This window comes from Pantoea sp. UBA5035, assembly GCF_002415245.1.
Taxonomy (GTDB): Bacteria; Pseudomonadota; Gammaproteobacteria; order Enterobacterales; family Enterobacteriaceae; genus Pantoea; species Pantoea septica.
In genome coordinates this window covers 1-115,343 of record NZ_DICD01000004.1, presented here as the reverse complement: position 1 = coordinate 115,343, position 115,343 = coordinate 1, and the positions used below count along the sequence as shown (strand labels likewise).

Here is a 115,343-nt window from a genome sequence, read left to right as displayed (position 1 = left end):
GCGGCGATTGATAACGCGACGCAGCAGGCCGCAGCGCTGGCGGAAGGCTTTAACGCGAAGCTTGGCCCGGTTTACAGCATTCGCTACCACGTGGCCAACTATCAGCCGATGCCGATGGCGCGCATGTATAAAGCCGCCGCGCCGGCTGCGGATACCTCCGCGCAGCAGACCTACGAGCAGCAGAGCATTCACTTCGACGATCAGGTGGATGTGGTCTTCGATATCAAGCCGAATGCGGCAGGCACGCAGCAGTAATGAAAAAGGGGCGCTAAGCGCCCCTTTTTTTGGACATTTGTCAGACAATAAATAGGTCAAACGCGGGTGGCGTGCGCCCCTTGCTTAAGTCGCGCGCTTACTCAGGCCGCTAAATCATCCTGGCGCAGCACGCGATGGCCGTGGGAGATCAGCGCGTCGGTGACGCGGCGCATCAGGCGGCTCTCTGGCGCAAAGCGGTGCCAGTAAAGCATGCGGCGCTGGCACAGGCCCGGCGTCAAATCGAGCAGTTCGCCGCCCGCCAGCTCGCGCTCAATCTGCAGATGCGGGATCATACAGCAGGTCGAACCCTGGCGAGCCAGCTGCACAAAGGCTTCCGAGGAGTTAACGATATGGCAGGGCACGCTGCCTGGCGACAGATCGAAATTCTGCTGTAAAAAGGCCTGATGCATATCGTCGAGATGGTCGAAAGCGACCGCTGGCGCCTTGAGCAGCGCCGAGCGGGTGACGCCGTTGGGAAAGTAGCGCGCGGCAAACTCCGGCGAGGCGACGAACAGATAGTCGAGCGCGCCAAGCTGATCGACCAGGCAGCTCGGCAGCGGCTGCGGCTGAATACTGACCGCGCCCACCACTTCGCCGCGGCGCAGCCGTTCCTGCGTGCGGGTTTCATCTTCGACCTGCAAATTAAGGCGCACCGGCGAGTCCGCCAGCACATCTTTCAGCGCAGGCAGCAGCCAGGTCGCCAGACTGTCGGCGTTAACCGCCAGCGACAGCAGCAGCGGCGTGGTGCCGCCGTTCTCGTCGCTCAGCCACTCTTCTTCCAGCAGCTCTACCTGATGCAGCAGCGCCAGCAGCTTCTGTCCCTGTTCGGTGGGGCGAGGCGGCACGGTGCGCACCAGCAGCGGCTGGCCGAACAGGTTCTCCAGCTGCTTGATACGCTGCGATACGGCCGACTGCGTAATGCATAACTTCTGTGCGGCGCGCTCAAAGCCGCGTTCGCGAATCACTGCATCCAGCGCCTGAAGCGTTCGATAATCGGGGCGTTTCATTGTTGTTCTCTCTCCTTCAGGGTGGACGATACTATGCCACAAAAAATTCATCTGGCGCGCGTCGAAGGCGCTTTCCCTGCGCCGCGCGTCGCCTTTTTTGCGGGCTGGCTTCCAAAGCGATCACGCCAGCGGAAACAGCCGCGCACATTCGGCGGGCGTTGCTTTATACTACGCGCACTTCGTTGTCGCACAGGTTTTAAACATATCATGACCCAGGATGAACTGAAAAAAGCCGTAGGCTGGGCCGCACTGAAATATGTGCAGCCGGGTACTGTCGTCGGCGTCGGCACCGGCTCCACTGCCGCGCACTTTATCGACGCGCTCGCCACGATGAAACATCAGATTGAAGGCGCGGTTTCCAGCTCGGAAGCATCGACGCTGAAGCTGAAAGCGCTTGGCATTCCGGTCTTCGATCTTAATGAGATCGACGATCTGGCGATCTACGTCGACGGCGCGGATGAGATCAACCCGCAGATGCAGATGATCAAAGGCGGCGGCGCGGCCCTGACGCGCGAGAAGATCGTGGCGGCCGTCGCGCGCAAGTTCATCTGTATCGCCGACGCCTCGAAAGAGGTGGACGTGCTGGGGCATTTCCCGCTGCCGGTCGAGGTGATCCCGATGGCGCGCGCCTTCGTCGCCCGCGAGCTGGTTAAGCTCGGCGGCCTGCCCGAGTATCGCCAGCATGTCGTCACCGATAACGGCAATATTATTCTCGACGTGCATAACCTCACGATTCTCGATCCCGTCGCGCTGGAGAAAAGCATTAACGCGCTGCCCGGCGTGGTGACCGTCGGCCTGTTTGCTGCGCGCGGCGCCGATATCGCCCTGATCGGCACGCCGGACGGCGTAAAAACCATCGAAAAATGATCTGTCCGGCGCGATAAACGCGCCGGTTATTTCCCTGCGCAAAACATCTTTTCTTTCGCTGCCTAAATTCGGTGACTTATGTCACATAACCGTCATCCACAGCAGGTTCGTTCTTTGTTCGTCGTTCAGCTCCCGATTTTGTGCGGCAATGTGCTGGGCTCAGGCTTCCCCGTGCTGGCCGCAAGGCAATCGGTTGTATTGCCGCAGGCGTAAATTTTGATATTTTGACAGAAGGCGCGCTTATGGCGGCCATTGTTGAAATCACAATAGGGTCGGGGAAATGGCAAAGGTATCACTGGAAAAAGACAAGATTAAGTTCCTGCTGGTGGAAGGCGTTCACCAGAGCGCGCTGGAAAATCTGCGCGCGGCGGGTTACACCAACATCGAATTCCATAAAGGCGCGCTGGATGACGAGGCGCTGAAATCCGCCATTCGGGATGCGCACTTCATCGGCATCCGCTCCCGCACCCAGCTGACGGAAGAGATTTTCGCCGCGGCGGAAAAACTGGTCGCCGTAGGCTGTTTCTGCATCGGCACCAACCAGGTCGATCTTAACGCGGCGGCGACGCGCGGCATTCCAGTGTTCAACGCGCCGTTCTCCAATACCCGCTCGGTCGCCGAACTGGTTATCGGCGAAATGCTGCTGATGCTGCGCGGCATTCCCGAAGCGAACGCCAAAGCGCACCGCGGCATCTGGAACAAAAACGCCGTCGGCTCGTTTGAGGCGCGCGGCAAAAAGCTTGGCATCGTTGGCTATGGCCATATCGGCATGCAGCTTGGCGTGCTGGCGGAAAGCCTGGGCATGCATGTTTATTTCTACGATATTGAAAACAAACTGCCGCTCGGCAACGCCACCCAGGTGCGTCATCTCGCTGATCTGCTGAATATGAGCGACGTGGTGAGCCTGCACGTGCCGGAAACCCCCTCTACGCAGGATATGATCGGCGCGCAGGAGCTGGCGCAGATGAAGAAGGGCGCGTTGCTGATCAACGCTTCGCGGGGCACCGTGGTCGATATTCCGGCGCTGTGCGACGCGCTGGGGAGCAAACACCTGGCGGGCGCCGCGATCGACGTCTTCCCGCTTGAGCCGGCGACTAACAGCGAACCCTTTAATTCGCCGCTGTGCGAGTTCGATAACGTGATCCTGACGCCGCACATCGGCGGATCCACCCAGGAGGCGCAGGAGAATATCGGTATCGAAGTGGCGGGCAAGCTGGCTAAATATTCCGATAACGGCTCAACGCTCTCGGCGGTCAACTTCCCGGAAGTGTCGCTACCGATGCACGGCGCCAGCGCCAGCCGTCTGCTGCACATTCATGAAAACCGTCCGGGCGTGCTGACGGCAATCAACCAGATCTTTGCTGAGCAGGGCATCAACATCGCTGCGCAGTTCCTGCAAACCTCGCCGATGATGGGTTACGTGGTTATCGATATCGATGCGCCGCAGGATCTGGCGGACAAAGCGCTGCAGCTGATGAAGGCGATCCCGGGCACCATTCGCGCTCGTCTGCTCTACTGATTCCGCTTTACTGAAACCGGGCCGTCTGCATTTGTTACAGACGGCCCGTCTGTTTCCGCCTCTGGCTCACGCCTGCTATTCCCACTGCCACAGGCGCGACGGCGTCAGCACGGCGGGCAGCGGCACATCCCATTCCTCTGCGGGTAACCGCTCCACCTGCTGGCAGTCATGCGCCACGCCCACCGGTAAAAAGCCGTGCCGACGCCAGTTCTGCAGGGTGCGGTCGTAAAAGCCGCCGCCCATGCCGAGTCGCTGCCCGCTGCTGTCAAAGGCCACCAGCGGCACCATCATCACATCCAGCCGATCCAGGGTAATCAGCTGGCGGATATCGAGCGGCGGTTCGGGAATTCGCAGTTTATTCGGCCTCAGCGCGGTTTCCGGCGTATAGCGCAGAAACAGCAGCTGGCCAGCGGAGAAAGGGTGCAGCACCGGCAGATAAACCTGCTTTTTCTGCTGCCACAGCTTAGCGATAAGCGGACGGGTATTGAGTTCACCGTCTACCGACAAAAAGAGCGCGATATGGCTGGCATTGGCGAGAGGGGCGAAGTTAACGGCGTGTTCCGCCATCAGAGCGGCGGCCTGTTGCTGCTGCTCAGGCGTCAGGGCGCGGCGCAGGTGGCGCACGTGCTGGCGGATATGGTGGCGATCGAGCAGAGAGGGCTGGGACACGAGAACCCCGTTGATATAGTCGCTGATTAAGCAACTATATCATTCATAACGGGGAAAGACAGATGCAGAACAGAAGGAGATCTCCGAGATGCCGCCGCAGGCTGTAACCCTTGAACCCTTGGTTCAAGGTGAATGTGCCGTCGCAACCATCAGGCTTCTCGGACGAACCGAGCATGCTCACAGGTTACAGAGCGCCACACTCTGTTGGTATGAAATATCGGCTCAGGGGACTGGCCCGCTTGCAAACATCTCAGAGAAAATGGACTTTACCGTTGCCGCTGCGCAGCAACCATAAAGTATTATTCGAACTTCGCACCCTGGCGGTCGGTTATGCGACCTTGCTCAACAAGAGCCTGTTCAATAGTCTGCTGCAGGATACGGATACGTTGTTCCATATTAGCAGCATAATCACGCGTTTTCATTTTCTCTTGCGCCAGTTCATGGCAAATGTTTAACGCGGCGATGAACACCAGTTGCTCGGTATTTGTGACTCTAGTGCGAACTTTTAAATCTTGCAACCGTTGATTGAGGTCATCGGCAGCCGCATTCAGCGCATCTTGCTGTTCAGGCGGACAATTCACTCTCAATGAACGACCAAAAATTTGTATATCTACTGGTTGTGCAGACATGCCACCTTCCTGACTGATTACTTCGCCCGCAGCTCCCTTTGGGCTCAATGCCTTGGGAGGCGGGCAACTATATAGACCCGCGAAATAACTTACAACCCCTTTTCTGGAAACCTTGAGGCAGCTAGTGGTAGCATAACACGAACTTATTCTGCCAACGACGACGAATCCTTATGTCTTTACAGAACGTAACCCCCGATTACAACGCGCTGGCTTCAGCGCTCTCTCAACAAGGCGTGGGGATGACGCCAGCTGAAATGCATGGCCTGCTCAGCGGCATTCTGTGCGGCGGCAATCAGGACGCCAGCTGGAAAACGCTGGTGCACGATCTCACTAACGAAGGTATGGCCTTCTCGCAGAGCCTGGCGTCACCGCTTCAGGCGCTGCACGACAGCACCGCCAGCACGCTGGAAGAAGAGGGCTACCTGTTTCAGCTGATGCTGCCGGACGACGAAGACATCAGCGTCTTCGACCGCGCCGACGCGCTGGCAGGCTGGGTGAACCACTTCCTGCTCGGCCTGGGCGTCACCCAGCCGAAACTGGAGAAAGTGACCGGCGAAACCGGCGAGGCGATTGACGATCTGCGCACCATCGCCCAGCTCGGCTATGATGAAGATGAAGACCAGGAAGAGCTGGAGCAGTCGCTGGAAGAGGTGATTGAATATGTGCGCGTGGCGGCGCTGTTGTGCCACGACACCTTCACCCGTCCGCAGCCTACCGCCCCCGAAGTGAAAAAACCGACGCTACACTAAGCCAGATATCTCAGGGCGCGAACGCGCCCGTTTCTACAGGGAGTGCAAACATGATTTCTCTGGATACTTTCCAGCAGCGTCGTCAGGCGCTGCTGGCGAAAATGGCTCCCGGCAGCGCCGCCTTGATCTTTGCTGCGCCGGAAGTGACCCGCAGCAACGACAGCGAATATCCGTTCCGGCAACACAGCGACTTTCTGTATTTCACCGGTTTCAACGAGCCGCAGGCGCTGCTGGTGCTGATCAAAAGCGACGAAACGCACAACCACAGCGTGTTGTTCAATCGTGTGCGGGATCTCACCGCTGAGATCTGGTTCGGCCGTCGGCTGGGCCAGGATGCCGCGCCTGAAAAGTTAGGCGTCGATCGCGCGCTGCCCTGGGATGATATCGGCCAGCAGCTGCACCTGCTGCTGAACGGGCTTGACGTGGTTTATCACGCGCAGGGCGAATACGCGGAAGCGGATGCGCTGGTGTTCGCGGCGCTGGAGAAGCTGCGCCGCGGTTTTCGCCAGAATTTCAGCGCGCCGGCGACGCTCACCGACTGGCGTCCCTGGGTGCATGAAATGCGTCTGTTCAAGGACGAGGAAGAGATCGCCATCCTGCGTCGCGCCGGGCAAATCAGCGCGCTGGCGCATACCCGCGCGATGGAAGCCTGCCGTCCCGGCCTGTTCGAATACCATCTTGAGGGCGAAATTCACTATGTCTTCAACCGCCACGGCGCGCGCTTTCCCTCCTATAACACCATCGTCGGCTCGGGCGAAAACGGCTGCATCCTGCACTACACCGAAAATGAGAGCGAGCTGCGCGACGGCGATCTGGTGCTGATTGACGCGGGCTGCGAATTTCACGGCTACGCCGGCGATATCACCCGCACCTTCCCGGTCAACGGCAAATTCACCGCGCCGCAGCGCGCCATTTACGACATCGTGCTCGCCTCGCTTTACAAAGCGCTGGCGCTCTTCGGTCCCGGCGTCAGCATTCGCGACGTCAACGAAGAAGTGGTGCGAATTATGGTCAGCGGACTGGTGGAGCTGGGCATTCTGCAGGGTGAAGTAGAGACGCTGATCGCCGAAGAGGCGCACCGGCAGTTCTTTATGCATGGGCTGAGCCACTGGCTCGGCCTCGACGTGCATGACGTCGGCCACTACGGCACTCCTTCGCGCGACCGTATTCTGGAACCGGGCATGGTGTTGACCGTTGAGCCGGGTCTCTATATCGCGCCGGATGCCGACGTGCCTGCGGAATATCGCGGCATCGGCATTCGCATCGAAGATGACATTCTGATCACCGAAACCGGCAACGAGAACCTGACCGACAGCGTGGTCAAGGACGCGGACGCGATCGAGGCGCTGATGGCAGCGGCGCGTCAGGCATGACGGTAATTATCGCCGGAGGCGGCATGACCGGCGCGACCCTGGCGCTGGCTATTTCCCACCTCACGCAAGGGCAGCTGCCGGTGACGCTGATTGAGAACAGCGCGCCCGACAGCCGCGCCCATCCAGGGTATGACGGCCGCGCCATCGCGCTGGCCGCCGGCACGCGTCAGCAGCTGATCGATATTGATCTCTGGCGCAGCATCGAGAAATACGCCACGCCCATTACCGACATACACGTCTCCGATCGCGGCCATGCCGGTTTCGTCACGCTGGATGCCGGGGCCTATCAGATCCCGGCGCTCGGCTACGTCGTCGAGCTTTTCGACGTGGGTCAGCGGCTGTTCGAGCGCCTGAAAAGCGCGCCGGGCGTGACGCTACGCTGTCCGGCGCGCGTTATCGACGCGCAGCGCCGCCAGGAGAGCGTGCAGGTGACGCTGGAGAGCGGCGAACAGCTGGAAGGGGCGCTGCTGGTGGCTGCAGACGGCTCGCGCTCGCCGCTCGCCGCCTCGTTCGGCATTCAGTGGCAGCGTGAGGATTATCAGCAGCTGGCGGTGATCGCCAACGTCTCGACTCAGTTACCGCATCAGGGACGCGCCTTTGAGCGCTTCACCGAGCACGGCCCGCTGGCGCTGCTGCCGATGTCGGACAATCGCCTGTCGCTGGTGTGGTGCCATCCGCTCTCGGCGCGTGAAAAAATAGCACGCTGGAGCGACGACGAATTTCTGGCGCAGCTGCAGCGCGCGTTTGGCTGGCGGCTGGGGCGTTTTACCCATACGGGCCAGCGCGAGAGCTATCCGTTGGCGCTGCAAAGCGCCGGGCAGCAGACGTCGCACCGGCTGGCGCTGGTCGGCAATGCGGCGCAGACGCTGCATCCGATCGCCGGACAGGGCTTCAACCTCGGGCTGCGCGACGTGATGTCGCTGGCGGAGACCCTGGCGGCCGCGCATCGTCAGCAGCAGGATGTGGGCAGCTACGCCGTCCTGCATCGCTATCAGCAGCGTCGTCAGCCCGATCGCGCGACGACGATCGGCATCACCGACGGGCTGGTGCGGCTGTTCGCCAATCGCTATGCGCCGCTGGTGGCGGGACGAAATCTGGGGCTGATGGCGATGGATCATCTGCCGTGGCTACGTAATCAACTGGCCGAGCGCACGCTTGGCTGGGTTAAGCGTTAACTAAGGGGCACCGATGCAAAGTTTTGATGTGGTTATCGCCGGCGGCGGCATGGTAGGACTGGCGGTCGCCTGCGGTTTGCAGGGCAGCGGGCTGCGCGTCGCCGTGCTGGAAAAAACGGCGGAGCCGCAGTTCGACGCCGGCGCTGCGCCGTCGATTCGCGTATCGGCAATCAACGCCGCCAGCGAGCGGCTGCTGCAGAAGCTGGACGTCTGGTCCGATATTCTGGCGCGGCGCGCCAGCGCGTATCACGGCATGGAGGTGTGGGATCGCGACAGTTTCGGCGCCATTAGCTTTGATGACGAACAGCAGGGGCTGACCCATCTGGGACACATTGTCGAAAACCCGGCGATTCACAGCGCGCTCTGGCAGCGCGCCAGCCGCTGCAGCGACGTGACCCTTATGGCGCCTTCGCAGCTGCAGCAGGTGGCGTTCGGCGAAAATGAAGCCTTTGTCACTCTGCAGGACGGCACCATGCTGACCGCGCGCCTGCTGATCGCCGCGGACGGCGCCAGCTCCTGGCTGCGCAACAAAGCCGATATTCCTTTAACCTTCTGGGATTACGATCACCATGCGCTGGTGGCGAATATCCGCACCGAGCAGCCGCATGACGCGGTGGCGCGCCAGGTTTTCCACGGCGACGGCATTCTGGCGTTCCTGCCGATGCAGGATCCGCACCTGAGCTCTATCGTCTGGTCGCTCTCGCCGCAGGAAGCGAGCCGACTTGAGAGCATGCCGCAGGCGCTGTTCAATCAGCAGCTGGCGGTGGCGTTCGATATGCGCCTCGGTCTCTGCGAACTGGCGAGCGAGCGTAAAACCTTCCCGTTAATGGCGCGCTACGCCCGCAATTTCGCGGCGCATCGTCTGGCGCTGGTGGGCGACGCCGCGCATACCATTCATCCGCTGGCGGGGCAGGGCGTGAATCTCGGCTTTATGGACGCCGCAGAGCTGATTGGCGAAATCCGCCGCCTGCACCAGCAGGGCAAGGATATCGGTCAGCATCTCTATCTGCGTCGCTATGAGCGCAGCCGCAAACACAGCGCGGCGCTGATGCTGGCGGGCATGCAGGGCTTTCGCGAGCTGTTCGCCGGCAGCCATCCGGCGAAAAAGCTGCTGCGCGATCTGGGGCTGAAGCTGGCGGATACGCTGCCCGGCGTTAAACCCACGATGCTGCGTCAGGCGATGGGGCTAAACGATATGCCAGCCTGGCTGCGTTAAGCCGCACATTGCTTTTGTTGAGCCAGCCTTGCGCTGGCTTTTTTACGCCTTTTGGTCGTCCTGCACCAAAAACGAGCAGGGCTGCACCTTCAACGAGCCTCGTTTGATTTATTCTAATTTCACCCCTCTGTTCGCATTAGTTTTATTTATTTCATACCGACGTCGGCTGAGTGCGTTGTTAACATTTTGCGCGCCATCGCTGATTATCTTGCTGCGCATAACGGCGATGCGCCTCTTTCCTGCGTGGTAAATCACAAAAACGCAGTTAATTATGCTGCTATCTTTGCGCGCTGCTCAGGAGGCATGCTTCAATTCGACCCTGTACAGCTTATGGTTAAATCGTCTTTTCAATGATAACGTCAGGGAAAAGAGAACGTTTGCGCCGGGCGATAAGCAGGCTAATGCCCGCCCGAAACTTACCCGCTTCGCGACAGGATGGTTATGACTCAGCAAACCCCTTTGTTTGAACAGCATCAGGCCTGCGGCGCCCGCATGGTCGACTTCCACGGCTGGATGATGCCGCTGCACTACGGCTCGCAAATTGACGAACATCATGCCGTGCGTCAGGACGCCGGGATGTTCGACGTGTCGCATATGACTATCGTCGATCTGCACGGCGCGCAGACGCGCGACTTTCTGCGGCATCTGCTGGCGAACGACGTCGCTCGCCTGACGCAGCCCGGCAAAGCGCTCTACACCGGCATGCTGAACGCCTCCGGTGGCGTCATTGACGATTTGATTGTTTACTTTATGACCGACGACTTTTTCCGTCTTGTGGTCAACTCGGCCACGCGCGAAAAGGATCTGGCGTGGATCGGCAAGCATGCTCAGGCCTATGGCGTGGCGCTGACCGAGCGTGACGACCTGGCGCTTATCGCCGTGCAGGGACCGCAGGCGCAGCAGAAGGCGCAGACGCTGTTCAGCGCGGAGCAGCGCGACGCGGTCGCCGGGATGAAACCCTTTTTCGGCGTGCAGTCCGGCGACTTGTTTATCGCCACCACCGGCTACACCGGCGAAGCGGGCTACGAAATCGCGCTGCCAGCCGCCGCCGCCGCGGATTTCTGGCAGCGTTTGCTGACAGCGGGCGTCAAGCCGGCTGGACTGGGCGCGCGTGACACGCTGCGTCTGGAAGCGGGCATGAACCTCTACGGCCAGGAGATGGACGAAGGCGTCTCGCCGCTGGCGGCCAATATGGGCTGGACCATCTGCTGGGAACCGGCCGATCGCGATTTTATCGGACGCGAAGCGCTGGAGATGCAGCGTGAAAGAGGCACCGACAAGCTGGTTGGCCTGATCATGACGGAAAAAGGGGTGCTGCGCGGCGGCCAGCCGGTACGCTTTACAGACGCGCAGGGCCAGCCGCAGCAGGGTGTCATCACCAGCGGCTCCTTTTCGCCGACGCTCGGCTACAGCATTGCGCTGGCGCGCGTGCCGGCAGGCATTGGCGAAAGCGCTATCGTCGAAATCCGCCAGCGCGAAATGCCGGTAAAAGTAACCAAACCTGTTTTTGTACGCGGCGGCAAGCCAGTTCAGTAATCTATTTTCAGGAGAAAGGGCGATGAGCAATGTGCCAAACGAATTGAAATACCGTGACAGCCATGAGTGGGTACGTAAGGAAGCGGACGGCACCTTTACCGTCGGCATTACCGAGCACGCTCAGGAGCTGTTAGGCGACATGGTCTTTGTCGATCTGCCGGATGTCGGCAACAGCTACTCAGCCGGCGATGAATGCGCCGTCGCGGAATCGGTCAAAGCCGCGTCCGATATCTACGCACCCGTCAGCGGCGAGATCGTCGCCGTCAATGACGCGCTGGGCGACGCGCCGGAGCTGGTCAACAGCGAGCCCTATGCAGCCGGTTGGCTGTTCAGAATCAAACCCAGCGACGAATCCGAACTCGATTCGCTGCTGGACGCGGACGCCTATAAAGCCTCCATCGACGAATAAGCAACAGGGCGGCCAGACCTCGCTGGTCGCTTTTTATCCCTTGCTTTCTCTGTACTCCAGCCCGATTCAGGATTGACTGCAAATGACCCAGACTTTGAGCCAGCTCGAACACAACGGCGCCTTTATTGAACGCCATATCGGTCCCTCGCCGGAACAACAGGCTTTGATGCTGGAGGCAATCGGCGCCAGCTCGCTGGACGCGCTGATCGGCACCATCGTGCCGGCCGACATCCAGCTGCCTGGCCCGCCCGCCGTCGGCGATGCGGCGACCGAGCAGCAGGCGCTGGCCGAGCTCAAGGCGATCGCCGGTCAGAATCAGCGTTACAAATCCTGGATCGGCATGGGTTACAGCGCGGTGATCACGCCGCCGGTGATCCTGCGCAATATGCTGGAAAACCCGGGCTGGTACACCGCCTATACCCCCTATCAGCCGGAAGTGTCGCAGGGCCGCCTGGAGGCGCTGCTTAACTTTCAGCAGGTGACGCTCGATCTGACCGGTCTGGACGTCGCCTCCGCCTCGCTGCTGGATGAAGCCACGGCGGCGGCGGAAGCGATGGCGATGGCGAAGCGCGTCAGCAAGCTTAAAAACGCCAGTAAATTCTTTATCGCGGACGATATCCATCCGCAAACGCTGGATGTGGTGCGCACCCGCGCCGAAACCTTCGGCTTCGAGCTGATTATCGACCGCGCCGAGAAAGCGCTGGATCACGACGCGCTGTTTGGCGTGCTGCTGCAGCAGGTCGGCACCACCGGCGAAGCGCACGACTACAGCGCGCTGATCGCCGAGCTGAAAAGCCGCAAAATCGTGGTCAGCGTGGCGGCGGACTTTATGGCGCTGGTGATGCTGGAAGCGCCCGGCAAGCAGGGCGCGGATATCGTGTTCGGCTCGGCGCAGCGCTTCGGCGTGCCGATGGGCTACGGCGGTCCGCACGCCGCCTTTTTCGCCAGCCGCGACGAGCATAAGCGCTCAATGCCGGGCCGCATTATCGGCGTCTCGCGCGACGCCGCGGGCAACACCGCGCTGCGTATGGCGATGCAGACGCGCGAGCAGCATATCCGCCGTGAAAAAGCGAACTCCAACATCTGCACCTCGCAGGTGCTGCTCGCCAATATTGCCGGACTCTACGCGGTTTATCACGGTCCGAAAGGGCTGAAGCGTATCGCCTCCCGCATCCATCGTCTGACTACTATTCTGGCGGCCGGGCTGCAAAACGGCGGACTCAAGCTGCGTCACAGCAGCTGGTTCGACACCCTGACGGTCGAGGTCGAAGATAAAGGCGCGGTGCTCAACCGCGCGCAGAGCTTCGGCGTCAACCTGCGCAGCGATATTCATCACGCGGTCGGCATTACGCTGGACGAAACCACGCGTCGCGAAGATGTGCAGGCGCTGTTCGCCATTCTGCTGGGCGACGAGCACGGCCAGGATATCGATAAGCTGGACGCCGCCGTCGCGGCCGACAGCCAGGCGATTCCCGCCGCGCTGCAGCGTCAGAGCGCCATCCTGACCCATCCGGTCTTTAATCGCCATCACAGCGAAACCGAGATGATGCGCTACATGCATAGCCTGGAGAAAAAGGATCTGGCGCTGAACCAGGCGATGATCCCGCTCGGCTCCTGCACCATGAAGCTGAACGCCGCCGCCGAGATGATCCCCATCACCTGGCCGGAGTTCGCCGAGCTGCATCCGTTCTGTCCGGCGGAGCAGGCTACGGGCTATCTGCAGATGATTGGCCAGCTGTCGCAGTGGCTGGTGCAGCTCACCGGTTATGACGCGCTCTGCATGCAGCCGAACTCCGGCGCGCAGGGCGAATACGCCGGGCTGCTGGCGATCCGTCGCTATCACGAAAGCCGTAACGAAGGCGCGCGCAACCTCTGCCTGATCCCCAGCTCCGCGCACGGCACTAACCCCGCTTCGGCGCAGATGGCGGGCATGGAAGTGGTGGTGGTGGCCTGCGACAAGCAGGGCAATATCGACCTCGGCGACCTGCGCGAAAAAGCGGCGCAGGCGGGCGAGCAGCTCTCCTGCATTATGGTGACCTATCCTTCGACGCACGGCGTTTATGAAGAGACCATTCGTGAAGTGTGCCAGATCGTGCATCAACACGGCGGCCAGGTCTATCTCGACGGCGCCAATATGAACGCCCAGGTGGGCATTACCACGCCGGGCTACATCGGCGCAGACGTGTCGCACCTCAACCTGCACAAAACCTTCTGCATTCCGCACGGCGGCGGCGGCCCGGGCATGGGCCCGATCGGCGTGAAAGCGCACCTGGCGCCGTTTGTGCCGGGCCACAGCGTGGTGCAGATTGAGGAGATGCTGACGCAGCAGGGCGCGGTATCGGCGGCGCCGTTCGGCAGCGCCTCTATTCTGCCGATTAGCTGGATGTATATCCGCATGATGGGCGCGGAGGGGCTGAAGCGCGCCAGTCAGGTCGCGATTCTCAACGCCAACTATATCGCCAGTCGTCTGCAGTCGGCCTATCCGATCCTCTATGCCGGCCGCGACGGCCGCGTGGCGCACGAATGTATTCTCGACATTCGCCCGCTGAAAGAGCAGACCGGCATCAGCGAACTGGATATCGCTAAACGACTCATCGACTACGGCTTCCACGCGCCGACCATGTCTTTCCCGGTCGCCGGCACCCTGATGGTGGAGCCGACCGAGTCTGAGAGCAAAATCGAGCTGGATCGTTTTATCGACGCGATGCTCTCTATCCGCATGGAGATCGATCGCGTGGCCGACGGCGAATGGCCGGCGGAGGATAACCCGCTGGTGAACGCGCCGCATACGCAGGTCGAAATCGTCGGCGAGTGGAGCCATCCTTACAGCCGCGAGCTGGCGGTCTTCCCGGCGGGCAGCGACAATAAGTACTGGCCGACGGTGAAGCGCCTCGACGACGTGTTCGGCGATCGCAACCTGTTCTGTTCCTGCGTGCCGATGAGCGATTATCAGTAAACGCCGCGCAACGCTGTTATCAAGGGCCGCTTATCCGGCCCTTTTTTATGGAGAAAATATGGCACTGGCTCTGGTGACCGGCGCAAGCCGGGGAATTGGCCGCGCGACGGCGCTAAAGCTGGCGCAGCAGGGCTACCGCGTGGCGGTTAACTATCTGAAGCGCGCAGACGAGGCGCAGCAGGTGGTGGCGCAGATCCGCGAGCAGGGTGGCGAAGCCTTTGCCGTGCAGGCGGATATCGCCGAGGAAGCGCAGATTATGGCGCTGTTTCAGCGGCTGGACGAGGAGGCGATGCCGCTCGGCGTGCTGGTCAACAACGCGGGCATCCTCTTTACGCAGTGTCGGGTAGAGGACCTCAGCGCCGAACGCCTGCAGCGCGTCTTCGCCACCAACGTCACCGGCGCCTTTCTCTGCTGCCGCGAAGCGGTGAAACGTATGGGCACGCAGCACGGCGGCCTGGGCGGTTCGATTATCAACGTCTCTTCCGCCGCGTCGCGTCTTGGCGCGCCGGGAGAGTATGTCGACTATGCAGCGTCGAAAGGGGCGATGGATTCGCTGACGAAAGGATTATCGCTGGAGGTCGCGGCGCAGGGCATTCGCGTCAACAGCGTCCGGCCCGGATTTATCTATACCGAAATGCATGCGGACGGCGGCGAGCCGGGACGCGTCGATCGCGTGGCGGCCACAGCGAGCGTCATCCCGATGGGGCGCGGCGGAGAAGCGGAAGAGATTGCTGAAGCGATTGCCTGGCTGGCGAGCGAAGCGGCCTCCTATATTACCGGCACCTTTATCGACGCCGCCGGCGGCCGCTGATCGCGAGGCCGCGCCCGTTGCGGCGCGGCCCATGAGGATCAGAGGGTTTCGCCGTTGCTGGCGATAACCTGCTGATACCAGCCGAAGCTCTTCTTGCGCGAGCGGGCGAAGTCGCCGCTGCCGTCGTCGTTTTTATTAACGTGGATAAAGCCGTAGCGCTTGTCGTACTGACCGGTGGTAAACGAGACGCAGTCGATGCAGCCCCACGGCGTATAGCCCATCAGCTCGACGCCGTCGTGCGCCACCGCTTTTTTCATCTCGGCGATATGCGCGCGCAGGTAGTCGATGCGGTAGTCATCCTCAATCACGCCGTTCTCATTCGGTTTATCGATGGCGCCAAAGCCGTTTTCGACGATGAATAGCGGCTTCTGGTAACGCTCATAAAGCGCGTTCAGCGCATAGCGCAGCCCGGTCGGGTCGATCTGCCAGCCCCAGTCCGATGCGCCGACGTGCGGGTTTTTGACCACGCCGTCAAAGCCGGTAATGGGATCGTCAACGCCGCTGGCGTCGTGTTTTACCGCGTTGCTCATGTAGTAGCTAAAGCCGACGTAATCGGCGCAGCCGTTGCGCAGCGTCTCGGCATCGTCCGCTTCCATTTCAATCTGATAGCCTTTACGCGCCCACTCTTTCAGCGTGTAGGCCGGATAAGCGCCGCGCATCTGCACGTCGCTAAAGACATAGCGCTGATGCATCGCTTCCTGCGCCAGCATCACGTCGTCAGGATGGCAGGAGTAGGGGTAAATCGGCACCATGGCGATCATGCAGCCGATCTGGAAGTCGGGATTGATGGCGTGGCCGAGGCTGACCACTTTGGCGCTGGCGACAAACTGATGATGCATCACCTGATACATCACCTCTTCCGGCTTCTCGTGTTCGGTGAACACCACGCCGGAGCAGCAGTAGCCAAACAGCGGATATTGCCAGTTGCGCTGGTTATTGATCTCGTTAAAGGTCATCCAGTACTTCACTTTATGCTGATAGCGGCGCATCACCACGTCGCTGAAGCGCACGAAGAAATCCACCACTTTGCGGCTGCGCCAGCCGCCGTACTGTTTCACCAGATGGTAAGGCATCTCAAAGTGGGAGAGGGTGATAACCGGCTCGATGCCATACTTCAGCAGTTCGTCGAACAGATCGTCGTAAAACTGCAGGCCCGCCTCGTTCGGCTCCTGCTCGTCGCCCTCAGGGAAGATGCGCGTCCAGGCGATAGAGGTACGAAAACACTTAAAGCCCATCTCGGCAAACAGCGCGACGTCCTCTTTATAACGTGAGTAGAACTCTACGCCCCGGTGGTTGGGATAGAAGTTGCCCGGCTGCACGCCGTCGGTGATGACGCGGCTGACGCCGTGAGAGCCGCCGGTCAGCACGTCGGCGATGCTGACGCCTTTGCCGCCCTGATCCCAGCCGCCTTCGACCTGATGCGCCGCCACCGCGCCGCCCCATAAAAAGTGTTGCGGAAAGCCTGATTCGTTATGCATACGTCCCTCTCAGCGAAATAGATCTTGCCGCGAGTGTAGCAAAGCAAAAAAGGAAGTCACGCTATAACACCGGCGCCCCAGAGTAATATGTTACGCCGGTAAAACAACCTGTTTTATTTATTCAGCAGGCGGCCGATAGCCTCGAGAATATACATCACCGGCACCTGCGTCGTGATATCGGAATTGTCGCTCAGGCGGATGATCGGCACATGATAGGCCAGCGTAAAATCGCTCATTTTCGCCAGCGAGCTGCTCTCTGAGTGGGTTATCGCCATGATCTGGCAGCGCCGCAGGCTGAACTGGCTGGCAAGGCGCAATATTTCCGGCGTCTCGCCGGAGACGGAAAGCAATATCGCCAGCGTATTTTCATCCACGTTGCCGCTGACAGGATAATAAGGGTCGTCGATATAGTGGCTGAATTTTCCGACGTTAGAAAAAAAGCGCGCGCCATATTTCGCAAGGCTGCCAGAGGTGCCGGCGCCAATAAAGAAAAGCTGTTCGGCGCGATTAATCATCTGCGCGGCGCGGGAAATAAGCTCGCTGAATTCATCGTTATTAATACTTTTGAAAAAGCTCAGCATTTCGCTGACGCCGACGTTCGCCTGCGCGGGCTGCGCCTGCTGCTGCGCCAGTCGGAAACGAATGCGAAATTCCGACCAGCCGTCGCACTGCATCTTGCGGCAGAAACGCAGCACGGTGGTGGTCGAGACGCCCGCCCGTTCCGCCAGCTCGCGGATGGTCATATAGCTGACGCTTTCCGGGTGTTTAATGATGTCGTGATAAACCTGCATCTCGAGGTCATTCAGGCTGGCAAGATCGTGATGAGAGAACATCTGCGGGCGCGCTCATGAAAATGGATCTGCGCGCAGTGTAGCAGATTTGCGCGCTGCGCAGACGGTAACACGCATTCACAGATTAAATTTGGCGTACACGTGTACTCTCAAAATATTCCTGGCTATGCTGGAGGTCAGAAAATCCGCACCCATCACGACGTTGAGGAACGCGCCATCATGAAAAATCGCATGGCCCTTCAGGGCTACTCGCTCGCTGAGGAGATCGCCAACAGCATCAGCCACGGTCTCGGCTGCCTGTTTGGCATTGTCGGTCTGGTGCTGCTGCTGGCGCAGGCGACCGAAGCGGGCGCTAACGCCATCGCTATCACCAGCTACAGCCTCTATGGCGGCAGCATGATACTGCTGTTTCTCGCCTCTACGCTCTATCACGCTGTTCCCCACCAGCGCGCCAAACGCTGGCTGAAAAAACTCGATCACTGCGCCATCTATCTGCTAATCGCCGGCACCTATACGCCTTTTCTGCTGGTGGGGCTGAAGTCGCCGCTGGCGCATGGGATGATGGTGGTGATCTGGGGACTGGCGCTGGCGGGCATTATCTTTAAGCTCACCATCGCGCACCGCTTCAAGGCGCTGTCGCTGGTAACCTATCTCTGTATGGGCTGGCTGTCGCTGGTGGTGATCTATCAACTGGCGCTGACGCTTTCGCCGGGCGGCGTCTGGCTGCTGGCGGCCGGCGGCATCATCTATTCGCTCGGCGTCATTTTCTACGTGTCACGGCGTATCCCCTATAACCACGCTATCTGGCACGCCTTTGTGCTGGGCGGCAGCGCCTGCCACTTCTGCGCCATCTACTTTTACGTGATGTAACCTGGCGCGCCCGGCCGCCTGACGGCGGGAACCGGGCGCGGTCGTGCATTACTCTTCCAGCGAATAGGGCAGCGGCTTGATCAGCAGTCGTCCGCCTTCGTCGCCCTCGACGCGCAGCACGCTGTCCGCTTCCAGGTCGTTGTTCATCACGACCTGCACCCACACTTCGCCATCGTCGAGCTGAACGGCGGCCAACACCGTGCCGGTGCGGCGCCAGCGCTCGCCCATCTGCAGCTCCAGCGAATCGTTCGCCGCGGGTACGCGGCTCGCCTGACCGGCAAGCCAGTAAAGGGCGCGCTTGTTAGCGCCGCGGAATTTGGCGCGCGCCACCATCTCCTGGCCGGTATAGCAGCCTTTTTTAAAGCTGATGGCGTCAAGCGCCTGCAGGTTAACGGCCTGCGGAATCAGCTGCGCGGCGGTCGCCGGCTCAATTACCGGAATGCCTGCTTCGATATCGAGCGCCAGCCACTGCGCGCTGTCATTCAGCTGCGCGTCGTCGGCCAGCTTCTGCTGCAGCGCCTGCGCCTGCTCGCGCGTGGTCACGATCAGGAAACGCTCCGCGGGCGTCGGGAACCACAGCAGCGTGCTCTCCGCCTGATGCACCACCGGATGGTCGCCATCCGGCAGGGCGTCGAACAGGCTGGTCAGCGCCGCGCGCGCCTGGAACCCCGCCACGCCGAGCAGCACCGCGTCGTCGTCCGGCGCCAGCGTCACTTTCGAAAACACCGCATATTTTTTCAGTTCCGTCAGCTGCGTGTCGCGCAGTTCGCGGCGCACCAGATAGGCGTAACCTTCGCCGCGATGGAACAGGCGCAGATTGCTCCACATCTTGCCTTTCGCGTCGCAGTGCGCCGCCGGGCGATGCTGATCCGCGCCCAGCGCGGCGACGTCCAGCGTGAGCTGGCCTTGCAGATAAGAGGTACTGTCGGCGCCCTGCACCGATACCAGCGCCCAGCCGTCCAGCGACATCAGGGTTAACGGCAGGCGAGAGGCGGCCACGGGCTGGCGCGGGGGTAAGCTGAAAATAAGCATTGGCTGTCCTGATTAAAAAGGTGGATCCTGAACTCAATGTTAAAAGAGCGCACTGGCTTTGCAACAGGTTTACGGAATCGGGCGCACAAATCGCGAGTCGGCGCGGCAACGGCAGGCCGACGCGCGCGGCGCGTCGCACAGCCCCGCAACGGGCGCCTGCAGGCGTGAGAAAACCAGGTTACACTAGCCGCCTGTCTGAAATGCGGAAATCACACACATGGATATTCATGATAAATCGCGCATTCACTGGGCCTGCCGCCGCGGCATGCTGGAGCTGGATGTCGCTATTATGCCTTTCTTCAAATATGAATATGACAGCCTCAGCGACAGCGACAAAACGGCTTTCGTCGCGCTGCTGAAGAGCGACGATCCCGATCTCTTCAACTGGATGATGAATCACGGCGAACCGGCCGATCCGGAGCTGAAGCGCATTGTCCAGCTGATCCAGCAGCGCAACCGTGAACGCGGCCCCGTGGCAATGTAAGCTGCGGCCGTCGCGCCAGGCGCGCCTGCTGCATGGCGCGCTGGCGTCTGGCGCGCTGCTAATCGTGGCGAGCGCGCCGCTGCCCGCCCTGTTCTGGCTGATTAAAATCCCGCTTTTGCTGCTGATGCTGCATGAATACCGACAGCAGCAGCGCCGGCTGACGCAGCGGCGCGGCATGCTACAGCATAAAAGCGACGACAGCTGGCGCTGGCAGGGCGCGCGCTGGCGCATCAGCGGCCCGATCCGCTGGCTGCCGGGCGCGGCGCTGCTGGTGTTGCGCAGCGAGAAAGGAGAGACGCGCAGGCTGTGGCTAATGCAGGATATGATGCCGCACGCGCGGTGGCGTCAGCTGCGCGCCCGTTTGCTCAGCCGCGTGGACAGGCAGTAGGCCGGGCGCTACAGCAGCGCGGCGGTCTCGGTCAGGATCTGCTCGCACCACTGTTCGATACGCTCGTCGGTGACGTCGAACTGATTCACGTCGTCCAGCGCCAGGCCGACAAACTGCGTGCCGTCGGCGCTAAGCGGACGCGGGCTGGTAAATTCATAACCTTCCAGCGGCCAGTAGCCGACGAACTTCACGCCCATCGGCTGTAGCAGCTCATGCAGCATGCCCAGCGCGTCGAGAAACCATTCGCCATAGCCAAGCTGGTCGCCCATGCCGTAGAGCGCGACGATTTTTCCGCGCAGGTTGAGCGTCGACAGCTGCGGCCAGATCGCTTCCCAGTCCTCCTGCAGCTCGCCGAAATCCCAGGTAGGGATGCCTAAAATCAGCAGGTCGTACTGCTCCATCAGCAGCGGATCGTCATCTTTCACGTTGTGCAGCGTGACCAGCTCAGCGCCGATAAAGTCGCGGATTTTCTCTGCGGCCATTTCGGTATAGCAGGTGCTTGAGCCGTAAAAAAGACCAATTTTCATGCAGATAATGCTCGGATTAAGACTGACTTTGGCGCAATTGTATCAGAAGCGGGGCGGATTCAGGCATAATGAGCACGATTTCACCTCAAGGCGGGGATACCGTGCAAGACAGCGACCTGACAGAACAGTTTCTGGATGCGCTCTGGATTGAACGCAATCTGGCGCAAAATACCTTGTCCTCGTATCGTCAGGACTTAAAAACCCTGACCGACTGGCTGACGCATCGCGGGCTGACGCTGCTGACGCTGCAGGCCGAGGATTTGCAGCAGTTTCTCGCCGAACGGCTGGAAGGCGGCTATAAAGCCAGCAGCTCGGCGCGGCTGCTCAGCGCCATGCGCCGCATTTTTCAGTATCTCTACCGCGAGAAGCTGCGCAGCGACGATCCCAGCACGCTGCTGGCCGCGCCGAAGCTGCCGCAGCGACTGCCGAAAGATCTCAGCGAAGCGCAGGTGGAGCGGCTGCTGCAGGCGCCCAGCACCGATATTCCGCTGGAGCTGCGCGACAAGGCGATGCTGGAGCTGCTCTACGCCACCGGGCTGCGCGTTTCTGAACTGGTCGGCCTGACCCTGAGCGACGTCAGCCTGCGCCAGGGCGTGGTGCGCGTCATCGGCAAAGGCAATAAAGAGCGCCTGGTGCCGCTGGGCGAAGAGGCCGTTTACTGGCTGGAGCACTACCTTGAACACGGTCGCCCCTGGCTGCTCAACGGGCAGACGCTGGACGTGCTGTTTCCCAGCAGCCGCGCGCAGCAGATGACGCGCCAGACCTTCTGGCATCGCATCAAGCACTACGCCGTGCTGGCGGGCATCGACAGCGAAAAACTGTCGCCGCACGTGCTGCGGCACGCCTTCGCCACCCATTTGTTGAACCACGGCGCCGACCTGCGTGTCGTACAGATGTTGCTGGGACACAGCGATCTCTCTACCACGCAAATTTATACGCACGTCGCGACCGAGCGGCTGCGTCAGTTGCATCAACAGCATCATCCGCGCGCCTGACGCGGACATTAAGGAAAGAAGATGAAGAAATTTCTCCTGCTGGCCCTGTTGGCTGGCGCCTTCAGCAGCGTAGCTCAGGCCGATGACGGCGCGATCCTGCAGTCGCTGAAAAAGCTGGGACTGAAGCAGACGGAAATCGTGCCGTCGCCGCTGCCGGGATTTAAAACCGTGCTGACGGAAAGCGGCGTAATTTACGTTACCGAAGACGGCAAACATATGATTCAGGGCCCGCTCTACGACGTTAGCGGCGCGCAGCCGGTCAACGTCACCAATCAGCTGCTCGACAAAAAGGTCGAGGCGCTGGCGCCGCAGATGATCGTCTATAAAGCGGCGAAAGAGCAGCACGTCATTACCGTTTTCACCGACATCACCTGCGGCTACTGCCGCAAGTTGCATGAGCAGATGGCCGACTACAACGCGCTGGGCATCACGGTGCGCTATCTCGCCTTCCCGCGCGAAGGGCTACATGGCCAGGTGGAAAACGCCATGAAGGCGATCTGGTGCGCCGCCGACCGCAACAAAGCGTTCGACGAAGCGATGAAGGGCAACGCGCCGCAGATGAGCGCGCCGGACAGCTGCAAGATCGATCTCGATCAGCATTACAAGCTGGGCATTCTTTACGGCATCCAGGGCACGCCGGCGATCCTGACCGACTCCGGCATGATGATCCCGGGCTATCAGGGGCCGCAGGAGCTGAAGCAGGTGTTGGATCAGCAGAAGCGCGGTGGCTAATTGGCAGTGATTAAATCAGTAGAACTGCGGCGGCGCGAGATCGGCGTCGAGGACCAGCTCCCGGCAGATCTTCCGCCGCTGCTTAAACGTCTCTATCTGCAGCGCGGCGTGCGCAGCGCGGCTGAGCTGGAGCGCGGCGCGAAGCATTTGCTGCCGTTCTCCTCGCTTAACGGGCTGGATGCGGCGGTCGAGCTGCTGCATCAGGCGCTGCTCGACGGACGCCGCATTATGGTGGTGGGCGATTTCGACGCCGACGGCGCCACCAGCACCGCGCTAACGGTGCTGGCGCTGCGCAGCATGGGCGGCCACAACGTTCAGTATCTGGTGCCTAACCGCTTCGACGACGGCTACGGCCTGAGTCCGGAAGTGGTGGAGCAGGCGCGCGCGCGCGGCGCGCAGCTGATCCTGACGGTGGATAACGGCATCTCGTCCCATAGCGGCGTCGCCTGCGCCCATCAGCACGGCATTCCGGTGCTGGTCACCGATCACCATCTGCCTGGCGACACCCTGCCTGAGGCGGAAGCGATAGTGAACCCTAACCTGCGCGACTGCGAATTCCCGTCGCGCGCGCTGGCGGGCGTCGGCGTCGCCTTCTACCTGATGATGGCGCTGCGCGCGCATCTGCGTAAGCTGGGCTGGTTCGGCGCCACGCGCGCGGAGCCGAATCTGGCGGAGCTGCTGGATCTGGTGGCGCTCGGCACCGTCGCCGACGTGGTGCCGCTCGATGTCAATAACCGCATCCTGGTGTGGCAGGGGCTGAGCCGCATTCGCGCCGGAAAATGCCGTCCCGGCATTCGCGCGCTGCTGGAGATCGCCAACCGCGACGCGCGCCAGCTGGTGGCGAGCGATCTCGGCTTCGCCCTTGGTCCGCGCCTGAATGCGGCGGGGCGGCTCGACGATATGTCGGTCGGCGTCGCGCTGCTGCTTACCGACGACATTACCCAGGCGCGGATGCTGGCCAACGAACTCGATGCGCTCAATCAGACGCGCAAAGAGATTGAGCAGGGCATGCAGAGCGAGGCGCTGGCGCTCTGCATGGAGCTGGAGCGTAAGCAGACTGATTTGCCGCTGGGGCTGGCTTTCTACCATCCCGAATGGCATCAGGGCGTGGTGGGCATTCTCGCCTCGCGGCTGAAAGAGCGCTTTTATCGTCCGGTTATCGCGTTCGCGCCAGCGGGCGACGGCACGCTAAAAGGCTCTGGACGGTCGATTCCCGGTCTGCACCTGCGCGACGCGCTGGAGCGGCTCGATACGCTCTATCCCGGCATGATGCTGAAGTTCGGCGGGCACGCCATGGCGGCGGGCCTGTCGCTGGAAGAGACGCAGTTTGAGGCGTTTCGCCAGCGCTTCGCCGACCTGCTGGGCGAGTGGCTGAGCGAAGAGTCGCTCCAGAGCGTTATCTGGTCAGACGGCGCGCTGCAGCCGGGCGAGTTCAGTTTGCAGACCGCTGAACTGCTGCGCGAAGCGGGCCCCTGGGGACAGGCGTTTCCCGAGCCCGCTTTCGACGGCAAGTTCAAGCTGCTGCAGCAGCGACTGGTGGGCGAGCGGCATCTGAAAGTGATGCTGGAGCCGCTCGGCGGCGGCCCGCTGATCGACGGCATCGCCTTTAACGTCGATACCACCCTGTGGCCCGACAACAGCGTGCGTCAGGTCGAGCTGGCCTTTAAGCTCGATATCAACGAATACCGCGGCAATCGCTCGGTGCAGCTGATTATCGATCACCTCTGGCCGCTGAGTTAACGCTCTTAGTGACGGATCTGCTGCAGATCCGCCGCCGACAGCCCGGTCACTTCCTGCACCAGCGTCAGGTCGATTCCTCTGGCCAGCATATTGCGCGCAATCGCCAGCGTCGCTTCGCGCTGGCCTTCATTGCGGCCCTTGGCAAGGCCTTCGTGACGGCCTTCGCTAAGGCCCTGCTCGCGTCCCATTTGCTTAAGCTGTTCTGCAATCGTCATCAGTTCCTCCTTTTGCTGCGGCACGCGCCGCGCCAGCTGCTCAATAAAGCTTTTCGCCTGCGGCGCTTCGCCCGCCTGAATCATATAGTTAATCAGCGCCAGCCGCTGTTTGCGGCTCACTGAATCTTGCAGCATAAGCGTCATCAGCTGCTCAAACAACCCGGTGAGATCACGCTGGCGAATATGTTTCTGCAGCAGCGTCAGCGCCGCCATACTGCGATGACGCGCAATCTCGCTGTCGGCGATAACGGTAACGTCGACCAGCGGAAAGGGGCCGCCATAGAGACGCGCGGCCAGTTCCGGCTCGCTGAAAAGCGCGGTCCAGCGCATGCTGAAAGGCCAGGGACGTTGTTTGCCGTGATAGAAGAGCAGCGGGATCACCAGCGGCAGATGACGATGGCCCGCATCCAGATGGCGCTGCATCACCGCGACGGCGTAACGCATCAGGCGGAATGCCATCAAGCGGTCCGGCGAGCTTTGATGTTCGATGATGACGTAGACATAGCCCTTTTTTCCTGTGGTTTGCAGCGAGTAGAGGATGTCGCTGTAGTAAGCGCGCAGATCTTCTTCGATAAAACTGCCAGAGGTCAGGCGCAGGGTCGAGAGATCGCAGATGCGCAGCAGCCAGTCGGGCAGGTGCAGCGCTAAAAAGTCGCGCGCGGTATGCGCATGGGTAAGAAAGGTTTTGAATACTGCGCTGTGCCTGTCCATCCCATAAAAGCACGCGCCGCGCCGCACATTTCGCCGGCCGCTGCTGCTGTCGGCGCGCGACTGAAACCCTACAATCTCACGGCTATTTCAGTTAGACTGCGGGGTTTCCATCCCGACATTCAGCGAAAAGACCCGAAGCCATGTTTGAAATCAATCCGGTTAAAAACCGCATCCAGGACCTCACCGAGCGCAGCGCCGTTCTTAGGGGGTATCTTTGACTACGATGCTAAGAAAGAACGCCTCGAAGAAGTAAACGCCGAACTGGAGCAGCCAGACGTCTGGAACGAGCCTGAACGCGCTCAGGCGCTGGGCAAAGAGCGCTCGTCGCTGGAAGCGATCGTGCAAACCCTGGATCAGATGTCGCAGGGCCTGGAAGATGTGCAGGGTCTGCTTGAACTGGCCGTAGAAGCCGAAGACGAAGAGACATTCGACGAAGCGGTCGCTGAGCTCGATACGCTGGAAAGCAAACTGGGCGAGCTGGAATTCCGCCGCATGTTCTCTGGCGAATATGACAGCGCCGACTGCTATATCGATCTGCAGGCGGGTTCCGGCGGCACCGAGGCGCAGGACTGGGCCAGTATGCTGATGCGTATGTATCTGCGCTGGGCCGAATCCAAAGGCTTTAAAACCGAAATCATTGAAGAGTCAGAAGGCGAAGTGGCGGGCATCAAGTCCGTAACTATTCGCGTCTCAGGCGACTACGCTTTTGGCTGGCTGCGTACCGAAACCGGCGTGCATCGCCTGGTGCGTAAGAGTCCGTTTGACTCCGGCGGCCGCCGCCACACCTCATTCAGCTCTGCGTTTATCTATCCGGAAGTGGATGACGATATCGATATCGACATCAACCCGGCGGATCTGCGCATTGACGTCTACCGCGCGTCGGGCGCGGGCGGTCAGCACGTTAACCGTACGGAATCGGCGGTGCGTATCACCCATATTCCCACCGGCACGGTGACGCAGTGTCAGAACGACCGCTCTCAGCATAAAAACAAAGATCAGGCGATGAAGCAGATGAAGGCGAAGCTGTACGAGCTTGAGATGCAAAAGAAAAATGCTGAAAAGCAGGCGCTGGAAGATAATAAGTCCGACATCGGCTGGGGCAGCCAGATCCGCTCCTATGTGCTGGACGACTCCCGCATCAAAGATCTGCGCACCGGCGTTGAAACCCGCAACACCCAGGCGGTGCTGGATGGCGATCTCGACCGTTTTATCGAAGCAAGTTTAAAAGCAGGGCTATAAGGAACCGACATGTCTGAACAACAACCGCAGAGCGCTGATGCCGCCCTTGAGTTAAATAACGAACTGAAAACGCGTCGCGAAAAACTCAGCGCGCTGCGTGAAAACGGCGTGGCGTTTCCTAACGATTTCCGCCGCGACACCACCTCGGACGCGCTGCACGCGCAGTATGACGAGAAGAGCAACGAAGAGCTGGAAGATTTAGGCGTTGAGGTCAGCGTCGCCGGTCGTATGATGACCCGCCGCATTATGGGCAAGGCGTCGTTCGTGACGCTGCAGGACGTGGGCGGCCGCATTCAGCTCTACGTGGCGCGTGACGATCTGGCAGAAGGCATTTATAACGAGCAGTTCAAAAAGTGGGATCTCGGCGATATCCTTGGCGCGCGCGGCAAGCTGTTCAAAACCAAAACCGGCGAGCTGTCGATCCACTGTCACGAACTGCGCCTGCTGACTAAAGCGCTGCGTCCGCTGCCGGACAAATTCCACGGCCTGGCCGATCAGGAAACCCGCTATCGTCAGCGCTATCTGGACCTTATCGCCAACGACGAGTCGCGCAACACCTTTAAAATTCGCTCGCAGATCATGGCCGGCATCCGCCAGTTCATGGTCGGCCGCGACTTTATGGAAGTGGAAACGCCGATGATGCAGGTGATCCCGGGCGGCGCCTCTGCGCGTCCCTTTATCACCCATCACAACGCGCTCGATATCGATATGTATCTGCGTATCGCGCCGGAGCTCTATCTGAAGCGTCTGGTGGTCGGCGGCTTCGATCGCGTGTTCGAAATCAACCGTAACTTCCGCAACGAAGGCATCTCGCCGCGCCATAACCCTGAGTTCACCATGATGGAACTCTATATGGCCTATGCGGACTACAAAGACCTGATTGAACTGACTGAAAGCCTGTTCCGCACGCTGGCGCAGGAGGTTCTCGGCACCATGAAGGTGCCTTACGGCGACCAGGAGTTCGATTTCGGCAAGCCGTTTGAGCAGCTGACCATGCGCGAAGCGATCAAAAAGTACCGCCCGGAAACCGATCTGGCGGATCTGGATGATTTCGAGAAAGCGGTGGCGATTGCGCAGTCTATCGGCATCAAGGTCGAGAAGAGCTGGGGTCTGGGCCGCGTAGTGACGGAGATTTTCGAAGAGACGGCGGAAGCGCATCTGATTCAGCCGACCTTTATCACCGAGTACCCGGCGGAGGTGTCGCCGCTGGCGCGCCGCAACGACGAGAACCCGGAAATCACCGATCGCTTTGAGTTCTTTATCGGCGGCCGCGAAATCGGCAACGGCTTCTCCGAGCTGAACGACGCGGAAGACCAGGCGGAGCGTTTCCAGCAGCAGGTCAACGCCAAAGACGCAGGCGACGACGAAGCGATGTTCTACGACGAAGATTACGTGACGGCGCTGGAGCACGGTCTGCCGCCGACGGCGGGTCTGGGCATCGGCATCGACCGCATGGTCATGCTGTTCACCAACAGCCATACCATCCGCGACGTGATCCTGTTCCCGGCGCTGCGTCCGACCGCGAAGTAAAAGCGCGCGAACCTTCTGATCCTTTCAGACGGCGCCTAAGCTTAAAACGCGGCTGGCAGGGCCAGAGGAGCAAAGCGTCCCGCGCCATGGATGGCGCGGGCCGAGCGCGCAAGGATGCCTTGAGCGACTTTGCGATCTGGCCCTGCCAGCCGCGTGAGCACCAGGCTCACAGCCAGCAAGGCCATAATCTCTGGCCTTTTCTTTTAGCTGACTGTCAGGACTTCACCACGCCGTTCAGCCAGGCCTCAAAACGCGCATAGGGCACATAGAGCGCGACGTCGCGATAGAGCGTCTTCCCACTCCGGTTATCATCAATGCGGCTGCTGTAGCCGACAATCACGCCCGCCAGGGTATCGTCCGACGCGTTATAGACCGCGCCGCCCGACATGCCTTTCACCACGCCCGCACTGGCCGCCACCACCACGCACTGCGCCTTATTCCAGCTGTTCGCCAGCGAAGTATTAATCAGGTTCTCGCCGCTGGAGCTGACCGGCATCGCGCTAATAAAGCTATAGCCGTAAAGATTCACCTTGTCGCCGATGCGGCTGTTGCGAAAACGCGGCGGCAAATTCGCTTCGGCATTCTTGTGGTACACCACGGCGATATCGCACTCTGGATGCCAGGCCTTAACGCGATAGAGCGAAAATTTGGCGACGTGCGCGGCGGTCAGGCTGTACTCCGCCGTCAGCGGAATCGTCGTGCCCAGCGTCCCCAGACCGAGCGCGGTGGGAATGCCGGTATAGGTCATATCGACGCGCTTTTGCGCTTCGCTGCTGTACTCGTAGTGGCCGACGGAGCAGCCGCTGAGACAGAGCGCCGTCAGGGCGATTAGCCGCTGCATATTCTCTCCCCGCATAAGAATGGCTTCACATAACCGGATAGGGCAACTGGGGTATCGGCAGCACGCGCCATTCCTTTACCTGATTGAATCCACACGCAAAGCGCGCCTTCGCGCCACGCGCCTGGCGCTTACCATCAAGCGTAGCGCGTAAAAGAGAAGGGGATTGTTAAGATTCCATCACGCGTACGGCGCGCCATTATTGCTTCTGCGGCAAAAGATCCTTGCCGCACGCAGGGTGTATGCAAGCTGACGGCTATGATTTAATACTCAGCGTGACGAAGTTCAAATTTTTATAACCGTCCGCGCCCGGCGTCCGCTGCGGCGTTCACCTGCATATCGATTGGGAGAGTGTGTTATGCCTGTTGCTTTACTGGCGCTGGCGCTGAGTGCGTTTGCGATTGGAACCACCGAGTTCGTCATTATGGGCCTGCTGCCCGACGTGGCGGGCGATCTGCAGGTCTCGATCCCGTCAGCGGGCTGGCTGATAAGCGGCTATGCGCTGGGCGTCGCCATCGGCGCGCCGATTATGGCGCTGTTAACCGCAAAGCTGCCGCGTAAAAAGACGCTTATCCTGCTGATGATTATCTTTATTATCGGCAACGTGCTCTGCGCGCTCGCCTACACCTACAACCTGCTAATGATGGCCCGCGTGATCACCGCGCTCTGTCATGGCGCCTTCTTCGGCATCGGCGCGGTCGTGGCGTCGAGCCTGGTGGCGCCGGGACGTCAGGCGTCTGCGGTGGCGCTGATGTTCACCGGCCTGACGCTGGCGAACGTGCTCGGCGTGCCGCTCGGCACCTGGTTTGGTCAGCTGTTCGGCTGGCGCGCCACCTTCTGGGGCGTCGCCATTATCGGCGTACTCGCCTTTATCGCGCTGATCGTCAGCCTGCCCACCAATAAAGAAGAGAAGCCGGTGCATCTGGCGAGCGAAATCAGCGCGCTGGCCAACGGCAAACTGTGGCTTTCGCTGCTGATGACGGTGTTCTTCGCCGCGGCGATGTTCGCGCTGTTCAGCTATATTGCGCCGCTGCTGCTGCAGGTAACCGGCATCAGCGCGCGCGGCGTCAGCTGGACGCTGTTCCTGATCGGCGCCGGTCTGACCGTCGGCAATATCCTCGGCGGCAAGCTGGCGGACTGGAAGGTCTCCTTCAGCCTGATTTTAAGCTTCTCGCTGATCGCCATCTTCTCGCTGCTGTTTAGCTGGACCAGCCATGCGCTGTGGCTGGCGGAGGTGACGCTGTTCCTGTGGGCGATGGCGACATTCGCCACCGTGCCCGGCCTGCAGATCAACGTGGTGCGCCACGGCAAAGAGGCGCCGAATCTGGTCTCAACCCTGAACATCTCCGCCTTTAACGTCGGCAACGCGCTGGGCGCATGGGTCGGCGGCGCGGTGATCGGTCGAGGCTACGGCCTGACCGCCGTGCCGGTGGCCGCCGCCGCGCTGGCCGCTATTGGCCTGATTATCTGCCTGATCACCTTTCGTAAATCGGGCGGCAACGCCGCCGCCGTGCGCGCTTAAGCCAGCCGTTCGGCGATGCGCTGAGGAAAATCGGCCACCTGCGCTTGCAGGTGGTCGATAAAGGCCGCTACCAGCGCCGACGCGGGGCGGTGCAGCGGCCGCACCAGGCTCACGGTAAAGGGCACCGCGACGCTGAAGCGCCGCATCACCACGCCGCTGTCGGCATAGTCGAGCGCCGTCAGCGGATTCACCACTGAAATCCCCACCCCCGCGCGCACCATGGCGCACACCGACGCCGCGCTGTGCGTCTCCAGCGCCAGCCTGCGCTCCACGCCCTGCTCATGAAACAGCGTATCCAGCAGCTGACGATAGCTGTCGGCACGCGACAGGCTGACATAGTTCTCTCCGGCGAAATCCTGCGGCGTCAGCACCGCGCGCGCGCAAAGCGGATGATCCTGCGGCAGCACGCAGACCTCGTCGCAGGTGAGCAGCGGCAGCCGCTCCGTGCCGGCGGGCGCATGCTGGGTTTCGGTCAGGCCGAGATCGTAGCGCTGCGCCGACAGCCACTCCTCCAGCAGCGGCGACTCCTGCGGAATAATATTCAGGCTGACGTCGGGATAGCGCTGCATAAAAGGCTGCACCAGCGGCGGCAGCAGCGACTGTGAAAAGACCGGCAGGCAGGCGATCGACAGTTCGCCCTGACGGAACTGACGCAGCCCGTCGGCCGCTTCCATAATGCGATCCAGCCCGTACCAGGAGCGCTGCACCTCTTCGAACAGCCGCAGACCCTGCACCGTGGGCTGCAGCCGACCGCGCACGCGCGCGAAGAGCCGCAGGCCGAGCTGCTTTTCCAGCCGCGCCAGTTCGCGGCTGACGGTGGGCTGCGAGGTATTCAGGAGCGCGGCGGCCTGCGTCAGATTGCCGCTGGTCATCACCGCGTGAAAAATCTCTATATGCCGCCAGTTGATTTTCGCCATATGCTGTCATATCCATTTTGCATAGAAGCTATTAAAACAGATATTTTTCAGCATGGCACGCATCTGGCCTAATAGGGGCAACTCACAGGAGAATGCTTATGCCACGCGCCTTGACCGACCACACCACCGCGCTTAACGCCGCGCAGCTGCTGCCGCTGGCGCAACAGTACAGCGGCCCGTTCTGGGCCTATGACGCCCAGATTATTCAGCAGCGTATCGAACAGCTGCGCGCCTTCGACGTGGTGCGCTTTGCGCAGAAAGCCTGCTCAAACATTCATATTTTGCGTCTGATGCGCGCGGCGGGCGTCAAAGTCGACTCCGTGTCGCTCGGCGAAATCGAACGCGCGCTGGCGGCGGGCTTTCAGCCGGGCGGCGAGGATATCGTGTTTACCGCCGACGTATTCGACCGGCCGACGCTGGCGCGCATTGCCGAACTCAAGGTGCCGGTGAACGCCGGCTCGGTGGATATGCTGCACCAGCTGGGCCAGGTTTCACCGGGCCACGCGGTATGGCTGCGCATCAACCCTGGTTTCGGCCACGGCCACAGCCAGAAAACCAATACCGGCGGCGAAAACAGCAAGCACGGCATCTGGCACAGCGAACTGCCGCAGGCGCTGGCGGCGATTAAAACCTACGGGCTGCGCCTGATCGGGCTGCATATGCATATCGGCTCCGGCGTCGATTACGGCCACCTGCAGCAGGTGTGCGACGCAATGGTGGAGCAGGTGATCGCGCTCGGCCACGATCTTGAGGCGATTTCGGCGGGCGGCGGGCTCTCTGTTCCTTATCGCTTCGGCGAAGAGGCGATTGACACCGCGCACTATTTCGGTTTGTGGGACGCGGCGCGTCAGCGTATCGCCGCTCACCTCGGCCACGCAGTCAAACTGGAGATCGAGCCGGGCCGTTTCCTGGTTGCCGAGGCGGGCGTGCTGGTGTCGCAGGTGCGCGCGGTGAAAGCGATGGGCAGCCGCCACTTCGTGCTGGTGGATGCGGGCTTCAGCGATCTGATGCGTCCGTCGATGTACGGCAGCTATCACCATATTTCGCTGCTGCCGGGCGACGGTCGCGCTATTGACCAGCAAACCCAGCGCGATACCGTGGTCGCCGGGCCGCTGTGCGAGTCGGGCGACGTCTTTACCCAGCTGGAAGGCGGCAAGGTAGAAACGCGCGCGCTGCCTGCGGCGCAGGTGGGCGACTATCTGGTGTTTCACGATACCGGCGCTTACGGCGCCTCAATGTCCTCTAACTACAACAGCCGTCCGCTGATCCCGGAAGTGCTGTTCGAGCAGGGCGAACCGCGCGAAATCCGCCGGGCGCAAACCATTCAGGAACTGCTGGCGCTTGAGCTGGGCTAAGGCGCACGCGATGAATATCCTCTCTTTGCGCGACGCGCCGCAGTTTGCCGAGCAGGTGACCGACTGGCTGTGGCGCGCCTTTGACGCGGAGAACGGGCGCGACTTTATGGCCAGCGTGGTGGAGAGCTCGCTGCATGGAGCGGAGTTTCCTGTCACTTTCGTCGCGGTCGACGACGCGGGCAGGGCAGTGGGCACGGTGGGCTTCTGGCGCTGCGATCTGATTAGCCGCCAGGATCTCTTTCCCTGGCTCGCCGCGCTCTACGTCGATGAAAGCGCGCGCGGCACCGGCCTGAGCGCGGCGCTGCAGCAGCATGTTATCGACTATGCGCGGCAGCGCGGCCACCGCAGCCTGTGGCTCTGGTCGACCTTCGGCGGCTATTACGAACGCTGCGGCTGGACGCCGGCGGGCGAGGCGCTGGACTATCCCGATAAAAAGGTCAGGCTCTACCGGCGCGAGCTTTAACCTGGCCCGCTCACCGAATGACGCCGTACCAGCGTCGGGCTGAACATATTGGTCACCTCCGGCAGCGGCTGCGCATGAGCCAGAGCTAACGCCAGCTCCGCCGCCTGCTGCGCCATGGTGACGATGGGATAGCGCACCGTGGTCAGGCGCGGGCGCACATAGCGCGATACCAGCACGTCATCGAAGCCGATCAGCGACATCTCTTCCGGTACGCGCACGCCGTTATCGCTCAGCACCGCCAGCGCGCCGGCCGCCATCGAATCGTTATAGCATGCCACCGCGGTAAAGCTGCGGCCGCGTCCCAGCAGCTCGGTCATCGCCTGCTCGCCGCCCACTTCATCCGGTTCGCCAAAGGTCACCAGCCGATCGTTAGCGGGCAGGCCGTGCTCTTTCAGCGCGTCGTAGTAGCCCTGCAGGCGATCTTCGGAGTCGGAAATAGGGTGGGTCGAGCAGATAAAGGCGATATTCTGATGTCCCTGCTGAATAAGATGGCGCGTCGCCAGCCAGGCGCCGTAGCGATCGTCGAGCGCGATACAGCGCTGTTCAAACCCTTTCAGCAGCCGGTTCAGCAGCACCATGCCCGGCATCTGCTTCATCAGTAACTCCAGTTCGGCGTCAGGGATTTTCTTCGCATGCACCACCAGCGCGGCGCAGCGGTGGCGCATCAGCTGTTCAATCGCCTGCCGCTCTTTTTGCTCATTATGGTAACCGTTACCAATCAGCAAAAAGTTGCCGGTCTGTCCGGCGATTTCATCAACCGCCTTAACCATTGCGCCGAAAAAAGGATCCGATACGTCGCCGACCACCAGGCCTAAGGTTTCGGTCGACTGCTGCGCCAGGGCGCGCGCGTTGGCATTGGGGTGATACTGCAGCTCCTCCATCGCCTGGCTAACAGCCTGACGCGAGCTTTCGCTGGCTTTAGGCGAATTATTAATCACACGGGACACCGTCGCGACGGAAACACCCGCCAGTCTGGCAACATCCTTAATCGTAGCCATGCCTCGACCTGTTTTAGGGAAAACGTTTACACATGGCAGCAGTGTTACGGAAAAGGCGGCCTGTATCAAGCCGACAGAATGTCTGCGCCGTCGCAAAAAGGGGGAAAACTCCAGGCTTAACCCGGCGCGGGGTCGCGTGCTATCCTGCATTTTTCCCTTACCTGCCGTAAAAGAAACCATGAAAAAGCGAGTGCCACATCTGGCGCACTGGGGCGCGTTCAGCGCCGTGACTGAAAACGATCGTCTGATCGGCTGCGAGCCGTTCTTCGCCGACGCCGATCCGTCGCCGATGCTGAACACCATTCCCGAGCTGGTCTATTCCGATAAACGTATTCGGCAGCCGATGGTGCGCCGCTCCTGGCTGAAATCGCGCGAAAACAGCGACCGCACGCTGCGCGGCCGTGAAGATTTCGTTGCCGTCGACTGGGAGACGGCGCTGGATCTGGTGGCGGATGAAAACCGCCGCATCCGCGAACGTTACGGCGCCTCCGGCATTTTCAACGGTTCTTACGGCTGGTCGTCGGCGGGCCGCGTCAACCACGCGCGCACCCTGGTGCGCCGCTTCTATTTTCAGGGCGGCGGCGGCGTCGATCAGCAGGGCAACTACAGCTGGGGCGCGGCGCAGTTCTTCCTGCCCTATGTGATCGGCACCTATATGCCGCTGACCGGTCGCGTCACCGAGTGGCCGCAGGTGGTAGAGCATGCGGAGATCTTCGTCGCCTTCGGCGGGCTGGCGCTGAAAAACGCCCAGGTGGCGTCGGGCGGCGCGGGCCAGCACAGTCTGAAACCGGCGCTGGAGCAGCTGGCGGCCAAAGGCACGCCGGTGATTAATATCAGCCCGATGCGCGACGACTGCCCGGCATGGGTTAACGCCGACTGGATCCCGATTCGCCCCAATACCGACGTGGCGCTGATGCTGGCGCTCGGCTACGAGATCGCCCAGCGCAACGCGGTGGACGAGGCGTTTCTCGCCAGCCACTGCACCGGCTGGCCGCAGCTGCGCGCCTACCTGCTGGGCGAAAGCGACGGCGTCGCCAAAACTGCCGGCTGGGCGAGCCGCATCACCGGCATCCCGCCGGAGCGCATCGTGCGCCTGGCCGAACAGCTGATCGGCAAGCGCAGCTTTATTACCTGCTCCTACTCGGTGCAGCGCGCCCATCGCGGCGAACAGCCTTACTGGATGATGATCGCGCTCTCGTCGATGCTCGGCCAGCCCGGCCTGCCGGGCGCGGGCTTCTCGTTCGGCCACGGTTCGATGAACAGCGTCGGCAACCCGCGTCAGGATGGCCCGGCGCCGCTGATGGCGACCGGCCCCAATCCTTCCGGCTTGTCGATTCCGGTGGCGCGCATCAGCGATATGCTGCTCAATCCCGGCCAGCCTTACGCGTTCCAGGGCGAGACGCTGACCTATCCCGACATTCATCTGGTGCACTGGGCGGGCGGCAATCCTTTCCACCATCATCAGCAGCTTAACCGCCTGGTCGAAGGCTGGCAGAAGCCGGACACCGTGGTGGTGCAGGATATCGTCTGGACGCCGGCGGCGCAGATGGCGGATATCGTTCTGCCCGCCACCACCACGCTGGAGCGCAACGATATCGGCGGCTCCTCGCGCGACCGTTTTGTGCTGGCGATGCATCAGGCGATTAAGCCGCAGCATCAGGCGCGCAACGATTTCGATATTTTCGCCGATCTGGCCGAACGCCTCGGCTATCGCCAGCAGTTCACCGAAGGGCGCGACGAACGTCAGTGGATCGAACACCTTTATCAGCAATGCGCGACGGCGCATGCGCGCAAGGGCATCGACTTTCCGGAGTTCGCCGAGTTCTGGTCGCGCGGCTTCGTTGAGATCCCGGAAGGCGGCAAGCCCTACATCTTTATGGAGGATTTCCGCGCCGATCCCGTGCGTCATCCAATCAAAACCGCCAGCGGCAAGATCGAACTCTTTAGTCAGACCATCGCCGACTATGACCTGGCCGATTTCGCCGGTCATCCGGAGTGGCGCGAACCTCAGGAGTGGCTGGGGGCGGCGCTGAGCGAGCAGTTCCCGCTGCATATGATCTCTATCCAGCCGTCAGATCGGCTGCACAGCCAGCTTGACGCCACGCCGACGGTGCAGGGCAACAAAACTGCCGGCCATGAAACGCTCTATCTGCATCCGCAGGACGCGGCGGCGCGCGACATTGCCGACGGCGAAGTCGTTGAGGTGCGTAACGCGCGCGGCGCGATGCTGGCGGGCGCGCGCCTGACCGACGGGCTGACGCCGGGCGTGGTCATCGTCGCCACCGGCGCCTGGTTCGATCCCGGCTTCGGCGCGGAGTGGCAGCCATTTGACCGTGCGGGCAACCCTAACGTGCTGACGCTGGATATCGGCACCTCGTCGCTGACGCAGGGTCCCAACGCCATGAGCTGCCTGGTGGACATCAAAAAACATGCGGTTTGCAAAATCGCTTAACAAACACATGGCTGGTTACATTTTGCCGGACACTGTTGCGTTTGAGTGATGGCAGCCCGTCTCGCGGCCTTGTTACAGTCAGGGTCCCAGAGGTATTGATGGGTGAACATCAATAGATTTTCTTGATTACACCGACCTGCGCAGATGCGCAGGTTTTTTTTTGCCTGGCGCGCCGATTACGAACTGATACACAGTTTTCCTGTTAACGGCGTAGCGCTTTCTTTATAACTGCTCGCGTGGATATTTTTTTACTTTTCTTTGCAGCGGATTGCTATGCCCCGGATAAAAAAACTACTGGGAAAAGACCAGATCAAAGCCCCGTTTAACCCGTTTCGTTTTCGCCTGATTTGCCTTGGCGTGCTGACCTGCATGGTGATACTGATGGCGCGCATCGCCGATCTGCAGTTTCTGAATCAGCCGATGCTGGAGCATGAGGCGGATCAGCGCTCGCTGCGCACCGTTACGCTGCCGACCAACCGCGGCACCCTGCTGGATCGCAACGGCGAAGCGCTGGCGCTCTCGGTGCCGTCGCGTGACGTTATCGCCGATCCCATGCGCGTGCTGGAGGCGAATCCCGACTTCCTCAGCGCCAAATGGGCCTACCTGGCGTCGGCGCTGAATATGCGGCCCGAGCAGATCGCCGCGCAGATCACCGCCAATCCGAAACGCCGCTTTCTCTATCTGGGGCGCAAGATTGAGCTTGGCATCGCCAAAGATATCGCCGAGCTGCATCTGAAAGGCATCAGCGAAGTCTATGACGATAGCCGCTTCTACCCGATGAGCGAGGCGGCGGCGCCGCTAATCGGCATCGTCGGCGCCGACAATGTTGGCCTGAACGGGCTGGAAAAAGGCTACGACAAGATTTTGCAGGGCGTGCCGGGCAAAGAGGTTTATCGCCAGGACGCGGCGGGCCACATTATCTCCATGCTGAGCTATACCCCGCCGACGCAGCCGCCAACGGTGCAGCTCAGCATCGACAAGTTCGATCAGTACACGCTCTACAGCAAGCTGCGCGACGGCGTGCTGCTCAACAAGGCGGACTCGGGCGCGGCGGTGCTGGTGAAGATCGACACCGGCGAAATTCTCGGCATGGCCTCTTACCCGTCGTTTAACCCTAACAACTATGACGGCGCCACCCCGGCGCAGATGCGCAACGCGGCGATCAACGACAGCTACGAGCCGGGTTCGACGGTGAAGCCGCTGGTAGTGATGGAAGGGCTGGAACGCCATCTGGTGCGCCCCGATTCAGTGATCGACACCACGCCCTATCGGGTAAACGGCCACCTGATCCGCGACGTCGGGCACTGGCCGCGCCTGACCATGACCGGCATTTTGCAAAAATCGAGCGACATCGGCGTCTCCCATATCGCGCTGGCGATGCCCGCCGAGGCGCTGGTCAATACCTATCAGGCGTTCGGCCTGGGCAAACCGACAGGGCTGGGGCTGACCGGCGAGAGCGTCGGCTACTTCCCGGCGCACCGTCAGCGCTGGGCCGATATCGAGCGCGCCACTTTCTCCTTCGGCTATGGCCTGCGCGTGACGCCGCTGCAAATTGCACGTGAATATGCCACGCTGGGCTCGTTCGGCGTTTACCGTCCGCTGTCGATTACTCGCGTGACGCCGCCGGTGCTCGGCAAGCAGGTGGCGAATCCGGAAACGGTGAAAGAGGTGGTGCATATGCTGGAGAGCGACGTGCTGCCTGGCGGCACCGGCATCAAAGCGGCGGTGCCGGGCTACCGGCTGGCGACCAAAACTGGTACCGCGGAGAAGATGGGCGACAGCGGCAAATATGACGGCGGCTATATCAACTACACCGCCGGCGTGGCGCCTGCCAGTCATCCAGAGGTGGCGCTGGTGGTGATGATCAACCATCCTACCGCCGGCGATCACTTCGGCGGCTCGGTTGCCGCGCCGATCTTCGGCAACATTATGGGGCCGGTGCTGAAGCATATGAATATCGCGCCGGACGCTATTTACAATAAGCCTTCAGATAAATCTTAGTAAAATCAGTATGTAACCGGGTATGGAACTTATTCATACCTGGTTTCATTTCCCCGAATTCCGTTGCGTTTTCGCGCTGTTTTGTCCCGCCGCAGAGTGCGAGGATAACAGTCCCAGAGGTATTGATAGGTGCGAAAACGCGCTGCTCCAGGCAGCGGCATCCGCAAGGATAATCCACCCTGTTTATTGCACCAACCCACGCGGATGCGTGGGTTTTTTTTGCCTGTTATTAACCAATTACGTTTTACTCGCTCACGTCAGAAAATGACGCTGCATGACGCGCTGAGCCTCGGCTGGAAAGTCTGACCATTCTTAACACAACCCTTACGGTTTGCCGATGGAAAAACAGACGGGGCTTCGCAGATAATACGCGGCGTGATGATTGATAAACGCAATAATCCCCTGAAAATGAGGGGATTTTTTCTTTCTACTTCTGGCAAGACTGTTAACCATGACTAATGCGTCCCGCACCTCCCGTTCCCGCTGGCTTAAATGGCTGCTGCTGTTCATCCTGATGGTGATTATTGCCGGCGTCGTCTGGCGCGTGCTGCCGCTCGGCAAAAGGCAGGGCGGGATGCCGCCTGGCGATCGTCACGGCGGACGCGGCGGGCCGCCGGGCATGGCGATGATGGGCGGCGGCGCGACGCTGGTGCACAGCGGCGTAGCGACCACCGCCGACGTGCCGGTTTACCTCAACGCGCTCGGCACGGTGATCCCCAATGCCAGCGTCACCGTCACCAGCCGCGTCGACGGCCAGCTGGAGAAGGTTTACTTCACGGAAGGGCAGAAGGTAGAGGCGGGCCAACTGCTGGCGCAGATCGATCCGCGCGGCTTTCAGGCGACGCTGAATCAGTATCAGGCGGAGCTGAGCGAAAACCAGGCGCTGTTGAAAAGCGCTGAGCTGACGCTGGCGCGCTACCGCAAACTCTACGCGCAGGATTCGCTGGCGCGTCAGGATCTCGACACCCAGACCGCCACCGTCGGGCAGTATCGCGGCGCGGTCGCCGCCGACCAGGCGCAGATCGCCAGCGCGAAGCTGAGCATTGAGTATGCGCGCATCACCGCGCCGGTCAGCGGTCGCGTCGGGCTGCGGCTGGTGGATCCGGGCAATATGGTGCAAAGCTCCAGCAGCACCGGGCTGGTGACTATTACCCAGATGCAGCCCGCCGCCGTGACTTTTAGCGTGCCGCATAGCAATATTCCCGCGCTGATCAAGGCGCTGCACAACGGTCAGGCGCTGCCCGCCACTGCCTTCGACCAGGACAACAGCCGCGCGCTGGCGCAGGGCGAAGTGAAATTCATCAGCAACCAGATCGACACCAGCACCGGCACCGTGGCGCTGAAGGCGACCTTCGCCAACGAGGACGAGGCGCTCTACGCCAACCAGTTCGTCAATCTGCGTTTGCAGATTGCTACCCTGACAGGGGCGACGGTGATCCCGTCGCAGGCGCTGCAGCTGAGCAGCAACGGCAGCTTTGTCTTTGTAATCAATAAAGACAACAGCGTGACGCGCAAAGCGGTTTCCGCCGGTCCGGCGTTCGGCGACGACAGGCAGGCGATCCTGAAGGGCGTCGAGCCCGGCGACCGTCTGGTGACCGAAGGTATCGATCGCCTCACCAACGGCAGCAAAGTGGCGCTGGCGGATGAGACGCAACCGACCGCAAGCGCCGAGGCAAAATGAATCCGTCACGCCTGTTTATCCTGCGGCCGGTCGCCACTATTTTGCTGATGGTGGGCGTGCTGGTCGCCGGCATTTTTGCCTACAAATTCCTGTCGACCTCGGCGCTGCCGCAGGTGGACTATCCCACTATCCAGGTCACCACTCTCTATCCCGGCGCCAGCCCCGACGTGATGGCGTCGTCGGTGACCTCGCCGCTGGAGCGCCAGCTGGGGCAGATGGCGGGGCTGAGCCAGATGACCTCGACCAGCTCCAGCGGCTCCTCCATTATTACGCTGAAGTTCGGTCTCGATCTCTCGCTCGACGTAGCGGAGCAGGAAGTGCAGGCGGCGATTAACGCCGCCAACAACCTGCTGCCGAGCGATCTGCCCAATCCGCCGACCTATAAAAAGGTCAATCCAGCAGACAGCGCGGTGATCACCCTGGCGGCCAGTTCAGATAACCTGCCGCTGACGCAGGTGCAGGATCTGGTCAATACCCGCGTGGCGCTGAAGCTGTCGCAGATCTCTGGCGTCGGCATGGTGACGCTGGCGGGCGGTCATCAGCCGGCGATCCGCGTGCAGATGAACCCGGTCGCGCTCGCCGCGCGCAAGCTGACGCTGGAAGATGTCAACACGTTGATTAGCAACAGCAACGTCAACGGTTCCAAGGGCGGCTTCGACGGCAAATATCACTCGGTCACCATCGACGCCAACGATCAGCTGCGCACCGCCGACGAGTACGGCAACCTGATCCTGACGTATCAGAACGGCGCGGCGCTGCGCCTGAAGGATATTGCCCATATTGAACAGGGGCCGGAAAACAGCTATCAGTCCGCCTGGGCCAACCGCAGCCCGGCGATTGTTATCAGCGTGCAGCGCCAGCCGGGTGCCAACGTGATTCAGGTGGTCGACAGCATCAAGGCGGCACTGCCAACACTACAGGCCGCACTGCCGGACGGCGTGAAGATAACGATACTTTCCGACCGCACCCAGACCATCCGCGCCTCGATCAGCGACGTGCAGTTCGAGCTGATGCTCTCCATCGCGCTGGTGGTAATGGTGACCTTTCTGTTCCTGCGCAACGTGGCGGCGACGCTGATCCCCAGCGTGGCGGTGCCGCTGTCGCTGGTGGGCACTTTCGGCGTGATGTATCTGGCGGGCTTCAGCCTCAATAACCTGTCGCTGATGGCGCTGACCATCGCCACCGGCTTCGTGATCGACGACGCCATCGTGGTGGTGGAGAATATCTCGCGGCGGCTGGAGGAGGGCGAAACGCCGATGCAGGCGGCGCTGAAAGGATCGCAGCAGATCGGCTTCACCATTATCTCGCTGACCTTCTCGCTGATTGCGGTGCTGATCCCGCTGCTGTTTATGGGCGACGTGGTGGGGCGGCTGTTCCGCGAATTCGCCATCACCCTGGCGGTGTCGATTCTGGTGTCGATGCTGGTGTCGCTGACCTTAACGCCGATGCTGTGCGCTTATCTGCTGCGCCATATCCCGCCGGAGCGGCAGTCGCGCTTTGCGCGCAAGGGCGGCGAGCTGTTCGACAGGCTGATCTGCGGCTATGACCGGCTGTTGACCATCGTGCTCAATCACCAGAAGCTGACGCTGCTGGCGGCGCTGGCGACCTTTGCGCTCACTGCGCTGCTCTATATGGCGGTACCGAAAGGCTTCTTCCCGACGCAGGATACCGGACTGATCCAGGGCATTACGCTGGCGTCGCAGGATGTCTCCTTTAGCGAGATGGCGAAGCGTCAGCAGGCGCTGGCGAAGGTGGTGCTGGCCAACCCGGCGGTGGAGAGCGTCTCTTCCACTATCGGCATCGACGGCAGCAACACCAGCCTGAACAGCGGACGGCTACAGATTAACCTGAAGCCGTTCGACCAGCGCGACGACAAGGCTGACGTGGTGATCAAGCAGCTGCAGCAGGCGGCGACCCAGGTGGCGGGCATCCAGCTCTATATGCAGCCTGCGCAGGATCTGACGGTCAACGATCAGGTGACGCCGAGCCAGTATCAGTTCACCCTTGACGACGCCGACAGCGAAAACCTCGTGACCTGGTCGCCGCGGCTGGTGGCGGCGCTGCAAAAGCGGCCCGAGTTTAACGGCGTGGTGAGCAATTTGCAGGATCAGGGCCGCGTCGCCTGGGTCGAGCTGAACCGCGATAAAGCGGCGCGCTACGGCATTACCGCCTCGGACGTTGATACTGCGCTCTATAACGCCTTCGGCCAGCGCCTGGTCTCGACCATCTTTACCCAGTCAAACCAGTATCGCGTGGTGCTGGAGGTAGCGCCCGCTTACCAGCAGTCGCCCGCGTCGTTTGAGGATGTCTATCTGCAGCCCGCGACCAGCGACAGCGCGACGACAAGTTCGACCTCATCGTCGACCTCGACTTCAACCTCGTCGACGTCAACGTCAACGTCAACCTCGACATCAGCCTCAACTTCAGCCAGCGACGCCAGCGGCGGCATGGTAAAGCTGACCTCTGTCGCCACCATTCACCAGCGCGCCGGTTCGCTGATGCATATGCGGCTCAACCAGTTCCCGGCGGTGACGATCTCCTTTAACCTGAATAGCGGCTACTCGCTGGAAGAGGGGCAGAAGGCGATCGCCAAGGTGCAGCAGCAGCTGGGAATGCCGTCGAGCATCACGCTGCGCTATCAGGGGGAAACCGCCGCTTTCAGGAGCGCCACCGGCAATACCCTGTGGCTGATCCTCGCCGCGCTGCTCACCATGTACGTGGTGCTGGGCATTCTCTACGAGAGCTTTATTCACCCGGTGACCATTCTCTCTACGCTGCCCTCGGCGGCGGTCGGCGCGCTGCTGACGCTGCTGCTGGCGGGCAGCGAGTTCAGCCTGATTGCGCTAATCGGCGTGATCCTGCTGATCGGCATCGTGAAAAAGAACGCCATTATGATGATCGACTTTGCGCTGGAGGCGGAGAACAAGCAGCACCTTAGCCCGCGCGAGGCGATCCATCAGGCCTGCCTGCTGCGCTTCCGACCGATCCTGATGACCACCATGGCGGCGCTGCTCGGCGCGCTGCCGCTGATGCTGGCGTCGGGATCGGGTGCAGAGCTGCGTCAGCCGCTGGGGCTGGTGATCGTCGGCGGCCTGATCGTCAGCCAGGTGTTGACGCTCTTCTCCACGCCGGTGATCTATCTCTGGTTTGACGCGCTGGCGCAGCGCGGCAATGCCTGGGTGAAACGCCGCCAGCAGCAGTCGCGAGGCGCGTCATGAACCTGACGCGGCTGTTTATCTTCCGTCCGGTCGCCACGCTGCTGCTGACGCTGGCTATCCTGCTGCTCGGCGCCCTCGGCTACCGGCTGCTGCCGGTCGCGCCGCTGCCGCAGGTCGATTTTCCCACCATTATGGTGAGCGCCAGCCTCGCCGGCGCCAGCCCGGAAACCATGGCGGCGACGGTGGCTACGCCGCTGGAGCGCGCGCTGGGGCAGATCGCCGGCATCACCGAAATGACCTCCAGCAGCTCGCAGGGATCCGCCAGCATCATTTTACAGTTTGAGCTCGATCGCGATATCAACGGCGCGGCGCGCGACGTGCAGGCGGCGATCAATGCCTCGCGCAGCCTGCTGCCGAGCAGCATGGAGTCGCTGCCGACCTACCGCAAAGCGAATCCCTCCGACGCTCCTATCGTCATGCTGGCGCTCACCTCCGAAACGCGCACGCCCGGCGAGCTGTACGATCTGGCCGAAAGCAAAATCGAGCAGGCGATGGGACAGGTGAAGGGCGTGGGTGAGGTGTCGCTGATGGGCAGCGCGCTGCCCGCGGTGCGTATCGATCTACAGCCGCAAAAGCTGACGCACTACGGCATCTCGCTGGATAGCGTGCGCAGCGCCGTCGCCAACAGCACCACCAATTTGCCGAAAGGGATGTTACAGGGCAGCAGCCAGTCGTGGGTGGTGGACAGCAACGGCCAGCTCGACAAGGCGGCGCAGTACCGCGATCTGATCGTCGCTTATCAGGATGGCAACGCGGTGCGGCTGCACGACGTCGCCACCGTCTACGACTCGGTGGAGGATCAGTATCAGGCCGGCTTCCTTAACGCCGCGCCGTCGGTGATGATCGGCATCAAGCGCCAGGCGGGCGCCAATATGCTCGACACTATCGACGCCATTAAGGCGCAGCTGCCGGCGCTGGAGAAAGATCTGCCCGCCGATACGCAACTCAAAGTGGTGATCGACCGGTCGCCCGGCGTGCGCGCCTCGCTCTACGACACCGAAGAGACGCTGCTGATCGCGGTACTGCTGGTCATCGCCGTGGTATTTGTCTTCCTGCGCAACCTGCAGGCGGTGGTGATCCCGGCGCTGGCGCTGCCGGTGTCGCTGATCGGCACCTGCGCGGTGATGTATCTGCTCGGCTACAGCCTCGACAACCTGTCGCTGATGGCGCTGATTATCTCCACCGGCTTTGTGGTGGATGACGCCATCGTGGTGCTGGAGAATATTACGCGCCATATTGAAGAGGGGCTGGGGCCGGTGCGCGCGGCGGTGCGCGGCGCGCGCGAGGTGAGCTTTACCGTGCTGTCGATGACGGTGTCGCTTATCGCCGTCTTTATCCCCATCCTGCTGATGGGCAGCATCGTGGGGCGCCTGTTCCGCGAATTCGCCATTACCCTCACGGTGTCGCTACTGATCTCGATGTTCGTTTCCCTCAGCCTGACGCCGATGCTCTGCTCACGGCTGCTGAAGCGCAGGCCGCGCGTCACCAACAGGCCGCATCCGGTCTATCAGTTTATCGAAAATCGCCTCAACGCCCTGCTGGCCGCCTACGCGCGTGGGCTGAACTGGGTGATGCGCCACCAGAAGCTGACGATGTTCAGCCTGGCGCTTACCGTGCTGCTGAATCTGTTTCTCTACAGCGTGGTGCAAAAGGGCTTCTTTCCCAATCAGGACACCGGCCTGTTGATGGGCGCGCTGCGCGCCGATCAGAACATCTCGTTTCAGGCGATGAAGCCGAAAATGCTGATGTTCACCAAAATTATTCAGGCCGATCCGGCGGTAGAGAGCGTGATGTCGTCGATGGGCAGCGGCATGTTCGGCTCGCGCAACAGCGCCAACTTCTTTGTGCGGCTGAAGGATCTCGACCAGCGCGACGTCACCGCCACCGAAGTGGCCAACCGGCTGAGCATGAAAACCAGCCATATCGCCGGCGCGCAGATGTTCCTGATGGCGGCGCAGGATCTGCATATCGGCGGCCGCAGCGCCAACGCCAGCTATCAGTACAGCCTGCAGGCAGACGACCTCGATCTGCTGCGCACCTGGACGCCGAAAGTGCAGGCGGCGCTGGCGGCGATCCCGCAGCTCAACAGCGTCGATTCCGACTCGCAAACCGGCGGTCAGGAGGTGGTGATCAATATCGATCGCGACCGCGCCACGCGCCTCGGCGTCAATGTGCAGATGCTCGACACCATGCTCAACAACGCCTTCAGCCAGCGCCAGGTCGCCACGCTCTATCACACCCTGAATCAGTATCACGTCGTGATGTCGCTTAACAGCAGCTACACGCGCGATCCGGCGATATTGCAGCAGCTCTATGTCATCAACGACAGCGGCGTCCGGGTGCCGCTCTCCGCCTTCGCCACCCTGACCAGCGGCAACGCGCCGCTGTCGGTGGCGCATCAGGGGCAGTCGGCCACCAGCACCGTCGCCTTTAACCTTAACGACGGCGTCTCACTGGAGCAGGCGCAGGCGCTGATCAAGCAGGCGATGGCGAAGCTCGGTTTGCCCTCCAGCATCCAGGCCGGTTTCGCCGGCACCGCCGCCGCCTTCGGCCAGCTGACGGCCACCATGCCCTGGCTGATCCTGGCGGCGCTGGCGGCGGTCTATATCGTGCTGGGCGTGCTCTACGAGAGCTACGTGCATCCGCTGACCATTCTCTCGACGCTGCCGTCGGCGGGCGTCGGCGCGCTGCTGCTGCTGCTGCTTACCAACACGCAGCTCACGGTGATTGCGCTGATCGGCATCATCCTGCTGATCGGCATCGTCAAGAAGAACGCCATTATGATGATCGACTTTGCGCTCGACGCCGAGCGCCGTCTCGGCCTGACGCCGCAGCAGGCGATCGTGCAGGCGTGCCTGATGCGCTTTCGCCCTATCATGATGACCACGCTGGCGGCGTTTTTCGGCGCGCTGCCGCTGGCGCTCGGCAGCGGCGGCGACGCCGATCTGCGCAGCCCGCTCGGCATGGCGATTGCCGGCGGTCTGGCGCTGAGCCAGCTGCTGACCCTGTTTACCACGCCGGTGGTCTATCTCTGGCTCGACCGTCTGAGTCGCGCCACCCAACGTCAGTGGCGCCGTTTGCGCCATGCGGAATCCTGATTGATGAAAAAGCTTTCTCTCGTTTTACTGCTGCTGCTCGGCGGCTGCGCCGTCGGCCCCGACTATCAACGCCCCAGCGCCAGCGTGCCGCTGCACTATAAAGAGGCCAAAGGCTGGCAGCGCGCCACGCCGCAGGACGATCAAAGCAAAGGCGAATGGTGGACGGTCTATCACGACGACACCCTGAGCGGCCTGCTGCGGCAGGTCAGCATCTCTAACCAGAACGTCGCCAGCTACGCCGCGCAGTACCGCGAAGCGCAGGCGCTGGCCGCTCAGTCGCGCGCCGCGCTCTTTCCCACGCTCGGCTATGACGCCAGTGGAACGCGCAGCGGCACCCGTTCCACTAACAGCGGCGCGCGCAGCGTCACCAACAGCAACTCGGCGCAGCTAAGCGCCAGCTGGGAGGTGGATCTGTGGGGCAAGCTGCGCCGCACCCGCGAAGAGAATGCCGCCAGCGCCCAGGCGAGCGCCGCCGAGCTGGCGAACGTGACGCTCAGCGCCCAGTCGGAGCTGGCACAGGACTATTTCCAGCTGCGTATTATGGATGAGAAGATCGCGCGCTATCAGCAAAGCGTGGCGGCCTACGATCGCTACCTGAAAGTCATTGAGAATAAATACCAGGCGGGCAGTGAATCGCGCGCCACCCTGGCGCAGGCGCAGATGCAGCTGGAGAGCGCGCGCGCCTCGGCGCTTGACCAGCAGTGGCAGCGGGCCCAGATGGAGCACGCTATCGCGCTGCTGATCGGCAAAGCGCCGGCCGACTTCAGCCTGCCGGCGGCGCAGCTGACCGCGACGCTGCCGCCGTTGCCGCAGGCGCTGCCGTCGCAGCTGCTGCAGCGCCGTCCCGATATCGCTTACGCCGAACGCAACGTCGCGGCCGCCAACGCCGCGGTCGGCGTAGCAATTGCCGGCTACTATCCCGATCTGACGCTGAGCGCCAGCGGCGGCACCAGCGCCTCGGCGCTGCATAATCTCTTCTCGTTGCCCTATCGCGTCTGGTCGCTCGGCCCCGATCTGAGCGGCACGCTGCTCGACTTCGGCGCTACCTCGGCGAAGGTGGATCAGGCGCGCGCCGCCTGGGACGGCAGCGTCGCCAGCTATCGCCTGGCGGTGCTGACGGCGATGCAGGAGGTCGAGGACGATCTGGTGGAGCTGAACACCCTGACCAGCGAGCTGGCGGCGCAGCAGCGCGCCACCGACGCCGCGCGCGAGTCGGCGCGCGTCACGCGCAACCAGTATGAGGCGGGTATGATCGACTATCTCGACGTCGCCACTACCGAAACCAGCAGCCTGAGCGCGCAGCAGAGCCTGCTGACGCTGCAAAGCACGCAGTGGGTCGCCAGCGTGGCGCTGATCGCCGCGCTCGGCGGCGGCTGGCAGAGCGCGCCCTAAATCGCGCCTTTACGCTTGTCGAACGACGTCAGATCCTGCATCGTTAGGAACCTTTTTAGCGATGCTATGGAGCTGGCATGTTGTTTACATTTTTACGTCTGGTCTGCCGCCTGCTGTGGCGGGTGGAACTGCGCGGCGACGCCGCCGCGCTGCATCAGGGAAAAGTGCTGATCGCGCCGAATCATATGTCTTTTCTCGATGGCGTGCTGCTGGCGCTGTTCCTGCCGATCAGACCGGTTTTCGCGGTTTACTCCGCCGTCAGCGAACGGTGGTATATGCGGCTGGTGAAGCCGCTGATCGATTTCGTTCCGCTCGATCCAACCCGGCCGATGTCGATCAAGCAGCTGGTGCGGCTGATCGACAGCGGCCGTCCGGTGGTGATCTTCCCGGAAGGGCGCATTACCGTGACCGGCTCGCTGATGAAAATCTATAGCGGCGCGGGGTTCGTCGCCGCCAAATCGCAGGCCAACGTGGTGCCGATGCGCATCGAAGGCGCGGAGTACACCCCTTTCGGCCGCCTGGCGGGCGTCTTTAAACGCCGCCTTTTTCCCCGTATCACCCTGACTATCCTGCCCGCCACGCGCATTCCGATGCCGGAGGCAAAGCGCGCGCGCGACCGGCGCCAGCTCGCTGGCGAGCATCTGCATCATATTATGATGGAAGCGCGCATGGCGGTGCGCCCGCGCGAAACGCTCTATGACGCCTTCCTCAACGCCCGCACCCGCTACGGCGCCTTCAAGCCCTGCATCGAAGACGTCAACATGCAGCCTGACAGCTATACCGGGCTGCTGAAAAAGGCGCTCGGCGTCGGCCGCATTCTTGAGCGCTATAGCCAGCCAGGCGAAATCGTCGGCCTGCTGCTGCCCAACGCGACGGTGACCGCGGCGGCGATCCTCGGCGCGTCGATGCGCGGGCGCGTACCGGCGATGCTCAACTACACCGCCGGGGTCAACGGCATGCGCGCGGCGCTCACCGCGTCGCAGGTGAAAACCGTCTTTACCTCGCGTCAGTTTCTGGAGAAGGGCAACCTCTGGCATCTGCCGCAGGGGCTGACCGAGGTTGAATGGATCTATCTGGAGGATCTGCGCGACACCGTGACGACGCAGGACAAGCTCTGGATCCTCGCGCATCTGCTGCTGCCGCGCCGCGCGCAGGTGGCGCGCCAGCCGGAAGAGGCGGCGATGGTGCTCTTCACCTCCGGCTCGGAAGGCAACCCCAAAGGGGTAGTGCATTCGCATAAAAGCCTGCTGGCGAACGTGGAGCAGATCCGCACCGTGGCGGATTTCACCCCGCGCGATAAATTTATGTCGGCGCTGCCGCTGTTCCACGCCTTCGGTCTGACGGTGGGCCTGTTCACGCCGCTGATGACCGGCGCGCAGGTGTTTCTCTACCCCAGTCCGCTGCACTATCGCATCGTGCCGGAGCTGGTCTACGACCGCAACTGCACCGTACTGTTCGGCACTTCGACTTTCCTCGGCAACTACGCGCGCTTTGCGGCGCCTTACGATTTCGCCCGCCTGCGCTACGTGGTGGCGGGCGCGGAGAAGCTGCAGGAAGCGACGCGCCAAATCTATATGGAGAAGTACGGCATTCGTATTCTGGAAGGCTACGGCGTAACCGAATGCGCGCCGGTGGTGGCGATCAACGTGCCGATGGCAGCGAAAGCGCACACCGTCGGCCGCATCCTGCCGGGCATGGATTCGCGGCTGATGTCGGTAGAGGGCATCGAGCAGGGCGGACGGCTGCAGCTGCGCGGGCCGAATATCATGAACGGCTATCTGCGCGTCGAGAACCCCGGCGTGCTGGAAGCGCCCGCTGCCGACAACGGCGAAGGGCAGATGGAGGCGGGCTGGTACGATACCGGCGACATCGTCTCCTTTGACGAAGGCGGTTTCTGTCAGATTCAGGGGCGTGCCAAACGCTTCGCCAAGATCGCCGGTGAGATGGTCTCGCTGGAGAGCGTCGAGCAGATCGCTCTGAAGGCGTCGCCGGAGAAACAGCACGCGGCGTCGCTGCGCGCCGACGGCAACCGCGGCGAAGCGCTGGTGCTCTTTACCACCGACGCTGAGCTGAAGCGCGACGGGCTGCAAAAGGCGGCGCGCGAGCTGGGCGCGCCGGAGCTTGCCGTGCCGCGCGATATCCGCGTGATGAAACCGCTGCCGATGCTGGGCAGCGGCAAACCGGACTATGTCAGCCTGAAAAAACTGGCGGAAGAGGAGCAGGCATGAGCAGGCTAAACACGCAGGCGATGTCGCTGAGGTCGCGCGGTATGCTGGCGGTGATGGGCGCGCAGTTCTTCTCCGCCTTCGGCGATAATGCGCTGCTTTTCGCCACGCTGGCGCTGCTGAAAAGTCAGCTCTATCCCGACTGGAGCCAGCCGGTGATGCAGATGCTGTTCGTCGCCGCCTATATTCTGCTGGCGCCCTTTGTCGGTCAGATGGCGGACAGCTTCGCCAAAGGCCGGGTCATGATGTTCGCCAACAGCCTGAAGCTGCTGGGGGCGCTGCTGATCTGCTTCGGCTTCAATCCTTTCGTGGGCTATACGCTGGTGGGCATCGGCGCGGCCGCTTATTCGCCCGCCAAGTACGGCATTCTTACCGAGCTGACCTCCGGCGAGAAGCTGGTGAAGGCCAACGGCATGATGGAGAGCTCTACCATCGCCGCGATCCTGCTTGGATCGGTATCGGGCGGCGCGCTCGCCGACTGGAGCCTGCCGGCGGCGCTGGCGCTCTGCGCGGCCACCTACGCGGTGGCGGTGGCGGCGAACCTGTTTATCCCTGCGCTTGCCGCGGCGCGTCCGGGACAGAGCTGGCACCTCGGCGCGATGCTGCGCCGTTTTTTCCAGGCCTGCTCAACGCTGTGGCATAACGCGGAGACGCGCTTTTCCATTCTCGGCACCAGCCTGTTCTGGGGCGCGGGCGTGACGCTGCGCTTCCTGCTGGTGCTATGGGTGCCGGTGGCGCTCGGCATCAGCGACAATGCTACGCCGACGACGCTCAACGCCATGGTGGCGATCGGTATCGTGGTCGGGGCCGGCGCCGCGGCGAAGCTGGTAACGCTGGAGACGGTGCGCCGCTGCATGCCCGCCGGCGTGCTGATCGGCGTGATGGTGGTGATTTTCTCGCTGCAGCATTCGCTGCTGAACGCGTACCTGCTGCTGATGGTGATCGGCGCGCTGGGCGGCTTTTTCGTGGTGCCGCTCAACGCGGTGCTGCAGGCGCGCGGCAAGGCGAGCGTCGGCGCGGGCAATGCGATCGCGGTGCAGAACTTCGGCGAGAATATCGCCATGCTGGTGATGCTGGGGCTCTATACGCTGGCGGTGAAGGCGGGCGCGCCTGCGGTCGCGACCGGCGTCGGCTTCGGCGCGCTGTTTGCGCTGGCGATAGCGGCGCTGTGGCTGTGGCGGCCGAAAGCCGCCGCGCGTTAAAACTGCAGGTGCTGGTCCGAGAGTAAACCGTGCGCTTCCGTTATTCGGTTGAGTTCGGCCAGCGCCGCCGCGTTAGCCTGTCGCCGCTGCTGTGGCGATGCGGCGACAGAAGGCTCTCTGCGTTGCCTGCCGCCGCGCTCTTTTTTGTTCTCTTTAGCTTTCACCCAGCAACCTCCGCGCTTCACGCGCTACGTTTTCCATCTCGTCCTGCAGCTCCAGCAGCTCTGGCTCCAGGTCGTCGATATCGCCGATCTGGGGCAGGTTCTTCTCCAGCTGACGGCAGAGCTGCTTCATGCGCGGCACGCCGCTGTAGCTGGCGCTGCCGTGCAGCTTATGAATGATCTCGCGCAGTCCCTGCACATCTTTCGCCGCCATAAAGGCGTCGAGTTTTTCATGCACCTCAGGCAGAAAGTCGAGCAGCATTGTCAGCATATCGCGCGCCAGATCGGGCTTGTTCGCCGCCTGACGCAGCGCCAGCTCCCAGTCGAGCGACGGCGAAACGGCAGGCACCGGCGGCAGCACCGCAGGCAGCGCCGGACTGTAGCGCGCCAGCAGCTGGCTGAGCCGGGTTTCGTCGATCGGCTTCGCCAGATAGTCGTTCATCCCGGCTTTGATCAGATGTTCGCGCTCGCCGTCGATGGCGTGCGCGGTGACCGCCACAATCGGCGTACTGGCGTGCAGCGGCAGGCTGCGAATAATTTCGCTGGCGCGAATGCCGTCGATCTCCGGCATCTGGATATCCATCAGGATAATATCCAGCGGCTGCGCGCGCGCCGCGGCGATCGCCTGCTCGGCGTTGTTGCATAACAGAATATGCTGCACCTGCTCCTCCAGCAGCGCGCCGATCAGCTTGAGGTTGGCGGGGTTATCGTCCACCGCCATGACCCGCAGCGGCAGACGCGCGCCGTTGGGCAGTTCGCTGCGCTGGCGGGTATGCAGATCGGCCAACAGCGGCAGCAGACGCGTGGTGGAGACCGGTTTGGTGATACAGCCGTGAATGCCGCGCACCTTAAGCCGATCCGCCAGCAGCATCATGGCGCTCGGCAGCGCCAGCAGCACGCAGTCGGCGCGGTTGAGCAGGGCGTCGATAAAGGCGTCGTCCAGCAGCTCTTGCTGCGTGATGTCGATCGGTAGCCCGACCAGCAGCAGCGGATAGTGCGGCTCGCGCAGGCCCGACAGCGTTTCGCTGTGCTCGACCTGCAGCGGCGTAACGCGCAGCATTTTCAGCGCCGCGTCGGCTGAGGCGGCATGCGCTTCGACATAGGCCATGCGCGAGCGCGACAGGGCGTCGAGCGCGCGCGGCAGCGTCGGCGCGTTGGGATTGAGATCGAGCTGTATCCGCACCCAGAAGGTCGAGCCTTCGTTGACGCGGCTGTGGAAGGCGATCTCGCCGCCCATTTCGCTGACCAGCTTCTGGGTGATCACCAGCCCCAGCCCGGTGCCGCCGTGGCGACGGGAAATACTGGCGTCCGCCTGGCGAAACGCCTGAAACAGCTGAGTTTGCTGCTGCTCGGAAATGCCGATGCCGGAGTCGTGCACCTGAATCTCCAGCTCGACGCGCGTGGCGCTGACGGCGCGCTGTTCGACGCGCAGATTAATAGTGCCGCGCTCGGTAAACTTAATGGCGTTGCCCAGCAGATTGATCAGAATCTGCTGCAGGCGCAGCGGATCGCCGATAACGTTATCCGGCACGCTGCTGTCGCACAGCACCGTCAGCTCCAGCCCTTTTTCGTGCGCCGACGGCGCCAGCAGCACAATAGTTTCATCCAGGGTGGCGCGCAGCGGGAAAGGGATCGACTCCAGCACCAGCTTGCCCGCCTCCAGCTTGGAGAAATCGAGTACGTCATTGATGATGCTGAGTAAATTATTCGCCGAGCGCTCAATGGTGTGCATATAGTCGCGCTGGGTGGTGCCGAGCGCGGTTTTCAGCATCTGACGGGTAAAGCCGATCACGCCGTTGAGCGGGGTGCGCAGCTCGTGAGACATATTGGCGAGAAACTCAGACTTGATACGCGCCGCTTCCTGGGCGCGCTTTTTCGCCAGGTCCAGCTCGACGTTCTGAATCTCCAGCTGCTCCAGCGTTTCCCGCAGATCCCAGGTCGCCTGATCGATATTGTGCTGCATCTCTTCATGGTAGGCGGTGAGCGACATCGCCATGGCGTTAATGCCGTTTTTCAGAATGCTGAGCTCACCCAGCATATAACCCTCGACGCGGCTGTCGAGCTGGCCGCGGCGAATGCGGTCGACGGTGGTAACCATATTGCGAATTGGGCCGGTAACGTCGCGCATCAGGCGATAGGCGAACAGCATGGCGATGCAGAGACAAAACAGCAGCATCAGGGTGGCGACAAACACCTCTTTATACTGCTGCAAACGCACCGACTGGAGATCGAGCTCGATCGCCACATAGCCGAGCGGATTGCCCGCCGGTTTCGCCTCTTCGCTCGGCTGTTCGTCTACCGCATAGTGCTCAGAGGTTATCGGCGTGCGCAGGATCAGCAGCGTGCCGTGGCGCTCCATCGAGACGTCGTCCGGCAGCGCGTGAATATCCTCTTTCTGCATCAGGCTCAGGTTCTGGTTGTTATTTGACGTGACGTAAAGATGGTTATTGTTGTCGAACACGGAAATGGCGCGGACAATATCGGAGTGACGGCGGTGCAGCAGGCTGACCAGCGCGCGCAGCGCGTCGCGGTCGTGCCAGCTCATGCTGTATTCGCTGGAGATCGCCAGCGGCTCGATGATGCTGGCGCCCGCGTCCACTACCTGCCGCTGCAGTTCGTTGTAGCGATGCACCACGAAAAACGAGCTGAGCAGCAGCCCGATCATTAACGTCGGCGCCAGGATTAAAATCATCATTCGTGCCCGCAGGCTGTATTTCGTCATAATAGTCGCTGGCTTAGCCTGTTATCCCTGTGCGCGACAACGCGCGCACGCTGAATTTTATTGAGAATGTAGAACACTATGGCGCAATTTTACTCCGCAAAACAGCGCGTGACGACTAAGCAACGCATCACCGTCACCGTGGACGAGCTCGATCCCTTTGGCCAGGGCGTGGCGCGGCATCAGGGCAAGACCCTGTTTATCAGCGGCGCGCTGCCCGGCGAGCAGGCGGAAGTGACGCTGGTGGAGGAGAAACGTCAGTATGCGCGCGGCAAAGCGACGCGGCTGCTCAGCCTCAGCCTCAGCCCGGAGCGCGTGACGCCGCGCTGCCCGCACTTTACCCGCTGCGGCGGCTGTCAGCAGCAGCACGCCGCCGAGCCGCTGCAGCAGCGCAGCAAAGCGGCGGCGCTGTCGCGCATGCTGGGCCAGGCGGCGCAGCGCGCCGTCGCGGTGGACGAGATCCTCGCCGGACCCGCCTGGGGCTATCGTCGTCGCGCGCGCCTCGGCCTGCAGTGGCAGCCGAAAACGCGCGAGCTGCAGATGGGGTTTCGCCAGGAGGCGAGCAACGATCTGGTGGCCATTCGCGTCTGCCCCATTCTGGCGCCCGAACTTGAAGCGCTGCTGCTGCCGTTGCGCGACTGCCTCAGCGCGCTGAAGGCGGCCAGCCGGCTGGGGCACCTCGAGCTGGTGCTGGCGGACAACGGGCCGCTGATGGTATTGCGCCATCTCGACGCGCTGCACGCCGACGACCGCGAAAAACTGGAACGTTTTTCGCATGAGCAGAGGCTGATGCTGTTTCTCGACGACGGCGAGCGGCTGGAGCAGGTGCGCGGCGAGGAACCTTTTTACCATTCGGGCGAGGTGCGGTTGACCTTTAGTCCGCAAGACTTTATTCAGGTCAACGACGCGGTCAACCAGCAGATGGTGGCGCAGGCGATCGCCTGGCTCGATCTGCGGCCGGAAGACCGCGTGCTCGATCTCTTTTGCGGCATGGGAAACTTTACGATCCCTGTAGGAAAATTCGTACAAAATGCTGTGGGTGTGGAGGGCGTTGCAGCATTAGTGCGGCAGGCAGCGTATAATGCGCAACTGAATAATCTTAAAAATGTCCGCTTTTTCCAGCACAACCTGGAGGAAGATGTCGCGCGCCAGCCGTGGGCGGCGCAGGGATTTAACAAGGTATTGCTCGATCCGGCGCGCGCCGGGGCCGCGGGCGTGATGGCGCATGTGGTTAAACTTGCGCCAGAGCGCGTGGTCTATGTTTCGTGTAATCCCACAACGCTTGCTCGCGACAGCCAGACATTGCTGTCGGCGGGCTACCATCTGGAAAGGGTCGCGATGCTGGATATGTTCCCTCATACCCGTCATCTCGAATCCATGGTGCTGTTCAGCAAAACATAAGCGGCAATTGATGCTGCTGTGGCAGGAGAGGATATGGTTGCGGTCAGAAGTGCGCATTTAAATACGGCAGGAGAGTTCGCTCTCGATCAGTGGATCGCCAGTCTTGGCATTGCCAACCCGCAATCATGTGAACGTATCGCCGAGACCTGGCGCTATTGCGAAGCCCAGACGCAGGGGCACCCCGATCAGTCGCTGCTGCTGTGGCGCGGCATCGAGATGGTTGAAATCCTGTCGATGCTCAGCATGGATATCGAAAGCTCTTGCGCCGCGCTGATCTTCCCGCTGGCGAATGCGGAAGTGGTAAGTGAAGAGGAGCTGGGCGAAACCTTCGGCAACGGCATCGTCACGCTGGTGCACGGCGTGCGCGATATGGACGCCATTCGCCAGCTGAAAGCGATCCACAACGACTCCATGGCGTCCGAGCAGGTGGACAACGTGCGCCGCATGCTGCTGGCGATGGTGGAAGATTTCCGCTGCGTTGTGATCAAGCTGGCGGAGCGCATCATGAACCTGCGCGAGATGAAAGACGCGCCGGAAGATGAGCGCGTGCTGGCAGCCAAAGAGAGCACCAATATCTATGCGCCGCTCGCCAACCGGCTCGGCATCGGCCAGCTGAAATGGGAGCTGGAGGATTACTGCTTCCGCTACCTGCATCCTGATGAATACAAACGCATCGCCAAACTGCTGCACGAGCGCCGTATCGACCGCGAGCAGTATATCGAGAACTTCGTCGATTCCCTGCGCAAAGAGATGGTGAAAGAGGGCGTGCGCGCCGAGGTTTACGGTCGTCCGAAACATATCTACAGCATCTGGCGCAAGATGCAGAAGAAGTCGCTGGCGTTCGACGAGCTGTTCGACGTGCGCGCGGTGCGCATCGTCGCCGAGCGTCTGCAGGACTGCTACGGCGCGCTCGGCATCGTGCATACCCTCTATCGTCATCTGCCGGCGGAGTTCGACGACTATGTCGCCAACCCCAAACCGAACGGCTATCAGTCGATTCATACCGTGGTGCTCGGGCCGAAAGGCAAAACCGTGGAAATTCAGATCCGCACCCGGCAGATGCACGAAGACGCCGAGCTGGGCGTCGCCGCGCACTGGAAATATAAAGAGGGGCCGAGCACCGGCAGCGCGCGCGGCGCCTCCGGACACGAAGGGCGCATCGCCTGGCTGCGTAAGCTGATCGCCTGGCAGGAAGAGATGGCCGACTCCGGAGAGATGCTGGAAGAGGTGCGCAGTCAGGTGTTCGACGATCGCGTTTACGTCTTTACTCCAAAAGGCGACGTGGTGGATCTGCCGGCCGGATCGACGCCGCTCGACTTTGCCTATCACATTCACAGCGATATCGGCCACCGCTGCATCGGCGCCAAGATCGGCGGCCGCATCGTGCCCTTCACCTATCAGCTGCAGATGGGCGATCAGGTTGAAGTGATCACCCAGAAACAGCCGAACCCGAGCCGCGACTGGCTGAACCCCAACCTCGGCTATATCACCACCAGCCGCGGACGCGCCAAGATCCATAACTGGTTCCGCAAGCAGGACCGCGACAAAAACATCGCTGCGGGCCGTCAGATCCTCGACAACGAGCTGAACCAGCTCGATATCAGCCTGCGCGAAGCGGAAAAGCTGCTGCTGCCGCGCTATAACGTCACCTCGCTCGATGAGCTGCTGGCGGCGATCGGCGGCGGCGATATTCGCCTTAATCAGATGGTCAACTTCCTGCAGGCGAAGCTCAACAAGCCGAGCGCGGAGGAAGAGGATCGCGAGGCGCTGCGCCAGCTGACGCAGAAAAGCTACTCGCCGCCGTCGCGCAAAGAGAGCGGCCGCGTGGTGGTGGAAGGGGTCGGCAACCTGATGCACCATATCGCGCGCTGCTGTCAGCCGATTCCGGGCGACGATATTGTCGGGTTTATCACTCAGGGCCGCGGCATCTCTATCCACCGCGCCGACTGCGACCAGCTGGCCGAGCTGACCGCTCACGCGCCGGAACGCATCGTCGACGCGGTGTGGGGCGAAAGCTACTCCAGCGGCTACTCGCTGGTGGTGCGCGTTACCGCCAACGATCGCAGCGGGCTGCTGCGCGACATCACCACCATTCTCGCCAACGAGAAGGTCAACGTGCTGGGCGTCTCCAGCCGCAGCGACACCAAAAAACAGCTGGCGACCATCGATATGGATATTGAAATCTACAATCAGCAGGTGCTGGGCCGCGTGCTGTCGCGGCTGAACCAGGTGCCTGATATCATCGACGCCCGACGTCTTCACTGATATTGCGGGATGGGCGCGCGCCCATCCCCGCGCTTATGACCCCGTGTTTGAAAAGGACTGACTATGAGCTCACTCGATCGCCTGCTGGGCATTATGCAAACCCTGCGCGATCCGCAACGCGGCTGTCCGTGGGATCGCGAGCAAACTTTCGCCTCGATCGCGCCCTATACGCTGGAAGAGACCTATGAAGTGCTGGACGCTATCCAGCGCGAAGACTTCGACGATCTGCGCGGCGAGCTGGGCGATCTGCTGTTTCAGGTGGTGTTCTACGCGCAGATGGCCAGCGAGCAGGATCGCTTTACCTTCGAGGATATCTGCGACGCCATCAGCGACAAGCTGGAGCGCCGCCATCCTCACATCTTCGGCGACGCCAGCGTGGCGGACAGCGCGGAGGTGCTGAAAAACTGGGAGGCGATTAAAGGCGCGGAGCGGGCGGAAAAGGCGCAGCACTCGGCGCTCGACGACATTCCCAAAGCGCTGCCGGCGCTGATGCGCGCGCACAAAATCCAGAAGCGCTGCCATAACGTCGGCTTCGACTGGACCTCGATCGGCCCGGTGCTGGATAAAGTGCATGAAGAGATCGACGAAGTGATGCACGAGGCGCAGCAGGCGACCATCGATCCGCACAAGCTGGAAGAGGAGATCGGCGATCTGCTGTTCGCCACGGTCAACCTGTCGCGCCATCTGGGCAGCAAAGCGGAAACCGCGCTGCAAAAGGCGAACGACAAGTTCGAGCGTCGTTTCCGCGCGGTAGAAGCGATTATCGCCGCGCAGGGGCTCGCCATGCCCGAGGCGACGCTGGAACAGATGGAGGCGGCCTGGCAGCAGGTGAAAGAAGGCGAAAAACGCTGATTATTCCAGCGCCGCATACAATTTAGCCGGTCACGCTTACTCGATTCAGCCTGAGAAAAAAGTTGTGACCTGCATCAACATTTCCCTGGCCGCTATCCGCTATGTTACCCGCTGCAATGCGTTGGAGGATGGCGGTGATTCATCAATTGTGGCTAACAGGGGTTTCAGGTATACTGTTTTCCCGTCCTGGTTATTCCACCGTCTTTAAACCTAAACTCTCAGGTTCAGCATGACAACGAATTATATTTTTGTGACCGGCGGGGTCGTTTCCTCTCTGGGTAAAGGCATTGCCGCAGCCTCCCTCGCAGCCATTCTCGAAGCACGTGGTCTCAACGTGACCATCATGAAGCTGGATCCCTATATCAACGTCGATCCGGGCACCATGAGCCCTACCCAGCACGGTGAAGTGTTCGTCACCGACGACGGGGCCGAAACCGATTTGGATTTGGGTCACTACGAGCGCTTCATTCGCACCAAAATGACGCGCCGCAACAACTTCACTACGGGTCGTATCTACTCTGAAGTGCTGCGCAAAGAGCGCCGCGGCGACTATCTCGGCGCGACCATTCAGGTTATCCCGCACATCACCAACGCCATTAAAGAACGCATTATCGCCGGTGGCGAAGGTCACGACGTCGTTCTGGTGGAGATCGGCGGTACCGTCGGCGATATCGAGTCGCTGCCGTTCCTGGAGGCGATTCGCCAGATGGCGGTTGACGTCGGCCGCGAGCACACCATGTATATGCACCTGACGCTGGTGCCCTATATGGCGGCGGCGGGCGAGGTGAAAACCAAGCCGACCCAGCACTCGGTTAAAGAGCTGCTCTCTATCGGCATCCAGCCGGACGTGCTGATCTGCCGTTCCGATCGCGCCGTGCCTGCCAACGAACGCGCCAAGATCGCGCTGTTCTGTAACGTGCCGGAAAAAGCGGTTATCTCGCTGAAAGATGTCGACTCCATCTACAAAATCCCGGGCCTGCTGAAGTCGCAGGGTCTGGATGACTATATCTGCAAGCGCTTCAACCTGAACGCGCCGGAAGCCAACCTGTCCGAATGGGAACAGGTGATCTACGAAGAGGCTAACCCGGGCGGCGAAGTGACCATTGGCATGGTCGGCAAATATGTCGAACTGCCGGATGCGTACAAATCGGTGATTGAAGCGCTGAAGCACGGTGGCCTGAAAAATCGCGTAACGGTCAATATCAAGCTGATCGATTCGCAGGATGTCGAGACGCGCGGCGTCGAAATTCTGAAAGATCTGGATGCGATTCTGATCCCCGGCGGCTTCGGCTACCGCGGCGTGGAAGGCAAGCTGATGACCGCGCAGTACGCGCGTGAAAACAACGTGCCTTATCTGGGCATCTGCCTCGGCATGCAGGTTGCGCTGATGGAGTTCGCGCGCAACGTTGCCGGGATGGAAGGCGCCAACTCCACTGAATTTGTGCCAGACTGTAAATACCCGGTGGTGGCATTGATCACCGAATGGCGCGATGAAAACGGCAATGTGGAACAGCGTACGGAAACCAGCGACCTGGGCGGCACCATGCGCCTCGGCAGCCAGCAGTGTCAGCTGACGCCGGACAGCAAAGTCCGTCAGCTGTACGGTTCCGACACCATCGTCGAGCGCCATCGCCACCGCTACGAAGTCAACAATCTGCTGCTGAAGCCGATTGAAGCCGCAGGGCTGCGCATTGCCGGACGTTCTGGCGACGACCAGCTGGTCGAGATCATCGAGATCCCGAACCATCCCTGGTTTGTGGCTTGCCAGTTCCACCCGGAGTTCACGTCAACACCGCGCGACGGTCATCCGCTGTTCGCCGGCTTTGTTAAGGCCGCGCAGGATCACCAGAAGCGTTTAGCGAAGTAAGTTTCACGAGCAACGCGCGAACTTTTCGCGCGTTGTTTGTCTTAGGATTGACTAACTTGTACTGAGGAAAATCGTAATGGCCAAAATCGTTAAAGTCATCGGTCGCGAAATCATCGACTCCCGCGGCAACCCAACTGTAGAAGCGGAAGTACATCTGGAAGGTGGTTTTGTTGGTCTGGCAGCGGCACCGTCAGGCGCTTCTACCGGTTCACGCGAGGCGCTGGAGCTGCGCGACGGCGACAAATCTCGTTTCCTGGGCAAAGGCGTAACTAAAGCAGTTGCAGCAGTTAACGGTCCGATTGCGGATGCGGTAAAAGGCAAAGACGCGAAAGATCAGGCGAACATCGATAAGATCATGATCGACCTGGACGGTACTGAGAACAAATCCAACTTCGGCGCAAACGCCATTCTGGCGGTATCGCTGGCTGCGGCGAAAGCGGCAGCGGCCTCTAAAGGTCAGCCGCTGTACGAGCACATCGCTGAGCTGAACGGCACCCCGGGCAAATTCTCTATGCCGCTGCCGATGATGAATATCATCAACGGCGGTGAGCACGCCGACAACAACGTCGACATCCAGGAATTCATGATCCAGCCGGTTGGCGCTTCAACGGTGAAAGAAGCGATCCGTATGGGTTCTGAAGTGTTCCACCACCTGGCGAAAGTGCTGAAGTCTAAAGGCCTGAACACCGCTGTTGGCGACGAAGGCGGCTACGCGCCGAACCTGGGTTCCAACGCCGAAGCGCTGGCTGTTATCGCGGAAGCGGTAAAAGCGGCGGGCTACGAGCTGGGCAAAGATATCACCCTGGCGATGGACTGCGCGGCGTCCGAATTCTACAAAGACGGCAAATACGTGCTGGCTGGCGAAGGCAACAAAGCCTTTACCTCTGAAGAGTTCACGCACTTCCTGGAAGATCTGACCAAACAGTACCCGATCGTCTCTATCGAAGACGGTCTGGACGAGTCAGACTGGAACGGCTTTGCTTACCAGACTAAAGTGCTGGGCGACAAAATCCAGCTGGTGGGTGACGACCTGTTCGTGACCAACACCAAGATCCTGAAAGAAGGCATCGAGAAAGGCATCGCTAACTCCATCCTGATCAAGTTCAACCAGATCGGTTCTCTGACCGAAACCCTGGCGGCGATCAAAATGGCGAAAGACGCAGGCTACACCGCGGTGATTTCACACCGTTCAGGTGAAACCGAAGACGCCACCATTGCTGACCTGGCGGTCGGTACTGCAGCAGGCCAGATCAAAACCGGTTCTATGAGCCGTTCTGACCGCGTTGCTAAGTACAACCAGCTGATCCGTATTGAAGAAGCGCTGGGTTCAAAAGCGCCGTTCAACGGTCTGAAAGAAGTGAAAGGCCAGGCGTAATCGCCTGCTGGTGCCGTCCTCTGACGGCATTTGCCTGAGAGAAAGCCCCGCCTTGTGCGGGGCTTTTGCTTTTAACGGCGGCACAGAAAAGGCACATCGCGTGGTTGAGCTGCGCGGCAAATCTGCCATAATCAGCGCCCTGTTTTTTTCTAGCGAGTCCGTAATGCAATACCCGATTAATGAAATGTTCCAGACGCTGCAGGGAGAAGGATTTTATACCGGCGTTCCGGCCATCTTTATCCGCTTACAGGGATGCCCGGTGGGTTGTAGCTGGTGTGATACCAAACATACCTGGGAGAAGCTGGCCAATCGGGAAACGGCGCTGGGCGATATTCTGGTCAAAACGGTGGAAACGGATGCCTGGGGCAACGCCGATGCGGCGCTGCTGATTGAGACCATTCAGCGTCAGGGCTGGACGGCGCGCCATGTGGTGATTACCGGCGGCGAGCCGTCGATTTACGATCTGCGCCCGCTGACCACGGCGCTGGAAGCGCAGGGTTTTCAGTGCCAGATCGAAACCAGCGGCACGCACGAAGTGCACTGCTCCGAGAAAACCTGGGTGACGGTATCGCCGAAGGTGAATATGCGCGGCGGCTATGACGTGCTGGCGCAGGCGCTGCAGCGCGCGGATGAGATCAAGCATCCGGTGGCGCGCGAGCGCGACGTCGAGGCGCTGGATGAACTGCTGGCAACGCTGAACGACAGCAAAGCGCGCATTATCGCGCTGCAGCCTATCAGCCGCAAAGACGCGGCGACAAAACTCTGTATTGAAACCTGTATCGCGCGCAACTGGCGCTTATCGATGCAGACGCACAAATATCTTAATATCGCCTGACGGCAGAGAGCAGGGCGGCGGCCGCGCCGCCCGCTAGCATTACTGCTTCGCTTTATAGGCGTTAAACGCCTTCTTGATCTCGCTTTTCGCCACGTCGGCGCTCTCAAATCCGTTCAGTTCGACCTTCTTGCGCCCTTCCGGCAGTTGCTTATAAACGCGGAAAAAAGCCTCGAGGCGTGCCTGTTCCATCCTCGGCAGATCGCTCATGCTCTTAATATCGTCCCAGGTGGGATCGATTTTGCTGGTCGGCACCGCGACGATCTTGTCGTCTACTTCGCCGCCGTCAATCATCTTCAGCACGCCGATGGCGCGCAGTTTAATCAGCGTGCCCGGCTGCAGCGGCGCGCGGGTATAGAAGATCACGTCGAGCGGATCGTTATCGCCGCCCAGCGACTGCGTCAGCGATCCGTAGTTAGCCGGCCAGGCGAGCGGCATCGACTGAAAGCGGTCTGCCACGATAAAGCCGGTTTTGGCGTCGGTCTCATATTTAATGGTGCCGCCGGCGGGGATTTCGGTCACGGCGTAGAACTCGTCCGGCACGTTGTCCGGCTGAGGAAAGTCGAGCACGTTTTGCGCCTGTACGGCGGCAGAGGCGGTAAAAAGCAGCGCGAGGGCGGCAAGGCGTTTCAGGTTCATTGTTGATTCTCTTGATCTTTAATGAAGGAGAGAACAACGTAGAGACGTCAGATAACAGAAAGATGACCCAGGGGTAAAGAAGCGTAGGGCGGAAAGGGCGGGCTGTGCGGACCACAGCCCTGACGGGATTTATCCTTTATAGACGCAGCCCGCCGTGCAGGTCTCTTTGATCATCACCGCGCTCAGCTCAGGCAGCTGCGGCTTCATCTGATCCCAGATCCACTTCGCCAGCACTTCGCTGGTGGGATTCTCAAGGCCTTCGATCTCGTTCAGATAGTGGTGATCGAGGCGCTCATACAGCGGTTTGAACGCCGCTTTCAATTCGGCGAAATCCATCACCCAGCCGGTATGCGCGTCCACTTCGCCGGTGATTTCCAGTCGTACCAGAAACGAATGGCCATGCAGGCGACCGCATTTGTGTCCTTCCGGGACATTAGGCAAATGGTGAGCGGCTTCGAACTGGAACTCTTTAAACAATGTGGTAGACATAATGGCTCTCAGGCTAAAAAACCGGGGAATTCTACCTGAAATACGGAATTTTCGCATCCGTACCGTTGTAAAGAGGGATTTGCGCGGCCAGCGCCATAACGCTCCTTTTTAACTAACTGATAAATATTCACTTTCTATACCAGTTTTACTGATTATGCCTACCTGAAAAACCACTTAGTCATTTTGGTTATTAATTATGTCGAAGCCGTATTTAATCGTTAATATACGGGCCGGTAACCTACCACTCTTTCTGCTACTTTACCGTCCGGACTCTGGATACTGGAATTCTTAACGCGATGACGACTCAGGCACCCCCAGGTTCTCTGCTCCCGCTTAACCCGGAGCAACTTGCGCGCTTACAGGCGGCAACGACTGATTTTTCTCCCACCCAGCTGGCGTGGATCTCTGGCTATTTCTGGGGAATGATCAATCAGACGCCCGGCAGCGTCGCGGCCAGCGCGCCAGCGGCGGCGGAGATCCCGGCGATTACGCTGATCTCCGCTTCGCAAACCGGCAACGCGCGCCGCGTCGCCGAGCAGCTGCGCGACGATCTGCAGGCGGCGAAGCTGAACGTTAAGCTGGTTAACGCCGGCGATTACAAGTTCAAGCAGATCGGCCAGGAGAAGCTGCTGGTGGTGGTGACCTCCACGCAGGGTGAAGGCGATCCGCCGGAAGAGGCGGTGGCGCTGCATAAATTCCTGATGTCGAAAAAAGCGCCGAAGCTGGATGGCGCCGCCTTCGCGGTGCTCGGCCTCGGCGACACCTCTTACGAATTCTTTAGCAAAGCGGGCAAGGACTTCGACAGCCGCCTGGCGGAGCTGGGCGCAGAGCGCCTGCTGGATCGCGTTGACGCCGATGTCGACTTCGCCGAAGCGGCTGCCAGCTGGCGCCACGCGCTGGTCGAGGTGCTGAAACAGCGTGTGCCGAGCGAAACGCCGGCGCAGGCAGTGGCGACCGCGATCGGCAGCGTCAATGAAGTGCACAGCAGCCCCTACACTAAAGAGGCGCCGCTGACCGCCAGCTTTGCCGTAAACCAAAAAATTACCGGCCGCCATTCCGATAAGGACGTGCGTCATATCGAAATCGATCTGGGCGACTCCGGCCTGCGCTACCAGCCGGGCGACGCGCTGGGCATCTGGTATGAAAACGATCCGGAGCTGGTCGCCGAGCTACTGAGCCTGCTGTGGCTGAAAGGCGACGAGCCGGTGCAGATCGACAACGAAACCCTGCCGCTTAGCGAAGCGCTGCAAAAACGCTTTGAGCTGACGGTAAACACCGCGCAGATCGTCGAGCAGTACGCCGCGCTGTCGCGCAACGACGCGCTGCTGGCGCTGGTGGGCGATAAGGCGAAGCTGCAGCACTACGCGCAGACCTTCCCGATCGTCGATATGGTGCGTAACGCGCCGACCGAGCTCAACGCCGAACAGCTGACGACGCTGCTGCGTCCGCTGACGCCGCGCCTCTACTCTATCGCCTCGTCGCAGGCGGAGAATGAAACCGAAGTTCATATCACCGTCGGCGCGGTGCGCTTCGATATCGACGGCCGCGCGCGCGCAGGCGGCGCCTCCAGCTATCTGGCCGACCGCCTGGAAGAGGATGCGGAAATTCGCGTCTTTATCGAGCATAACGATAACTTCCGTCTGCCCGCCAGTCCCGACGCGCCGGTGATTATGATTGGTCCGGGTACCGGCATCGCGCCGTTCCGCGCCTTTATGCAGCAGCGCGACAACGACGGCGCTGGCGGCAAAAACTGGCTCTTCTTCGGCAATCCGCACTTCACCGAGGATTTTCTCTACCAGGTTGAGTGGCAGCAGTATGTGAAGGATGGCCTGCTGACCCATATCGATCTCGCCTGGTCGCGCGACCAGGAGCAGAAAGTCTACGTGCAGGACAAAATCCGCGCCAAAGGGGCGGAAGTGTGGCGCTGGATCGAAGAGGGCGCGCATATTTATGTTTGCGGCGACGCCAACCGTATGGCGAAGGATGTCGAGCAGGCACTGCTGGATGTGGTGGTCGAACACGGCGCAATGGATCGTGAAACGGCCGACGAATTTTTAAGCGAGCTGCGCATCGAGCGCCGCTATCAGCGAGACGTTTACTAATGAGCGAAAAACACCCCGGACCGCTGGTCGTTGAAGGCAAGCTGGTCGACGCCGAGCGTCTTAAAAAAGAGAGTAACTATTTACGCGGCACCATCCTGGAGGATCTGGATGATGGTCTGACCGGCGGCTTTAACGGCGATAACTTTCTGCTGATCCGCTTCCACGGCATGTACCAGCAGGACGATCGCGACATTCGCGCCGAGCGCGCCGAGCAGAAGCTGGAGCCGCGTCACGCAATGATGCTGCGCTGCCGTCTGCCAGGCGGCATTATCACGCCGACGCAGTGGCTGGCGATCGATAAATTCGCCACCGAAAAAACGCTGTACGGCAGCATTCGTCTGACCAACCGCCAGACCTTTCAGTTTCACGGCATTCTGAAGAAGAACGTCAAGCCTTCGCACCAGATGCTGCACGAAGTCGGGCTCGACGCGCTGGCAACCGCCAACGACGTCAACCGCAACGTGCTCTGCACCTCAAACCCGGTCGAGTCGGAGCTGCATCAGGAAGCCTACGAGTGGGCGAAGAAAATCTCCGAGCATCTGCTGCCGCGCACCCGCGCCTACGCAGAAATCTGGTGGGATAAAGAGAAGGTGGCGACCACGGATGAAGAGCCGATCCTCGGCGAGACCTATCTGCCGCGTAAGTTTAAAACCACGGTGGTGATCCCGCCGCACAACGACGTCGATCTGCACGCTAACGATCTTAACTTTATCGCGGTGGCGGAGAAGGGCAGGCTGATCGGCTTTAACCTGCTGGTCGGCGGCGGCCTGTCGATCGAGCACGGCAACAAAGCGACCTATGCGCGCACCGCCAGCGAGTTCGGCTATCTGCCGCTGGAGAAAACGCTGGAGGTGGCGGCTGCGGTGGTGACTACCCAGCGCGACTGGGGCAACCGCACCGATCGCAAAAACGCCAAAACCAAATATACCCTGGAGCGCGTCGGCGTCGAGACCTTTAAAGCGGAAGTTGAGAAGCGCGCCGGGCTGACCTTCGAGCCGATTCGCCCGTATGAGTTCACCACCCGCGGCGACCGCATCGGCTGGATCAAGGGCATCGACAAGAAGTGGCACCTGACGCTGTTTATCGAAAACGGCCGCCTGCTCGACTACCCGGACCGTCCGCTGAAAAGCGGCATCGCGGCGATTGCGCGCGTGCATCAGGGCGACTTCCGCCTGACGGCGAACCAGAACCTGATCGTGGCCGGCGTGCCGGAGAGCGAAAAGGCGAAAATCGAGACGATTGCGCGTGAACACGGCCTGATGGAGAGCGTAACCGCGCAGCGCGAAAATTCTATGGCGTGCGTTTCGTTCCCGACCTGCCCGCTGGCGATGGCGGAAGCGGAGCGTTTTCTGCCCGCCTTTGTCACCAAAGTCGAAGAGATCATGCATAGCCACGGCGTGGGCGAAGAGCACATAGTGCTACGCGTCACCGGTTGTCCCAACGGCTGCGGCCGTGCCATGCTGGCGGAAATCGGGCTGGTGGGCAAAGCGCCGGGCCGTTACAACCTGCATATCGGCGGCAACCGCATCGGCACGCGCATTCCGCGCATGTACCGCGAGAACATCACCGAAAGCGAGATCCTCGCCAGCATCGACGAGCTGGTGGGCCGCTGGGCGCGCGAGCGTCACGGCGCTGAGGGCTTCGGCGACTTCGCGATCCGCGCAGGCATCGTCAAGCCGGTCGTCGATCCGGCACGAGATTTCTGGGATTCGGAGGCAGTATGAGTCAGTTCGACCTCGCAGCACTGGGTGAAATGAACAAAGTCGAGCGCACGCTGGCGCTGGCGTCCGTGAATGCGCAGCTGGAGAAAAGTTCGGCGGAGGCGCGCGTCAGCTGGACGCTGGAAAACCTGCCGGGCGCCTTTGTGCTCTCGTCGAGTTTCGGCATTCAGGCGGCGGTGTCGCTGCATCTGGTCACGCGACAGATGCCTGACATTCCGGTGATCCTTACCGATACCGGCTATCTCTTCCCGGAAACCTACCGTTTTATCGACCAGCTGACGGATCAGCTGGGCCTGAATCTGCAGGTGTTTCGCGCTGAAACCTCGGCGGCCTGGCAGGAAGCGCGCTACGGCAAGCTGTGGGAGCAGGGCGTGGAAGGCATTGAGCAGTACAACCAAATCAACAAGGTTGAGCCGATGAACCGCGCGCTGCAGACGCTGGGCGCGCAGACCTGGTTCGCCGGGCTGCGCCGCGATCAGTCCGGCAGTCGCGCGAATCTGCCAGTGCTTGGCGTGCAGCGCGGCGTGTTCAAGGTGCTGCCGATTATCGACTGGGACAACCGTCAGATTCATCACTATCTGCAGCAGCACAACCTTAAATACCATCCGCTGTGGGATGAGGGCTATTTGTCAGTGGGCGATACCCACACCACGCGCAAATGGGAGCCCGGCATGGCGGAAGAGGAGACGCGCTTCTTCGGCCTGAAGCGCGAGTGCGGCCTGCACGAAGGCTAAGTTTTACCGCGCTGGCCGCTCTGGCCAGCGCGCTCACTGCGTTGCACCCCTTTACACTTTCGGATTGGTCAACTCGCCCAGCAGCGGCAGCAGCACCTTCACGCTGTCGCGCGTGCGCAGGGAAATACGGCCCGGCAGCCAGCGATCGAGATAGCTGAGATTATCGCGATCGGTCTGATGGCGCGTAGTGCCGTCCGGGAAATGCTTCGAGCGGCTGCGCTGCTGCGCGCCATCTTTGCCGCCCAGCGCCCAGTTGCTCGCCGTCACGTCCAGCAGCGGAAAACCCGCCTTATCAAAAGCGTTGGCGGCGTTATAGTCGCGCGCGGCCATCTGATGGCTGGCGGCGGGAATGCCGAGCTGCTGCGCGAGGCGCAGCGCGCGCGCGCTGGTCTGCTTGCGCACCGCGCGCGGCGTATTGCTGCCGCTGTTGAAATAGAGATGGTCGCCGGTGATCAGGCTGTTGAGATCCACCACCAGCAGCGTGTTCTTTTTCTCTTTCTCGCTCATGCGCGCCACGTAATCCTGCATGCCGCCCAGCGCGGTTTCGCCTGCGCTCAGCGCCACGAAGCGCACGCCGTAATGCAGCGGCCGGCGGCTCAGCTGCTGCGCCAGCTCCAGCATCACGCCCAGCCCTGACGCGTTGTCGTCGACGCCCTGCAGACGCAGGCCGCCAAGGTTATGCTCGGCATCGCTGCTGCTGAGCGGCGTCCAGGTATCGAGATGCGCCACAATCAGGATCTCCTGCGGCGCGCTGCCGGCGCGAGCGGCGATCACCGAGGTCGCCGTCACTTTATGCCAGCGCAGATCGCCATTGGTTTCGCGCCAGCGGTAGCCGGTATTGAACTGCCGGGTATTACTCTGAAAACCGAGCGCGGCGAACTGCTGCTGCAGGTAGTCGGCGGCCATCATTTCGGCCGGGCTGCCGCTCATGCGGCCAGGGAACCAGGTGGCGATGTGACGAAGCTGCTGCTCGGCAAATTCCCCCGGCGCAACGCTGGCGGCCTGGGCGTGCAGAGCGAAACCGCAATTCAACAGCGCAGCCAGCGCGGTCAGGCGGAGAAGGGCAAACATGCGGTGTTCCTTGTGGGTCATCCTGTGACGAAAAGCCAAAATTTTTTCGCTCTCCAGTATGAAACTGTGATCGCCATTAAACAATTTGATTCGCTCTGAAAGCCTTGCCAGATCATCCGTTAAGCACATTTTGTTATGAGCTTGCCTGGCGCGTTATTCCATTCGGTAACTACTCATTCCAATTCGTAATTTCATCTGCCAGAAGGGCGCAACGTATAGTCGCGTTAAATTACGGTTACAACGCCAGGGTTATCGTGGACTATTTGCCTCTTTTCGCCGATCTCAAAGGTCGTCCGGTGCTGGTCGTAGGCGGCGGCGACGTCGCGGCGCGCAAAATCGAACTGCTGCGTCGCGCTTCCGCGCAGGTGCGCGTGGTGTCGCGTGAGCTCTGCCACGAACTTCAGGCGCTGCATCAGGAACAGCAGATCGAATGGCTGGCGACGGCGTTCGAGCCGGCGCAGCTCGATGCGGTTTTTCTCGCTATAGCCGCGACCGACGATAACCTGCTCAACCGCCAGGTTTACGACGAGGCCAACGCCCGTCACCGACTGGTCAACGTGGTAGACGACCAGCCGAAGTGCAGCTTTATCTTCCCCTCTATCGTGGACCGCTCTCCGCTGGTGGTCGCTATCTCCTCCAGCGGCACCGCGCCGGTGCTGGCGCGTATGCTGCGCGAAAAGCTGGAGGCGTTGCTGCCCGCCAGTCTGGGGCAGATGGCGGAGGTCGCGGGCGGGTTTCGCGACCGCGTAAAACAGCGCTTTAGCCGCATGTCCGATCGCCGTCGCTTCTGGGAGCGCGCCTTTAACGGCCTGTTCGCCAGCCAGATGTCGGCGGGCAACGTGGACGAGGCGACGCGCACGCTGACGCGCGAGCTCAATGAAGAGCCGAACCGCGCAGGCGAGATCATTCTGGTCGGCGCCGGACCCGGCGACAGCGGGCTGCTGACGCTGCGCGGCCTGCAGGTGATGCAGCTGGCGGACGTGGTGCTTTACGACCATCTGGTCAGCGACGAGGTGCTGGATCTGGTGCGCCGCGACGCCGACCGCATCTGCGTCGGCAAACGCGCCGGCGCGCACTCGGTGCCGCAGGAAGAGACCAATCGCCTGTTGGTGGAGCTGGCGCGCAAAGGCAAACGCGTGGTGCGCCTGAAAGGAGGCGATCCCTTTATCTTTGGCCGCGGCGGCGAAGAGCTGCAGGCGGCGCAGGAGGCGGGGATCCCGTTCCAGGTGGTGCCCGGCGTGACGGCGGCGGCAGGCGCGACCGCCTACGCCGGTATTCCGCTGACGCACCGCGATCACGCGCAGAGCGTGCTGTTTATTACCGGTCACTGTCGCGCCGACGGCGACGACATCGACTGGCCGTCGCTGGCGCGCGCGCGTCAGACGCTGGCGATCTATATGGGCACGGTAAAGGCAGCGGCGATTAGCGAAGGGCTGATACGTCACGGCCGCGATCCCACGATGCCGGTTGCGGTGATTGGCCGCGGCACGCGACAGGATCAGCAGGTACTGACCGGCACGCTGGAACACCTTGAGACGCTGGCTGCCGCCGCGCCGACGCCAGCGCTGCTGGTGATCGGGGAAGTGGTGAAGCTGCACGAGCAGCTGGCGTGGTTTCAACATTCTGCACAGCAGGCGACCCGCGAGTCCGCCGTTGTCACACTGGCTTGAGGATAAATCATGGACCAAAAAAGACTCACTCATCTGCGTCAGTTAGAGGCGGAAAGCATTCATATCATCCGCGAGGTCGCAGCGGAGTTCGGCAATCCGGTAATGATGTACTCTATCGGCAAAGATTCGTCGGTGATGCTGCATCTGGCGCGTAAAGCCTTTTATCCAGGCACGCTGCCGTTTCCGCTGCTGCACGTCGATACCGGCTGGAAATTTCGCGAGATGTACGCGTTTCGCGATCGCACCGTGAAAGAGATGGGCGCCGAGCTGCTGGTTCACCGCAATCCGGAAGGCGTGGCGATGGGCATCAACCCCTTCGTACACGGCAGCGCCAAGCATACCGATATCATGAAAACCGAAGGGCTGAAGCAGGCGCTGAACAAATATGGCTTTGACGCCGCGTTCGGCGGCGCGCGCCGCGACGAAGAGAAGTCGCGCGCCAAAGAGCGTATCTACTCTTTCCGCGACCGTTTCCACCGCTGGGATCCAAAGAACCAGCGCCCGGAGCTGTGGCATAACTACAACGGCCAGATCAACAAGGGCGAAAGCATTCGCGTCTTCCCGCTGTCGAACTGGACCGAGCTCGATATCTGGCAGTACATCTTCCTGGAAAACATCGAAATCGTGCCGCTCTATCTCGCCGCGCCGCGCCCGGTGCTGGAGCGCGACGGCATGCTGATGATGGTGGATGACGACCGTATCGACTTGCAGCCTGGCGAAGTGATCAAGCAGCGTATGGTGCGCTTCCGCACCCTTGGCTGCTGGCCGCTCACCGGCGCGGTGGAATCGGAAGCGCAGACGCTGCCGGAAATTATCGAAGAGATGCTGGTCTCTACCACCAGCGAACGTCAGGGCCGCGTGATTGACCGCGATCAGTCCGGTTCGATGGAACTGAAAAAACGTCAGGGTTATTTCTAAGGAGACGCAGATGAATACCGTTATTGCACAACAGATTGCCGATCAGGGCGGCGTGGAAGCCTGGCTGACCGCGCAACAGCATAAAAGTCTGCTGCGTTTTCTCACCTGCGGCAGCGTCGACGACGGCAAAAGCACGCTGATCGGCCGCCTGCTGCACGATACGCGTCAGATCTATGAAGATCAGCTCTCCTCGCTGCACAACGACAGCAAGCGTCACGGCACCCAGGGCGAAAAGCTCGACCTGGCGCTGCTGGTAGACGGACTGCAGGCGGAGCGCGAGCAGGGCATCACTATCGACGTGGCCTACCGCTACTTCTCTACCGAGAAGCGTAAATTTATTATCGCCGACACGCCGGGACATGAGCAGTACACCCGCAACATGGCGACCGGCGCCTCGACCTGCGATCTGGCGATTCTGCTGATCGACGCGCGCAAAGGCGTGCTGGATCAGACCCGTCGCCACAGCTTTATCTCGACGCTGCTGGGCATTAAGCATCTGGTGGTGGCGATCAACAAAATGGACCTGGTGGAGTATCGCCAGGAGACCTACGAGCAAATTAAACAGGATTACCTCGACTTCGCGGCGCAGCTGCCGGAAGACCTGGATATTCGCTTCGTGCCGATGTCGGCGCTGGAGGGCGACAACGTCGCCACCCCGAGCCAGACCATGCCGTGGTACAGCGGTCCGACGCTGCTCGACGTGCTGGAGACCGTCGAGGTGAAGCGCGTGGTGGATCAGCAGCCGATGCGCTTCCCGGTACAGTACGTTAACCGTCCGAACCTGGATTTCCGCGGCTATGCGGGTACGCTTGCCTCTGGCGCGGTGCGCGTCGGTCAGCGCGTGAAGGTGCTGCCGTCAGGCGTGGAGTCCACCGTGGCGCGCATCGTTACCTTTGACGGCGACCTGCAGGAAGCGGGCGCGGGCGAAGCCATTACCCTGGTGCTGAACGACGAGATCGATATCAGCCGCGGCGATCTGCTGGTCGACAGCGACGCCGAGCTGGAGGCGGTGCAGTCTGCCACCGTTGACGTGGTATGGATGGCGGAGCAGCCGCTGCAGCCGGGCCAGAGCTACGATATTAAAATCGCCGGCAAAAAGGCGCGCGGCCGCGTGGAAAAGGTTATTCATCAGGTCGAGATCAACACGCTGGAGAAGCGCGCCGCCGAGACGCTGCCGCTGAACGGCATCGGCCTGGTGGAAGTGACCTTCGACGAACCTATGGTGCTGGATAAATACCAGCAGAACCCGGTGACGGGCGGCATGATCTTTATCGATCGCCTGAGTAACGTCACCGTGGGTGCAGGCATGATCCATCAGCCGCTGAGCGGCGCGGCGCGCCAGGCGGGCCAGTTCAGCGAGTTCGAGCTGGAGCTGAATGCGCTGATCCGCCGCCACTTTCCGCACTGGAACGCGCGCGATCTGCTGGGCGGTGAGTAATGGCGCAGCACGATGAAAACGTGGTGTGGCACGATCATCCGGTGACGCGCGAGGCGCGCGAGCGGCAGCACGGCCATCAGGGCGCGGTGCTGTGGTTTACCGGCCTCTCCGGCTCCGGCAAATCGACGGTGGCCGGCGCGCTGGAGCAGGCGCTGCATCCGCTCGGCGTCAGCACCTATCTGCTCGACGGCGATAACGTGCGTCACGGCCTCTGTCGCGATCTGGGCTTCAGCGACGCGGATCGCAAAGAGAACATCCGCCGCGTAGGCGAAGTAGCGAAGCTGATGGTGGATGCGGGACTGGTGGTGCTCACCGCCTTTATCTCGCCGCATCGCGCTGAGCGTCAGATGGTACGCGATATGCTGCCGGAAGGTCGCTTTATCGAGGTCTTCGTCGATACCCCGCTGGCAGTGTGCGAAGCGCGCGATCCCAAAGGGTTATATAAAAAAGCGCGCGCGGGCGAGCTGCGTAATTTTACCGGCATCGACAGCGTCTACGAGGCGCCGGAGCAGCCGGAAATACGCTTAGCGGGCGAACAATTGGTTACAAAACTGACCGGCCAATTGTTAGACCTGCTGCGCCACCGCGATATCATCGAATCCTGAACAGACAAGCGGCAAATCGAAGCTGATTTGCCGCCTTCGCGTCAACAGGATCTCTATGCAGAATGTTACTCCTATGCTGGCCCGCAAAGATGAAAGCTCCCTGGACGAGCCGCGCTCGTCGCTGCCGGGCGGCATCATCGGCTTCTTCTCTTACTGGTGCGCGCTGGCGATCCCCTTCCTGTTGTACGGTTCCAATACGCTTTTCTTCTTCCTCTATACCTGGCCCTTTTTCCTGGCGCTGCTGCCGGTATCGGTGCTGATCGGCATTATTTTCAGCATGGCGCTGCGCGGCAGGCTGCTCTGGACGACGCCCGCTACGGCGATAGTAGTGGTCTGCCTTTTCTGGCTGCTCTTCTCTTTTTTATCCGGCTGGTGATGCCTCCCGATGTGGAAACGCGTCGGCAGGTTACAAAACTTTACCTGTCTCCTTTCTTGCCATCCTAATCAGAATTTGCGCAGACAGCCGGTAAAGCGGGCCATTTTCACCGCTGGAGTGGAGTCCTGCACCAAGTTATGGGATGATTGAGCCGTTTTTCAGGGGGCGGGGATGGGAAAACTGACGTTACTGCTACTGGTGCTGCTCGGCTGGCTGCAATATTCGCTGTGGCTGGGCAAAAACGGTATTCACGACTATACGCGCGTCAATGACGACGTCGCGGTGCAACAGGCGAACAACGCCAAACTTAAAGCGCGTAACGATCAGCTGTTTGCCGAAATTGACGATCTCAATGGCGGCTCGGAAGCGATCGAGGAACGCGCACGCAACGAGCTGGGCATGATTAAGCCCGGTGAGACCTTCTATCGTCTGGTGCCGGATCAGAACAAACGCAACGCGCAGGCTGCGCAAAACCAACAACGATAACTCATGAACATGCACTCTCTCCCTGCGGAGGTGATCGCCGTGGTGCCCGCTGCCGGTATCGGCAGCCGCATGCAGGCGACCTGTCCTAAGCAGTATCTGACCATCGGTCAGCAGACGCTTCTGGAACACAGCATCGCACGTCTGTTTTCCCATCCCGCTATCAAACAGGTCATCGTCGCGCTTAGCCCGGACGACGCGCAGTTTGCGTCGCTGCCGCTGGCGCGGGATCCACGCGTGCTCAGCGTGACGGGCGGCGAAACGCGCGCGGAGTCGGTGCTGGCGGGGCTGCGCGCCGCGCAGGGCGAAGGCTGGGTGCTGGTGCACGACGCAGCGCGTCCCTGTCTGCACCCTGACGATCTCGCGCGTTTGCTGCAGGTGCGGGAAACCAGCCGCGTCGGCGGCATTCTGGCCGCGCCGGTGCGTGACACCATGAAGCGCGGCGAGCCGGGCGTCGCCGCCGTGGCGCATACCGTCGAGCGCGAAGATCTCTGGCACGCGCTGACGCCGCAGTTTTTTCCTCACCAGCTGCTGACCGCCTGCCTGACGCGCGCGCTGGCGGAAGGCGCGACCATTACCGACGAAGCCTCGGCGCTCGAATATTGCGGCTATCATCCGCTGCTGGTCAGCGGACGCAGTGATAACATCAAAGTCACCCGGCCGGAAGATCTGGCGCTGGCGGCATTTTACTTAACCCAGATTCAGTTAAAGGAGAGCGCATGATGCGTATCGGTCACGGTTTTGACGTTCACGCTTTCGGCGGCGAAGGTCCGCTGGTGATTGGCGGCGTGCGGATCCCGTTTGAACAGGGTTTCCTCGCCCATTCCGACGGCGACGTGGCGCTGCATGCGCTGACCGACGCGCTGCTTGGCGCGGTGGCGATGGGCGATATCGGCAAGCTGTTTCCCGATACCGATCCCGCCTATAAGGGCGCGGACAGCCGCGGCCTGCTGCGCGAAGCCTGGCGACGCATCGCGGAACAGGGCTATCGCATCGGCAACGTTGACGTCACCATCATCGCTCAGGCGCCGAAAATGCTGCCCCATGTGCCGCAGATGCGCGTCAATATCGCTGAAGATCTGGGCTGCCATATGGATCAGGTCAACGTCAAAGCGACCACTACCGAGAAGCTGGGCTTTACCGGACGCGGCGAAGGCATCGCCTGCGAAGCGGTCGCGCTGCTGCTGAAGGCGGATGCGGCATGACGCTGGAGAACCAGGCTTTTCTGCACGGCAAGCCGACCGCGCGCGGCATGATCAAAGCGAACCCCGAAGATTTCGTCGTGGTGGAGGATCTCGGTTACGGCACCGACGGCGAAGGGGAGCATCTGCTGGTGCGCATTCGTAAAACCGGCGCTAATACCCGTTTTGTGGCGGAAGCGCTGGCGAAGTTCCTCGGCGTGCATCAGCGCGATATGAGCTACGCAGGGATGAAAGACCGCCATGCGGTGACCGAGCAGACGCTCTGTTTCCGTATTCCGGGCAATGTGATGCCCGATCTGAGCGGCTTTTCGCTGGAAGGGGTCGAGATCCTCGAGGCGACGCGCCACAAGCGTAAGCTGCGCGTCGGCGCGCTGGCAGGCAACGCCTTTCGTCTCGTGGTGCGCCACATCAGCGATCGCGACGCGGTGGAATCGCGCCTGGCGCTGATCCGCGACGCCGGCGCCCCCAACTACTTCGGCACGCAGCGCTTTGGCCGCGGCGGCAATAACCTGACCATGGCGCAGCAGTGGGCGCGTGGCGAAATCAGCCTGCGCGATCGCAACAAGCGCAGCCTGATCCTCTCGGCGGCGCGCAGCGCGCTGTTTAATCAGGTCACCAGCGCGCGCCTGCAGCAGCAGGGCTCGCTAACGCAGGTGATAGAGGGCGACGCGCTGCAGCTCACCGGTCGCGGCAGCTGGTTTGTCGCGCAGGCGGACGAACTGAGCGAGCTGCAAACCCGCGTCGATCATCATGAACTGCGCATTACTGCGCCGCTGCCGGGACGCGGCGAGCCGGGCCCGCAGGCGGAGGCGCTCGCCTTTGAGCAGCAATCTCTGGCGGGCGCAGCAGAATTGGTTACACTGCTTGAGCGAGAGCGAGTGGATGCGGCGCGGCGCGCGATGCTGGTGGTGCCGCGCGATCTGCGCTGGAGCTGGTGGGACGACGTCACGCTGGAGATGCAGTTCTGGCTGCCGGCAGGCAGTTTCGCCACCAGCGTGATTCGGGAACTTCTGCAACAGGAAGGTGACGATGCGGATATTGCTGAGTAATGACGACGGAATTCATGCGCCGGGCATTCAGACGCTGGCAAAGGCGCTGCGCCATATCGCTGAGGTGCAGGTGGTCGCGCCTGACCGCAACCGCAGCGGCGCCTCTAATTCCCTGACGCTGGAGACGCCGCTGCGCACCTTTACCCATGAAAACGGCGACATCGCCGTGCAGATGGGTACGCCGACCGACTGCGTCTACCTCGGCGTCAACGCGCTGATGCAGCCGCGCCCGGATATCGTGGTTTCCGGCATAAACGCTGGCCCCAATCTGGGCGACGACGTTATCTACTCAGGCACCGTGGCGGCGGCGATGGAAGGGCGGCATCTCGGCCTGCCCGCGCTGGCGGTATCGCTCAACGGGCATCAGCATTACGATACGGCGGCGGCGGTCACCTGCGCGCTGCTGCAGGCGCTGACGCGCGAACCGCTGCGCACCGGACGTATTCTCAACATCAACGTGCCGGATCTGCCGCTGGAAGAGATCAAAGGCTTCCGCGTGACGCGCTGCGGCAGCCGTCATCCCGCCGATCAGGTGATCGCGCAGCAGGATCCGCGCGGCAATACGCTCTACTGGATTGGACCGCCGGGCGAAAAGTTCGATGCCGGCCCGGATACCGATTTCGCCGCCGTGGATCAGGGCTATGTCTCCGTGACCGCTCTGCATGTCGACCTCACCGCGCACGGCGCGCAGGATGTGCTGATTGACTGGCTAGAGAAGTCGGAGGTCAGTCTCGTATGGTGAACCGGCGTATCGAAGCGTTGCTGGAGCAGCTACGCCAGCAGGGCATCCACGATGAGATCCTGTTAAAGGCCATCGCGGACGTGCCGCGCGAACGTTTTATCGACGAAGCCTTCGAGCATAAAGCCTGGGACAATGTGGCGCTGCCCATCGGTTCCGGGCAGACGATTTCGCAGCCCTATATGGTGGCGCGCATGACCGCGCTGCTGGAGTTGCAACCCCATTCGCGCGTGCTGGAGATCGGCACCGGTTCCGGCTATCAGACCGCCATTCTGGCGCATCTGGTGGATCACGTTTACTCCGTCGAACGCATTAAAGGGCTGCAGTGGCAGGCCAAACGCCGTCTCAAACAGCTCGACCTGCATAACGTTTCGACGCGCCATGGCGACGGCTGGCAGGGCTGGCCCGCGCGCGGGCCTTTCGACGCCATCATCGTCACCGCCGCGCCGCCGGAAATTCCGACTGCGCTGATTGCGCAACTCGACGAGGGCGGCATTATGGTGCTGCCGGTGGGGGAGGATCAGCAGGTGCTGAAGCGCCTGCGCCGCCAGGGGGGCGACATTGTGGAAGAAACTATCGAGCCAGTGCGGTTCGTTCCGCTGGTTCAGGGCGATTTGGCCTGAGATTTACCCTACGTATTTCTTCACAACTGTTTCATAGCACCATCCTTTTGATCTTGTTACTATCCATTTTCATGCGTTATACGCAGGCTTTAATACGCCTCACAGAGCTTTGTGCTGGTGCGTTAGCAAGAAGCGTTATTCAGGTTTGCCATCACGGGGGAACAATGAGCACGGGAAGCCCAATATTTCAGTTACGCCGCCTTGCGGCGCTTTCTCTGGTTGGATTTTGGCTGGCAGGCTGTAGTTCAGGCGACAACACACAAGCACCCATTAGCCAGGTTGGAGATAACGGCAGCAGCGGCGGCATGCTTAGCGCGTCAGGCGGCGTTCCATCGACGCCACGTCAGGGAGGTATGATTAGCAACACTGTACCTTCCGCGCCCAGCAGCGGCGCAATGGTTAGCGGCAATGATAATGTTCAGACGCAAAACGGCCGCATCGTATACAACCGCAGTTATCAGAATATTCCGAAAGGTAGTTACGCCGGCGATACTTATACCGTTAAACGCGGCGACACGCTGTTCTATATCGCCTGGATTACCGGCAACGATTTCCGCGATCTGGCGCAGCGCAACAACGTGCAGGCCCCGTACGGCCTGAATGTCGGCCAGACGCTGCAGGTTGGCAACGGCTCAGGCCAGCCGATTACGGGCGGCAATGCGATTACCGCAGCCGACGCAACGCAGGGCGGCGTCCCGACCGCGCCGCAAATTAAACCAGCGCCTGTTGCACAGCAACCAGTTATTACGTATTCTGATGATTCGGGTAACTCGTCTGGTAGCAAAATGTTGCCGTCGAAGGGAACAAATGTTGCAACGACAACAGCTCCCCCCGTAGTTGCCGCACCGCCCACGGTTAGCAGTACAACGAACAGTTCGACGCCGGTTGGAAGCTGGCGTTGGCCGACCGATGGGAAGATTATCGATAACTTCTCCGCCTCTGAAGGGGGGAACAAAGGAATCGATATCGCTGGTTCGCGTGGACAACCTGTCGTCGCTACCGCATCAGGAAGAGTAGTGTACGCAGGCAACGCGCTCCGGGGTTACGGCAACCTGATCATCATTAAGCACAATGATGATTACCTGAGTGCCTACGCCCATAACGATACAATGCTGGTCCGGGAACAACAGGAAGTTAAGGCGGGGCAAAAGATCGCTACCATGGGTAGCACCGGAACCAGTTCAGTTAGATTACATTTTGAAATTCGTTACAAGGGGAAATCCGTAAACCCGTTGCGTTATTTGCCGCAGCGATAAACCGGCAGAACCCTGCTGTTCTGCCCTGGGATCACGGGTAGGAGCCGCTTATGAGCCAGAATACGCTGAAAGTAAACGAGTTACATGAAGATGCGGAATTCGAGGAGAACGGAGCTGAGGTTTTTGATGAGAAGGCTCTTGTTGAAAACGAACCCAGTGATAACGACGTAGCGGAAGAAGAGTTGTTGTCACAGGGTGCGACGCAGCGCGTTTTGGATGCGACGCAGCTCTATCTCGGGGAGATTGGCTATTCCCCGCTGTTAACGGCAGAGGAAGAAGTGTTCTTCGCTCGCCGCGCATTACGAGGCGATATTCCTTCTCGTCGCCGCATGATTGAAAGTAACTTACGACTGGTAGTGAAGATTGCCCGCCGCTACAGCAATCGTGGTCTCGCGCTGCTTGACCTGATTGAAGAGGGCAATCTCGGTTTAATCCGTGCCGTTGAGAAGTTTGACCCAGAGCGTGGGTTCCGTTTCTCAACCTATGCTACCTGGTGGATTCGTCAGACGATTGAACGGGCGATCATGAATCAAACCCGTACCATCCGTCTGCCGATTCACATTGTTAAAGAGCTGAACGTTTATCTGCGCACCGCGCGTGAGCTCTCCCACAAGCTCGATCATGAGCCGAGTGCGGAAGAGATCGCGGAGCAGCTGGATAAACCCGTTGACGACGTCAGCCGTATGCTGCGTCTTAACGAACGCATCACCTCGGTTGATACGCCGTTAGGCGGAGACTCCGAAAAAGCGCTGCTGGACATTCTGGCCGATGAGAAAGACAACGGTCCGGAAGACACCACGCAGGATGACGATATGAAGCAAAGTATCGTTAAGTGGCTGTTCGAACTGAACGCCAAGCAGCGCGAAGTGCTGGCGCGTCGTTTCGGCCTGTTAGGCTATGAAGCGGCAACGCTTGAGGATGTGGGCCGCGAAATCGGTCTGACCCGCGAGCGCGTACGCCAGATTCAGGTTGAAGGCCTGCGTCGTCTGCGTGAAATCCTGCAGGCGCAGGGTTTGAACATTGAAGCGCTGTTTCGTGAGTAACTGACAAGTTGTAAGTACAAAAAAGCGGTGGCCGTGGGCCTCCGCTTTTTTTTTGCTGCGACAGCGGCGGCAGGGCCGGAATGACCTGCCGCCAGAGAGCGCTACACCAGCGACTTCAGTCGGTAAATCCACTCCAGCGCCTGACGCGGCGTCAGGGTGTCAGGATCCAGCGCTTCAAGCGCCTCCACGGCTGGCGAGCTCTCTTCCACCAGCAGCGGCAGCTGCGAGCCGTCGATGGTCGAAGAGGCGGAGTGGTTCGACAGCGTCTCCAGCTCCTTCAGCTTATTGCGCGCGCGCTTGATCACCTCTTTCGGTACGCCCGCCAGCGCCGCGACCGCCAGGCCGTAGCTTTTGCTGGCGGCCCCTTCCTGCACGCTGTGCATAAAGGCGATGGTGTCGCCGTGTTCGACCGCGTCCAGATGGACGTTGAACACGCCTTCCATTTTTTCCGGCAGCGTGGTCAGCTCAAAATAGTGGGTGGCGAACAGCGTCATCGCCTTGATGCGGTTCGCCAGGCTCTCCGCGCAGGCCCAGGCCAGCGACAGGCCGTCATAGGTCGAGGTGCCGCGCCCGATTTCATCCATCAGCACCAGGCTGTTTTCGGTGGCGTTGTGCAAGATATTGGCGGTTTCCGTCATCTCCACCATAAAGGTTGAGCGACCTGAGGCGAGATCGTCCGCCGCGCCGATACGGGTAAAGATACGATCCAGCGGACCGGTCACCGCCTCTTCCGCCGGCACAAAGCTGCCAATCCAGGTCATCAGCGCGATCAGCGCCGCCTGGCGCATGTAGGTGCTCTTACCGCCCATATTGGGGCCGGTGATGATCAGCATGCGGCGCTGCGGCGTTAGCGACAGCGGGTTGGCGATAAACGGCTCTTTCAGCACCTGCTCAACCACCGGATGGCGGCCGCCGGTGATTTTAATGCCGGGTTTCTCCTGCAGCGTCGGGCGGCAGTAGTTCAGCGTCCAGGCGCGCTCCGCCAGGTTGCTCAGCACGTCCAGCTCGGCGAGCGCGGCGGCGCTGAGCTGCAGCGCTTCCAGATGAGGCAGCAGCTGGTCGAACAGCGACTCGTAGAGGCTTTTCTCCAGCGCCAGCGCCTTGCCCTTCGAGGTCAGCACCTTATCCTCGTACTCTTTCAGTTCCGGGATGATATAGCGCTCGGCGTTTTTCAACGTCTGGCGGCGCACGTAGTGGATCGGCACATGGTCGCTCTGGCCGCGGCTAACCTGGATGTAGTAGCCGTGGATGGCGTTGTAGCCGACTTTGAGCGTGTCGAGGCCAAGCTTTTCGCGCTCGCGGATCTCCAGTCTGTCCAGATAGTCGGTGGCGCCGTCCGCCAGCGCGCGCCACTCATCCAGCTCCGCGTTGTACCCCGGCGCGATAACGCCGCCGTCGCGGATCAGCACCGGCGGCGCCTCAATAATCGCCGCTTCAAGCAGCTCGCGCAGCTCGGTGAACTCGCCCATCTGTGCGCGCAGACGGATTAGCGCCGTCGATTCGACGCTGGCCAGCAGAGCGTTCAGCTCCGGCAGCTGCTGAAAAGCGTGACGCATGCGGGCTAAATCGCGCGGACGCGCGGTCCGCAGCGCCAGACGCGCCAGAATACGCTCCAGGTCGCCCACCTGGCGCAGCACCGGCTGCAGCGTATCGCTCAGCGGCTGAAGCTCGGCGATGGCGTCCTGGCGCTGACCGATAGTCTGCGCGTCGCGCAGCGGCATATGCAGCCAGCGCTTGAGCATGCGGCTGCCCATCGGCGTGACGGTTCGATCCAGCACCGCCGCCAGCGTGTTCTCCGTGCCGCCGGCGAGATTCTGCGTAATTTCCAGATTGCGACGCGTGGCGGCGTCCATAATGATGCTGTCCTGCTGCCGCTCCATGCTGAGCGAGCGGATATGGGGCAGGCTGGTGCGCTGCGTATCCTTAACGTACTGCAGCAGGCAGCCCGCCGCGCGCAGCGCCTGATGCGCCTGCTCGACGCCGAATCCATTAAGATCGCGGGTGTTGAACTGCATATTCAACTGCTGACGCGCGGTCGCGATCTCAAATTCCCACAGCGGACGACGGCGCAGGCCGCGACGCTGGTCAATCAGCGACATCGCCTGTAGATCTTCCGGATAGAGCAGTTCGGCAGGATTGGTGCGCTGCAGCTCGGCGGCCATGGTTTCGGCGTCCGCCGGTTCGCTCAGGCGAAAACGGCCGGAGCTGATATCGAGCGTGGCGTAGCCGAACCCCTGCGGGCTCTGCACGATGGCGGCCAGCAGGTTGTCGTGACGCTCCTGCAGCAGCGCCTCGTCGCTGATGGTACCCGGGGTGACGATACGTACCACCTTGCGTTCAACCGGCCCTTTGCTTAGCGCCGGATCGCCGATCTGCTCGCAAATCGCCACGGATTCGCCCAGCTGCACCAGTTTCGCCAGATAGCTCTCTACCGCATGGTAGGGCACGCCCGCCATCGGGATCGGTTCGCCCGCCGAGGCGCCGCGTTTGGTCAGCGAGATCTCCAGCAGCTGCGAGGCGCGTTTCGCGTCGTCATAGAAGAGCTCGTAGAAGTCGCCCATGCGGTAAAACAGCAGGATGTCAGGGTGTTCCGCCTTGAGGCGCAGATATTGCTGCATCATAGGCGTATGAGCGGTGATGTCCTTATCGACTGATTTGTTCATAAATAATTAGCTCTTAAATCATTCGGTTATTGGGCAAGCCTTGCATCGGACTGCGCGATCTGGCGTATGTAACGGGATCAACCCATTCAGAAACCGAGAGGATGCACGGAAAAATGCGGCCCTGGCTGTGAGATAAGCTGCGTCTGAAAGCCATTATGAAAAGTTGCCTGCTGAACATCAAGGCTGCCGCTTTTTCACTGTCAGGGCAAACGCGCTTCGTTCTGAACGAAGAAGGCGAGCGCCGCAAAACCTGGGTTAATGCGCATGACGTTATCAGGCCGCGGCCTAAAAGCCCAACGGATCTCTGTTTGATAGCGGGCCTGTGCGAGGCGCTACGCAAAAGGTGCTGACGCCAGCTGCTCCAGCAGCAGCGCTTCACCCGCCAGCGCCAGGCAGGGGCCGAAAGGCAAGGGCAGATGCAGCGGACGCTGCATACAGAAGCGCGCGAGCAGCGCGGCGCTTAAACCGGCGCAGGAGGCGATCAGCAGCAGCAGGGGAAGCGGCTGCCAGCCCAGCCAGGCGCCGAGCGCCGCCAGCAGCACGGCGTCGCCGCCGCCCAGCGCCTCCCGATGACGGAATAAATGCCAGGCCCAGGCCAGCAGCCGGAACAGCAGATAGCCGCTGGCGGCGCCGAGGATCGCCTCCGCCGGACTGCTGCGCGGCAGAACGTCCAGGGCGTGAAACAGCAGCCCGAGCCAGAGCAGCGGCAGAGTCAGCGCATCGGGCAGCAGCTGGACGCGCAGGTCGATCAGCGATAACGCCAGCAAAAAGCCGCTCATCACCAGCGCCGCCAGCAGCGCGCCGTTCCACGGCAGTTGCCAGGCAAGCAGCAGGCTTATCGCCAGCGCGGCGAGCTCGATCGCCGGGTAACGCCATGAAATGGGACGACAGCAGCTGCGGCAGCGGCCGCGCAGCCGCAACCAGCCGAGCAGCGGAACGCAGTCGCCTGCGCGCACCGGCGTTTTGCAGCGCGGGCAGTGGGAGCGAGGCAGCAGCAGCGAGAATCCCGGCTGCGGCTGTAGCACCATCAGCGGCAGGCGATAGATCACCACGTTAAGAAAGCTGCCGACGCAGAGCGCGGCGACGGCCAGCAGCAACCAGCATAAGAGGTCATAGCTCATTGTTTTCGGTTCCTCTTCCTTGATGCGCCGGTTTTGAGCAACCGGCTTAACCGGCAGGGTCTGAACGCACTCTAGCTTTATCGCGGTCGTCGTACAGCATAACCTGCTGTTTTCCGTAAGCCTTGCGTTCCGTGCCGCAGGATGACGCTGAAACAGCGCAGCCGTTTGCCGCGCTTCCTGCGCCCGTTCACAGCTATGCACTGGCGCTATTTTTGCGTTTCGCCCTGTCTATTCCGTGAGTGAATGTTTACCATAATTCGTTACCTTCACTGCATGCTTATGGATATCAAATGCGTTTTAAGATCACCTTGCTTCCGCTTGTTGCCTTACTTGCCGCCTGCAGCAGTAAACCTGAATCCGCGCCGCAGGCCGCGACCCTGGCGGCGCCGAAAGGGGGCTTTCTGCTGGAACAGTCTCACGCCGTCCAGCCTGTGCTCGGCGACTTTGCCGGTAATCCGGCCGCCGAGAAGTTCATCGATCAGATGGTGGAGAAGCACGGCTTCGACCGCCAGCAGCTGCACGCGGTTATCGGCCAGGCGAAACGGCTGGACTACGTACTGCGCCTGATGGATCGTCAGGCGCCCGCCTATACGCCGCCCGCCGGGCCCAACGGCGCGTGGATCCGCTATCGCAAGCAGTTCATTACGCCAGACAACGTGCAGAACGGCGTCGCCTTCTGGAACCAGTACCAGGATGCCTTAACGCGCGCGCAGCAGGTCTACGGCGTGCCGCCGGAGATCATCGTCGGCATTATCGGTGTAGAGACGCGCTGGGGCCGCGTTATGGGGAAAACGCGCATTCTCGACGCGCTCGCCACGCTATCGTTTAACTATCCGCGCCGTGCGAGCTACTTCAGCAGCGAGCTGGAAACCTTCTTGCTGATGGCGCGCAACGAAGAGGACGATCCGCTGGATCTGAAGGGATCGTTTGCCGGCGCGATGGGTTACGGTCAGTTTATGCCTTCTTCCTATCAGCAATATGCGGTGGATTTCAACGGCGACGGCCACGTCAATCTGTGGGATCCGGTGGACGCCATCGGCAGCGTCGCGCACTACTTCAAAGAGCACGGCTGGCGCAGCGGAGAGGGCGTCGCCGTTCCCGCCAGCGGTCAGGCGCCGCTGCTGGAGAACGGCTTCAAAACCAGCTACACGCCGCAGATGCTGGCGGCGTCCGGCCTCTCTCCGCAGGGTTCGCTCGATGGCAATAATCAGGTCAGCCTGCTGCGTCTGGATATGGGCACCAGCTATCAGTACTGGTACGGCCTGCCTAACTTCTACGTCATTACGCGCTACAACCACAGCACGCACTATGCGATGGCGGTATGGCAGCTGGGCGAGGCGGTTAGCAAAGCGCGCAGCGGCGCGATGTTCTGATAGTTGCCCTTATCAATAGTGCGGGTATATGATGGCGCCCCTCTGGCGTCATCATATCTGTTGTTTCAGGAGCTGTTATGCAATCACTTCCCGCATGTCCCCTTTGTCAGGCTGATTACAGCTGGCAGGATGGCGACAACCTCAACTGTCCCGCCTGCGGTCATATCTGGTCGCCGGGCGAAGTCGAAAGCACTGCGGATCGTCTTGTGGTGCGCGACGCCAACGGCAATCTGCTGGAGGATGGCGATACGGTGACCGTGATTAAAGATCTTAAAGTAAAGGGCAGCTCCTCCACGCTGAAGATCGGCACCCGCGTAAAAGGGATCCGTCTGGTTGAGGGCGATCATAATATCGACTGCAAGATCGACGGTTTCGGCCCGATGAAGCTGAAATCGGAGTTCGTGAAGCGCGGATAACGCAGGCGGGCGCGTCGCGCCCGCATCACCGCCTTAGTCAAACAGCCGGTCGAGCGCCTCGCACTGCTCAGCGCTCAGCGCGCCGCCATAGTTGCGCGACTGGCTGGTCATCGAATCGAACCGGCGCGCCACCGCGGTTTTAATGGTGGTGACAAAATCCTCTCCGACGGCGTAAATCGCCATCATCTTGCCGATGCGCTGCTGAATGCGCATCAGCGCCGCCAGATCCTGTTCGCGCCACGCCTGCATCGCCGCGGCGAACAGTTCCGGCACGATGTTATTCAGACCTGAAATCACGCCCGCGCCGCCTGCCAGCAGATTCGGCACCAGATATTCGTCATAGCCGGACAGCACGGCGAAATCGTCGCGCACCTTTTTTGTCTCTTCGATCAGCGCGCGATTATGCGACAGGCAGTCGACCGTATCTTTTATGCCGATAAAATTAGGCAGTTCGGCCGCCAGCTCGCTGACCAGCGCCGGCGTCAAATCGCAGCCGGTGCGCGCCGGAAAATTATAGGCGAACCACCTGCCGCCGATCTGCTTATCCAGCGCGCGGAAGTAGCTGAGCAGCTGACGCGGCGTCTGGCCGTAGTAGTAGGGCGGCAGCACCATCACCGCGTCGAAGTTGTTTTGCCAGGCGGCCTCGGCCAGCGCCAGCATATCCGGCACGCAGGTGCTGGAGATATTGGCGACCATGCTGAGTGGCGAGAGCTGCCGCGCCTCGCGAATCAGCAGCAATCGCTCCTGCTGCGTCAGCGAAGCAAATTCGCCAATGCTGCCCATCAGCAGTAAGGTATCAATGCCTGAGGCGTTTAGTCGGGCGAAGTGGCGACCCAGCGCGTCGATATCTGGCTCTCCTTGCGGCGTAAAAGGCGTAACGGAAGGGCACCACACGCCGGAAAATGCGGGTTGCGAGATCATAAACGCTCCTGAACGTGAAAAATGAAACACTGTTTTAACCTAATGCGCGGCGTGACGCTCTGCCAGCGCAGCGCGTAGAATTGGGCAGCGCATCGCATTTTTCCGCTTCGCAGCGTATTCAGACTCACTCACACAGAGGCTCAAGATGCAGGACTGGGATCCCCAACTTTATCGACAGTTCGAATCGGAAAGGACGCGGCCTGCGCAAGAGTTGCTGGCGCGTATTCCCGTTACCGACGCGCGTTTCGCCACGGATTTAGGCTGCGGTCCGGGCAACAGCACCGAGCTGCTGGCTCACGCCTGGCCCGACGCGCGGATTATCGGGCTGGACAGTTCCGAAGCGATGCTGATACAGGCGCGCGAACGGCTGCCGCACTGTACTTTCATCAAAGAAGATATTTGGCGCTGGCGCGCCGCAGAGCCGCAGCAGGTGATTTATGCTAATGCTTCGCTGCAGTGGCTTGACGCGCACGACAGCCTGTTGCCGCAGCTGGCGAGTCAGCTGGAGAGCGGCGGCGCGCTGGCGATACAGATGCCGGATAATCTGCAGGAGCCTTCGCATCGTCTGATGCGTGAAATCGCCGCCTGCGATCCCTGGCGTCAGCGTATCGGCGACGTAGAGCGGAAAAAGCCGCTCACCACCGAGCGCTATTACGATTTGCTAACGCAGGCGGGCTGCGAAGTGGATCTCTGGCGCACCACCTATTACCACGTGATGCCCGACGCGCAGGCGATTGTCCTGTGGCTGAAAGCGACCGGGCTGCGGCCGTTTCTCAACGCGCTGGAACCTGACGAGCAGCCGCGCTTTCTGGAGCAGTATCATCAGGCGTTGCAGCTGGCCTATCCGCCGCGCGCCGACGGCCGCATTTTGCTCGCCTTCCCGCGTCTTTTTATCGTAGCGGTGAAAAAGGGGGCGTCGCGCTGAGAGGCGTTGCGCAAAGCGGGCAGGCAATGTGCGCGACAGGTTGAAAATATCCCGCTTCTGCACCATGTTCTCTTAATCAGGCTAAAAGGATGAGTAGCGATGAACGATCTGGAACTGCAGCGCTTAAGCGCGGCAATAGGCAAACGCCTTCAGGCGGCAAGCGCGACGGTAACCTGCGCCGAGTCCTGTACGGGCGGCTGGATCGCCAAAGTATTGACCGACATCAGCGGCAGCTCCGCCTGGTTCGAACGCGGTTTCGTGACCTACAGCAATGAGGCCAAGCAGGAGCTGGTGGGGGTTGCTGCGGCTTCGCTTGCCCAGCACGGCGCGGTGAGCGAAGCCGTGGTGCGCGAGATGGCGCAGGGCGCGCAGCGCGCTGCGCAGGCGGACTATGCGCTATCGGTCAGCGGCATCGCCGGACCGGACGGCGGCAGCGCGGAAAAACCGGTCGGCACCGTGTGGTTTGGCTTCGCGGCGCCAGGCGGAAGGGTGGTGGCGAAACGTCAGCAATTTCAAGGGGATCGCGAGGCAGTACGTCGACAGTCCGTCGCCTTTGCGCTACAGACATTACAGGACGATTTTTTGGCAAATTAAGCTTGATACTGTATGACTATACAGTATAATTAGCAGCAACAGAAAGCGAGCAGGCATTTGTAGCGTGCTTACCCCCGTATGAGTCAGGAGTAGAAATGGCAATTGACGAAAACAAACAGAAGGCTTTAGCTGCTGCGCTGGGCCAGATTGAGAAGCAATTCGGTAAAGGCTCCATCATGCGTCTGGGTGAAGACCGCTCAATGGACGTGGAAACCATTTCTACCGGTTCGCTTTCTCTGGATATCGCGCTGGGCGCCGGCGGTTTGCCGATGGGCCGTATGGTCGAAATCTATGGTCCGGAATCTTCTGGTAAAACGACGCTGACGCTGCAGGTTATCGCTTCAGCACAGCGCAAAGGCAAAACCTGTGCCTTTATCGATGCTGAACACGCGCTGGATCCGGTGTATGCCAAGAAGCTCGGCGTAGACATCGACAATCTGCTCTGTTCTCAGCCGGACACCGGCGAGCAGGCGCTGGAAATCTGTGACGCGCTGGCGCGTTCAGGCGCAGTGGACGTTATCATCGTCGACTCCGTCGCGGCGCTGACGCCGAAAGCGGAAATCGAAGGCGAGATCGGCGACTCTCATATGGGCCTTGCGGCGCGTATGATGAGCCAGGCGATGCGTAAGCTGGCGGGTAACCTGAAGCAGTCCAACACGCTGCTGATCTTCATCAACCAGATCCGTATGAAAATCGGCGTGATGTTCGGTAACCCGGAAACCACTACCGGTGGTAACGCGCTGAAGTTCTACGCTTCCGTTCGTCTTGATATCCGTCGTATCGGCGCGATTAAAGAGGGCGACGAAGTGGTCGGCAGCGAAACCCGCGTTAAAGTGGTGAAAAATAAAATCGCCGCACCGTTTAAGCAGGCTGAGTTCCAGATCATGTACGGCGAAGGCATCAACACCTTTGGCGAGCTGGTTGACCTGGGCGTGAAGTACAAGCTGGTGGAAAAAGCGGGTGCCTGGTATAGCTACAACGGCGACAAGATTGGTCAGGGTAAAGCGAACGCCACCAATTTCCTTAAGGAAAACCCGGCGATCGCCAATGAGCTGGACGTTAAACTGCGTGAAATGCTGCTGAACAGCGCGAACGCCGAAGCGGGCGCCGCTAATGCGCCAGCAGGCGCGCTGGAAGACGCAGCCAGCGAGACGAACGAAGATTTCTAACCCTGTAACGGGAGTGGGCAATCCACTCCCGTTTTTCGTTTTAACGCCCCTCTCTTTTCTTCCCCCTTGTTCTGCCGCCATAATTCCCTTCTGATTAAGCAAGGTGACCGCTATGAGTGAACAACCGCAACTTAAGGAAATCGCTTTTCCGCGACTGCTCGACCGCGCTATGCGCATTCTGGCGCAGCGCGATCACAGCGAGGCCGAGCTGCGCAGAAAGCTGCAGCAGTCCGTGCAGCGAGCGGCATTTATCCAGCAAAACGATCCTGAAATCATTACCGACGCGCAGCTGGATAAAGTCATCGGCTGGTGCCAGGAAAACGGCTGGCTTAATGAGGCGCGTTTTACTGAGCGCTTTATCCAGAGCCGCAGCCGCAAAGGATACGGCCCGCAGCGCATCCGGCTGGAGCTGGGACAAAAAGGCATCGCGCGGCCAGAAATCGACATCGCGATGGAAGCCTGTGAGATTGACTGGGGCGCCTGCGCCGCGCAGCTGGCGGAGCGCAAATTCGGCCTTCCTTTGCCCACGGAATGGAAGGCAAAAGCCAAAGTTCAGCGCTTTTTGCAGGCAAAAGGCTTTTTCATGGAGGATATTCAGTCCGTTTTCAGAAATTTTGATGACTGAAAGCCGCGCGGGGTTTTACTTCCCTGTGAAGAAAATTTATCTTATTCCCACTTTTTGTTCCACTGAACAGACAACTGCGCGGATGCGGCTTGTCTGACCGGACGGAACTTTCGTTAGCGTGATTCCAGGATATATATGAGCAAGAGCACTGCTGAGATCCGTCAAGCGTTTCTCGACTTTTTCCATAGCAAGGGACATCAGGTTGTAGCCAGCAGCTCCCTCGTACCGAACAACGACCCGACGCTGCTGTTCACCAACGCCGGCATGGTTCAGTTCAAGGATGTTTTTCTTGGGCAGGACAAGCGCAACTATTCGCGTGCGACCACGTCGCAGCGCTGCGTGCGTGCAGGCGGCAAGCACAACGATCTGGAAAACGTCGGTTATACCGCACGTCACCACACCTTCTTTGAAATGCTGGGCAACTTCAGCTTCGGCGACTACTTCAAGAAAGAGGCGATTGCTTATGCCTGGGAACTGCTGACGGGAGAAACCTGGTTCGCTCTGCCGAAAGAGCGTCTGTGGGTCACCGTTTATGAGACCGATGACGAAGCCTACGACATCTGGGCCAACGATATCGGCGTGCCGCGCGAGCGTATTATTCGTATCGGCGACAACAAAGGCAGCGCGTACGCCTCTGACAACTTCTGGCAGATGGGCGATACCGGTCCTTGCGGACCGTGCAGCGAAATTTTTTACGATCATGGCGATCATATCTGGGGCGGACCGCCGGGAAGCCCGGAAGAAGATGGCGATCGCTATATCGAGATCTGGAATATCGTCTTTATGCAGTTCAACCGTCAGCCGGACGGCACCATGCTGCCGCTGCCGAAGCCGTCGGTCGATACCGGCATGGGTCTGGAGCGTATTTCCGCCGTGCTGCAGCACGTTAATTCCAACTATGAAATCGATCTGTTCGACAAACTGATCAAAGCGGTAGCCAGCGTCACCGGCGCGACTGACCTCAGCAATAAGTCGCTGCGCGTTATCGCCGACCATATCCGCTCCTGCGCGTTTCTCATCGCCGACGGCGTTATTCCGTCGAACGAAAACCGCGGCTACGTACTGCGCCGCATCATTCGTCGCGCGGTGCGCCACGGCAATATGCTGGGCGCGAAAGAGGCGTTCTTCTACAAGCTGGTCGCCCCGCTGGTCGAGGTGATGGGCGCTGCGGGCGACGATCTTAAACGTCAGCAGAGCCAGGTGGAAACGGTACTCAAGACTGAAGAAGAGCAGTTTGCGAAAACGCTGGAGCGCGGTCTGGCGCTGCTGGACGAGGAGCTGGCCAAACTGCAGGGCGATACGCTGGACGGCGAAACCGTCTTCCGTCTGTACGATACCTTCGGCTTCCCGGCCGATCTTACGGCCGACGTCTGCCGCGAGCGTAACCTGAAAATCGACGAAGCCGGTTTTGAAAAAGCGATGGAGCAGCAGCGCCAGCGCGCGCGCGAGGCCAGCGGTTTCGGCGCCGATTACAGCAACGTCATCAGCATCGATGCGGCCTCCGCCTTCAAAGGCTACGACCAGCTCGATCTGACGGCTAGCGTGAAGGCGATCTACGTTGACGGCGTCGCGGTAGAGGAAGTGGCCGCAGGTCAGGAAGCGGTCGTGGTGCTGGACGAAACGCCGTTTTATGGTGAATCTGGCGGCCAGGTAGGCGATACAGGCCTGCTGAAAGGGAAGAATGCTGAATTTAGCGTCCAGGATACACAAAAATATGGTCAGGCTATCGGCCATATCGGTAAGCTGACGGCTGGTCATCTGCGTATCAACGATCGCGTTGAGGCGCAGGTTGACGAAGCGCGCCGCGCGCGCATTCGTCTGAACCACTCTGCAACGCATCTGCTGCACGCGGCGCTGCGTGAAGTTCTCGGCGAACATGTGGCGCAGAAGGGATCGCTGGTCAATGATAAGTATCTGCGTTTCGACTTCTCGCATTTTGAAGCGATGAAACCGCAGGAGCTTCATCAGGTCGAAGAGATCGTCAACGCGCAGATCCGCCGCAACCTGCCGGTCGAAACCGAAGTGATGGATATCGACGCGGCGAAAGGCAAGGGCGCGATGGCGCTGTTCGGCGAGAAGTACGATCAGCGCGTGCGCGTGCTGACCATGGGCGATTTCTCCATTGAACTGTGCGGCGGTACCCATGCTGCGCGCACCGGCGATATTGGCCTGTTCCGCATTTTAGGCGAGTCCGGCACGGCCGCAGGCGTACGCCGTATCGAAGCCGTCACTGGCGAGGGCGCGCTGGCGCAGGTTTATGCGCAGAGCAGTCAGCTGAACGAGATTGCGCAGTTGGTGAAAGCCAACAGCAGCAATCTGAACGACAAGGTGCGCGGACTGGTCGATCATGTGCGCTCGCTGGAGAAAGAGCTGCAGCAGCTGCGCGATCAGCAGGCTGCGCTTGAGAGCGCTTCTTTGAGCAATAAAGCGATCGACATTCAAGGCGTGAAGCTGCTGGTTAGCGAACTGAGCAACGTAGAGCCGAAAATGTTGCGCACCATGGTAGACGATCTGAAAAATCAGCTGGGTTCGGCGGTGATTGTGCTGGCGACCGTAGCGGAAGGAAAAGTGTCGTTAATTGCAGGCGTAACCAAAGATCTCACTGACCGCGTAAAAGCGGGCGAGCTGGTGGGCGAACTGGCGCAGCAGGTTGGTGGCAAAGGCGGTGGGCGTCCCGATATGGCGCAGGCCGGCGGCACCGATGCGCAGGCGCTGAAAGGCGCGCTGGCGGGCGTTGAAAGCTGGGTCAGCAGCCGCCTGTAAACGAAATAGAACAATGCATCGTGAAAAGCGCCAGGGCCTGAGGTTCCGGCGCTTTTTAATACGATGTGCATCAGGTAATGACAAAGTCAGGTTGATGTAGTGTATTTCGGCTAAACTAACTATCAGCAGAATGTATTGGCGTAGCGACGTACATTGGTGTATTTGTCATAGTCAATGTTCAGCGTTAAATGATGGATAATGCCGGGAGCCCAAACAGAGCCCGACTCTTTTAATCTTTCAAGGAGCAAAGAATGCTTATTCTAACTCGTCGAGTTGGTGAAACCCTCATGATTGGCGATGAGGTGACTGTAACGGTGCTGGGTGTGAAAGGTAACCAGGTTCGTATTGGTGTGAACGCGCCAAAAGAGGTCTCAGTGCATCGCGAAGAGATTTATCAGCGCATTCAGGCCGAAAAAACTCAGCAAACGAGTTACTAACGGATTCAGCGCCTCGCAGGATTCTGCGAGGCGCGACCGCTTTACGCCTCTTTTCTTCCCGCTTCGTCTTGTTTTACTCCCGCTCCGTCTTTCTGATTATTTTCCTGACTGCTCGCTTTTACTGTTGATAATTCACTCTTTTTGTCGGCAAATTACGCCAATTGAGCGTCATTTGTGCAAACGATCGAGCGGTGGGAAAAATTGTTTGACTTATAAGTGCGGGAAAGTAATATGTGCGCCACGCAGTGCCGATGAGCAGATACAACGTTCAGACGCACGGTTCGGAAGAACGCGTAAGGTGAGGTGGCCGAGAGGCTGAAGGCGCTCCCCTGCTAAGGGAGTATGCGGTCAAAAGCTGCATCCGGGGTTCGAATCCCCGCCTCACCGCCATTTTCCGATGCATCCGTAGCTCAGCTGGATAGAGTACTCGGCTACGAACCGAGCGGTCGGAGGTTCGAATCCTCCCGGATGCACCATCTTTTAAAGATGCGGAATAAAAAAGTAAGTGAAAGAGTCGTTCCTTTCTCGGTGAGTTGTTAGCACCCTGCGTTGTACAAGAATTATCTATGCATCCGTAGCTCAGCTGGATAGAGTACTCGGCTACGAACCGAGCGGTCGGAGGTTCGAATCCTCCCGGATGCACCATATCTCTGGATATGGGTAAGATGTCTCAAGCGAGACGCGTTAATTCTGGCACTTCCTGGTTGTCTGATTTAATCCCTGCAAAACGATTTCCCGATGCATCCGTAGCTCAGCTGGATAGAGTACTCGGCTACGAACCGAGCGGTCGGAGGTTCGAATCCTCCCGGATGCACCATACTTTGCGATAACGACAGTATGGGCAAGATGTCTCAACGCGAGACGCGTAATTGTCGGCACTTCCTGGTTATCTGATTTATCCCTGCAAAATGCTTTCCCGATGCATCCGTAGCTCAGCTGGATAGAGTACTCGGCTACGAACCGAGCGGTCGGAGGTTCGAATCCTCCCGGATGCACCATACTTTACGATATGAACAGTGCGCCCCGAACTGATATGGCCTGACTGAATGCCTGACAGTACGAGGGAGGAAAACGTTGCATGAGCAACGGCCCGCAGGGCGAGGCGAAAGCCGAGTAATCCTCCCGGATGCACCATACTCCACGATATGAACAGTACCTCATCTTCCGTCTAAACCCTTTTTCAATACGCCTTATTCTCCTTTCTTGCTTACCATTCACGTCTGTAACAAAACTCAAACCCACTGAAATTTCCGGCAATTATCTCCGGCATCGCGCGATCACCTTTTTCTGAAAAGAAAAATTGCTAATGCTTTCAAAGCATTTGCTGTTCATGTCCCCTGGCGACAACCTGGACGCATTAAGCTAAAGTAATGGCTCATTTGTTGGATGTCCGGAGTGACGATGTACGATCAATATGACGCACTGATTTTCGATATGGACGGCACGATTCTCGATACCGAGCCGACACATCGAAAAGCGTGGCATCAGGTACTGGGACGATATGGACTGACGTTAGACGAATCGCAAATGGTTGGATTCAACGGCGCGCCCACCTGGCGACTTGCGCAATTTATTATCGAACAAAACCGCTCCACTCAGGATCCGTATCAGCTGGCCGCCGAAAAAACCGCGGCGGTTAAGGCCATGCTGCTGGAAAACGTGCGTCCGCTTCCGCTGATGGAAGTGGTGAAAGCCTATCATGGCCGCCGTCCGATGGCGGTCGGCACAGGAAGCGAACACAGCATGGCGGATGCGTTGCTCAACCAGCTGGGCGTTCGCGAGCTCTTCACTGCGGTGGTGGGCGCCGACGACGTCGAGCGTCACAAACCCGAACCCGATACGTTTTTACGCTGCGCAGCGCTGATGGGCGTCGAGCCCGGACGCTGCGTAGTGTTCGAAGACGCCAATTTTGGCGTACAGGCGGCGAAAGCGGCCGGTATGGATGTGGTTGACGTGCGCCTGCTGTGAGCGACGTTCTGGCGCTTGCTTCTCTGTTTGGCAGCAGCTTTCTCAGCGCCACCCTGTTACCGGGAAGTTCTGAGGCGCTGCTGATTGCGTTACTGGTTGCCAAAAAGGCTTCCGTTTTTGGATTGATTGTCGCTGCATCAGTGGGAAATACGCTGGGCGGCATAACCAATATTTTTCTTGGTCGCTTACTGCCGTTGAAACGGCAGGGGCGATGGCATGACACAGCAATAACGTGGTTGCACCGACTGGGACCTGCAGCGCTGTTGCTGAGCTGGCTGCCGGTAATCGGCGACCTGCTCTGCGTGCTCGCAGGCTGGATGCGCTTTGCCTGGCTTCCGGTCCTGCTGTTTCTCGCCGTCGGGAAAACACTGCGTTATATCGTTATCGCGACCGCCACCTTACAGGGTTTGCAATGGTGGCATTGATTCGCACAGATTCGAGGCTAGGGTTAACATTATGCTGAACAAAAATAAATTACTGTCCCAGCGGGAGGTTAATGTGATCCCGGACGTATCTAAAGCGCTCTCCTGGCTGGAGGCGCATCCCAATGCCTTGAAAGGTATTGGCCGCGGCATTGAGCGCGAAACGCTGCGCGTCAAGCCTGATGGTCATCTGGCGGAAAGCGGCCATCCCGACTCGCTGGGATCGGCGCTGAAGCATGACTGGATTACCACCGACTTTGCGGAAACGCTGCTGGAGTTCATCACGCCGGTGGATCAAAACATCGACCATATGCTGGCGTTTCTGCGCGATATCCATCGCCATGTGGCGCGCGAGCTGGCTGAAGAGCGTATGTGGCCTTTCAGCATGCCTTGTTTGATCGACGACGCCGATCGCATCGAGCTGGCGCAGTACGGCAGTTCTAACATCGGACGCATGAAGACGCTCTATCGTCAGGGGCTGAAAAATCGCTACGGCGCGCTGATGCAGACCATCTCCGGCATCCACTATAACTTCTCGCTGCCGCTGAGCTTCTGGCAGGAATGGGCGGACGTTAAAGATGCCGAAAGCGGCAAAGAGACCATCTCTGCCGGCTATCTGCGTCTTATCCGCAACTATTACCGTTACGGCTGGGTGATCCCATATCTCTTCGGCGCCTCGCCGGCGATTAGCTCCAGCTTCCTGCAGGGACGCGAGAGCAAACTGCCGTTTGAAACCGACGGCAAAGATTCACTGTGGCTGCCCTATGCGACCTCGCTGCGCCTGAGCGATCTCGGCTACACCAACAAGTCGCAGAGCGGTCTCGGCATTACCTTCAACTCCCTTGAGGGATACGTTAAGGCGTTAAAAGCCGCCATTAAAACGCCGTCTGAAGAGTATGCCGCGATGGGCACGAAAGATGCGGACGGCAACTGGCTGCAGCTTAATACCAACGTACTGCAGATTGAGAACGAGCTTTACGCGCCGATCCGTCCGAAGCGCGTAACGCGCTCCGGCGAAGCGCCTTCCGATGCGCTGCTGCGCGGCGGCATCGAGTATATCGAAGTGCGCTCGCTCGACATCAACCCGTTCTCCGCAATCGGCGTCGACGCCAACCAGGTGCGTTTCCTCGATCTCTTCCTGATCTGGTGCACGCTGGCCGACGCGCCAGAAATGAGCGCCGATGAGCTGCTGTGCACGCGTAAAAACTGGAATCGCGTGGTGCTGGAAGGGCGTAAGCCGAACCAGAAAATTTCGGTGGGCTGCAGCGAAACTGAGCATTCGCTGGTAGAAGTGGGCAAAGCGCTGTTCGCCGATCTGCATCGCGTGGCGGAAGTGCTCGACAGCAATCAGGGCAGCACGCAATATCAACAGGTGTGCGATCAACTGGTAGCGTCCTTTGACGATCCTGGGCTAACCTATTCGGCGCGCATTTTGCAGGCGATCAAAGCGAGCGGCGTCACCGATACCGGCATCGCTCTGGCGGAACAGTATCGTCATATGCTGTGCGAAGAGCCGCTGGAAGTGATTAGCGAAGAAGATTTTACGCGTCAGGCGCTGGAGTCGGTTGCGGCACAGAAGAAGCTGGAAGAGGACGATACGCTCGATTTTGAGGCTTACCTCGCCAGTCGCGAAGGCTAGAAAAGAAAAAGGCCACATCAATGTGGCCAAATTAACATCTCTGTTGTCAGGGATGATGATAACAAATGCGCGTCTTTCATATATTCAGACGTTGGGCGAACAGAAAAGTTTCATCGTTTATAAAAAAATTTCAAAACAGGAGGTGACGTATGCCACTACTGGACAGTTTTACCGTTGACCATACCATTATGGCCGCGCCCGCAGTGCGTGTTGCGAAGACCATGAAAACTCCCCATGGCGATACCATCACCGTTTTTGACCTGCGTTTCTGCCGTCCCAACAAAGAGATCCTGACCGAGCGCGGTATCCATACGCTCGAGCATCTCTTCGCGGGCTTTATGCGTAATCACCTTAACGGCGACGGCGTAGAAATCGTGGATATCTCTCCAATGGGATGCCGCACCGGTTTCTACATGAGCCTGATCGGCACGCCAGACGAGCAGCGCGTTGCCAGCGCATGGAAAGGGGCAATGGAAGACGTTCTGAAGGTGAAGGATCAGAATCAGATCCCTGAGCTGAATGAATACCAGTGCGGCAGCTACAAGCTGCATTCGCTCGACGAAGCGCAGCAGATCGCGCGCAACGTGCTGGCGCATGATATCGGCGTGAACCGCAACGAAGATCTGAAGCTGCCGGCTGAAAAGCTGCAGGAGCTGCACATCTAGTCGTGGTTGGTCACGCGCAGTAAAAAAAACGCCGCATCGATGCGGCGTTTTTTATGGGCGGGCGTCGTCAGGAGCCGACAGAGGACTTCAGCGGCGTCTGCGGCGTAATGCGCACCTGCTTTACCATATTGTCCTGTACGTCAAGAATATCGACGGCGTAGTTCGCCAGTTCGACGCGGGTATTGATCTCGGGGATCTCCTCCAGCGCTTCCAGCAGCATGCCGTTAATGGTGCGCGCCTCCTGCTCCGGCAAATGCCAGTTAAACGCCTTGTTGATTTCCCGCACGTTGGCGCTGCCTTCCACCAGCACTGAGCCGTCGTTCTGCGGCATAACTTCTTCCGCGAGGGTAGGGGACATAGAGGTGGTAAAGTCGCCGACGATCTCTTCCAGGATATCCTCGATGGTCACCAGGCCTTTGATATCGCCATACTCATCCACCACCAGACCGACTTTCTTCTTGTTGCGCTGGAACTTCACCAGCTGAATATTCAGCGGCGTGCCTTCTGGTACGTAGTAGATCTCATCGGCGGCGCGCAGCAGGGTTTCTTTGTTGAACTCTTTCTTCTCGGTCATGGTGCGCCAGGCTTCGCGTACGCGCAGCATGCCGACGCAGTCGTCCAGCGAGTCGCGGAACAGCACGATGCGGCCGTGCGGCGAGTGGCTGAGCTGGCGCATCACCGACTTCCAGTCGTCGTTGATATTGATGCCGACGATTTCGTTGCGCGGCACCATGATGTCGTCAACGCTGACTTTTTCCAGATCGAGCACTGACAGCAGCATATCCTGATTGCGGCGCGACATCAGGCTGCGCGACTCGTAGACGATGGTGCGCAGCTCTTCTTTGCTTAACGCCGAGCTGGTAGCGCCCTCGGTTTTAATGCCGGCCATACGCATCAGCAGGCGCGTGATGGTGTTCAGCAGCCAGACCAGCGGCGACATAACGATCTGCAGCGGGCCCAGCAGCATGCTGCTGGGAAAGGCGACCCGCTCGGGATAGAGCGCCGCCACGGTTTTCGGCAGCACTTCCGCAAACACCAGCACTACAAAGGTCAGGATGCCGGTCGCAATGGCGACGCCCTCATCGCCATGCAGGCGCATGCCCACGATGGTGGCGAGCGCGGAAGCCAGAATATTCACCAGGTTGTTGCCGATCAGCACCAGGCTGAGCAGGCGATCGGGGCGGCGCAGCAGCTTTTCCACCCGGCGTGCGGCGCGGCTGCCGTTTTTCGCCTGATGGCGCAGCTTATAGCGGTTAAGCGTCATCATGCCGGTTTCCGACCCGGCGAACCAGGCGGAAACCAGCACCATAACGACCAGAATAATAATAAGGGTGGTGGTTGAAACCTGTTCCAACGCAGAACTTCCTTTTGGTTAAGACGAGTGAGTCAGCAGGTGCTGTAAGATACGACTGCCGAAGTAGGCCATAGTCAACAGCAGCGCGCCGCCGCAGTTGAACCACACGACGCGACGTCCGCGCCAGCCTTCATGATAGTGGCCCCAGAGCAAAACGATATAGACGAACCAGGCAAGAATCGACAGCACCGCCTTATCCACGTTCTCGGCGCTGAACAGGTTATGCATATAAAACAGGCCGGTGCAGAGCACCAGCGTCAGCAGCACAACGCCAACCTGGGTGATATGAAACATTTTACGCTCGATGCTCAGCAGCGGCGGCATATCCTGGGTAAAGGCCAGCTTTTTGTTTTTCAGCTGATAGTCGATCCATGCCAGCTGCAGCGCGTAGAGCGCGGCGATAATCAGCGTCGCGTAGGCGAACAGCGACAGGCCGATATGGATCATCATGCCTGGGGTGGTTTCAAGATGGGTGATAAAGGCGTTAGGCACAAAGGTGGCAAACGCCAGATTGATCAGGGCGAAGCTGTAGACGATCGGCAACAGCAGCCAGCCGCGGTTGCGCGAGGCGACGATGGTCATAATGGCGCAGATAAGCAGGCTCACCAGCGAGCCGATATTCAGCAGGCTGAGGTTCTGCCCGCTGTCGACGGCGAAGATGCGATGCTGCAGCGCCACGGCGTGCGCCACCAGCGCGAAACAGGCGGAAAGCACCGCCATTCGCCGCCAGCCGCTATTACGCTTCAACAGGCTGGGAATAATCAGTGCAATACTCAGGGAGTAGGCGAACAGCGCCAGGAGCGAGAAAACGGACATAGATCCTTACAGGTATCAGCGAGATGAAAGGAAAAAGGCAGTATAGCGCCAGCGGAAGCCGCCTCCAACCGATCTGAGGCGCAATAGCAGAGATCGTTGCAGCTTCGTGTTATAATCCGCCGCATTATGCCGATCAGGCGCCTCGCGATTTTTTTGAGTGAGAGACAATGTTTGACAATTTAACCGATCGTTTGTCGCAAACCCTGCGCAATATCAGCGGCCGCGGAAGGCTGACAGAAGACAACATCAAAGACACGCTGCGCGAAGTGCGCATGGCGCTGCTGGAAGCGGACGTTGCGCTGCCGGTGGTGCGCGACTTTATCAACCGCGTCAAAGAGAGCGCGGTGGGTCACGACGTCAACAAAAGCCTGACGCCGGGCCAGGAGTTTATCAAAATCGTGCGCAACGAGCTGGTTGCGGCGATGGGCGCGGAGAACAACGCGCTTAACCTGGCCGCGCAGCCGCCGGCCGTGGTGCTGATGGCGGGTCTGCAGGGCGCGGGTAAAACCACCAGCGTCGGCAAACTGGGTAAATTCCTGCGCGAAAAGCATAAGAAGAAAGTGCTGGTCGTCTCTGCGGACGTTTATCGCCCGGCGGCGATCAAACAGCTTGAGACGCTGGCGCAGCAGGTCGGCGTCGATTTTTGTCCGTCCGATCTGAGCCAGAAGCCGGTCGATATCGTTAAGAACGCGCTGAAAGAAGCGAAGCTGCAGTTCTACGACGTGCTGCTGGTGGATACCGCCGGTCGTCTGCACGTCGACGAAGCGATGATGGATGAGATCAAACAGGTGCACGCCGCGATCAATCCGGTCGAAACGCTGTTCGTGGTTGACGCCATGACCGGCCAGGATGCGGCGAACACGGCGAAAGCCTTTAACGAAGCGCTGCCCCTGACCGGCGTTATCCTGACGAAGGTCGACGGCGACGCGCGCGGCGGTGCGGCTCTGTCGATTCGTCATATCACCGGCAAACCGATCAAGTTTATGGGCGTCGGCGAGAAGACCGAGGCGCTGGAGCCGTTCTATCCCGATCGTATCGCCTCGCGTATTCTCGGCATGGGCGACGTGCTGTCGCTGATCGAGGATATCGAGAGCAAGGTTGACCGCGATCAGGCGGAAAAGCTGGCGAAAAAACTCAAAACCGGCGACGGCTTCGACCTCAACGACTTTCTCGAGCAGCTTAAGCAGATGCGCAACATGGGCGGCATGGCGAGCCTGATGGGCAAACTGCCGGGCATGGGGCAGCTGCCGGACAACGTAAAGTCGCAGATGGACGATAAGGTGCTGGTGCGTATGGAGGCGATTATCAACTCCATGACGCGCAAAGAGCGCGAAAAGCCGGAGATTATCAAAGGCTCGCGCAAACGCCGCATCGCTACCGGCGCCGGCATGCAGGTGCAGGACGTCAACCGCTTGCTGAAGCAGTTCGACGATATGCAGCGCATGATGAAGAAAATGAAGAAGGGCGGCATGGCGAAAATGATGCGCGGTATGAAAGGCATGATGCCCCCAGGATTCCCCGGACGCTAAGCGTTCGGCAATAAAAGCCCGAAAGGTTGCCCTCACAGGTTGCTTTTTGCGCCGAAATGAGTAAAATTTTCGGGCTTTTTATATTGCACCCGGGCCCCGTTCCCTCAATGGGGCCCGGTTGTTTTATTAACTTAAGAGGATGTTATGGTAACAATTCGTTTGGCACGTCACGGCGCTAAAAAGCGTCCGTTCTATCAGGTCGTCGTTACTGACAGCCGCAATGCACGTAACGGTCGCTTCATCGAGCGCGTAGGCTTCTTCAACCCGATCGCTTCTGGTCAGGCTGAATCGCTGCGTCTGGATCTGGACCGCATCGAGCACTGGGTTGGCCAGGGCGCAACGCTTTCCGATCGCGTTAACGCGCTGATCAAAGAAGCAAAAAAAGCAGCTTAATCTGTCACGGTGGTGAGCATGAGCAAAGAAGTTGCCGCACAGCCTCCCGTTAAGCCCCTTGTGTTGGGCAAAATGGGCGCTGCCTACGGCATACGTGGCTGGCTCAAAGTGTTTTCCTCCACCGAAGCGGCCGAAAGTATCTTCGACTACCAACCCTGGTTCATTCAGCGCGCCGGTAAATGGCAGCAGGTTGAGCTGGAAAGTTGGCGGCATCACAATCAGGACCTGATCATCAAAGTCAAAGGCATTGACGATCGGGACGCGGCGACGCAGTTGACCAATTGCGAAATTACGGTCGACTCGGCGCAGCTGCCGCAGCTGGATGACGGCGATTACTACTGGAAAGACCTGATGGGTCTCCAGGTAGTAAACGTTGACGGCTACGAGATGGGCAAAGTCATCGATATGATGGAGACCGGCTCGAACGACGTTCTCGTCGTTAAGGCGAACCTGAAAGATGCGTTCGGTGTGAAGGAGCGGTTAATTCCGTTTCTTGATGAACAGGTTATCAAGAAAGTCGATCTCGCTACTGGCGTCATTGAAGTAGACTGGGATCCTGGTTTTTGATCTCCGAATCGCAAGGTAACGTAACGGCGAAAACGATGTGGATTGGTGTTATTAGCCTCTTTCCAGAGATGTTTCGCGCAATTACCGATTACGGGGTAACTGGCCGGGCAGTAAAAAATGGCCTGCTCAGCATCGAGAGCTGGAGTCCTCGCGATTTCGCTCACGACCGGCACCGCACGGTGGACGATCGTCCATACGGCGGCGGACCGGGAATGTTGATGATGGTGCAGCCCTTACGGGATGCAATCCACGCAGCGAAAGCGGCGGCGGGAGAAGGGGCCAGGGTGATCTACCTGTCACCTCAGGGACGCAAACTTGACCAACAGGGCGTTTGCGAACTGGCGACGCAGCAGAAGTTAATTCTGGTCTGCGGCCGCTACGAAGGTATTGATGAGCGCGTGATTAAAACCGAAATTGACGAAGAGTGGTCAATCGGCGACTACGTGCTCAGCGGCGGCGAACTGCCAGCCATGACGATGATTGATTCAGTGGCCCGGTTAATTCCCGGCGTGCTGGGCAAGCAGGCGTCAGCCGAGGAGGATTCGTTCTCTGACGGTTTGCTGGACTGTCCTCACTATACCCGACCTGAAGTGCTGGAAGGCATGGAGGTACCGGCAGTTTTACTGTCTGGCAACCATGCAGAGATTCGCCGTTGGCGCCTGAAACAGTCGCTGGGCCGTACCTGGCTAAGAAGACCTGAACTTCTGGAAAACCTGGCTCTGACTGAAGAGCAAGCAAGGTTGCTGAAAGCGTTCCAGCTGGAACATCAGCAACAAAACGATGAGGCGGCAGAGTAATCTCCCGCGACTATCAGTTTACCCAGGATAAGAGATTTAATTATGAGCAACATTATCAAGCAAATTGAACAAGAGCAGATGAAACAGGACGTACCTTCCTTCCGCCCGGGTGATTCCGTGGAAGTGAAAGTATGGGTCGTTGAAGGTTCTAAAAAACGTCTGCAGGCATTCGAGGGCGTGGTTATCGCTATTCGTAACCGCGGTCTGCACTCTGCATTCACTGTTCGTAAGATTTCTAACGGCGAAGGCGTTGAGCGTGTCTTCCAGACTCACTCTCCGGTCATCGACAGCATTTCTGTCAAACGCCGTGGTGCTGTGCGTAAAGCCAAACTGTACTACCTGCGTGAGCGTACTGGTAAGTCAGCTCGTATCAAAGAGCGTCTTAACTAAGGTATCGCTAACGCGACATCTAAAAGTTAATAGCAAACAAGGGGTTGGCGTGATGCCAGCCCCTTTTTTATGCCTGCGCTTCGGGACGATGCACGTGGTATATCGCCGTGTTCACCGGCCCGCTCTCCAGCACGATTAAACCGTAGCGCATATCGATAAAGCGCGCGCCGCAGCGCTCCGCTACCGCGCGGCTGGGGCGGTTCTCTTCCGCCGCAAGGATTTCGATGACCTTTACCTCCGGTCGCGCAAACCCCATCGCAAGCAGCAGCGCAACGGCGCGGCTGGCGACGCCCTGTCGCTGCATATCGCTACGTACCCAGTATCCCAACGCGGCGAACTGACCCGGCTCGCGGGCAAAACGGATCCCGGCGCCGCCCAGCAAACGACCCCGATCGTCAACAATGGCGAACTCTTCCGCTTCGCCCTTTATTCGCTGCTGCTGCGTAAAAGCGATCCAGCTCGCTGCCTCTTCGGGTTGATAGTCTGGATGCGCCCATACCATCCAGGGCTGCAGCGTATCCAGCGAGGCGTTAACGGCTGCGGTAAAGGCAGGAATGTCGTCGCGGGTAAAAGGACGCAGGCGAACCGAAGAGGCCAGAGAAGTCATAAAGTACCTGATGAAAAAAGGGTTTTAGCAAAGCGTATCAGGCGATAAGAGAGAATGCTAAACTTGTTGTGTAATTTATTTTTTACACTTGTTTGAGGTTTGTTTTGCGGGGTTTATATTTAATTATATAAAAAATATGAATTTTTTAAATTGGCGTGCATGCGATATGCTTGAGTGGTAATAAAAGTGTACATTAATGGATTGCGTGTTTTACGTTCTGTGATAGAGTGTCCTCTATCCTGTCAGAGGATCATTCATCGCATAACGAGGAAAAAAGGATCGTAGCCATGCAAAAAGACGCGCTGAACAATGTCCACATTGCTAATGAACAGATTTTAATTACGCCGGAAGAGCTGAAAGCGAAGTTTCCGCTGACTGCCCAGCAGGAAGCGCAGATCGCCGCTTCGCGGCAGACCATTTCCGACATCATCGCCGGCCGCGATCCGCGTCTGCTGGTGGTTTGCGGTCCCTGTTCGATCCATGACACTGAAGCCGCTCTGGATTACGCTCGTCGCCTGAAAGATCTCTCTGACCAGCTGAAGGATCAGCTCTATATCGTTATGCGCGTCTATTTCGAAAAACCCCGCACCACCGTCGGCTGGAAAGGGTTGATCAACGATCCCTACATGGACAACTCCTTTGATATGGAAGCCGGTCTGCATATCGCGCGCCAGCTGCTGGTGAACCTGGTTGAGATGGGGCTGCCGCTCGCCACCGAAGCGCTCGATCCAAATAGTCCGCAATACCTTGGCGATCTCTTCAGCTGGTCGGCGATTGGCGCGCGCACCACCGAATCGCAAACCCATCGCGAAATGGCGTCAGGCCTCTCAATGCCGGTCGGCTTCAAGAATGGCACCGACGGCAGCCTCGGCACCGCGATCAATGCCATGCGCGCCGCCGCGATGCCGCACCGTTTCGTCGGCATTAACCAGGCGGGGCAGGTTTGCTTGCTGCAGACGCAGGGCAACCCAGATGGTCACGTTATTCTGCGCGGCGGCAAAGCGCCGAATTACGGTCCCGAAGACGTGGCGCAGTGTGAAAAAGAGATGGTCAAAGCGGGACTGCGCCCGGCCTTGATGATAGATTGCAGCCATGGCAATTCTAACAAAGACTATCGCCGCCAGCCTGGCGTCGCCGAATCGGCGATAGCCCAGATCAAAGATGGCAACCGCTCGATTATTGGCCTGATGCTGGAGAGCCACATTAATGAAGGCAGCCAGTCTTCCGAGCAGCCGCGTAGCGAAATGAAATACGGTGTTTCCGTGACGGATGCCTGCATCAACTGGGAAACTACCGAAACGCTGCTGCGCGAGATGCATCAGGATCTGCAAGAGGTGCTGTCGGCGCGTCTGTCACACGAGGTGTAATAAGCAATGGTGGCTGAACTGACCGCGCTGCGCGATCAAATTGATACTGTCGATAAGGCGCTGCTGGATCTGCTGGCGAAACGCCTGGAGCTGGTAGCTGAAGTAGGCGAAGTAAAAAGCCGTTACGGCTTGCCTATCTACGTACCGGAGCGCGAAGCGTCAATGCTGGCTTCGCGCCGTAAAGAGGCGGAAGCGCTCGGCGTTCCGCCCGATCTGATTGAAGATATCCTGCGCCGCGTGATGCGCGAGTCCTATACCAGCGAGAACGATAAAGGCTTTAAAACCCTTAATCCGGCGCTGCGTCCGGTGGTAATCGTCGGCGGAAAAGGGCAGATGGGCAGCTTGTTTGCGCGCATGCTGACGCTGTCGGGCTACAGCGTGAAGACGCTGGATAAAGAGGACTGGGATCGCGCGCCCTCTCTGCTGAGCGATGCCGGCATGGTGATTATCAGCGTGCCGATCCATCTTACGGAGCAGGTAATCGCGCAGCTGCCGCCGCTGCCGGAAGACTGTATTCTGGTGGATCTGGCCTCGGTCAAGAACCGTCCCTTGCAGGCGATGCTGGCGGCGCATGCGGGCCCGGTGCTGGGTCTGCATCCCATGTTCGGACCGGACAGCGGCAGTCTGGCGAAGCAGGTGGTGGTCTGGTGCGACGGGCGCCAGCCTGAAGCCTATCAGTGGTTCCTGGAGCAGATTCAGGTGTGGGGCGCGCGGCTGCATCGCATCAGTGCGGTTGAGCACGACCAGAATATGGCGTTTATACAGGCGCTGCGCCACTTCGCGACCTTCGCCTACGGCCTGCATCTCGCGGAAGAGAACGTCAATCTTGATCAGCTGCTGGCGCTCTCGTCGCCGATTTATCGTCTCGAACTGGCGATGGTGGGGCGGCTGTTCGCGCAGGATCCTCAGCTCTATGCGGACATCATTATGTCCTCGGAAAGCAATCTGGCGCTGATTAAACGTTATTACCAGCGCTTCGGCGAAGCTATTCAGCTGCTGGAGCAGGGCGATAAGCAGGCGTTTATCGCCAGCTTCAACCGCGTCGAGCACTGGTTTGGCGATCACGCTAAACGCTTTATGGTTGAAAGCCGCAGCCTGCTGCGCTCCGCTAACGACAGTAGACCGTAAAAAGCGGCTCACTTATGCCAGCCCCTGAACCGCAATTAAAAACGGCATCCTTACGGATGCCGTTCTGTTATGCGCTGCGCGGCTCCACCGCGACGACATTCTCGCCGGGATAGCATCCCAGCACTTTCAGCATGCGGGTCAGCCCTTTTAGCTCCTGCAGCGCCTGCTGCATGCTGTCGGACTCCAGATTGCCCTGCACGTCGATATAAAACATCTCTTCCCACGGGTTGCCGTTAATCGGGCGCGACTCCAGCTTGCTCATAATCAGGTTATGCTGACGCAGCACCAGCAGCGCCTCCACCAGTGCGCCCGCCTGCTGGCCGGTCGCCATCAGCAGCGTGGTTTTCGCCGGAACCTGATCGGAGACGGCGATGGCCTTACGCGCCAGAACGATAAAGCGGGTATGGTTTTGCTGCTGATTCGCCAGATTGCGTTCCAGCACCTGCAGATGATAGAGCTCGCCGCCCGCCTCGCTGCCCAGCGCGGCCGCTTTCGGTGAGTTCAGCGCCGCGACTTTTTCCATAGCGGCAGCGGTGCTCTCGGTATATTCGATTTTCCAGTGCGGAAAACGACTAATAAACTGGCTGCACTGCTGGAACGGCTGCGGGTGACTATAAACGGTTTCAATCTGCTGCAGATCGGTGTCGCCTGTTACCAGCACGCAGTGCTCGATAGGCTGGGTCAGTTCGCCCACAATCGAGAGGCTGGTCTGCTGCAGCAGATCGTAAACGTCGTTGATCGAGCCGGAACTGGTGTTTTCAATCGGCAGCACCGCGTAATCAGCCTGGCCGTTTTCAACCTGACGAATAATATCCTGAAACTTCAGGCAGCCGATCTCCACCATATTGTCGAAGTGGCGCGCGGCATACTGACGTGCGGCGAGATGGGAATAGGAACCTTTCGGGCCAAGGAAAGCGATGCGCGCCGCCAGCGCATGAGCATGGTTCAGGTTTTTCTGCAGCAGCGCCTGCTGCGTCAGAACAGAATCTTCAATGATTTGCTGGAACAGGCGGGTGATGTAGTGCGCGTCCAGCTGATGTTTTTTGCCGAGCACGATCAGGTGCTCCAGCAGCGCACGCTCGCGTTCGATATCGCGAATCGGCCGGTGCGTGGCCAGTTTCGCTTCGGCGACCTTTACGGCCAGCGCGCGACGCTCAGCCAGCAGCGTCAGCAGTTTCTCATCAACGGCGCTGATTTGGTCACGCAGCGCCAGCAAGGGATTATCGGGATTCATAGGGCTCACCTGTAAGCTGTCCAATAAAAAAGCCTCCCGGTTGGGAGGCTTTGTTGTTCGTCTTCGCTTTCGTTTTCACACGACGAATCGCCTCCCAGTCAGGGGAAGGTAAAAAAGAAAGCGAAGAAAAACGGCAGACGTTTCATGGTGATTTCCATTCAAAAGGTGATTCGAGAGTACCCGTACTGATTTAAGGCTGTCAATAAAAAACGCGCCCGCAGGCGCGTTTGCTAAAACTGTGTGTATCAGGTGGCCGGCGTGAAATTTTTCACGCTGGTCGCAGCCCGACGGGCTTCAGGCTTATGCTGAACCTTATTCAACTGACGCTCAAGCTTACCGATGAGATCGTTAATCGCCGTATACATATCCTCGTGCTTAGCGCTGGCGACCAGCGTGCCGTTGGGCGTATTGATCGTGGCGTCGGCCACGAATTCTTTCGGCGCTTTAGAGAGAACGATGTGCGGATTTATCAGATGAGCTTGCCATTTTTCCAGCTTGGCGAGACGGTCTTCGACATGGTCGCGGATAGCCGCGGTGATTTCCATTTGTTTGCTGGTAATGTTCAGAATCATAGGTCTACCTCTCTGTCATTTCCGTCTGGGTAGATCCAGCATAACGCGCTGAACAATGAAATGTGTGATTTTGATCACGAAAAAATGTCACTTTTTGTCAATGGCAATGATTTGTGAGAAAGGCTGGGAATGTGGCCGAAATGCCTTGAATCGGTGCGTGGAGAGGCGCATGATTGACGGGTTACATCAGCGAGGAATTCACGAAGCCGTCGATTTTTCGCCCATAAAAAAGCAGCCATTACGGCTGCTTTTTCATTTTTTTCGACTCAGTTTTAGCTGGCGCTGTTTGCGGCGATAATTTTCGCCACTTTGTCCGCTTCGGCATTCAGCTGCAGATTACGATAGGCTTTTTCCATCAGCGGCAGCGCATCGCGCGTGGCCTGCGTATCAGGATAATCGCGCATCATGCCTTCAACGCGGTTAACTACCGCGACATACGCTTCGCGCTTAGTATAGAATTGCGCCACCGACAGCTCATATTTCGCCAGGCGGTCTTTCAGATAGACCAGGCGTTTTTGCGCATCGGCTGCATACTGGCTGTTTGGATAGTTACGCAGCAGCTGCGAGAAGTCGCGAAATGCGTCGCGAGCATGGGTCGGATCGCGATCGGAACGGTCAATGCCGAAGAAACCCTGCAGCGCAGAGTCGTCCAGCGCCATATCCGTCAGGCCGCGCATATAGATAACGTAGTCGATGTTCGGATGGGTCGGGTTGAGACGCATAAAGCGATCTATGGCAGCCTGCGCCAACGGTAAATCGGCGTTTTTGTAGTAGGCATAGATCAAATCAAGCTGTACCTGCTGAGAATAAGGACCAAAAGGATAACGGTTGTCCAGCGCTTCCAGTTGCTTAATCGCCGCTTTAAAGTTACCGTCCTGCAGCTTTTCCTGAGCGGTAGCGTAGATTTCGGAAGGCGGGCTGTCCGGTACTGTGTCCTTTGAGCTGGAACAACCCACAAGGGCCAGGCTCAGTGTGGCAGCAGCCACCAGATATTTCATACGCGTCATGACGAAATGGTTATCCTCAAATTTGTTATGGCGGAAGCTGTCCGTATAGCTCCCGGTAATGACCAGGTACGATAGCACATTATATTAAACGGCATCGCCGTGAAAACCCAACGTTAACGAAGAAGCTGTATATGGCACAACAAGTTCAACTCACCGCAACGGTCTCCGAAGCGCAGCTGGGACAACGCTTAGATCAAACTTTGGCGGAATTGTTCCCCGATTATTCACGCTCGCGCATAAAAGAATGGATCCTTGACCGGCGCGTCAGCGTTAACGGCGCGATCGTCGATAAACCGAAAGAGAAAGTATTGGGCGGCGAACAGGTCGCCATCGATGCAGAAATCGAAGAAGAGCAGCGCTGGGAAGCGCAAAACATCCCGCTGAACATCGTGTATGAAGATGACGATATTCTGGTGATCAACAAGCCGCGCGATCTGGTGGTACATCCCGGCGCTGGCAACCCGGACGGCACCGTACTGAATGCGCTGCTTTATCACTATCCGGCCATTGCCGACGTGCCGCGCGCCGGTATCGTGCATCGACTGGATAAAGACACCACCGGGCTGATGGTGGTGGCGAAAACCGTCCCGGCGCAGACCCACCTGGTGGAAACGCTGCAGCTGCGCGAAATCACCCGCGAGTACGAAGCGGTGGCAATTGGAACGATGACGGCGGGCGGCACGGTAAACGAGCCCATCAGCCGTCACTCGACCAAACGCACCCATATGGCCGTGCATCCGATGGGTAAACCGGCGGTAACGCACTACCGTATTATGGAGCACTTCCGCGCCCATACGCGTCTGCGTCTGCGTCTCGAAACCGGCCGTACGCATCAGATTCGCGTGCATATGTCGCACATTAACCATCCGCTGGTAGGCGATCCGCTATACGGCGGCCGTCCGCGTCCGCCGAAAGGCGCCTCGGATCAGTTCATCGCTACGCTGCGCGCGTTCGATCGCCAGGCGCTGCACGCGACCATGCTGCGTCTTTACCATCCGATTACCGGAATCGAGATGGAGTGGCATGCGCCGCTGCCGCAGGACATGGTGGAGCTGATTGAGGTACTGAAAGCGGATACCGAAGAGTTCCGCGATCAGATGGACTGGCTATGAGTTGGGTCCTGCCGGACTGGCCCGCGCCCGCCAGCGTGGGAGCCTGCTCAACGCTACGCGGCGATGGCGCCAGCCTGGCACCGTGGGATGCGTTCAACCTGGGCGGCCATGTCGGTGACGATCCGGCACACGTGGCTGCCAACCGACAGAGCCTGGTAACGCGCGCCGCGTTGCCGGCGATGCCGCACTGGCTTGAGCAGGTTCACGGCACCGATGTGGTTCGCCTGCCAGCTGAGCAGATGGAGCCCTTACGGGCGGATGCCTGCATCACGCGCGAAGCGGGCGTGGTGTGCGCGGTGATGACGGCGGATTGTCTGCCGGTGCTGTTCTGCTCTTATGACGGCAGCGAAGTTGCCGCGGCGCATGCCGGCTGGCGCGGCCTGTGCGCGGGCGTGCTGGAAAATACGCTGGCGCGGTTCGCTGCGCCAGCCAGCCAGATACACGCCTGGCTTGGGCCGGCCATCGGTCCCGACGCCTTTGAAGTCGGCAGCGAAGTGCGCGATGCGTTTATGGCGCATGACACCCGTGCTCAGCAGGCCTTTCGTCCGGCGGGCGCTAAGTATTTCGCTGATATCTGGCTGCTTGCGCAGCAGCGGCTGCAGGCGGCGGGCGTCACCTCCGTGAGCATGACGCGCCGCTGCACCTTTCATGAGAGTGGCGATTTTTTCTCCTTCCGACGCGACGGAACCACCGGGCGTATGGCTTCTTTAATTTGGCTGAGATAACCTTACGCCACAAGACGATCCAGTAGCGTATTTTTTGCTCATGATGCAGGTCATTAACCTTGAAAATTTGAGGGATGACCTCATTTTAATCTCCAGTAGCATTTTGACCTGTAATGGGAGGAATCATGCGTCTGGATCGTCTTACCAACAAATTCCAACTGGCCCTTGCCGACGCGCAGTCCCTGGCTCTGGGACACGACAACCAATTTATTGAACCTCTGCATCTGATGAGCGCGCTGCTCAATCAGGAAGGTGGATCCGTTCGTCCGTTATTAGCCTCCGCAGGCGTTGACGTTGCCGCTCTGCGCAACGGCGTCGAGCAGGCGATCAACCGTTTACCCCAGGTAGAAGGCAGCGAAGGGGATGTTCAACCGTCCGCTGACCTGGTTCGCGTGCTTAACCTGTGTGACAAGCTGGCGCAGAAGCGCGGCGATAATTTTATCTCATCTGAACTCTTTGTTCTGGCTGCCCTCGACTCGCGCGGCTCTTTAGCCGATCTGCTGAAATCGGCCGGTGCGACCACTGACAAGCTAACCAAAGCGATTGAGCAGCTGCGTGGAGGCGACAACGTGAACGATCAAGGGGCTGAAGATCAGCGCCAGGCATTAAAGAAATACACCATCGACCTGACCGAGCGCGCCGAACAGGGCAAGCTCGACCCGGTCATCGGCCGTGACGAAGAGATCCGCCGCACTATTCAGGTGCTGCAGCGCCGCACCAAAAACAACCCGGTGCTGATTGGTGAACCGGGTGTGGGTAAAACCGCCATCGTAGAAGGCCTGGCGCAGCGCATCATTAACGGCGAAGTGCCGGAAGGGCTGAAAGGCCGTCGCGTACTGGCGCTGGATATGGGCGCGCTGGTGGCGGGCGCAAAATACCGCGGCGAGTTCGAAGAGCGTTTGAAAGGCGTACTTAACGATCTGTCGAAGCAGGAAGGCAACGTTATCCTGTTTATCGATGAGCTGCATACCATGGTCGGTGCCGGTAAAGCCGACGGCGCGATGGATGCCGGCAATATGCTGAAGCCGGCGCTGGCGCGCGGCGAGCTGCACTGCGTCGGCGCGACCACGCTGGACGAATATCGGCAGTACATCGAAAAAGATGCCGCGCTGGAGCGTCGTTTCCAGAAAGTCTACGTCGCCGAACCGAGTGTAGAAGACACCATCGCTATCCTGCGCGGGCTGAAAGAGCGCTATGAGCTGCATCACCATGTGCAGATCACCGACCCGGCGATTGTCGCGGCGGCGACGCTGTCGCATCGCTATATCGCCGACCGTCAGCTGCCGGATAAAGCCATTGACCTGATCGACGAGGCCGCGTCCAGCATCCGTCTGCAGATCGACTCGAAACCGGAACCGCTCGATCGCCTGGAGCGCCGCATCATTCAGCTGAAGCTGGAGCAGCAGGCGCTGAAGAAAGAGTCGGATGACGCCAGCATTAAGCGGCTCGAGATGCTGGAAAGCGAACTCGATCAGAAAGAGCGCGAATACGCGGAGCTGGAAGAGGAGTGGAAAGCGGAAAAAGCCTCTCTTACCGGCACGCAGAATATCAAGGCGGAACTGGAGCAGGCGCGTTTGTCGCTGGAGCAGGCGCGTCGCGTGGGCGATCTGGCGCAAATGTCCGAACTGCAGTATGGCAAGATCCCGGAGCTGGAAAAACAGCTGGCGGCTGCCACGCAGTCTGAAGGTAAAACCATGAAGCTGCTGCGCAACCGCGTTACCGATGTCGAGATCGCCGACGTGCTGGCGCGCTGGACCGGCATTCCGGTGGCGCGCATGATGGAAGGCGAGCGCGATAAGCTGCTGCGTATGGAGCAGGATCTGCACGCGCGCGTTATCGGCCAGAACGAGGCGGTGGAAGCAGTATCGAACGCGATTCGTCGTAGCCGCGCAGGCTTATCTGACCCAAATCGTCCCATCGGTTCGTTCCTGTTCCTTGGCCCGACCGGGGTGGGTAAAACCGAGCTCTGCAAAGCGCTGGCGAATTTCCTCTTCGACAGCGACGACGCTATGGTGCGCATCGACATGTCGGAATTCATGGAAAAACATTCCGTGTCGCGGCTGGTGGGCGCGCCTCCGGGATATGTCGGTTATGAAGAGGGCGGCTATCTGACAGAAGCGGTGCGTCGTCGTCCTTACTCGGTCATTCTGCTGGATGAGGTAGAGAAAGCGCATCCGGATGTGTTTAACATTCTGCTGCAGGTACTGGACGACGGACGTCTGACGGATGGACAGGGGCGCACCGTCGACTTCCGCAATACCGTTGTAATCATGACGTCGAACCTGGGCTCCGATCTGATTCAGGAACGCTTCGGCGAACTGAACTACGCGGAAATGAAAGATGTGGTGATGAATGTGGTCGGCCATCACTTCCGTCCGGAGTTCGTCAACCGTATCGACGAAGTGGTGGTGTTCCATCCGCTGGGCGAGCAGCATATTGCTTCTATTGCGCAGATTCAGCTGCAGCGTCTGTATAAACGTCTGGATGAACGCGGCTACCAGCTGCATATCTCCGACGAAGCGCTGAAGCTGCTGGGGGAGAACGGCTACGATCCGGTCTATGGCGCGCGTCCTTTGAAACGTGCGATTCAGCAGCAGATCGAAAACCCGCTGGCGCAGCAGATCCTTTCCGGTCAGCTGGTGCCGGGCAAAACCATCGAAATGGACGTCAAAGAGGGCGAAATCGTCGCTCATCAGTAACTGACATCAGCGAAACGGGCCTTCGGGCCCGTTTTTTTTGCTAAAAAACGCTATTTTGACGCAATTTTCAGCGTATTGCCTGGAAAACAGGCGGTTGGTAAAAAAGTTTAAATTAGCGCTTGTCAGCCCGGAAGAACTCCCTATAATGCGCCTCCACTGACACGGCACAACGGCTTACGAAAGGCGGTGTTCAGGAGGCTCGGGAAGCTGAGCCGCCGGATGAAATCCCTGAAAAAAAGGGGTTGACTCCGAAGGAGAGTAGCGTAATATACGCCACCTCGCAGCAGCAGGCTCGGCCGCTGACTGCACCGCTCTTTAACATTTTATCAGAAAATCTGTGTGGGCACTAGAGAGTAGATTTCAAAATTCTTCGGACTTAAAAAATATCAAGCGTCACGAGTGAACACATAATGACATTCATTATGACGTTTGACAGATGAGTACCTGTTA

At 59.9% G+C, this 115,343-nt stretch carries 100 protein-coding genes, 5 tRNA genes, 1 other RNA gene and 1 other annotated feature (1 of these 107 running past the window's edge); of the genes, 79 read left to right on the top strand and 27 right to left on the bottom strand.

Features of this window, described 5'->3' with window-relative positions; translation table 11 throughout:
- Positions 1-255, top strand: the 3' portion of a protein-coding gene (locus B3229_RS03580; protein ID WP_033752213.1) for an oxidative stress defense protein. The gene continues 486 nt to the left of window position 1, outside the view; only the last 255 of its 741 coding nucleotides appear in the window; its start codon lies beyond the left edge, outside the window; it ends in the stop codon at positions 253-255.
- Positions 256-356: 101 nt separating this feature from the next.
- Here the strand turns inward: B3229_RS03580 and B3229_RS03575 are convergent, their stop codons facing one another.
- On the bottom strand, positions 357-1,262 hold the full coding sequence (locus B3229_RS03575) for a LysR family transcriptional regulator ArgP (RefSeq protein WP_033752211.1): 906 nt from the start codon (positions 1,260-1,262) through the stop codon (positions 357-359).
- Positions 1,263-1,469: 207 nt separating this feature from the next.
- On the opposite strand from B3229_RS03575, the gene rpiA reads away from it, so the two are divergent.
- Positions 1,470-2,129 (top strand): ribose-5-phosphate isomerase RpiA, encoded by a 660-nt coding sequence (gene rpiA / locus B3229_RS03570; RefSeq protein WP_048785551.1) that lies wholly within the window; start codon positions 1,470-1,472, stop codon positions 2,127-2,129.
- A gap of 280 nt (positions 2,130-2,409) precedes the next feature.
- A complete protein-coding gene (gene serA / locus B3229_RS03565) occupies positions 2,410-3,648 on the top strand; it encodes a phosphoglycerate dehydrogenase (RefSeq protein WP_286868721.1) in 1,239 nt (412 codons plus the stop codon).
- A gap of 75 nt (positions 3,649-3,723) precedes the next feature.
- Here the strand turns inward: serA and B3229_RS03560 are convergent, their stop codons facing one another.
- The 3 genes from B3229_RS03560 to zapA all read right to left on the bottom strand — a co-directional run bounded on the left by B3229_RS03560 (position 3,724) and on the right by zapA (position 4,946).
- Entirely contained in the window at positions 3,724-4,317 is a 594-nt protein-coding gene (locus B3229_RS03560) for a 5-formyltetrahydrofolate cyclo-ligase (RefSeq protein ID WP_048785555.1), read from the bottom strand.
- Between the two features lie 76 nt (positions 4,318-4,393).
- Positions 4,394-4,577: non-coding RNA, 6S RNA (gene ssrS / locus B3229_RS03555), on the bottom strand.
- A 39-nt stretch (positions 4,578-4,616) separates the two neighbouring features.
- Positions 4,617-4,946, bottom strand: coding sequence for a cell division protein ZapA (gene zapA / locus B3229_RS03550; RefSeq protein ID WP_033752202.1), 330 nt, complete (start codon positions 4,944-4,946; stop codon positions 4,617-4,619).
- 170 nt (positions 4,947-5,116) lie between these two features.
- On the opposite strand from zapA, the gene B3229_RS03545 reads away from it, so the two are divergent.
- From B3229_RS03545 to B3229_RS03510, 8 genes are all read left to right on the top strand, one after another.
- Positions 5,117-5,695, top strand: a complete 579-nt coding sequence (locus B3229_RS03545; RefSeq protein WP_048785557.1) for a YecA family protein — start codon at positions 5,117-5,119, stop codon at positions 5,693-5,695.
- Positions 5,696-5,745: 50 nt separating this feature from the next.
- Entirely contained in the window at positions 5,746-7,068 is a 1,323-nt protein-coding gene (gene pepP / locus B3229_RS03540) for a Xaa-Pro aminopeptidase (protein ID WP_048785559.1), read from the top strand.
- Positions 7,065-8,243: a 2-octaprenyl-6-methoxyphenyl hydroxylase gene (ubiH, locus tag B3229_RS03535; RefSeq protein WP_048785561.1), complete on the top strand. Its 1,179-nt coding sequence runs from the start codon at positions 7,065-7,067 to the stop codon at positions 8,241-8,243. The genes pepP and ubiH overlap by 4 nt, the downstream gene beginning before the upstream one ends.
- Before the next feature lie 13 nt (positions 8,244-8,256).
- Complete coding sequence (gene ubiI / locus B3229_RS03530) at positions 8,257-9,459, top strand: FAD-dependent 2-octaprenylphenol hydroxylase (RefSeq protein WP_286868718.1); 1,203 nt, start codon at positions 8,257-8,259, stop codon at positions 9,457-9,459.
- 441 nt (positions 9,460-9,900) lie between these two features.
- Positions 9,901-10,995, top strand: a complete 1,095-nt coding sequence (gene gcvT / locus B3229_RS03525; RefSeq protein ID WP_286868717.1) for a glycine cleavage system aminomethyltransferase GcvT — start codon at positions 9,901-9,903, stop codon at positions 10,993-10,995.
- 22 nt (positions 10,996-11,017) lie between these two features.
- On the top strand, positions 11,018-11,404 hold the full coding sequence (gcvH, locus tag B3229_RS03520; protein ID WP_096073754.1) for a glycine cleavage system protein GcvH: 387 nt from the start codon (positions 11,018-11,020) through the stop codon (positions 11,402-11,404).
- Between the two features lie 82 nt (positions 11,405-11,486).
- Positions 11,487-14,360, top strand: coding sequence for an aminomethyl-transferring glycine dehydrogenase (gene gcvP, locus B3229_RS03515; RefSeq protein WP_286868714.1), 2,874 nt, complete (start codon positions 11,487-11,489; stop codon positions 14,358-14,360).
- A gap of 58 nt (positions 14,361-14,418) precedes the next feature.
- Positions 14,419-15,171: an SDR family oxidoreductase gene (locus B3229_RS03510; protein ID WP_286868712.1), complete on the top strand. Its 753-nt coding sequence runs from the start codon at positions 14,419-14,421 to the stop codon at positions 15,169-15,171.
- 38 nt (positions 15,172-15,209) lie between these two features.
- Here B3229_RS03510 and B3229_RS03505 read toward each other — a convergent pair whose 3' ends face one another.
- Both B3229_RS03505 and B3229_RS03500 read right to left on the bottom strand, forming a co-directional pair.
- Positions 15,210-16,649, bottom strand: coding sequence for a 6-phospho-beta-glucosidase (locus B3229_RS03505; RefSeq protein ID WP_286868710.1), 1,440 nt, complete (start codon positions 16,647-16,649; stop codon positions 15,210-15,212).
- Between the two features lie 113 nt (positions 16,650-16,762).
- Positions 16,763-17,482 carry a MurR/RpiR family transcriptional regulator gene (locus B3229_RS03500; protein WP_286868708.1) on the bottom strand — a complete coding sequence of 240 codons (720 nt, stop codon included), beginning with the start codon at positions 17,480-17,482 and terminating at the stop codon, positions 16,763-16,765.
- Positions 17,483-17,659: 177 nt separating this feature from the next.
- Here B3229_RS03500 and trhA point away from each other — a divergent pair, with 177 nt between their 5' ends.
- Entirely contained in the window at positions 17,660-18,310 is a 651-nt protein-coding gene (gene trhA, locus B3229_RS03495; protein WP_410477773.1) for a PAQR family membrane homeostasis protein TrhA, read from the top strand.
- Positions 18,311-18,358: 48 nt separating this feature from the next.
- Here trhA and ygfZ read toward each other — a convergent pair whose 3' ends face one another.
- Positions 18,359-19,342, bottom strand: coding sequence for a tRNA-modifying protein YgfZ (gene ygfZ, locus B3229_RS03490; protein ID WP_286868707.1), 984 nt, complete (start codon positions 19,340-19,342; stop codon positions 18,359-18,361).
- A 217-nt stretch (positions 19,343-19,559) separates the two neighbouring features.
- Here ygfZ and sdhE point away from each other — a divergent pair, with 217 nt between their 5' ends.
- Together sdhE and B3229_RS03480 are read left to right on the top strand one after the other, a co-directional pair.
- A complete protein-coding gene (gene sdhE / locus B3229_RS03485; protein WP_286868705.1) occupies positions 19,560-19,826 on the top strand; it encodes an FAD assembly factor SdhE in 267 nt (88 codons plus the stop codon).
- Positions 19,801-20,214 carry a protein YgfX gene (locus B3229_RS03480; protein ID WP_048784256.1) on the top strand — a complete coding sequence of 138 codons (414 nt, stop codon included), beginning with the start codon at positions 19,801-19,803 and terminating at the stop codon, positions 20,212-20,214. The genes sdhE and B3229_RS03480 overlap by 26 nt, the downstream gene beginning before the upstream one ends.
- Before the next feature lie 8 nt (positions 20,215-20,222).
- Here the strand turns inward: B3229_RS03480 and fldB are convergent, their stop codons facing one another.
- The gene (gene fldB, locus B3229_RS03475; protein WP_033752170.1) at positions 20,223-20,741 is read right to left on the bottom strand and encodes a flavodoxin FldB; all 519 of its coding nucleotides are present in this window, start codon (positions 20,739-20,741) and stop codon (positions 20,223-20,225) included.
- Between the two features lie 68 nt (positions 20,742-20,809).
- On the opposite strand from fldB, the gene xerD reads away from it, so the two are divergent.
- The 3 genes from xerD to recJ are packed head-to-tail and all read left to right on the top strand — an operon-like array spanning position 20,810 to position 24,208.
- Complete coding sequence (gene xerD / locus B3229_RS03470; RefSeq protein WP_161801252.1) at positions 20,810-21,736, top strand: site-specific tyrosine recombinase XerD; 927 nt, start codon at positions 20,810-20,812, stop codon at positions 21,734-21,736.
- A 21-nt stretch (positions 21,737-21,757) separates the two neighbouring features.
- Positions 21,758-22,468, top strand: coding sequence for a bifunctional protein-disulfide isomerase/oxidoreductase DsbC (gene dsbC / locus B3229_RS03465; RefSeq protein ID WP_033752164.1), 711 nt, complete (start codon positions 21,758-21,760; stop codon positions 22,466-22,468).
- 6 nt (positions 22,469-22,474) lie between these two features.
- Positions 22,475-24,208, top strand: coding sequence for a single-stranded-DNA-specific exonuclease RecJ (gene recJ / locus B3229_RS03460; RefSeq protein ID WP_048784267.1), 1,734 nt, complete (start codon positions 22,475-22,477; stop codon positions 24,206-24,208).
- A gap of 5 nt (positions 24,209-24,213) precedes the next feature.
- Here the strand turns inward: recJ and B3229_RS03455 are convergent, their stop codons facing one another.
- Positions 24,214-25,134 (bottom strand): Rpn family recombination-promoting nuclease/putative transposase, encoded by a 921-nt coding sequence (locus B3229_RS03455; RefSeq protein ID WP_286868698.1) that lies wholly within the window; start codon positions 25,132-25,134, stop codon positions 24,214-24,216.
- Positions 25,135-25,274: 140 nt separating this feature from the next.
- Between B3229_RS03455 and prfB the strand changes: the two genes are divergently transcribed.
- Together prfB and lysS are read left to right on the top strand one after the other, a co-directional pair.
- Positions 25,275-26,373 (top strand): peptide chain release factor 2 gene (gene prfB, locus B3229_RS03450; RefSeq protein ID WP_096073747.1). Its coding sequence is split into 2 segments (ribosomal slippage): positions 25,275-25,349 and positions 25,351-26,373, totalling 1,098 coding nucleotides; the frame shifts between segments, so codons are not numbered across the junction.
- Positions 26,374-26,382: 9 nt separating this feature from the next.
- On the top strand, positions 26,383-27,903 hold the full coding sequence (gene lysS / locus B3229_RS03445) for a lysine--tRNA ligase (protein WP_286868695.1): 1,521 nt from the start codon (positions 26,383-26,385) through the stop codon (positions 27,901-27,903).
- A gap of 214 nt (positions 27,904-28,117) precedes the next feature.
- Here lysS and B3229_RS03440 read toward each other — a convergent pair whose 3' ends face one another.
- A complete protein-coding gene (locus tag B3229_RS03440; RefSeq protein WP_048783645.1) occupies positions 28,118-28,744 on the bottom strand; it encodes a hypothetical protein in 627 nt (208 codons plus the stop codon).
- 355 nt (positions 28,745-29,099) lie between these two features.
- On the opposite strand from B3229_RS03440, the gene B3229_RS03435 reads away from it, so the two are divergent.
- Positions 29,100-30,263, top strand: coding sequence for an MFS transporter (locus B3229_RS03435; RefSeq protein ID WP_033752155.1), 1,164 nt, complete (start codon positions 29,100-29,102; stop codon positions 30,261-30,263).
- On the opposite strand, the gene B3229_RS03430 is transcribed toward B3229_RS03435, so the two are convergent.
- On the bottom strand, positions 30,260-31,180 hold the full coding sequence (locus tag B3229_RS03430) for a LysR family transcriptional regulator (RefSeq protein ID WP_286868692.1): 921 nt from the start codon (positions 31,178-31,180) through the stop codon (positions 30,260-30,262). The genes B3229_RS03435 and B3229_RS03430 overlap by 4 nt on opposite strands.
- A gap of 98 nt (positions 31,181-31,278) precedes the next feature.
- Between B3229_RS03430 and lysA the strand changes: the two genes are divergently transcribed.
- Both lysA and B3229_RS03420 read left to right on the top strand, forming a co-directional pair.
- The gene (lysA, locus tag B3229_RS03425; RefSeq protein ID WP_033792091.1) at positions 31,279-32,535 is read left to right on the top strand and encodes a diaminopimelate decarboxylase; all 1,257 of its coding nucleotides are present in this window, start codon (positions 31,279-31,281) and stop codon (positions 32,533-32,535) included.
- Between the two features lie 10 nt (positions 32,536-32,545).
- Entirely contained in the window at positions 32,546-32,998 is a 453-nt protein-coding gene (locus tag B3229_RS03420; RefSeq protein ID WP_286868687.1) for a GNAT family N-acetyltransferase, read from the top strand.
- On the opposite strand, the gene galR is transcribed toward B3229_RS03420, so the two are convergent.
- Positions 32,995-33,996, bottom strand: a complete 1,002-nt coding sequence (galR, locus tag B3229_RS03415; protein WP_033752146.1) for an HTH-type transcriptional regulator GalR — start codon at positions 33,994-33,996, stop codon at positions 32,995-32,997. The genes B3229_RS03420 and galR overlap by 4 nt on opposite strands.
- Positions 33,997-34,174: 178 nt before the next feature.
- On the opposite strand from galR, the gene B3229_RS03410 reads away from it, so the two are divergent.
- The 8 genes from B3229_RS03410 (at position 34,175) to lplT (ending at position 51,265) form a co-directional block, all read left to right on the top strand.
- Positions 34,175-36,448 carry a molybdopterin guanine dinucleotide-containing S/N-oxide reductase gene (locus B3229_RS03410; protein WP_286868685.1) on the top strand — a complete coding sequence of 758 codons (2,274 nt, stop codon included), beginning with the start codon at positions 34,175-34,177 and terminating at the stop codon, positions 36,446-36,448.
- 273 nt (positions 36,449-36,721) lie between these two features.
- Positions 36,722-38,449 carry a penicillin-binding transpeptidase domain-containing protein gene (locus B3229_RS03405; RefSeq protein ID WP_286868683.1) on the top strand — a complete coding sequence of 576 codons (1,728 nt, stop codon included), beginning with the start codon at positions 36,722-36,724 and terminating at the stop codon, positions 38,447-38,449.
- Between the two features lie 451 nt (positions 38,450-38,900).
- Entirely contained in the window at positions 38,901-40,130 is a 1,230-nt protein-coding gene (locus tag B3229_RS03400; protein ID WP_286868681.1) for an MdtA/MuxA family multidrug efflux RND transporter periplasmic adaptor subunit, read from the top strand.
- Positions 40,127-43,348: an efflux RND transporter permease subunit gene (locus B3229_RS03395; protein WP_286868679.1), complete on the top strand. Its 3,222-nt coding sequence runs from the start codon at positions 40,127-40,129 to the stop codon at positions 43,346-43,348. The genes B3229_RS03400 and B3229_RS03395 overlap by 4 nt, the downstream gene beginning before the upstream one ends.
- Positions 43,345-46,446 carry an efflux RND transporter permease subunit gene (locus B3229_RS03390; RefSeq protein WP_286868677.1) on the top strand — a complete coding sequence of 1,034 codons (3,102 nt, stop codon included), beginning with the start codon at positions 43,345-43,347 and terminating at the stop codon, positions 46,444-46,446. The genes B3229_RS03395 and B3229_RS03390 overlap by 4 nt, the downstream gene beginning before the upstream one ends.
- A 3-nt stretch (positions 46,447-46,449) precedes the next feature.
- Positions 46,450-47,838 carry an efflux transporter outer membrane subunit gene (locus B3229_RS03385; protein WP_286868676.1) on the top strand — a complete coding sequence of 463 codons (1,389 nt, stop codon included), beginning with the start codon at positions 46,450-46,452 and terminating at the stop codon, positions 47,836-47,838.
- 77 nt (positions 47,839-47,915) lie between these two features.
- Complete coding sequence (gene aas, locus B3229_RS03380; protein WP_286868674.1) at positions 47,916-50,066, top strand: bifunctional acyl-ACP--phospholipid O-acyltransferase/long-chain-fatty-acid--ACP ligase; 2,151 nt, start codon at positions 47,916-47,918, stop codon at positions 50,064-50,066.
- Complete coding sequence (lplT, locus tag B3229_RS03375; protein WP_286868672.1) at positions 50,063-51,265, top strand: lysophospholipid transporter LplT; 1,203 nt, start codon at positions 50,063-50,065, stop codon at positions 51,263-51,265. The genes aas and lplT overlap by 4 nt, the downstream gene beginning before the upstream one ends.
- Here the strand turns inward: lplT and B3229_RS03370 are convergent.
- Entirely contained in the window at positions 51,262-51,429 is a 168-nt protein-coding gene (locus B3229_RS03370) for a type II toxin-antitoxin system CcdA family antitoxin (protein ID WP_286868670.1), read from the bottom strand. The genes lplT and B3229_RS03370 overlap by 4 nt on opposite strands.
- Positions 51,419-54,148 carry a two-component sensor histidine kinase BarA gene (gene barA / locus B3229_RS03365; RefSeq protein WP_286868667.1) on the bottom strand — a complete coding sequence of 910 codons (2,730 nt, stop codon included), beginning with the start codon at positions 54,146-54,148 and terminating at the stop codon, positions 51,419-51,421. The genes B3229_RS03370 and barA overlap by 11 nt, the downstream gene beginning before the upstream one ends.
- A gap of 78 nt (positions 54,149-54,226) precedes the next feature.
- Between barA and rlmD the strand changes: the two genes are divergently transcribed.
- The 6 genes from rlmD to queE all read left to right on the top strand — a co-directional run bounded on the left by rlmD (position 54,227) and on the right by queE (position 62,740).
- Complete coding sequence (gene rlmD / locus B3229_RS03360; protein WP_286868665.1) at positions 54,227-55,546, top strand: 23S rRNA (uracil(1939)-C(5))-methyltransferase RlmD; 1,320 nt, start codon at positions 54,227-54,229, stop codon at positions 55,544-55,546.
- A 33-nt stretch (positions 55,547-55,579) separates the two neighbouring features.
- Positions 55,580-57,811, top strand: coding sequence for a GTP diphosphokinase (gene relA, locus B3229_RS03355; protein WP_033752126.1), 2,232 nt, complete (start codon positions 55,580-55,582; stop codon positions 57,809-57,811).
- A gap of 63 nt (positions 57,812-57,874) precedes the next feature.
- On the top strand, positions 57,875-58,663 hold the full coding sequence (gene mazG, locus B3229_RS03350) for a nucleoside triphosphate pyrophosphohydrolase (protein WP_286868642.1): 789 nt from the start codon (positions 57,875-57,877) through the stop codon (positions 58,661-58,663).
- A gap of 229 nt (positions 58,664-58,892) precedes the next feature.
- Positions 58,893-60,530: a glutamine hydrolyzing CTP synthase gene (pyrG, locus tag B3229_RS03345; protein ID WP_033752123.1), complete on the top strand. Its 1,638-nt coding sequence runs from the start codon at positions 58,893-58,895 to the stop codon at positions 60,528-60,530.
- Between the two features lie 76 nt (positions 60,531-60,606).
- Positions 60,607-61,905 carry a phosphopyruvate hydratase gene (gene eno, locus B3229_RS03340; RefSeq protein WP_033752120.1) on the top strand — a complete coding sequence of 433 codons (1,299 nt, stop codon included), beginning with the start codon at positions 60,607-60,609 and terminating at the stop codon, positions 61,903-61,905.
- A gap of 163 nt (positions 61,906-62,068) precedes the next feature.
- Positions 62,069-62,740: a 7-carboxy-7-deazaguanine synthase QueE gene (gene queE, locus B3229_RS03335; protein ID WP_286868638.1), complete on the top strand. Its 672-nt coding sequence runs from the start codon at positions 62,069-62,071 to the stop codon at positions 62,738-62,740.
- A gap of 39 nt (positions 62,741-62,779) precedes the next feature.
- On the opposite strand, the gene B3229_RS03330 is transcribed toward queE, so the two are convergent.
- Together B3229_RS03330 and queD are read right to left on the bottom strand one after the other, a co-directional pair.
- Positions 62,780-63,376, bottom strand: a complete 597-nt coding sequence (locus tag B3229_RS03330) for an inorganic diphosphatase (RefSeq protein WP_286868636.1) — start codon at positions 63,374-63,376, stop codon at positions 62,780-62,782.
- Between the two features lie 129 nt (positions 63,377-63,505).
- A complete protein-coding gene (gene queD / locus B3229_RS03325) occupies positions 63,506-63,865 on the bottom strand; it encodes a 6-carboxytetrahydropterin synthase QueD (RefSeq protein ID WP_048783679.1) in 360 nt (119 codons plus the stop codon).
- 296 nt (positions 63,866-64,161) lie between these two features.
- Here queD and cysJ point away from each other — a divergent pair, with 296 nt between their 5' ends.
- The 3 genes from cysJ to B3229_RS03310 are packed head-to-tail and all read left to right on the top strand — an operon-like array spanning position 64,162 to position 68,422.
- A complete protein-coding gene (cysJ, locus tag B3229_RS03320; RefSeq protein ID WP_286868634.1) occupies positions 64,162-65,967 on the top strand; it encodes an NADPH-dependent assimilatory sulfite reductase flavoprotein subunit in 1,806 nt (601 codons plus the stop codon).
- Positions 65,967-67,691: an assimilatory sulfite reductase (NADPH) hemoprotein subunit gene (gene cysI, locus B3229_RS03315; protein ID WP_286868631.1), complete on the top strand. Its 1,725-nt coding sequence runs from the start codon at positions 65,967-65,969 to the stop codon at positions 67,689-67,691. Before cysJ ends, cysI begins: the two co-directional genes overlap by 1 nt.
- Positions 67,688-68,422 carry a phosphoadenylyl-sulfate reductase gene (locus B3229_RS03310; protein ID WP_033752105.1) on the top strand — a complete coding sequence of 245 codons (735 nt, stop codon included), beginning with the start codon at positions 67,688-67,690 and terminating at the stop codon, positions 68,420-68,422. The genes cysI and B3229_RS03310 overlap by 4 nt, the downstream gene beginning before the upstream one ends.
- A 51-nt stretch (positions 68,423-68,473) precedes the next feature.
- Here B3229_RS03310 and B3229_RS03305 read toward each other — a convergent pair whose 3' ends face one another.
- Positions 68,474-69,493: an aminopeptidase gene (locus B3229_RS03305; protein ID WP_286868628.1), complete on the bottom strand. Its 1,020-nt coding sequence runs from the start codon at positions 69,491-69,493 to the stop codon at positions 68,474-68,476.
- A gap of 254 nt (positions 69,494-69,747) precedes the next feature.
- Here B3229_RS03305 and cysG point away from each other — a divergent pair, with 254 nt between their 5' ends.
- The 13 genes from cysG to rpoS all read left to right on the top strand — a co-directional run bounded on the left by cysG (position 69,748) and on the right by rpoS (position 80,895).
- Positions 69,748-71,163 (top strand): siroheme synthase CysG, encoded by a 1,416-nt coding sequence (cysG, locus tag B3229_RS03300; RefSeq protein ID WP_286868625.1) that lies wholly within the window; start codon positions 69,748-69,750, stop codon positions 71,161-71,163.
- Between the two features lie 9 nt (positions 71,164-71,172).
- A complete protein-coding gene (gene cysD, locus B3229_RS03295; RefSeq protein ID WP_033752098.1) occupies positions 71,173-72,081 on the top strand; it encodes a sulfate adenylyltransferase subunit CysD in 909 nt (302 codons plus the stop codon).
- A 10-nt stretch (positions 72,082-72,091) separates the two neighbouring features.
- Positions 72,092-73,519: a sulfate adenylyltransferase subunit CysN gene (gene cysN / locus B3229_RS03290; RefSeq protein ID WP_033752095.1), complete on the top strand. Its 1,428-nt coding sequence runs from the start codon at positions 72,092-72,094 to the stop codon at positions 73,517-73,519.
- Positions 73,519-74,124: an adenylyl-sulfate kinase gene (gene cysC, locus B3229_RS03285; protein ID WP_277269673.1), complete on the top strand. Its 606-nt coding sequence runs from the start codon at positions 73,519-73,521 to the stop codon at positions 74,122-74,124. Before cysN ends, cysC begins: the two co-directional genes overlap by 1 nt.
- Before the next feature lie 55 nt (positions 74,125-74,179).
- The gene (locus B3229_RS03280; RefSeq protein WP_286868619.1) at positions 74,180-74,500 is read left to right on the top strand and encodes a DUF3561 family protein; all 321 of its coding nucleotides are present in this window, start codon (positions 74,180-74,182) and stop codon (positions 74,498-74,500) included.
- A 171-nt stretch (positions 74,501-74,671) separates the two neighbouring features.
- Positions 74,672-74,986, top strand: coding sequence for a cell division protein FtsB (ftsB, locus tag B3229_RS03275; RefSeq protein ID WP_033752087.1), 315 nt, complete (start codon positions 74,672-74,674; stop codon positions 74,984-74,986).
- A gap of 3 nt (positions 74,987-74,989) precedes the next feature.
- Positions 74,990-75,706 (top strand): 2-C-methyl-D-erythritol 4-phosphate cytidylyltransferase, encoded by a 717-nt coding sequence (gene ispD, locus B3229_RS03270; RefSeq protein WP_048783692.1) that lies wholly within the window; start codon positions 74,990-74,992, stop codon positions 75,704-75,706.
- On the top strand, positions 75,706-76,188 hold the full coding sequence (gene ispF / locus B3229_RS03265; RefSeq protein WP_286868801.1) for a 2-C-methyl-D-erythritol 2,4-cyclodiphosphate synthase: 483 nt from the start codon (positions 75,706-75,708) through the stop codon (positions 76,186-76,188). The genes ispD and ispF overlap by 1 nt, the downstream gene beginning before the upstream one ends.
- Positions 76,185-77,234 (top strand): tRNA pseudouridine(13) synthase TruD, encoded by a 1,050-nt coding sequence (truD, locus tag B3229_RS03260; protein ID WP_286868615.1) that lies wholly within the window; start codon positions 76,185-76,187, stop codon positions 77,232-77,234. Before ispF ends, truD begins: the two co-directional genes overlap by 4 nt.
- On the top strand, positions 77,215-77,976 hold the full coding sequence (gene surE / locus B3229_RS03255; RefSeq protein WP_286868611.1) for a 5'/3'-nucleotidase SurE: 762 nt from the start codon (positions 77,215-77,217) through the stop codon (positions 77,974-77,976). Before truD ends, surE begins: the two co-directional genes overlap by 20 nt.
- On the top strand, positions 77,970-78,596 hold the full coding sequence (locus B3229_RS03250; RefSeq protein ID WP_033752075.1) for a protein-L-isoaspartate(D-aspartate) O-methyltransferase: 627 nt from the start codon (positions 77,970-77,972) through the stop codon (positions 78,594-78,596). The genes surE and B3229_RS03250 overlap by 7 nt, the downstream gene beginning before the upstream one ends.
- Positions 78,597-78,760: 164 nt before the next feature.
- Positions 78,761-79,852: a murein hydrolase activator NlpD gene (gene nlpD, locus B3229_RS03245; protein ID WP_048783698.1), complete on the top strand. Its 1,092-nt coding sequence runs from the start codon at positions 78,761-78,763 to the stop codon at positions 79,850-79,852.
- Between the two features lie 50 nt (positions 79,853-79,902).
- Positions 79,903-80,895, top strand: coding sequence for an RNA polymerase sigma factor RpoS (rpoS, locus tag B3229_RS03240; protein WP_048783701.1), 993 nt, complete (start codon positions 79,903-79,905; stop codon positions 80,893-80,895).
- Between the two features lie 101 nt (positions 80,896-80,996).
- Here the strand turns inward: rpoS and mutS are convergent, their stop codons facing one another.
- Positions 80,997-83,558, bottom strand: coding sequence for a DNA mismatch repair protein MutS (mutS, locus tag B3229_RS03235; protein ID WP_286868606.1), 2,562 nt, complete (start codon positions 83,556-83,558; stop codon positions 80,997-80,999).
- Between the two features lie 332 nt (positions 83,559-83,890).
- A complete protein-coding gene (locus B3229_RS03230; protein WP_286868604.1) occupies positions 83,891-84,679 on the bottom strand; it encodes a prepilin peptidase in 789 nt (262 codons plus the stop codon).
- Positions 84,680-84,969: 290 nt separating this feature from the next.
- On the opposite strand from B3229_RS03230, the gene mltB reads away from it, so the two are divergent.
- A complete protein-coding gene (mltB, locus tag B3229_RS03225; protein WP_033752066.1) occupies positions 84,970-86,052 on the top strand; it encodes a lytic murein transglycosylase B in 1,083 nt (360 codons plus the stop codon).
- Positions 86,053-86,129: 77 nt separating this feature from the next.
- The gene (locus B3229_RS03220) at positions 86,130-86,468 is read left to right on the top strand and encodes a zinc ribbon domain-containing protein YjdM (protein WP_048783707.1); all 339 of its coding nucleotides are present in this window, start codon (positions 86,130-86,132) and stop codon (positions 86,466-86,468) included.
- Positions 86,469-86,501: 33 nt separating this feature from the next.
- Here the strand turns inward: B3229_RS03220 and B3229_RS03215 are convergent, their stop codons facing one another.
- Positions 86,502-87,389: a dihydrodipicolinate synthase family protein gene (locus tag B3229_RS03215; RefSeq protein ID WP_286868600.1), complete on the bottom strand. Its 888-nt coding sequence runs from the start codon at positions 87,387-87,389 to the stop codon at positions 86,502-86,504.
- A gap of 145 nt (positions 87,390-87,534) precedes the next feature.
- Here B3229_RS03215 and tam point away from each other — a divergent pair, with 145 nt between their 5' ends.
- The 15 genes from tam to luxS all read left to right on the top strand — a co-directional run bounded on the left by tam (position 87,535) and on the right by luxS (position 98,596).
- On the top strand, positions 87,535-88,314 hold the full coding sequence (gene tam, locus B3229_RS03210) for a trans-aconitate 2-methyltransferase (protein WP_286868599.1): 780 nt from the start codon (positions 87,535-87,537) through the stop codon (positions 88,312-88,314).
- 99 nt (positions 88,315-88,413) lie between these two features.
- On the top strand, positions 88,414-88,908 hold the full coding sequence (gene pncC, locus B3229_RS03205; RefSeq protein ID WP_048783711.1) for a nicotinamide-nucleotide amidase: 495 nt from the start codon (positions 88,414-88,416) through the stop codon (positions 88,906-88,908).
- Between the two features lie 95 nt (positions 88,909-89,003).
- Positions 89,004-90,077, top strand: coding sequence for a recombinase RecA (gene recA / locus B3229_RS03200; protein ID WP_033752052.1), 1,074 nt, complete (start codon positions 89,004-89,006; stop codon positions 90,075-90,077).
- 112 nt (positions 90,078-90,189) lie between these two features.
- A complete protein-coding gene (locus tag B3229_RS03195) occupies positions 90,190-90,702 on the top strand; it encodes a regulatory protein RecX (protein ID WP_082170573.1) in 513 nt (170 codons plus the stop codon).
- A gap of 135 nt (positions 90,703-90,837) precedes the next feature.
- Positions 90,838-93,465 carry an alanine--tRNA ligase gene (gene alaS / locus B3229_RS03190; protein WP_286868592.1) on the top strand — a complete coding sequence of 876 codons (2,628 nt, stop codon included), beginning with the start codon at positions 90,838-90,840 and terminating at the stop codon, positions 93,463-93,465.
- A 251-nt stretch (positions 93,466-93,716) separates the two neighbouring features.
- Positions 93,717-93,902: a carbon storage regulator CsrA gene (gene csrA, locus B3229_RS03185; protein ID WP_004155916.1), complete on the top strand. Its 186-nt coding sequence runs from the start codon at positions 93,717-93,719 to the stop codon at positions 93,900-93,902.
- A 297-nt stretch (positions 93,903-94,199) separates the two neighbouring features.
- Positions 94,200-94,292: transfer RNA gene (locus B3229_RS03180), tRNA-Ser, on the top strand.
- Between the two features lie 9 nt (positions 94,293-94,301).
- Positions 94,302-94,378: transfer RNA gene (locus tag B3229_RS03175), tRNA-Arg, on the top strand.
- A 92-nt stretch (positions 94,379-94,470) separates the two neighbouring features.
- Positions 94,471-94,547: transfer RNA gene (locus tag B3229_RS03170), tRNA-Arg, on the top strand.
- Positions 94,548-94,642: 95 nt separating this feature from the next.
- Positions 94,643-94,719 (top strand) — tRNA-Arg (locus tag B3229_RS03165).
- Positions 94,720-94,823: 104 nt separating this feature from the next.
- Positions 94,824-94,900, top strand: a tRNA-Arg gene (locus B3229_RS03160).
- 403 nt (positions 94,901-95,303) lie between these two features.
- Complete coding sequence (gene yqaB / locus B3229_RS03155) at positions 95,304-95,870, top strand: fructose-1-phosphate/6-phosphogluconate phosphatase (protein WP_286868546.1); 567 nt, start codon at positions 95,304-95,306, stop codon at positions 95,868-95,870.
- Positions 95,867-96,295 (top strand): YqaA family protein, encoded by a 429-nt coding sequence (locus B3229_RS03150; RefSeq protein WP_033752039.1) that lies wholly within the window; start codon positions 95,867-95,869, stop codon positions 96,293-96,295. Before yqaB ends, B3229_RS03150 begins: the two co-directional genes overlap by 4 nt.
- A gap of 31 nt (positions 96,296-96,326) precedes the next feature.
- A complete protein-coding gene (gshA, locus tag B3229_RS03145; RefSeq protein ID WP_286868543.1) occupies positions 96,327-97,931 on the top strand; it encodes a glutamate--cysteine ligase in 1,605 nt (534 codons plus the stop codon).
- A 149-nt stretch (positions 97,932-98,080) separates the two neighbouring features.
- A complete protein-coding gene (luxS, locus tag B3229_RS03140; protein WP_033752034.1) occupies positions 98,081-98,596 on the top strand; it encodes an S-ribosylhomocysteine lyase in 516 nt (171 codons plus the stop codon).
- Positions 98,597-98,663: 67 nt separating this feature from the next.
- On the opposite strand, the gene B3229_RS03135 is transcribed toward luxS, so the two are convergent.
- A complete protein-coding gene (locus B3229_RS03135; protein WP_277269303.1) occupies positions 98,664-99,950 on the bottom strand; it encodes an HlyC/CorC family transporter in 1,287 nt (428 codons plus the stop codon).
- An 18-nt stretch (positions 99,951-99,968) separates the two neighbouring features.
- Entirely contained in the window at positions 99,969-100,766 is a 798-nt protein-coding gene (locus B3229_RS03130) for a cytochrome C assembly family protein (protein ID WP_286868540.1), read from the bottom strand.
- Positions 100,767-100,933: 167 nt separating this feature from the next.
- Between B3229_RS03130 and ffh the strand changes: the two genes are divergently transcribed.
- The 5 genes from ffh (at position 100,934) to rplS (ending at position 104,442) form a co-directional block, all read left to right on the top strand.
- Positions 100,934-102,295, top strand: a complete 1,362-nt coding sequence (gene ffh, locus B3229_RS03125; protein ID WP_033752026.1) for a signal recognition particle protein — start codon at positions 100,934-100,936, stop codon at positions 102,293-102,295.
- A gap of 144 nt (positions 102,296-102,439) precedes the next feature.
- Positions 102,440-102,688, top strand: a complete 249-nt coding sequence (rpsP, locus tag B3229_RS03120) for a 30S ribosomal protein S16 (RefSeq protein ID WP_033791972.1) — start codon at positions 102,440-102,442, stop codon at positions 102,686-102,688.
- 18 nt (positions 102,689-102,706) lie between these two features.
- The gene (gene rimM, locus B3229_RS03115; protein WP_033752018.1) at positions 102,707-103,255 is read left to right on the top strand and encodes a ribosome maturation factor RimM; all 549 of its coding nucleotides are present in this window, start codon (positions 102,707-102,709) and stop codon (positions 103,253-103,255) included.
- Positions 103,256-103,290: 35 nt separating this feature from the next.
- Positions 103,291-104,052, top strand: coding sequence for a tRNA (guanosine(37)-N1)-methyltransferase TrmD (gene trmD / locus B3229_RS03110; protein WP_033752014.1), 762 nt, complete (start codon positions 103,291-103,293; stop codon positions 104,050-104,052).
- A gap of 42 nt (positions 104,053-104,094) precedes the next feature.
- Positions 104,095-104,442, top strand: a complete 348-nt coding sequence (rplS, locus tag B3229_RS03105) for a 50S ribosomal protein L19 (RefSeq protein WP_033752010.1) — start codon at positions 104,095-104,097, stop codon at positions 104,440-104,442.
- Between the two features lie 67 nt (positions 104,443-104,509).
- Here rplS and B3229_RS03100 read toward each other — a convergent pair whose 3' ends face one another.
- Positions 104,510-105,049 (bottom strand): GNAT family N-acetyltransferase, encoded by a 540-nt coding sequence (locus tag B3229_RS03100; RefSeq protein ID WP_286868532.1) that lies wholly within the window; start codon positions 105,047-105,049, stop codon positions 104,510-104,512.
- Between the two features lie 287 nt (positions 105,050-105,336).
- Between B3229_RS03100 and B3229_RS03095 the strand changes: the two genes are divergently transcribed.
- Together B3229_RS03095 and tyrA are read left to right on the top strand one after the other, a co-directional pair.
- Positions 105,337-106,416 (top strand): 3-deoxy-7-phosphoheptulonate synthase, encoded by a 1,080-nt coding sequence (locus B3229_RS03095; RefSeq protein WP_033752005.1) that lies wholly within the window; start codon positions 105,337-105,339, stop codon positions 106,414-106,416.
- Between the two features lie 6 nt (positions 106,417-106,422).
- The gene (tyrA, locus tag B3229_RS03090) at positions 106,423-107,544 is read left to right on the top strand and encodes a bifunctional chorismate mutase/prephenate dehydrogenase (protein ID WP_286868530.1); all 1,122 of its coding nucleotides are present in this window, start codon (positions 106,423-106,425) and stop codon (positions 107,542-107,544) included.
- Positions 107,545-107,611: 67 nt separating this feature from the next.
- Here the strand turns inward: tyrA and pheA are convergent, their stop codons facing one another.
- The 4 genes from pheA to bamD all read right to left on the bottom strand — a co-directional run bounded on the left by pheA (position 107,612) and on the right by bamD (position 110,357).
- The gene (gene pheA, locus B3229_RS03085) at positions 107,612-108,778 is read right to left on the bottom strand and encodes a bifunctional chorismate mutase/prephenate dehydratase (RefSeq protein ID WP_033752000.1); all 1,167 of its coding nucleotides are present in this window, start codon (positions 108,776-108,778) and stop codon (positions 107,612-107,614) included.
- A gap of 22 nt (positions 108,779-108,800) precedes the next feature.
- Positions 108,801-108,925: a sequence feature (Phe leader region), on the bottom strand.
- Positions 108,877-108,924, bottom strand: a complete 48-nt coding sequence (gene pheL / locus B3229_RS03080; protein ID WP_100279143.1) for a pheA operon leader peptide PheL — start codon at positions 108,922-108,924, stop codon at positions 108,877-108,879. It overlaps the preceding feature by 48 nt.
- 98 nt (positions 108,926-109,023) lie before the next feature.
- Positions 109,024-109,350: a ribosome-associated translation inhibitor RaiA gene (gene raiA / locus B3229_RS03075; protein WP_033751998.1), complete on the bottom strand. Its 327-nt coding sequence runs from the start codon at positions 109,348-109,350 to the stop codon at positions 109,024-109,026.
- A 272-nt stretch (positions 109,351-109,622) separates the two neighbouring features.
- Positions 109,623-110,357 (bottom strand): outer membrane protein assembly factor BamD, encoded by a 735-nt coding sequence (bamD, locus tag B3229_RS03070; RefSeq protein WP_096073934.1) that lies wholly within the window; start codon positions 110,355-110,357, stop codon positions 109,623-109,625.
- A 131-nt stretch (positions 110,358-110,488) separates the two neighbouring features.
- On the opposite strand from bamD, the gene rluD reads away from it, so the two are divergent.
- The 3 genes from rluD to clpB all read left to right on the top strand — a co-directional run bounded on the left by rluD (position 110,489) and on the right by clpB (position 114,893).
- Entirely contained in the window at positions 110,489-111,469 is a 981-nt protein-coding gene (rluD, locus tag B3229_RS03065) for a 23S rRNA pseudouridine(1911/1915/1917) synthase RluD (RefSeq protein ID WP_033751993.1), read from the top strand.
- The gene (yfiH, locus tag B3229_RS03060; RefSeq protein ID WP_048785030.1) at positions 111,466-112,194 is read left to right on the top strand and encodes a purine nucleoside phosphorylase YfiH; all 729 of its coding nucleotides are present in this window, start codon (positions 111,466-111,468) and stop codon (positions 112,192-112,194) included. The genes rluD and yfiH overlap by 4 nt, the downstream gene beginning before the upstream one ends.
- Before the next feature lie 125 nt (positions 112,195-112,319).
- Entirely contained in the window at positions 112,320-114,893 is a 2,574-nt protein-coding gene (gene clpB, locus B3229_RS03055) for an ATP-dependent chaperone ClpB (protein ID WP_033751987.1), read from the top strand.
- The last annotated feature ends 450 nt before the right edge of the window (positions 114,894-115,343 follow it).

Excerpts from the sequence above, each read along its gene's own strand:
- gcvH (WP_096073754.1), top strand. The coding sequence starts at position 11,018 with ATGAGCAATGTGCCAAACGAATTGAAATACCGTGACAGCCATGAGTGG.
- lplT (WP_286868672.1), top strand. The coding sequence starts at position 50,063 with ATGAGCAGGCTAAACACGCAGGCGATGTCGCTGAGGTCGCGCGGTATG.
- pheA (WP_033752000.1), bottom strand. The coding sequence starts at position 108,778 with ATGAATCCCGATAATCCCTTGCTGGCGCTGCGTGACCAAATCAGCGCC.
- rpiA (WP_048785551.1), top strand. The coding sequence starts at position 1,470 with ATGACCCAGGATGAACTGAAAAAAGCCGTAGGCTGGGCCGCACTGAAA.
- B3229_RS03230 (WP_286868604.1), bottom strand. The coding sequence starts at position 84,679 with ATGAGCTATGACCTCTTATGCTGGTTGCTGCTGGCCGTCGCCGCGCTC.
- B3229_RS03545 (WP_048785557.1), top strand. The coding sequence starts at position 5,117 with ATGTCTTTACAGAACGTAACCCCCGATTACAACGCGCTGGCTTCAGCG.
- cysD (WP_033752098.1), top strand. The coding sequence starts at position 71,173 with ATGGACCAAAAAAGACTCACTCATCTGCGTCAGTTAGAGGCGGAAAGC.
- B3229_RS03095 (WP_033752005.1), top strand. The coding sequence starts at position 105,337 with ATGCAAAAAGACGCGCTGAACAATGTCCACATTGCTAATGAACAGATT.
- yfiH (WP_048785030.1), top strand. The coding sequence starts at position 111,466 with ATGAGTTGGGTCCTGCCGGACTGGCCCGCGCCCGCCAGCGTGGGAGCC.
- B3229_RS03310 (WP_033752105.1), top strand. The coding sequence starts at position 67,688 with ATGAGTCAGTTCGACCTCGCAGCACTGGGTGAAATGAACAAAGTCGAG.
- tam (WP_286868599.1), top strand. The coding sequence starts at position 87,535 with ATGCAGGACTGGGATCCCCAACTTTATCGACAGTTCGAATCGGAAAGG.
- mazG (WP_286868642.1), top strand. The coding sequence starts at position 57,875 with ATGAGCTCACTCGATCGCCTGCTGGGCATTATGCAAACCCTGCGCGAT.
- rpsP (WP_033791972.1), top strand. The coding sequence starts at position 102,440 with ATGGTAACAATTCGTTTGGCACGTCACGGCGCTAAAAAGCGTCCGTTC.
- trhA (WP_410477773.1), top strand. The coding sequence starts at position 17,660 with ATGAAAAATCGCATGGCCCTTCAGGGCTACTCGCTCGCTGAGGAGATC.
- B3229_RS03280 (WP_286868619.1), top strand. The coding sequence starts at position 74,180 with ATGCAGAATGTTACTCCTATGCTGGCCCGCAAAGATGAAAGCTCCCTG.
- B3229_RS03305 (WP_286868628.1), bottom strand. The coding sequence starts at position 69,493 with ATGTTTGCCCTTCTCCGCCTGACCGCGCTGGCTGCGCTGTTGAATTGC.
- B3229_RS03390 (WP_286868677.1), top strand. The coding sequence starts at position 43,345 with ATGAACCTGACGCGGCTGTTTATCTTCCGTCCGGTCGCCACGCTGCTG.
- ffh (WP_033752026.1), top strand. The coding sequence starts at position 100,934 with ATGTTTGACAATTTAACCGATCGTTTGTCGCAAACCCTGCGCAATATC.
- queE (WP_286868638.1), top strand. The coding sequence starts at position 62,069 with ATGCAATACCCGATTAATGAAATGTTCCAGACGCTGCAGGGAGAAGGA.
- raiA (WP_033751998.1), bottom strand. The coding sequence starts at position 109,350 with ATGATTCTGAACATTACCAGCAAACAAATGGAAATCACCGCGGCTATC.
- B3229_RS03100 (WP_286868532.1), bottom strand. The coding sequence starts at position 105,049 with ATGACTTCTCTGGCCTCTTCGGTTCGCCTGCGTCCTTTTACCCGCGAC.
- surE (WP_286868611.1), top strand. The coding sequence starts at position 77,215 with ATGCGGATATTGCTGAGTAATGACGACGGAATTCATGCGCCGGGCATT.
- B3229_RS03250 (WP_033752075.1), top strand. The coding sequence starts at position 77,970 with ATGGTGAACCGGCGTATCGAAGCGTTGCTGGAGCAGCTACGCCAGCAG.
- ubiI (WP_286868718.1), top strand. The coding sequence starts at position 8,257 with ATGCAAAGTTTTGATGTGGTTATCGCCGGCGGCGGCATGGTAGGACTG.
- B3229_RS03195 (WP_082170573.1), top strand. The coding sequence starts at position 90,190 with ATGAGTGAACAACCGCAACTTAAGGAAATCGCTTTTCCGCGACTGCTC.
- cysI (WP_286868631.1), top strand. The coding sequence starts at position 65,967 with ATGAGCGAAAAACACCCCGGACCGCTGGTCGTTGAAGGCAAGCTGGTC.
- rpoS (WP_048783701.1), top strand. The coding sequence starts at position 79,903 with ATGAGCCAGAATACGCTGAAAGTAAACGAGTTACATGAAGATGCGGAA.
- B3229_RS03505 (WP_286868710.1), bottom strand. The coding sequence starts at position 16,649 with ATGCATAACGAATCAGGCTTTCCGCAACACTTTTTATGGGGCGGCGCG.
- B3229_RS03440 (WP_048783645.1), bottom strand. The coding sequence starts at position 28,744 with ATGCAGCGGCTAATCGCCCTGACGGCGCTCTGTCTCAGCGGCTGCTCC.
- relA (WP_033752126.1), top strand. The coding sequence starts at position 55,580 with ATGGTTGCGGTCAGAAGTGCGCATTTAAATACGGCAGGAGAGTTCGCT.
- lysS (WP_286868695.1), top strand. The coding sequence starts at position 26,383 with ATGTCTGAACAACAACCGCAGAGCGCTGATGCCGCCCTTGAGTTAAAT.
- pyrG (WP_033752123.1), top strand. The coding sequence starts at position 58,893 with ATGACAACGAATTATATTTTTGTGACCGGCGGGGTCGTTTCCTCTCTG.
- truD (WP_286868615.1), top strand. The coding sequence starts at position 76,185 with ATGACGCTGGAGAACCAGGCTTTTCTGCACGGCAAGCCGACCGCGCGC.
- xerD (WP_161801252.1), top strand. The coding sequence starts at position 20,810 with ATGAGCACGATTTCACCTCAAGGCGGGGATACCGTGCAAGACAGCGAC.
- lysA (WP_033792091.1), top strand. The coding sequence starts at position 31,279 with ATGCCACGCGCCTTGACCGACCACACCACCGCGCTTAACGCCGCGCAG.
- ispF (WP_286868801.1), top strand. The coding sequence starts at position 75,706 with ATGCGTATCGGTCACGGTTTTGACGTTCACGCTTTCGGCGGCGAAGGT.
- ygfZ (WP_286868707.1), bottom strand. The coding sequence starts at position 19,342 with ATGCTTATTTTCAGCTTACCCCCGCGCCAGCCCGTGGCCGCCTCTCGC.
- rlmD (WP_286868665.1), top strand. The coding sequence starts at position 54,227 with ATGGCGCAATTTTACTCCGCAAAACAGCGCGTGACGACTAAGCAACGC.
- cysC (WP_277269673.1), top strand. The coding sequence starts at position 73,519 with ATGGCGCAGCACGATGAAAACGTGGTGTGGCACGATCATCCGGTGACG.
- pepP (WP_048785559.1), top strand. The coding sequence starts at position 5,746 with ATGATTTCTCTGGATACTTTCCAGCAGCGTCGTCAGGCGCTGCTGGCG.
- fldB (WP_033752170.1), bottom strand. The coding sequence starts at position 20,741 with ATGAAAATTGGTCTTTTTTACGGCTCAAGCACCTGCTATACCGAAATG.
- B3229_RS03420 (WP_286868687.1), top strand. The coding sequence starts at position 32,546 with ATGAATATCCTCTCTTTGCGCGACGCGCCGCAGTTTGCCGAGCAGGTG.
- B3229_RS03130 (WP_286868540.1), bottom strand. The coding sequence starts at position 100,766 with ATGTCCGTTTTCTCGCTCCTGGCGCTGTTCGCCTACTCCCTGAGTATT.
- barA (WP_286868667.1), bottom strand. The coding sequence starts at position 54,148 with ATGACGAAATACAGCCTGCGGGCACGAATGATGATTTTAATCCTGGCG.
- mltB (WP_033752066.1), top strand. The coding sequence starts at position 84,970 with ATGCGTTTTAAGATCACCTTGCTTCCGCTTGTTGCCTTACTTGCCGCC.
- trmD (WP_033752014.1), top strand. The coding sequence starts at position 103,291 with ATGTGGATTGGTGTTATTAGCCTCTTTCCAGAGATGTTTCGCGCAATT.
- serA (WP_286868721.1), top strand. The coding sequence starts at position 2,410 with ATGGCAAAGGTATCACTGGAAAAAGACAAGATTAAGTTCCTGCTGGTG.
- csrA (WP_004155916.1), top strand. The coding sequence starts at position 93,717 with ATGCTTATTCTAACTCGTCGAGTTGGTGAAACCCTCATGATTGGCGAT.
- mutS (WP_286868606.1), bottom strand. The coding sequence starts at position 83,558 with ATGAACAAATCAGTCGATAAGGACATCACCGCTCATACGCCTATGATG.
- gcvP (WP_286868714.1), top strand. The coding sequence starts at position 11,487 with ATGACCCAGACTTTGAGCCAGCTCGAACACAACGGCGCCTTTATTGAA.
- B3229_RS03500 (WP_286868708.1), bottom strand. The coding sequence starts at position 17,482 with ATGTTCTCTCATCACGATCTTGCCAGCCTGAATGACCTCGAGATGCAG.
- nlpD (WP_048783698.1), top strand. The coding sequence starts at position 78,761 with ATGAGCACGGGAAGCCCAATATTTCAGTTACGCCGCCTTGCGGCGCTT.
- B3229_RS03510 (WP_286868712.1), top strand. The coding sequence starts at position 14,419 with ATGGCACTGGCTCTGGTGACCGGCGCAAGCCGGGGAATTGGCCGCGCG.
- alaS (WP_286868592.1), top strand. The coding sequence starts at position 90,838 with ATGAGCAAGAGCACTGCTGAGATCCGTCAAGCGTTTCTCGACTTTTTC.
- eno (WP_033752120.1), top strand. The coding sequence starts at position 60,607 with ATGGCCAAAATCGTTAAAGTCATCGGTCGCGAAATCATCGACTCCCGC.
- yqaB (WP_286868546.1), top strand. The coding sequence starts at position 95,304 with ATGTACGATCAATATGACGCACTGATTTTCGATATGGACGGCACGATT.
- tyrA (WP_286868530.1), top strand. The coding sequence starts at position 106,423 with ATGGTGGCTGAACTGACCGCGCTGCGCGATCAAATTGATACTGTCGAT.
- B3229_RS03400 (WP_286868681.1), top strand. The coding sequence starts at position 38,901 with ATGACTAATGCGTCCCGCACCTCCCGTTCCCGCTGGCTTAAATGGCTG.
- recA (WP_033752052.1), top strand. The coding sequence starts at position 89,004 with ATGGCAATTGACGAAAACAAACAGAAGGCTTTAGCTGCTGCGCTGGGC.
- B3229_RS03220 (WP_048783707.1), top strand. The coding sequence starts at position 86,130 with ATGCAATCACTTCCCGCATGTCCCCTTTGTCAGGCTGATTACAGCTGG.
- cysN (WP_033752095.1), top strand. The coding sequence starts at position 72,092 with ATGAATACCGTTATTGCACAACAGATTGCCGATCAGGGCGGCGTGGAA.
- rluD (WP_033751993.1), top strand. The coding sequence starts at position 110,489 with ATGGCACAACAAGTTCAACTCACCGCAACGGTCTCCGAAGCGCAGCTG.
- B3229_RS03435 (WP_033752155.1), top strand. The coding sequence starts at position 29,100 with ATGCCTGTTGCTTTACTGGCGCTGGCGCTGAGTGCGTTTGCGATTGGA.
- B3229_RS03430 (WP_286868692.1), bottom strand. The coding sequence starts at position 31,180 with ATGGCGAAAATCAACTGGCGGCATATAGAGATTTTTCACGCGGTGATG.
- aas (WP_286868674.1), top strand. The coding sequence starts at position 47,916 with ATGTTGTTTACATTTTTACGTCTGGTCTGCCGCCTGCTGTGGCGGGTG.
- B3229_RS03330 (WP_286868636.1), bottom strand. The coding sequence starts at position 63,376 with ATGAACCTGAAACGCCTTGCCGCCCTCGCGCTGCTTTTTACCGCCTCT.
- galR (WP_033752146.1), bottom strand. The coding sequence starts at position 33,996 with ATGGCTACGATTAAGGATGTTGCCAGACTGGCGGGTGTTTCCGTCGCG.
- B3229_RS03575 (WP_033752211.1), bottom strand. The coding sequence starts at position 1,262 with ATGAAACGCCCCGATTATCGAACGCTTCAGGCGCTGGATGCAGTGATT.
- rplS (WP_033752010.1), top strand. The coding sequence starts at position 104,095 with ATGAGCAACATTATCAAGCAAATTGAACAAGAGCAGATGAAACAGGAC.
- B3229_RS03405 (WP_286868683.1), top strand. The coding sequence starts at position 36,722 with ATGCCCCGGATAAAAAAACTACTGGGAAAAGACCAGATCAAAGCCCCG.
- gshA (WP_286868543.1), top strand. The coding sequence starts at position 96,327 with ATGCTGAACAAAAATAAATTACTGTCCCAGCGGGAGGTTAATGTGATC.
- ispD (WP_048783692.1), top strand. The coding sequence starts at position 74,990 with ATGAACATGCACTCTCTCCCTGCGGAGGTGATCGCCGTGGTGCCCGCT.
- pncC (WP_048783711.1), top strand. The coding sequence starts at position 88,414 with ATGAACGATCTGGAACTGCAGCGCTTAAGCGCGGCAATAGGCAAACGC.
- ubiH (WP_048785561.1), top strand. The coding sequence starts at position 7,065 with ATGACGGTAATTATCGCCGGAGGCGGCATGACCGGCGCGACCCTGGCG.
- luxS (WP_033752034.1), top strand. The coding sequence starts at position 98,081 with ATGCCACTACTGGACAGTTTTACCGTTGACCATACCATTATGGCCGCG.
- B3229_RS03215 (WP_286868600.1), bottom strand. The coding sequence starts at position 87,389 with ATGATCTCGCAACCCGCATTTTCCGGCGTGTGGTGCCCTTCCGTTACG.
- gcvT (WP_286868717.1), top strand. The coding sequence starts at position 9,901 with ATGACTCAGCAAACCCCTTTGTTTGAACAGCATCAGGCCTGCGGCGCC.
- sdhE (WP_286868705.1), top strand. The coding sequence starts at position 19,560 with ATGGATATTCATGATAAATCGCGCATTCACTGGGCCTGCCGCCGCGGC.
- zapA (WP_033752202.1), bottom strand. The coding sequence starts at position 4,946 with ATGTCTGCACAACCAGTAGATATACAAATTTTTGGTCGTTCATTGAGA.
- B3229_RS03395 (WP_286868679.1), top strand. The coding sequence starts at position 40,127 with ATGAATCCGTCACGCCTGTTTATCCTGCGGCCGGTCGCCACTATTTTG.
- ftsB (WP_033752087.1), top strand. The coding sequence starts at position 74,672 with ATGGGAAAACTGACGTTACTGCTACTGGTGCTGCTCGGCTGGCTGCAA.
- B3229_RS03385 (WP_286868676.1), top strand. The coding sequence starts at position 46,450 with ATGAAAAAGCTTTCTCTCGTTTTACTGCTGCTGCTCGGCGGCTGCGCC.
- bamD (WP_096073934.1), bottom strand. The coding sequence starts at position 110,357 with ATGACGCGTATGAAATATCTGGTGGCTGCTGCCACACTGAGCCTGGCC.
- B3229_RS03455 (WP_286868698.1), bottom strand. The coding sequence starts at position 25,134 with ATGGACAGGCACAGCGCAGTATTCAAAACCTTTCTTACCCATGCGCAT.
- cysJ (WP_286868634.1), top strand. The coding sequence starts at position 64,162 with ATGACGACTCAGGCACCCCCAGGTTCTCTGCTCCCGCTTAACCCGGAG.
- dsbC (WP_033752164.1), top strand. The coding sequence starts at position 21,758 with ATGAAGAAATTTCTCCTGCTGGCCCTGTTGGCTGGCGCCTTCAGCAGC.
- B3229_RS03410 (WP_286868685.1), top strand. The coding sequence starts at position 34,175 with ATGAAAAAGCGAGTGCCACATCTGGCGCACTGGGGCGCGTTCAGCGCC.
- queD (WP_048783679.1), bottom strand. The coding sequence starts at position 63,865 with ATGTCTACCACATTGTTTAAAGAGTTCCAGTTCGAAGCCGCTCACCAT.
- clpB (WP_033751987.1), top strand. The coding sequence starts at position 112,320 with ATGCGTCTGGATCGTCTTACCAACAAATTCCAACTGGCCCTTGCCGAC.
- rimM (WP_033752018.1), top strand. The coding sequence starts at position 102,707 with ATGAGCAAAGAAGTTGCCGCACAGCCTCCCGTTAAGCCCCTTGTGTTG.